The following is a 113,766-nucleotide window of genomic DNA, read 5'->3' as shown; positions in this document are numbered from 1 at the left end:
CCCCGATTCGCCGAGGCAGCGCATGCAGTCCGGCATCGCGCCCTGGCCGGGCAGCACGACGCGGTCGGCCGCGCGAATCGCGGCCGGCGTGTCGACGATCGCCACGTCGGCGGCCGGTTCCGCCTTCTTGAGCGCCTGCGCGACCGAGCGCAGGTTGCCCATCCCATAATCCACAATCGCAATCGAAGTTTTCATCTCAGTGCAGGCAGTAGCGCCCTCAGTCCATTGACGATGAATTCCACCGCCAGCGCCGACAGCATCAGACCCATCAGCCGCGTGGCGATGTTGATGCCGGTGCGGCCGATCCAGTTCGCGATCGGCTCGGCGAGCCGCATCGCGACGAAACACAGAAAAGCCAGGGCCGCGCCGATCGCGACCAGCCCGGCCCGCTCATACCAGTGATGCGCGCTCGCCGCATAGACGATCACCGTGCTGATCGAGCCGGGGCCCGTGAGCAGCGGAATCGCCAGCGGCACGACCGCGATGTTGTCCTTCAGCTCGGCTTCGTCGCGCTCCTCGGGCGTCGATCGCGTGTTGCCGATCTGCGCGTTGAGCATGTTGATCGCCATCAGCAGCATGATGATCCCGCCGCCGACTTCGAGCGATCCGACCGAAATGCCGAAGAAGTGGATGATCTGCTGCCCGAGCAGCGCGGTCACCGTCATCACGCAGAACACCGACACCGACGCGATCCGGATCGTGCGCCGCCGCTCGGCTTCCGTCTGCTGCGCCGTCAGGCTCAGGAAGAACGGCACCGCGCCGACCGGATTGATCAGCGCGAGCAGCGAAATGAACGATTTGAGCAGATCCATCGCAAGCCGGCGCCGCGCGCCGAAGCCGTGAGGTTGTCCCGAGCGCAGTCCGTTCGGACGTTCAGAGGCTTCCTTTCGTCGACGGAATCTGCCCCGCCGCGCGCTCGTCGAGCTCCACCGCCGCGCGCAGCGCGCGGCCGAAGGCCTTGAACACCGTCTCGAGCTGATGGTGCGCGTTGATCCCGCGCAGGTTGTCGATGTGCAGCGTGACGCCCGCGTGGTTCACGAACCCGCGGAAGAACTCGATCGACAGGTCGACGTCGAACGTGCCGATCCGCGCGCGCGTGAACGGCACGTGGAATTCGAGGCCGGGCCGGCCCGAGAAGTCGATCACGACGCGCGACAGCGCCTCGTCGAGCGGCACGTACGAATGGCCGTAGCGGCGGATGCCCTTGCGATCGCCGATCGCCTTCGCGACGGCCTGGCCAAGCGTGATGCCGACGTCCTCGACCGTGTGGTGATCGTCGATATGCGTGTCGCCATGCGCTTCGACCTCGAGATCGACCAGACCGTGTCGCGCGATCTGGTCGAGCATATGGTCGAGAAACGGCACGCCGGTGGCCAGCTTCTGCCGGCCGGTGCCGTCGAGATCGAGCTTCACACGGATCTGCGTTTCGCTGGTATTGCGAACGACTTCCGCCACACGCATGGCAATTCCTTGATCGAGTCTGATGTAAATGGGGATTGATCGTCGCGCGCCGCCGCGCCCTGGGCTCAACCGGGCAGCGCGAGTTTCAAGGCGGCCAGCAGGCGGGCGTTTTCGTCGGGAGAACCGACGGTCAGCCGCACGCATTCGGCCAGTAATGGATGCATTTTACTCACGTTTTTGACCAGCACCCGCTCGGTGAGCAGCGCATCGAACACGGCAGCCGCGTCCGGCACGCGCACCAGCAGGAAGTTGCCGGCGCTCGGGAACACCGTCGCGCCCGGCAGCGCGGCCACCGCCTGCGCGAGGCGCGCGCGCTCCGCACGCAATTGCGCCGCCTGCGCATCGAGCACGTCGAGGTGATCGAGCAGGAAATCGGCGGTCGCCTGGGTCAGCACGTTGATGTTGTACGGCGGGCGCACCTTGTCGAATTCGTTCAGCCAGGCGGGCGAGCCGACGAGATAGCCGAGGCGGATACCCGCGAGGCCGAGCTTCGACACCGTGCGCATCACGACGACGTTGTCGAACTCGGCGGCACGCGGCAGCCACGAGCGCTCCGCGAACGGCTGGTACGCCTCGTCGATCACGATCAGGCTGTGCCGCGCGGCCGCGACGATCCGCTCGACGTCGGCATCGTCGTACAGCGTGCCGGTGGGGTTGTTCGGATACGCGAGATAGACGATCGCCGGCCGGTGCTCCTCGATCGCCGCAAGCATCGCGTCGACGTCGAGCGTCAGGTCGGCCTTCAGCGGCACGCCGACGAATTCGAGCTGCGCGAGCTTCGCCGAAAGCTCGTACATCACGAAGCCCGGCACCGGCGCGAGCACCTTCGCGCCCGGCCGCGCGCACGCGACCGCGATCATGCTGATGATTTCGTCGGAACCGTTGCCGAGCAGCACGTCGCAACCGGCCGGCACGCGCATCGCGTGGCGCAGCTTGTCGAGCAGCGCGGCCGGGCGCGGCGCCGGGTAGCGGTTCAGCGCGACCTGCGCGAGCCGCTCGCCAAGCGCCGCGGCGAGCGGCGCCGGCAGCGGATACGGGTTCTCCATCGCGTCGAGCTTCACGAATCCGCTCGCGTCGGGAACCGGGTAGCTCGTCATCGCGAGCACGTCGCGGCGAATGATGTCTTGTGGCGTCGTCATGGTCTCAAGCCGGCGTGCGTCGCGCCGGCGTCAAATGGTCGGCAAGGCGGCGGCTGCCGCCCTGCACTCGTCTCCTGCGTCGATCCGGGGCCGCCGGTGCCGGCGCCTGCGCGCCCGCCCGGCCCCGCGCACCATGCGCGGTCAGCCCTTCATCCGGAACTCTGCGCTCCTCGCATGCGCCTGCAGCCCTTCGCCGTACGCGAGCTCGGACGCGATCTCGCCGAGCGTCTGCGCACCTTCCGCGCTGACCTCGATCAGGCTCGAGCGCTTGATGAAGTCGTACACGCCGAGCGGCGACGAGAAGCGCGCGGTGCGCGACGTCGGCAGCACGTGGTTCGGCCCCGCGCAGTAGTCGCCGAGGCTTTCGCTCGTATAGCGGCCGAGGAAGATCGCGCCCGCATGGCGGATCTGCTGGCCCCATTGCTGCGGCTCCAGCGCCGAGATCTCGAGGTGTTCCGGCGCGATGTCGTTCGCGATCCGGCACGCCTCGGCCATGTCGCGCACCTTGATCAGCGCGCCGCGCCCCTCGAGCGACGCACGGATCACGTCCTGGCGCGGCATCGTCGGCAGCAGCTCGTCGATCGCCTTCTCGACGCGATCGAGGAACGCACCGTCCGGGCACAGCAGGATCGACTGCGCGAGTTCGTCGTGCTCGGCCTGCGAGAACAGGTCCATCGCGACCCAATTCGGATCGGTCGTGCCGTCGCACAGCACGAGGATTTCCGACGGCCCGGCGATCATGTCGATGCCGACCGTGCCGAATACGCGGCGCTTCGCCGACGCGACGTACGCGTTGCCGGGGCCGCAGATCTTGTCGACGGCCGGCACCGTCGCCGTGCCGTACGCGAGCGCGCCGACCGCCTGCGCGCCGCCGATCGTGAACACGCGATCGACGCCGCCGAGCAGCGCCGCGGCGAGCACGAGGTCGTTCTTCACGCCGTCCGGCGTCGGCACGACCATCACGATCTCGCCGACCCCCGCGACGCGCGCGGGAATCGCGTTCATCAGCACCGACGACGGATACGCGGCCTTGCCGCCCGGCACGTACAGGCCGACGCGGTCGAGCGGCGTGACCTTCTGGCCGAGCACCGTGCCGTCGCTTTCCGTGTACTGCCAGCTATGCGTGCCGCACTCGATCTTCTGCTTCTCGTGGTACGCGCGCACCCGCGCCGCGGCGGCTTCCAGCGCCGCGCGCGCCTTCGGCGCGAGGCCGTCGAGCGCCGTCTGCAGCGCGTCCTGCGGCAGTTCGAGCGCGGCGACGCTGTCCGCGCTCAGCCGGTCGAAGCGGTTCGTGTACTCGAGCACCGCGGCGTCGCCGCGCGACTTCACGTCGGCGAGGATCTGCGCGACCGATTGCTCGATCGCTTCGTCTTCGCTCGCCTCGAACGCGAGCACGGCGCGCAGCGCGGCGCCGAAGTCTTCGTTCGTCGAATCGAGCTTGCGGATGGTGATGGACATGGGAGTTCCGTTACGGTGATGCGCTCAACCGCCATTCTGCGACGCGCGTTCGAACGCGTCGAGGATCGGCTTGAGCGCCGCGCGCTTCAGCTTCAGCGCGGCCTGGTTCACGACGAGGCGCGACGAGATCGCCATGATCTCCTCGACCTCGACCAGATTGTTCGCCTTCAGCGTGCCGCCCGAGCTGACGAGGTCGACGATCGCATCGGCCAGCCCGACCAGCGGCGCCAGCTCCATCGAGCCGTACAGCTTGATCAGGTCGACGTGCACGCCCTTCGCGGCAAAGTGTTCGCGCGCCGTTTCGACGTATTTGGTCGCGACCCGCAGGCGCGCGCCCTGGCGCACCGCGTTCGCGTAGTCGAAACCGGCCGGCACGGCCACCGACATCCGGCAGCGCGCAATGTTCAGATCGATCGGCTGGTACAGGCCCGAGCCGCCGTGCTCGACCAGCACGTCCTTGCCGGCCACGCCGAAATCGGCCGCGCCGTATTCGACGTAGGTCGGCACGTCGCTCGCGCGCACGATGATCACGCGCAGGTTCGGATCGGTCGTCGGCAGGATCAGCTTGCGCGACGTTTCCGGATCCTCGGCCACCTGCACGCCGGCGGCGGCCAGCAACGGCAGGGTTTCCTCGAAAATCCGGCCCTTCGACAGGGCGAGGGTCAGCGGCGCGCTCATGCTTGGCTCCCGGAAAGGCGGCGCACGTTCGCGCCGACGGCGGTCAGTTTGGTTTCCATGCGGTCGTAGCCGCGGTCCAGGTGATAGATGCGGTCGACGAGCGTTTCGCCGTCGGCGCGCAGCCCGGCGATCACGAGGCTCGCCGACGCACGCAGGTCGGTCGCCATCACGTTCGCGCCCGACAGCTTCTCGACACCCGTCACGAGCGCCGTGTTGCCGTCGATCGTGATGTTCGCGCCGAGCCGGTTCAGCTCCTGCACATGCATGAAGCGGTTCTCGAAAATGGTTTCGACGACCTGCGCGGTGCCCGTCGCGACCGTATTGAGGGCCATGAACTGCGCCTGCATGTCGGTCGGGAATGCCGGGTATTCCGACGTGCGGATCGTCACCGCCGACGGGCGGCGGTCCATCTTCACGCGCAGCCAGCTGTCACCTTCCTCGATCGACACGCCCGCTTCGCGCAGCTTGTCGATCACCGCGTCGAGGATGTGCGGGCGCACGCCCGTCAGCGTCACGTCGCCGCCGGCCGCCGCGACCGCGCACAGGAACGTGCCGGCCTCGATGCGGTCGGGGATCACCGAATGGCGCGCGCCGTGCAGCCGCTCGACGCCCTGGATCACGAGGCGGTCGGTGCCGATGCCGTCGATTTTCGCGCCCATCGCGACCAGCAAGTGTGCGAGATCGCTCACTTCCGGCTCGCGGGCGGCGTTTTCGATCACCGTCTCGCCGTCGGCGAGCGTCGCCGCCATCAGCAGGTTTTCGGTCCCCGTCACCGTGATCATGTCGGTGACGATGCGCGCGCCCTTCAGGCGCTTCGCGCGCGCTTCGATGAAGCCGTGCTCGATGCTGATCTCGGCGCCCATCGCCTGCAGGCCCTTGATGTGCTGGTCGACCGGCCGCGCGCCGATCGCGCAGCCGCCCGGCAGCGACACCTTCGCCTCGCCGAAGCGCGCGAGCAGCGGCCCGAGCACGAGGATCGACGCGCGCATCGTCTTCACGAGCTCGTACGGTGCGACGAGGTTGTCGACGCGCGACGCGTCGAGCTGCACGCGGCAGCCGTCGGTCTCGCTCTTCACGCCCATCTGGTTCAGCACCTTCAGCGTGGTGCGCACGTCCTTCAGGTTCGGCACGTTGTCGAGCTCGACCGGCTCGGCGCTGAGCAGCCCCGCGCACAGGATCGGCAACGCCGCGTTCTTCGCGCCCGACACGACGATCTCGCCGGACAGCCGGCGACCGCCTTCGATCACCAGCTTGTCCATCCCCTGTCCCTGCGATTCCCCGTTGGCGGCCGGGTGTGCCGTGGCGACGCTCTGGACGGCGTCGCGCTCGTTGGCGGTGACTTGCACTCAGTGATTTCCGTTTATGCGTTCTGCCATTCGGCGGGCGTCAGCGTCTTCATGCTGAGCGCGTGAATTTCCTGCTTCATGCGATCGCCGAGCGCCGCATAGACGAGCTGGTGCCGCTGGATCGGCCGCTTGCCTTCGAAGGCCGCCGACACGATCGTCGCGAAGAAATGCTGGCCGTCGCCTTCGACTTCCAGATGCGTGCAGGCGAGACCGCCGGCGATGTATTGCTTGACCTGTTCGGGAGTCGGCAACATGGTGTAAGGCTCCTGTCGGCGCGCGCCGCCCAAGGGCGGCCGCGGCCTGTCGATATCAATGACGCAGTTTGTAGCCGGTCGCGAGCAGCCGCATCGCGATCAGCGCGAGCAGCACGAAGAAACCGGTGACGATCGCGAGGCTTGCGAACGGGTTGATGTCGGACGCGCCGAAGAACCCGAAACGGAAGCCGTCGATCATGTAGAAAAACGGGTTGAGACGCGACACTTCACGCCACACGGGCGGCAGCGAGTGCGTCGAATAGAACACGCCGGACAGAAACGTCAGCGGCATGATCAGGAAGTTCTGGAACGCGGCGAGCTGGTCGAACTTCTCGGCCCAGATCCCGGCGATCAGGCCGAGCGTGCCGAGGATCGCCGAGCCGAGCAGCGCGAACGCAATGATGAACAGCGGCGCCGCGAAGTGCATCGGGATAAACCAGATCGTCACGACGAACACGCCCGCGCCGACCGCGAGCCCGCGCACGACGGACGCGAGCACGTACGCGCCGAAGATGTCGCGATACGACAGCGGCGGCAGCAGCATGAACACGAGGTTGCCGGTGATCTTCGACTGGATCAGCGACGACGAGCTGTTCGCGAACGCGTTCTGCAGCACGCTCATCATCACGAGGCCCGGCACGAGAAAGCTCACGTATTCGACACCGGGATAGACCTCGACGCGGCCCGACAGCGCATGGCCGAAGATCGTCAGATACAGCAGCGCGGTGACGATCGGCGCGAGCACCGTCTGGAACGACACCTTCCAGAAACGCAGCAGTTCCTTGTAGAACAGCGTGCGGAACCCGCTTCCCGGCACGCGCCGGGCCGTCCCCTCGGACGACAGCGAACGCAGTTCGCGTGGGTAGTGTTGATTCATGCCAGACCCTCGATCACCTCGGCCCCGTTCATCACCTGGACGAACACGTCCTCGAGGTCGGCCTTGCGGACCTCGATCTCGTCGAACGTGCAGCCCGCCGCGCGGCATTGCGCGAGGATGCGTTCGACCTCGTCGTAACTCGCGAGGCGCAGCAGGTGCTCGCCCGGCGCGCGCGCGGCCGGGTCGGTTTCCAGTCCGCGCAGCTCGGCCGGCAGCGCGCCCGTCGCGAACCGCAGGTACAGCTGCAGGCCCGCGAAGCGGCGCAGCAGCGCGTCGGTGCGGTCGAGCGCGACGACTTCGCCGCGGCGCAGCATCGCGATGCGGTCGCACAGCGACTCGGCTTCCTCGAGGTAATGGGTGGTCAGCACGATCGTGTGACCCTCGCGATTCAGGCGCGAGATGAATTTCCACAGCGTCTGGCGCAATTCGACGTCGACGCCGGCGGTCGGCTCGTCGAGCACGATCACGGGCGGCCGGTGCACGAGCGCCTGCGCGACGAGCACGCGGCGCTTCATCCCGCCCGACAGCGCGCGCATGTTCGCGTCGGCTTTCTCGGTGAGATCGAGATTGGCCATCACTTCATCGATCCAGTCGTCGTTGCGGCGCAGCCCGAAATAGCCGGACTGGATCCGCAGCGTCTCGCGAACGGTGAAGAACGGGTCGAAAACGAGCTCCTGCGGAACGACGCCGAGTGCGCGGCGCGCGCTGCGGAAGTCCTGGACGACGTCGTGACCGAGCACCGAGATACTGCCTTCGTCGGCCCGGGCGAGCCCGGCGAGGATGCTGATGAGCGTGGTCTTGCCTGCGCCGTTGGGGCCGAGCAGACCGAAAAACTCGCCTTCCTCGACCGACAGGCTGACGCCCTTGAGCGCCTGAAGCGACTTGTAGCGCTTCTTGACGTGACGGATTTCTATGGCTGACATGACTGTGCGCGACGCCAGGGCCGCGACGCCTATTCTGTGCTTGCTGCGAAAGAAAATGGGGGCCGGACGCCGATTGGCTGCCCCGCAAAACGCTTGATTATAGGGCAAACCGGCTGGGGGAGCCGGCGCCGGCGGCGCGCGGCCTGAAGCGTGCGCGCGCCGGCTGGCGCGGCAGGCTTCGGTCGGACAGGTCAATGTCGCCCGGTGCCGTCGATGAGCGCGTCGACGCCGTAGGCACGCGCGAGGCTGGCGAGCTGCGGAGGGAGATTGAGGATGTCGAGGGTTGCGCCGCGCGCTTTGGCGGCACGTTGCCATGCGAGCAGCACGGCGAGCGCGGACGAGTCGAACTGCGTCAGCGCCGCGCAATCGACGGCGGTCGCGCCGGCGCCGATGCGCGCTAGACCGTCCGCGAGCGCGGACTTCGCGCTCGCGACGGTCAGCGAGGAACCGGCTGCGAAGCCGCTCACGACGCTTGCTTGCCCGCGGCAAGTTCCTGGTTGCGCTGCGACAGGAACTTGATCAGGCCGTCCACGCCGCTTTGCTGGATCTTCTCGTTGAACTGTTGCTGGTACGTCTGGATCAGCCATGCGCCGAGCACGTTCAGGTCATACACCTTCCAGCCGTTCGCCGTCTTGTACAGGCGATAGTCGATCTGGACCGGCTGACCGTTGTTCATCGCGACCGTCTTGACCACGACGTCGGTATCGGCCGGATCGGCGCGGAACGGCGGGTACTGGATCTGCTGGTCCGGCTTCAGTTGGGCGAGCGCACCCGAATACGTGCGGATCAGCAGCAGCTTGAACTGCTCTTGAACCTGCTGCTGCTGCTCGGCCGTCGCCGTGCGCCAGTTGCGGCCCATCGCCAGCTGCGTGGTGCGGCGGAAATCGGTGTACGGCAGGATGTCCTTGTTGACGATCGTGATGATGCGGTTGGTGTCGCCCTGCTTGATCGTCTGCTGCTTGACTTCGTCGAGCACCTGCTGCGTCGCCGTCTTGATCAGCGCCTGCGGGTTCGACTGGTCGACTTGCGCGTGAGCTGCGCTGCCGAACGAGAACAGCGCCGCGAAAACGGGGATCAGGAACAGTTTTTTCATCATAGTGGCCTGCATGAATGAGTCGATGCGAAGGTTGGAGCAGGTAGCTTACGCGCAAGTTCGCATACGCTACCGACTGAATCGTTTCCGGCTGTAACGAATGTAAATCCGTCAGTGCAGCCGGATGCTCGGGAACCGGAACCCGCCCGGCGACGGCGGCGCCACCTGCATGGCCGGCACGTTCGTTTCGCTCGCCGGGTTGGGTGCTTCGGCCGCACCCGACGCCGGCGCAGCAACCGCCGCGCCCGATGCGCCCGCCGGCGCGGCGCCGCCCACCGCGGCCGCGCCCGCCGTACCGGCCGCGCCGGCTGCCGCCGGCGCCGCACCGTCGTCCGGCAGGTCGTACTTCGGCAGCGCGTCGTTGCTCGACGTCGTGGCGGCTTCGCCGCGCGCGTTGTTGATCAGCATCTGGCGACGCTGCAGGTACGCATTGCGTACGAACGAATACTTGTCGAGCGCCGCGGCATCGAGCACGTCGCCCGCGCCCAGCAGGTTCGCACGCGTGTTGACCAGGTTCACGCCGAACAGGCCCCAGCTCAGGCCGTCCGGTTTCACGTAGGTGAGCGGGTTGCCGACGTAGTCGACGCCCAGGCCGGCCGTGTCGCGCAGCGTGCTCGGGCCGAGCAGCGGCAGCACGAGGTACGGACCCGACGGCATGCCGTAGCGGCCCATCGTGATCCCGAAGTCGGCCGTGTGCTTCGGCAGCTTCGCGATCGTCGCGACGTCGAACAGGCCGCCGACGCCGAACACCGTGTTGATCACGACGCGCATGATGTCGCCGACGCCGTCCGCGATCCGCAGCTGCACGATGTTGTTCGCCGCGATGTAGACGTCGCCGATGTTCGAGAAGAAGTTCGTCACGCTGTCGCGCACCGGCTGCGGCACCACGTACTGGTAGCCCTTCGCGACCGGCTTCAGCGCGTACGTATCGACCGTGTCGTTGAACTTGTACATCGTCCGGTTGAAGCCTTCGAGCGGATCGCCCTTGGTCGGCGTCTGCACGGTCGCGCAGCCGCTCAACGCGGCGACTGCCGCTACCGCCAGCGCGGCGTGCCTGATGCGGATCGTGTGCATGTCATTACCCTCTTGTTTTCTCTCGTGTGGTTATTGGCCGGCCGAGCCGGACACCGCCGACGCCGGCACCGCCACCGGCGCCGGCGCGGCGGGAGCGGCCGGAGCAGCCGATGCGCCGGCTGCCGGCTTCGCACCGCCCGCATCGGCTGCCTTGCTGTACAGGAACTGGCCGATCAGGTTCTCGAGCACGATCGCCGACTGCGTCATCGTGATCGTGTCGCCGGCCTTCAGCATTTCGGTGTCGCCGCCCGGATCGAGGCCGATATATTGCTCGCCGAGCAGGCCCGAGGTCAGGATCTTCGCCGACGAATCCTTCGGGAACGGGTATTGGCCGTCGATGTCGATCGTGACGAGCGCCTGGTAGGTGTTCGTGTCGAAGCCGATCGACTTCACGCGGCCGACCACGACGCCGGCGCTCTTCACGGCCGCGCGCGGCTTCAACCCGCCGATATTGTCGAATTTCATCCTCACCGAGTAGGTCGGCTGAAACGACAGCGAGCTCATGTTGCCGACCTTCAGCGCCAGGAACAGCACCGCAAGGAAGCCCACCACCACGAACAGGCCGACCCAGAAGTCGAGAGCAGTCTTTTTCATCGTCATCCCAAAATTTGGCTTGGCTGAGGCTTAGCTGAACATCAGCGCGGTCAGCAGGAAATCGAGGCCGAGTACGGCGAGCGACGCGAACACGACCGTCTTGGTGGTCGCGCGCGACACGCCTTCGGGCGTGGGCTTCGCTTCATACCCCTGAAACAGTGCAATGAAGGTCACGGCGAAGCCGAACACGATGCTTTTCAGCACGCCGTTGCCGACGTCGGCCCAGACCTGGACGCCGCCCTGCATCTGCGACCAGAACGCGCCCGGATCGACGCCGATCAGCACGACGCCGACGAAGTAGCCGCCGAGCACGCCGACCGCGTTGAAGATCGCGGCGAGCAGCGGCATCGCGATGATGCCCGCCCACATGCGCGGCGCGATCACGTTCTTGATCGGGTCGACGGCCATCATCTCGAGCGCGGTGAGCTGCTCGCCGGCCTTCATCAGGCCGATCTCGGCCGTGAGCGACGTGCCCGCGCGGCCCGCGAACAGCAGCGCGGTGACGACGGGCCCGAGCTCGCGCACGAGCGACAGCGCGACCAGCAGGCCAAGCGCCTGCTCGGACCCGTAGCGGTTCAGCGTGTAATACCCCTGCAGGCCGAGCACGAAGCCGACGAACAGCCCCGACACGGCGATGATCACGAACGAATAGTTGCCGAGGAAGTGGATCTGCTTCGTGACCAGCCGCGGCCGACGCAGCAGCGGGAAGAATTCCAGCACGAGGCGCACGAACAGGCGCGTGCCGTAGCCCGCCCGCTCGAGGCCGCCGATGACGTAACGTCCGATCGCGCTGATCATGCGCGCCCTCCGCCGAGCCCGAAATCCGCCGCCAGCGGCGGGCTCGTGTAGTGAAATTTGAACGGGCCGTCCGGCGCGCCGTCGATGAATTGCCGCACGCTCGGATCGGTCGACGCGCGCAGCTCGTCGGGCGTACCCTGCGCGAGCACGCCGCCATTGGCCAGAAAATACACGTAGTCGGCGATCGCGAACGATTCCGGCACGTCGTGCGTGACGAGGATCGACGTCGCGCCGAGCGCCTGGTTCAGCGTGCGGATCAGGTTGGCGGTGATGCCGAGCGAGATCGGATCGAGGCCCGCGAACGGCTCGTCGTACATGATGAGCTGCGGATCGAGCGCGATCGCGCGCGCCAGCGCGATGCGGCGCGCCATCCCGCCCGACACCTCGGACGGCATCAGGTCGCGCGCGCCGCGCAGCCCGACCGCGTTCAGCTTCATCAGCACCAGATCGCGGATCAGGTCTTCGGGCAGGTCGGTATGCTCGCGCAGCGCGAACGCGACGTTCTCGAACACCGACATGTCGGTGAACAGCGCGCCGAACTGGAACAGCATGCCCATCTTGCGGCGCAGCGCATACAGGCCGTCGCGCGTTTGCGCGCCGACGTCGGCGCCGTCGAACAGCACCTGGCCGCGGCGCGCACGCACGAGGCCGCCGATCAGGCGCAGCACGGTGGTCTTGCCGCAACCCGAGCCGCCCATGACCGCGACGACCTGCCCACGCCCGAAGCGCAGGTTCAGGTTGGACAGGACGAGGCGATCGCCGTAGCCGAAGTCGACGTCGCGAAGTTCCAGCAGGGTCTCGGTAGGAGTGGGGCTCACGGAGCTGACAGTCCTTTTACGCAGAACGCCGAATTATAGGGCCTGCATTGGAATGATGTCGTGACGCCGTTCCGGACCCCGCGGTCAATGATTGTCAAATTGTCCGGCAAAGCACTTCTGCAGTGCAATAAGCGCCGTCCGATAGTCGGCCGCGCCCGTGACCGCGCTGACCACGGCGACGCTGCCGACGCCCGTCGCCAGCACGGCCGGCAGCGTGTCGATCCCCACCCCGCCGATCGCGACGAGCGGCGCCCGCGCGCCCGCGAGGCGCGCGTAGCGGGCGATACGCGCGAGACCCTGCGGCGGCGCGGCGACCGCCTTGGTCGCGGTCGCGTACACGGGGCCGAGCGCGAGGTAGCTCGGCCGCTCGTGCAGTGCCCGCAATATCTCGTAGTAACCGTGGCTCGAAAGTCCGAGCCGCAGGCCCGCGCGCGCGATCGCGGCCAGATCGGCCGTTTCGAGGTCCTCCTGGCCGAGATGTACGCCGTACGCCCCCTCTTCTACGGCGATCTGCCAGTGATCGTTGATGAACACGCGCGCATCGGGATAACGGCGCCCGGCCGCGACCGCGCGCGATATTTCGCGGCGCAGCGCGTCCGGCGTCGCGTCTTTCACGCGCAATTGCACGGTTCGCGCGCCGCCGTCGAGCACGCGCTCGACCCATTCGGCGCTCGGCACGACCGGATAGAGGCCGAGCTGCGCGGGGCACGCCGCGAACGCGGGCGCCGGCGCCGGCGGCAGCCCGGCGACGCGCGGGAATTGCACGGCGTCGACCGGCCATGCGTCGGCGGCGCGCGTCTCGTCGCCGTCGCGCCACGCCAGCGCGAGCACCAGCGCGTCGACCGGCGCGAAGCCGCAATCGAGGAACGCGGCGAGCGCCGCGATCCAGTCGTCCGCGAGCGGATGCGCGGCGTCGAACGCGTAGCGCACGCCGGCCGCATGCAGCACGGCGCCCTGCTCGTCGAATTCGACCGCCACCGCCGCCGGCGACGCCGGCCGCGATACGGCCGATGCACGCGCCTGCGCGGCGCGATCGCCGGCCGACACGATCAGCACGTCGCCGTCGGCCGGCACGTCGGGCGCCGCCACGCAGAGCCGCCACGGCGCCGCGCCGTCCGGCCAGTCGCCGAGCCGCGCACGGATGCGCTCGGCCGCTTCGGCCAGTTCGTCGGCCGGCGGCCAGAACGCATCGGCGAAGCGCGCGCTCATGCGCCGCCCCCGTCCTGGTGCCAGAACGGCATCCCGACGACCGGCGTGCTTGCGTGCGCGGTTTCGCGCGCGTCCATCGGACCGGCGAGATACGCGGCGCGGCCGGCCTCGACGCCCTGCGCAAACGCACGCGCCATGATCTCCGGGTGCGTGGCCTGCGAGACGGCCGTATTCAGCAGCACGCCGTCGAAACCCCACTCCATCACCTGGCACGCGTGCGACGGCACGCCGAGCCCCGCGTCGACGATCAGCGGCACGTCCGGCAGCCGCTCGCGCAGCACGCGCAGGCCGTACGGATTCACGACGCCCTTGCCGGTGCCGATCGGCGCGCCCCACGGCATCAGCGCCTCGCAGCCGACGTCGAGCAGGCGCCGGCCGATCACGAGATCCTCGGTGCAGTACGGCAGCACCTTGAAGCCGTCCTTGATCAGTTGCGCGGCGGCTTCGATCAGTCCGACCGGGTCGGGTTGCAGCGTGTAGTCGTCGCCGATCAGTTCGAGCTTGATCCAGCCGGTGTCGAATACCTCGCGCGCCATGTGCGCGGTCGTCACGGCTTCGGCGACGGTCTGGCAACCGGCCGTGTTCGGCAGCAGCGGCACCGCGTGGCGCTTGAGCAGATCGAAGAAGCCGGCTTCGGCCGTGCCGCCCGTCATCTGGCGGCGCAGCGCGACCGTCACCATCCCGGGGCGCGACGCGGCGATCGAATCGGACAGCGACTGCAGCGACGGATAGCGCGACGTGCCGAGCAGCACGCGGCTGGCGAAAGTGGCGCCGTATAGCGTGAGCGCGTCGGCGGAGGTGTGGGACGTCATGTCGTTTTCCTGGAAGAGCGGGGCGAAACGGCGGCGCTCAGCCGCCTGCGACGGGGTGCACGACGTCGAGCCTGTCGCCCGCCGCGAGTGCGCGCGCCGCATGCTGCGTGCGCGCGACGAAGTTGCCGTTCAGCGCCACCGCGTACGGCGGACGCGCGCCGTACGCGGCAAGCGCGTCGGCCACCGTCGCGCCGTCGGGCAACGTCAGGGTCTGTTGATTGATCTGGATATCCATGAGGCTGGGTCGGATTCGGTCGGCGGCGCGCGTCAGGCCGGCTGGCGCGCGTCGTTGCGGTGATGAAGCAGCGTCGGCCAGCGTGCGGCGTCGCGCCATGCGGCGAACGCGTCGGCATCGCCGAGCGAGCCGCCGAGCGCGGCCTGCGCGAACGCGACGGCCGCCTGCGCGACTTCCGGCGCGATCATGAAACCGTGCCGGTACAGGCCGTTGACGGCGAGCGTCGATGCGCCGTCCCAGATCAGCGCCGGGCGATGATCGGGCAGCGTCGGCCGGCACTGCGCGTTGAGTTCGAGAATGCGTGCCTCGCCGAACGCCGGATGCACGGAAAACGCCGCGCTCAGCAGTTCGAGCGCGGAGCGCACGCTGACGGGCGACATGTCCTCGCCCTCCACCTCGGTCGCGCCGATCACGTAGAGATCGTCCTGCTTCGGCGCGATGTACAGCGGGTAACGCGGATGCAGCAACCGCACGGGCCGGGTGAGCCCGATGCCCGGCGCATGCACGCGCGCGACTTCGCCGCGGATGCCGCGCAGCGCGGGCAGCGCGGATTTCGCGCCGAGCCCGCGGCAATCGATCGTGACATGCGCGGCAGGCCGGTTCGCGTCGTCGACCGACGCGTGCCAGTGCAGCGCGACGCCGCGCTCGGCGAGGCCCGCGGCGAGCGCGCGCAGCGCCTGGCGGTTGTCGAGCTGCCCTTCGCGCGGCAGCATCAGCCCGCGCGCGAAGCGGTCCGCGAGCGCGGGTTCGGCCGCGTCGACCTGCGCGCCGGCGAGCGTCATGAAGCCGCCGTCGAACAGCTCGGCCGGCGCGTTCGCGCGGACGCGCCGCTCGAACAGCGGCGCCTCCGCGCGGTCCGCGTGATGCCAGACGACGAGCGTGCCGCGATGCTGGAAAAAGACGGGTTCGGGCAGTTCCGCGAGCCACTGCGGCCAGCGCGCGAGCGATGCGACGCCGAGCTCGGTGATCAGCCGTTCCGCGCTCGCCGCTTCCGCGAGCGGCGCGAGCATCGCGGCCGCGATCCACGCGGCCGACTGCTCGCCGTCCGGGCCGCCGCGCTCGTAGAGCGCGACGCGATGCCCGTCGCCCGCGAGCCGCCACGCGATCAGGCGGCCGACGAGGCCGCCGCCGAGCACCGCGAAATCGGGCCGTGCATCGCGGACGTTCATCGCGCGCCCTCCGCGCGGCCACGCGCGGCGGACGCCGACGCGCCGCCGCATGCGAACGCACGCGACATCGGGCCGGGAACCATGCAAAAAACTGAGGATTGTGCGGTCATCATTCCTTCCGTAACGCGCAATGCGCGTACCCAAAGGACGAAACCGGCAGCAAAGGCCGGCCGGGCGGGACTCGGGCGCTGACCATGTGGGATGGCGGCCAGCGCGGCCCGGCGGGATCAGAAACTTCCCTCGCCGGTATTACCCGGATCGGGTGCGAAGGGTCTTTCTCAGCCTCGCCGCGCTGCCCGGAACATCTGCCGGCCGCGCCACGAAGCACCCCTGTTTCGTCGTCGGTCATTAGACCATAAAAGCGGAAAGCGCCGCAAACTGTCCCCCTTGCGGCAAATTCGCCGGCGCGCCGCGCCGCTCTGGCACAATGCCCGCAGGCCGGCCGCGCGAGCGGCCGGTTGCCGCGTCACCGCCGGTTTTTAAGTGCCGTTTAAGACGCACGGGCGACCATCCGGACGCCCGCCGTCAGTCGGCGCCGCGCCCCGGCATGCCGTATCGCGGCGCGCGCCCGGTTTCGCCCGGCCCGCGCGCCGGCTCATCATCAGGAAGCACATGACCCAATCGATCGATCCCGTCCGCTCCGCCTCCGACGCGCCGCAGGACGAGCGCCCGGTATCCGCATGGAGCCTCATCAAGCCCTACTGGGTATCGTCCGAATGGAAAATCGCGTGGGGGCTGCTGGTCACGATCATCGCGATCAACCTCTGCGTGGTCTGGATCAACGTCCGGCTGAACAAGTGGAACGCGCAGTTCTACAACGCGCTGCAGTCGAAGGACGTCCACGACTTCCCGAATCTGCTGATGCAGTTCTCCGCGCTCGCCTTCGGGTTCATCATCCTCGCCGTGTACGGCCGCTACCTGCGGCAGATGCTCGGCTTTCGCTGGCGCCAGTGGCTCACCGACCGCTTTCTCGGCCAGTGGCTCGGCGATCGCGCGTTCTACCGGATCGAGCGCGACCGCCTCGCGGACAACCCCGACCAGCGGATCACCGACGACCTCCAGTCGTTCGCGACCACGACGCTCGCGCTGTCGCTCGACCTGCTGTCGACGGTCGTCACGCTCGTGTCGTTCATCACGATCCTGTGGTCGCTCGCCGGCGCGCTGACGTTCACGCTCGGCGCGACGCCGATCGCGATTCCCGGCTACATGGTGTGGGCGGCCGCGCTGTACGCGGTGGTCGGCTCGCTGATCATCCAGAAGGTCGGCCATCCGCTCGTGTCGATCAACTACCAGCAGCAGCGCGTCGAGGCCGATTTCCGCTTCGGGCTGATCCGCGTGCGCGAGAACGCCGAGCAGATCGCGTTCTACGACGGCGAAAAGACCGAGACCGGCAACGCGCAGACGCTTTTCATGCGTATCCGCGACAACTGGTGGCGCGTGATGAAGTACACGAAGCGGCTCACGTTCGTGCTGAGCTTCTACGGTCAGATCGCGATCATCTTCCCGCTCGTCGTCGCCGCACCGCGCTACTTTGCGGGCGCGTTCTCGTTCGGCGTGCTGATGCAGATATCGTCCGCGTTCGGCACCGTCAGCGATTCGTTCTCGTGGTTCATCAACAGCTACTCGACCCTCGTCGAATGGCGCGCCACCGTCAACCGTCTGCGTGAATTCAAGCGCGTGATGGGCACGTCGCACCTGAAGGAAAGCCTGTCGCCCGCGACCGAGCGCGGCGGCATCAACCTGCACTACATCGACGCGGCGAAGCTGTCCACGTCGTCGCTCAAGCTCGCGCTGCCGAACGGCAACGCACTCGCGAACATCGGCGACGTCACGATCGAACCCGGCTCGCGCTGGCTCGTGGTCGGCAAGTCCGGATCCGGCAAGAGCACGTTCATGCGTGCGCTCACGGGCCTGTGGCCGTTCGGCGACGGCGCGATCGATGCGCCGGTCGGCGCGCGGATGATGTTCGTGCCGCAGACGAGCTATTTGCCGATCGGCACGCTGAAGGCCGCGCTCACCTACCCGGCGACGCCCGACACGTTCAGCGACGAAGCGTGCCGCGATGCGCTGCGCGCGTGCCGCCTCGAGGATTACGTCGAGCGCCTCGACGAAACCGCGCACTGGACCCGCGTGCTGTCGCCCGGCGAGCAACAGCGCCTGGCCGGCGCCCGCGTGCTGCTGCACAAGCCCGACTTCCTGTTCCTCGACGAAGCGACCAGCGCGCTCGACGCCGACAACGAAGCCCGCCTCTATCACCTGTTCGCCGAACGGCTGCCGAAGGCCGCGATCGTCAGCATCGCGCACCGCGAATCGCTGGCCGCGTTCCACGGCGGCACGATCAACGTCGAGCGCGCGAACAGCGACGACAAGGTCGCCGCGTGAGCGCACGCGCCGCGCACATCGCGCGGATCGCGCTGATCACCGGCGCAGGTTCGGGGATCGGCGCGGCGCTCGCGCGTCGACTCGCGGCGCCCGGCGTCGCGCTGGCGCTGCATGCGCGCGGCGCGGACCCGGCAGCCCGCGCACGCGTCGCCGACGTCGCCGACCGATGTACGGCAGCGGGCGCGCAATGCGTGACGCTCACCGGCGATCTCGCCGAAGCGGGCGTCGCCGCCGCGCTCGTCGACGCCACTGCCGCCCGCTTCGGCGGGCTCGACCAACTCGTCGCGAACGCCGGCTTCGCCGCGCGGCAACCCTTTTCCGACCTCTGCGCGGACGCGCTCGCATCCGCCTTCGCGACGATGCCCGGCGCGTTCTCCGCACTCGCGGCCCGCGCTCGGCCGCTGCTCGAAGCGTCGACGGCGCCGCGCATCGTCGCGGTCAGCTCGTTCGTCGCGCACCGCTATCGGGCGGACGCCCCGTTCGCGGCGACCGCGGCCGCGAAAGCCGCGCTCGAATCGCTGGTGCGCTCGGCGGCCGCCGAGTTCGCCGCGTGCGGCATCACCGTCAATGCGGTCGCGCCCGGCTTCACGCGCAAGGACCACGGCCCGAGCGCGGACAATGCGGCCGCTTGGGCCCGCGCCGAACAGGCGACGCCGCTCGGCCGGATCGCCGAACCCGACGACGTCGCCGCGCTGATCGCGTTCCTGCTGTCGGACGCGGCGCGGCAGATCACCGGCCAGGTCATCCATGTGGACGGCGGCCTGACGCTCTGACGCGAGCGCGTGCCGGCCGTGCCGGCGCGCAGGTCGCCGCCGGCGCCCGCATGGCGCTCACGCACGATCGAGCGTCGCTCCTGGCCGAACGCCCATCCCCGCGCCGCCGCGCAAGCACCCGCACGCACGTTTTTGGCGCCCTTCATCCCGCCCGTAAAATAGTCGCCGTACGGCAGCGCGATACGAGAGACGACACAAGAGGGGGCGGCACGCATGCAGGCATTCCAGTGGTTCAACGAATTGTCGACGCGCGAGCGCCGGACGCTGTACGCCGGATTCGGCGGCTATGCGGTCGATGCGTTCGACTTCATGATCTATTCGTTCCTGATTCCGACGCTGATCGCCACCTGGGGCATGACGAAAAGCGAAGCCGGGATGATCGCGACGAGTTCGCTGATCTCGTCGGCGATCGGCGGCTGGGTCGCCGGCATCCTCGCCGACCGCTTCGGCCGCGTGCGCGTGCTGCAGTGGACGATCGCGACGTTCGCGCTGTTCACGTGCCTGTCCGGTTTCACACATTCGTTCTGGCAGCTCCTGGCGACGCGCACGCTGCAGGGCTTCGGCTTCGGCGGCGAATGGTCGGTCGTGACGATCATGATGGCCGAGACGATCCGCTCGCCCGAGCACCGCGCGAAGGCCGTCGGCACCGTGCAGAGCAGCTGGTCGTTCGGCTGGGGCGCGGCCGCGATCCTGTACTGGGCGTTCTTCGCGCTGCTGCCCGAGCAGCTCGCGTGGCGCGCGTGCTTCTGGATCGGCATCGCGCCCGCGCTGTGGATCCTGTACATCCGCCGCAACGTCAGCGATCCCGACATCTACACGGCCACGCGCCGCGCCCGCGACGAAGGCCGCGTGTCGGGCCACTTCCTCGAGATCTTCGCGCCGGCGCACCTGCGCGCGACGCTGTTCGGCAGCGCGCTGTGCACCGGCATGCTCGGCGGCTACTACGCGATCACGACGTGGCTGCCCACCTACCTGAAAACCGTGCGCCACCTGTCGGTGTTCAACACGAGCGGCTATCTCGTCGTGCTGATCGTCGGCTCGTTCGTCGGCTACGTGGTCGGCGCGATCCTGTCCGACCGGCTCGGCCGCCGCGCGTCGTTCATCCTGTTCGCGATCGGCTCGTTCTCGCTCGGCATGGCGTACACGATGCTGCCGATCACCGATACCGCGATGCTGCTGCTCGGCTTCCCGCTCGGCATCGTCGTGCAGGGCATCTTCGCGGGCGTCGGCGCGTATCTGTCGGAGCTGTATCCGGGCGCGATCCGCGGCTCGGGCCAGGGCTTCTGCTACAACCTCGGCCGCGGGCTCGGCTCGTTCTTCCCGATCCTGGTCGGATCGCTGTCGCAGTCGATGTCGCTCGTGAAGGCGATCGGCCTCGTCGCGGGCGGCGGCTACCTGCTGGTGATCGTCGCCGCGCTCGTGCTGCCGGAAACGCGCGGCAAGTCGCTCGCCGACGATCCGGCCGTCGCATCGTAAGCACCCTGCCCGTTCGGGAACCCGCATGCACGTGATCGTTCTCGGCGCCGGCGTGATCGGCGTCACCACTGCCTGGCACCTGCGCGAAGCAGGCTGCGACGTCACCGTGATCGAACGCGAGGCCGATGTCGCGCAAGCGACGAGCCTCGGCAACGCGGGCGTGATCGCGCCCGGCTACGTGACGCCGTGGGCCGCGCCCGGGATGCCCGGCAAGATCCTCAAATACCTGTTCAAGCCCGCGTCGCCGCTGATCTTCCGGCCGACGCTCGATGCCGCGCAGTGGCGCTGGATCGCGCGCTGGCTACGCGAATGCGAGTTCGAGCGGTTCCGCGTGAACAAGCAGCGGATGCAGCGCATCGCGTATTACAGCCGCGCGTGCCTGCATGCGTTTCGCGAGCGTCATCCGTTCGACTATGGTGCGAGCCGCGGCTACCTGCAGTTGCTGCGCGGCGCATTCGACGTCGAGATGGTGCAGCCGGCGCTGAAGGTGCTGCGCGACGCCGGCATCGCGTTTCGCGAACTCGACGCCGCCGGCTGCACCGCGATCGAGCCCGGCTTGCGCTGGGCGCGACAGGCCCCCGTCGGCGGCATCTACCTGCCCGACGACGAAGCCGGCGACTGCGCGCGCTTCACGCGCGAACTGCGGGCGCTGTGCGAAGCGAACGGCGTGACGTTCCGATTCCACACCGCGATTCGTGCGCTCGACGTCGCGGGCGGCAAGGTGCGCGGCGTGCGGGTACGGGCGGCCGGAACGGATGGCCGCTCTCCGTACGACGAAAGCGCGAACATCGACACCGCGGGCACCGGCTTGCGTGGCGGGAGGCCGCTCAGCCGCCCGGCGCCGGGCCGCGCCGGATCGACCGGAGCCCCGCCGCGCGACATGCTGCTTGCGGCCGACGCGATCGTGGTCGCGCTCGGCGTCGACAGTGCCGCCCTGCTGCGGCCGCACGGCATCGACGTGCCGCTGTATCCGGTGAAAGGCTACTCGGCGACGCTCGCGGTCGTCGACGACGAAAAGGCGCCGCGCGCCGCGCTGATGGACGAATCGCTGAAGACCGCGATCACGCGCTTCGGCCCGACGCTGCGCGTCGCGGGCACCGCGGAACTCGGCAACCGGCACGCGGCGCTGCGGCAGCAGGCGCTCGATACGCTGATGAAGGTGCTCGACGACTGGTTTCCGCACGCGGCCGAGCGCGCATCCGCGCGCTTCTGGGTCGGCCGCCGCCCGATGACGCCCGACGGGCCGCCGCTGCTGGGGGCGAGCCGCATCGACGGACTGTGGCTGAACGTCGGTCACGGGTCGACCGGCTGGGCGATGTCGATGGGATCGGGGAAGGTGCTGGCGGATCTCGTCACGGGGCGGGAACCGGAGATCGATTTGTCGGGGCTGACGCTCGCGCGCTACGAGCGCTAGGCAGGACGCCGGGCGACGTGCGCGGCACGATGCAGAGCGGCACGTCGGCATCCGAAACGATCGGGAGGGCAGCCTTCAACGATTCGCCGGACGCGCCGGGACCGCTCAACGCACCGCCGCGTCGTCCGCCCGCGCAATCGGCACCGACACGATCGGCCGGTGCGACACGCCTTCGTGCGACAACCGGCTTTCGAACAGCGTGAGCGCGTCGAACCGCAGTGCGACGGCACGCCCCACCGCACCGCCGTGCGCCGGCTGGCCGACCGCGTCGTGCGGCAACCGCGCGAGCGTCACGTGCGGGCGGAACGGCCGCCGATCGGCCGGCACGCCGAGCTCGCGCAGCAGCGCCGCGAGCCCTGCATTCAGCGCGACGCAAGCGGCGTCGGCCGCGAGTTCCGCAACGATCAGTCTCGCGCGCGGCGGGCTCGGCCACCACGCGATCCGCTCGACCGGCAACGACGGCAACGCGTGCGCGGCCGCGAGCGCGGGCAGATGCGCGGCCAGCGCGTCGCACCGCTCCCGCTCGATCGCGCCGACGAACGCGAGCGTCACGTGCAGTTGCGCGGGCAGCGTGCGCCGCGCGCCACGGGTGACCGGCAACGCGTGCAGCGCGTCGCGCGACGCCGTATCGGGCATCAGCGCGACGAACGCACGGAGCCGGTCGCCGTTCATGACTCGCTCACGGCGGCGCGCGGCGCGTTCGATGCGTCGGCCGACGCCGGACGCTGCGGCAGCGGGCCGTGCTCGCCCCACACGTCGCCGGGCAGCACGTTCGCGAGTTCGGGAATCGTGTTGCGCGTGAACACCGGGTCGGCGACGCCCGCCGCGCGCTGGCGGCGATAGTCGGCCCACGCGGCGTGCGCGTACTTGCCGAGCGCGAGGATCGCGATCAGGTTGATGATCGCCATCAGCCCCATGCTCGTATCGGCCATCGCCCATACGAGCGGCAGTTGCCCGACGCTGCCGAACATCACCATGCCGAGCACCGCGACGCGGAACAGCGGCAGCACGCCGCGCCGCTTCGTGATGAATTCGACGTTGCCTTCCGCATACGCGTAGTTGCCGATCACCGACGAATACGCGAAGAAGAAAATCGCGAATGCCATGTAGATGCCGCCCCAGTCGCCCACGTGGCTCGCGATCGAGCGCTGCGTGAGCGCCGCGCCTTCCATGCCGGCGCCCAGCTCGTACTGGCCAGACAGCAGGATCACGAACGCGGTCGCGCTGCAAATCACGATCGTGTCGACGAACACGCCGAGCATCTGGATCAACCCCTGCACCACCGGATGGCGCGTGCTGGCGGTCGCCGCCGCATTCGGTGCGCTGCCCATGCCGGCCTCGTTCGAGAACAGCCCGCGCTTCACGCCCATCGCGACCGCCTGGCTGACGGCATAGCCCGTCAGCCCGCCCGCGGCCTGCTCGAGGCCGAACGCGCTTTTCACGATCAGCGCGATCACGCCCGGCACCAGCGCGATGTGCGTCGCGACCGCATAGACCGCGAGCGCGAGATAACCGATCGCCATCACGGGCACGATCACCTGCGCGACCGCCGCGATCCGGCGGATGCCGCCGAAGATGATCGGCGCGGTCAGCAGCACGAGCCCGAGACCGACGCTCGCGCGGCTCCAGCCGAACGACGTGTCGAACGCGTCGGCGATCGCATTGGCCTGCACCGCGTTGAACACGAAGCCGAACGCGAGGATCAGCGACAGCGAGAACAGCACGCCGAAGCCGCGCGAGCGCAGGCCCGTCTGGATGTAGTACGCGGGGCCGCCGCGATAACTGCCGTCCGCGTGCGACACCTTGAAGATCTGCGCGAGCGTCGCCTCGACGAACGCGGACGACATCCCGACGAGCGCCGTCATCCACATCCAGAAGATCGCGCCCGGCCCGCCGACCGTCAGCGCGACCGCGACGCCCGCGATGTTGCCGGTGCCGACGCGGCTCGCGAGCCCGGTCGCGAACGCCTGGAACGACGAAATGCTGCCCGGTTCGCCCTTGCTGCCGACCAGCTTGATGCTGAGGAACAGCGCCTTCAGCTGGATCATCCGGAATCGCAACGTGAACCACATGCCCACGCCGAGCAGCAGCGCGATCAGCACGTAATTCCACAACACGCCGTTGACGGCGTCGACCAGCCCTTGCACGAGTGCTTCCATCCAGAGTCCTTGTAAATAGCGTCAGTCATGTGCGACGACCGCGAACGCGGCCCCGAGGGGCGACATGATATGACAGTTTTCAAGGATTATTACAAAACGAAAGAAATTGAGATGATGAAAAATCAAGGCCGGATGTCATCAGGTTAGACGACGCTTCGTGAAAATGCGGCGGTAGCGAGGAGATGACCCTTCCGGTCCAGGCTGTTGGCTGGCGCGTGCGCCTGACGTGAAAATCCGGACGTTGCAGCGGGCACGCGGGCCCGACACGCGATTTGGGACGGGTGCGCTGGCAGGCCTCCGCCGGCGCCGGGCATTCTGCTGCCGGGTTACCTCTCCGGACAGCATCCGGTTCGACGGCGCGCCGCAGTATCACGCATGGAAGCTGGGTGTGTGGGAATTCCCGCTGCGCGTCGACGAAATCCGATATACCGCGATGATCGACTGCAACGAGCAGCTTGCAAGCTACGGACGAACCGTCGATCCGTTGGGCCTCCCGACCAAACAAGCCCACGATCGCCCACCGCTTCGGAAATAAAAAACCGGGCGCCCTCTCGGACGCCCGGCTTTCGTCGAAACCCGCTCGCGCCGATGCTCAGCGCGGCAATTCCGAATGCCCCATCAGATACGCATCGACCGAGCGCGCGCACTGGCGGCCTTCGCGGATCGCCCACACCACGAGCGACTGGCCGCGTCGCATGTCGCCTGCCGCGAACACCTTGTCGACCGACGTGTAGTACGAACGATCGCCTTCGGTCGCCGCACGCGCGTTGCCGCGCGCATCCTTCGCGACGCCGAATGCGTCGAGCACCGGCGCGGCCGGCTGCGTGAAGCCCATCGCGAGCAGCACGAGATCGGCCTTCATTTCGAACTCGGAACCCGGCACTTCCTGCATCTTGCCGTCCTTCCACTCGACACGCACCGCGATCAGCTTCTCGACCTTGCCGTTCTTGCCTTCGAGACGCTTCGTCGCGACCGCCCAGTCGCGCTCGCAGCCTTCCTCGTGCGACGACGACGTGCGCAGCTTGATCGGCCAGTACGGCCACACGAGCGGCTTGTTCTCCTCTTCCGGCGGCTGCGGCAGCAGTTCGAACTGCGTGACCTGCTTCGCGCCGTGACGGTTCGACGTGCCGACGCAGTCCGAACCCGTATCGCCGCCGCCGATCACGATCACGTGCTTGCCCTTCGCGAGCAGTTGGTCGGTAAGCTTGTCGCCGGCGTTCACGCGATTCTGCTGCGGCAGGAAGTCCATCGCGAAATGAACGCCCGCGAGCTCGCGGCCCGGCACCGGCAGGTCGCGCGGCGTTTCCGAACCACCGGCGATCACGACCGCGTCGAATTCTTCCTTCAGCGTGTCCGGCGAAATGGTTTCCTTCGCGAGGCTGCCGATCGACTCGGGCAGCGGATCCTTGCCGATGAACACGCTCGTGCGGAACGTCACGCCTTCCGCTTCCATCTGCCGCATGCGGCGATCGATCAGCCACTTCTCAAGCTTGAAATCGGGGATCCCGTAACGCAGCAGGCCGCCGATGCGGTCGTTCTTCTCGAACACCGTCACGTCGTGGCCGGCCCGTGCGAGCTGCTGCGCGGCCGCGAGCCCCGCGGGGCCCGAACCGACGATCGCGACCTTCTTGCCGGTCTTGTGCTCGGCCGGCAGCGGCTTCACCCAGCCTTCCGCCCAGGCCTTGTCGATGATCGCGTGCTCGATCGACTTGATGCCGACCGGGTCGTCGTTGATCCCGAGCGTACAGGCCGCCTCGCACGGCGCCGGGCAGATGCGGCCCGTGAACTCGGGGAAGTTGTTGGTCGAATGCAGGACTTCGATCGCCTGCTGCCAGTCCTGGCGATAAACGAGATCGTTGAAGTCCGGGATGATGTTGTTGACCGGGCAGCCGTTGTTGCAGAACGGGATGCCGCAATCCATGCAGCGCGCGCCCTGGATCTTCGCGTCCGCGTCGGTCAGCGCCGCGACGAATTCCTTGTAGTGCTTCACGCGCGTGAGCGGTGCTTCGTACGCCTCGTGGCGGCGTTCGAACTCCAGAAAACCGGTTGCCTTGCCCATAAGGTGCTCTTCTGTTCGGTGTATCGGGTGGGGGAGCCGCGCGCGGCAGTCAAGCGCGCGCGGCATTCGCTATGTCGTTCGTCGCTCAGGCGGCCAGCACTTCCTTCGCCGCCTTCTTCGCACCGATCTCGCCCAGCGCGCGCTTGTATTCGTGCGGGAACACCTTCACGAACTGGCGGCGCGCCGCGTCCCAGTTTTCCAGCAGCGACTTCGCGCGCGGCGAACCCGTGAACTGGAAATGACGCTCGACGAGCCCCTTGAGCAGCGCTTCGTCGGTCGTGCCCTCGTGCCAGAGCGCGCGGTCGACCGTGCGCTCCTGCTCGGCCTGCTGCAGCACCGGCTCGAGCGCGACCATCGACTTGTTGCACTTGGCCGCGAACGTGCCTTCCGGATCGTAGATGTACGCGAGACCGCCCGACATGCCGGCCGCGAAGTTGCGCCCGGTCTCGCCGAGCACGACGACCGTGCCGCCCGTCATGTATTCGCAACCGTGATCGCCCGTGCCTTCGACGACCGCCGTCGCACCCGAGTTGCGCACGCAGAAGCGCTCGCCCGCCACGCCGCGGAAGAAGGCTTCGCCTTCGATCGCGCCGTACATCACCGTGTTGCCGCAGATGATGTTTTCCTCGGACTTGCCGCGGAAGTCGTTGGTCGGACGGATGATGATCCGGCCGCCCGACAGCCCCTTGCCGACGTAGTCGTTGCCGTCGCCGACGAGGTCGAGCGTCACGCCCTTCGCGAGGAACGCACCGAAGCTCTGGCCGGCCGTGCCCTTCAGCTGGATGTGCACCGCGTCGTCGGCCAGGCCGTCGTGGCCGTGCTTCTTCGCGATCGCGCCCGACAGCATCGCGCCAACCGTCCGGTTCACGTTGCGCACCGGCTGGATGAACGACACATGCTCGCCGTTCTCGATCGCGGCCTTCGCCTTCTCGATCAGCACGTGGTCGAGCGCGCGCTCGAGGCCGTGATCCTGCACGTCGACGTGACGCCGTGCGACGTCCTCGCATTCTTCCGGCTGGTAGAACACGCGCGAGAAGTCGAGGCCCTTCGCCTTCCAGTGCTCGATGCCCTTGCGCGTATCGAGCAGGTCGGCGCGGCCGATCAGGTCGTCGAACTTCGCGATGCCGAGCTGCGCCATGATTTCGCGCACTTCCTCGGCGACGAAGAAGAAGTAGTTCACGACGTGCTCGGGCTGGCCCTTGAACTTCGCACGCAGCACCGGATCCTGCGTCGCGACGCCGACCGGGCACGTGTTCAGGTGGCACTTGCGCATCATGATGCAGCCTTCGACGACGAGCGGCGCCGTCGCGAAGCCGAATTCGTCCGCGCCGAGCAGCGCGCCGATCACGACGTCGCGGCCCGTCTTCATCTGGCCGTCGGCCTGCACGCGGATGCGGCCGCGCAAGCGGTTCAGCACCAGCGTCTGCTGCGTTTCGGCGAGGCCGAGTTCCCACGGCGTGCCGGCGTGCTTCACCGACGACAGCGGCGACGCGCCCGTGCCGCCGTCGTGGCCGGCGATCACGACGTGGTCGGCCTTAGCCTTCGCGACACCGGCCGCGACCGTGCCCACGCCCACTTCCGACACGAGCTTCACCGAAATGCTCGCCACCGGGTTTACGTTCTTCAGGTCGTGGATCAGTTGCGCCAGATCCTCGATCGAGTAGATGTCGTGGTGCGGCGGCGGCGAGATCAGGCCGACGCCCGGCACCGAGTAACGCAGCTTGCCGATGTAGTCGGACACCTTGTGGCCCGGCAGCTGGCCGCCTTCGCCCGGCTTCGCGCCCTGCGCCATCTTGATCTGGATCTGGTCGGCCGATGCCAGGTACTCGGCGGTGACGCCGAAGCGGCCCGACGCGACCTGCTTGATCTTCGAGCGCAGCGAGTCGCCGTCCTTCAGCGGAATGTCGCTGACGATCTCGTCGCCGATCACCGACTTCAGCGTCTCGCCCGACTTGATCGGAATGCCGCGCAGTTCGTTGCGGTAGCGCTTCTGGTCCTCGCCGCCTTCGCCGGTGTTCGACTTGCCGCCGATCCGGTTCATCGCGACCGCGAGCGTCGCGTGCGCTTCGGTGCTGATCGAACCGAGCGACATCGCGCCCGTCGCGAAACGCTTGACGATCTCCTTCGCCGGCTCGACGTCGTCGATCGGGATCGCCTTGGTCGGCTCGACCTTGAACTCGAACAGGCCGCGGAACGTCATGTGACGCTTGGTCTGGTCGTTGATCAGGTGCGCGTATTCCTTATACGTCTGGTACGAGTTGCTGCGCGTCGCGTGCTGCAGCTTCGCGATCGAATCCGGCGTCCACATGTGGTCTTCGCCGCGCACGCGGTACGCGTACTCGCCGCCCGCGTCGAGCATGTCGCGCAGGACCGGACTGTCGCCGAACGCGTCGCGGTGCAGGCGGATCGCTTCTTCCGCGACTTCGAACAGGCCGATGCCGCCGACCTTCGACGCCGTGCCCTTGAAGTACTTCTCGACGAGGTCGCTCGACAGACCGAGCGCTTCGAAGATCTGCGCGCCGGTGTACGACATGTACGTCGAGATGCCCATCTTCGACATCACCTTCTGCAGGCCCTTGCCGACCGCCTTCGTGAAGTTGTAGACGGCCTTCTCCGGCGACAGGTCGCCCGGCAGGCCTTCGGCCATCTTGGCGAGCGTTTCCATCGCGAGGTACGGGTGCACGGCTTCCGCACCGTAGCCCGCGAGCAGCGCGAAGTGGTGCGTCTCGCGCGCGGAGCCCGTCTCGACGACGAGGCCCGTGCTCGTGCGCAGCCCTTGCTGGACGAGGTGCGTGTGGATCGCCGACGTGGCGAGCAGCGCCGGAATCGCGACGTGCTCGGCGTCGGTCTTGCGGTCCGACACGATCAGGATGTTGTAGCCCGACTTCACCGCGTCGACGGCTTCCGCGCACAGCGACGCGAGGCGCGCCTCGATGCCTTCCTTGCCCCACGCGACCGGGTAGCAGATGTTCAGTTCGTACGCGCTGAACTTGCCGCCCGTGTACTGGTCGATCGCGCGGATCTTCGCGATGTCCTTGAAGTCGAGCACCGGCTGCGACACTTCGAGACGCATCGGCGGGTTGATGTTGTTCGTGTCGAGCAGGTTCGGCTTCGGGCCGATGAACGACACGAGCGACATCACCATGTTCTCGCGGATCGGGTCGATCGGCGGGTTCGTGACCTGCGCGAACAGCTGCTTGAAGTAGTGATAGAGCGTCTTGTTCTTGTTCGACATCACCGCGAGCGGCGAGTCGTTGCCCATCGAGCCGACGGCCTCTTCGCCCTGCTGCGCCATCGGCGCCATCAGGAACTTCAGGTCCTCCTGCGTATAGCCGAACGCCTGCTGGCGATCGAGCAGCGCGGCGCCCGGCGTGCGGCCGGCCGCGACTTCCTCGGCCTTCGGCTCGATCTCGTCGAGCTTGATGCGCACCGCGTCGATCCAGCTCTTGTACGGCTTCGCGTTCGCGAGGTTGTCCTTCAGTTCCTTGTCGTCGATGATGCGGCCGTGTTCCATGTCGATCAGGAACATCTTGCCCGGCTGCAGGCGCCACTTCTTGACGATCTTCGATTCGGGGATCGGCAGCGTGCCGGCTTCCGACGCCATGATGACGAGGTCGTCGTCGGTCACGATGTAGCGCGCGGGGCGCAGCCCGTTGCGGTCGAGCGTCGCGCCGATCTGGCGGCCGTCGGTGAACGCGATCGCGGCCGGGCCGTCCCACGGCTCCATCATCGCGGCGTGGTATTCGTAGAACGCGCGGCGGTTCTCGTCCATCAGCGTGTGCTGTTCCCACGCTTCCGGGATCATCATCATCACCGCGTGCACGAGCGGGTAGCCGGCCATCACCAGCAGTTCGAGACAGTTGTCGAACGAGGCGGTATCCGACTGGCCCGGGTAGATCAGCGGCCACAGCTTCGGCAGATCGTCGGCGAGCACGTGCGACGCGATCGCGCCGGTACGCGCGTTCAGCCAGTTCACGTTGCCCTTCACGGTGTTGATCTCGCCGTTGTGCGCGATCATCCGGTACGGGTGAGCCAGCTCCCACGCCGGGAACGTGTTGGTCGAGAAGCGCTGGTGCACGAGCGCGAGCGCCGACACGACGCGCGGGTCCTGCAGGTCGCGGTAGTACACGCCGACCTGGCCCGCCAGCAGCAGCCCCTTGTAGACGACCGTGCGCGCCGACATCGACGGCACGAAGTATTCCTTGCCGTGCTTGAGCTTCAGCGCCTGGATGCGGTGGCTCGCCGTCTTGCGGATCACGTACAGCTTCCGCTCGAGCGCGTCCGTCACCATGATGTCCTTGCCGCGGCCGATGAAGATCTGGCGGATCAGCGGCTCGCTCGCCTTCACCGTCGGCGAGATCGGCATCGCATGGTCGACCGGCACGTCGCGCCAGCCGAGCACGACCTGGCCTTCGGCCTTCACCGTACGCTCGAGCTCCTGCTCGCACGCGAGACGCGATGCGTTCTCCTTCGGCAGGAAGATCATTCCGACCCCATATTCGCCGGCCGGCGGCAGGTTCACGCCCTGCTTCGCCATTTCCTCGCGATAGAACGCGTCCGGAATCTGGATCAGGATGCCCGCACCGTCGCCCATCAGCGGATCGGCCCCGACCGCGCCGCGGTGATCGAGGTTCTCGAGGATCTTCAGACCCTGCTGAATGATCTCGTGGCTCTTCTTGCCCTTGATGTGAGCGACGAAGCCGACGCCGCAGGCGTCGTGTTCGTTTTGCGGGTCGTACAGACCTTGTGCGGCGGGCACCGCGGCGAGCGGCTGCTGGTGGTCGTTCATGGGGACACCGTCGTAAAGGGGGCCTGGAGGCCGTTGAACCGTTTTCTTGTTGCCATCGATCCCGCTCCCGACGGGAGACGGCGCGGCCGACAGTGGTTGGGCAAGCTTCGCCCGGGCCACCGGAATTCGGAATATACGCGACGAATCAAGGGAATAGCAACAAAAACCGCTTGATCGAACCCCAATTAAACGAATGCCTTGATATGGTGCTGTTTTATTGGGGGCGTATCACTTTGGTGCAAAAAGAAGCGGCGCCCGCAGCGCCGCTTCTGGCCCGCCTTTCCGGCCTTATTGCTGGATCGGCGGCGTGTTCTCGCGCACCTTTCTGGGGCGTCCGCGCGGCAACGGCGACACGCGCCGGTTCGCGGTGCGCGCCGCCCACTCGCGGTAATTCTCGCCGCCGAGCACCCAGCCTTTCAGCGTCGCCTGCTGCAGCTGGTCGGCCTGCCGCTCGTCGAGCGGCTGCTCGCACAGCTCCTTGTACGCGCGCTGGCGGTCGAACGGCGTATTGCCGAGCGCCCAGTAGAGCGGATGGTCGGTGATCAGGCTGTCGACGGTGAGCCCGACGTGATGCCGGTAGCTCGACCACCGATACGCCTCGGGCGTCGCGACGAGCTGCGAGCGCACCGGGCTCATCTCGACCACGCGGCTCGCGAGCAGGAAATAGCGTTCGCCTTCGATCACCGTCGCGCGATAGCGGCCTTCCCACAGGGTGCCGCGCCGCGAATAGCGCCGGTTGAAATGCGCGACGTAGCGGCGGCCGACGGCTTGCATCGCCTTCGGCAGACTCGCCTCGTCGCTCGGCGTCACGAGAAGTTGCACCTGGCGCGGCAGCAGCACGTAGGCATGCACCGACAGGTGATGATCGCGTGCGGCGGCCTTCAGGCAGTCGATGAAGAGTTCGTAGTCCTGGTCGTCGACGAACGCGGGTTGCTGATCCAGGCCGCGCAGTATTACGTGCTGCGGCTGGTCGGGAACGTAGAGTCGTGCTAACCGTGCCATGCTGAATGTCCGTTTGAACGCGTTAGGAAATACCCGGAGGTCCGAAATTGCGCACCTGCGTAGAATGCCCGTCCCAGCGGCGCGCGTAAGCGTACGGTCGTGCGAATCCTAGGGAGAAAACTCTAACTTACGAGCTTGTTTGGTTTTAAACGCAGTCGTCATAATGAGCACGCCTTTGATCGGAGGAGACACAATGAAACGAAAACTGGCCATTACGGGGGCCGCAGCGCTCGCATTCGCGTTCGCGGGCGGCACGGCACACGCACAATCCGCAGGTGATTTCTACGTCAGCACCGGCTGGTTCCACCTTTCGCCGCAGGACAGCAGCGACCCGCTGTTCGTCTACGGCGTAGGCGGCACGCCCATCAACCAGTCGATTCCCAACACCGGCGCCGGTATCAGCGACGCCGATACGCTTGGGCTCGCAACGGGCTACTTCATCACCGACCATATCTCCACCGAGCTCGTTATGGGGATACCGCCGAAGTTCGACATTACCGGCAAGGGTCAGTTCGAAAGATTCGGCGTACTCGGCCGCGCGTACCAGTGGAGCCCCGCCGTACTGCTCCGCTACCACTTCAACGACGCCAACGCGAAGTTCCGTCCGTATGTCGGCATCGGCGCGACGTATGTCTGGTTCACCGGCGCGAAAATCACGAACGGCAGCTTCGAGAACGGCGTGCTCGGCGGCCCCACCAGCGCGACGACGAGCAACCAGTGGGCCCCCGTCTTCAACGCTGGGTTCACGTACAACTTCACGAAACACTGGTTCGCGGGCCTGTCGCTCTCGTACATCCCCGTCAGCGTGACCGCGACCTTCACGACGGCCCGCCGGACGCCGGTCGGGACGCTGACGGAAACGTCGAAGGCCCACATCTCGCTGAACCCGATCGTCACGTACCTGAACGTCGGCTACCGTTTCTAAGCGTAGTCGAATATTTGGGGAATGGTTAATCCTGCTGCAATTTGTAGCGGATTTTTCGTGGCGTAACGTCTCCACGATGCAAAACGCCCCGGCGGGCCTCCCGTCGGGGCGTCGTTTTTTCGCGTCGGGCACGTTCCGGGCAAGGGTTTTACCGGACACCGCCGCGGTCGGGGCCGCGGCCGTGGCCGTCAGACGGCGTCGATGTCGTCCAGCGCATCGGGCGCGATCAGGTCGATGCGGTCGGTGCAGACCGCGTCGACGCCCCAGCGCGCGAGTTCGCGCGCCCGTTCGAGGTCGTTCACCGTGTAAACCAGGATGCGCAGCCCGGCGGCCTTGATCGCGCGCACGAGCGGTTCGTCGAGGCGGGTGTGGTCTGCATGCAACGACACGCAGCCGAGCGCGTCGACGACCTGCGCATGCCAGTCGTCCGGCACGATTTCGTAGAGCATCCCGCGCGGCAGCGCCGGCGCGGACGCGCGTGCCTGTTGCAGTGCGTCGAACGAGAACGACGACAGCAGCGGCGCCACCGCGGCATCGCGCCAGTACGCGGCCGCGTCGGCCGCCACGCGCCGCCCCGTTTCGCGCTCGCGCCCCGGGCACGGCTTGATCTCGACGTTCGCGGCCAGCCCGTGCGCGATGCAGCGCGCCGCCGCGGCCTCGAGCGTCGGCATCCGCTCGCCCGCGAAGCGCGCATCGCGCCACGCGCCCGCGTCGAGCGCGGCCAGCTGCGCATAACGCATGCCCGCCGCCGCACCGTGGCCGTTCGACGTCCGGTCGACGGTATCGTCGTGCAGCAGGAACGTCACGTCGTCGGCCGACAGCTTCGCGTCGAACTCGACCATCCGGTGACCGCGCCGCGCGCCTTCGTCGAGCGCGGCAAGCGTGTTCTCCGGCGCGAGCGTGCCGCCGCCGCGATGGGCGACGACGCGCGGATAGGGCCAGTCGGTGCGGATCGTCATCGTCGGTCTCCCGGCAGTCGGACGGTTTCAGCCGGCGCGCTTGCCGGTTTCGGGATCGAAGAAATGCAGCCGGTGCGCGGGCAACGCCGCCGCCAGCGCGGTGCCACGCGCGGGACGGTCCGCGTGCGGCAGGCGCACCGCGACGTCGTGATCGCCCCAGCGGCCGTGCGCGAGATTGTCCGCGCCGAGCAGCTCGCACGAATCGACCGGCAGCGTCGCCTGCGCGACGCCCGGCTGCGGCGTCATGTGTTCGGGACGCACGCCGAGCACCCAGTCGCGCCCGGCGGCGATTTCGCGGCCGATGCCCGGCGCGCCGGCGACCGGCAGCGCGGGGCCGCCGCCCGCGACCGTGAAGGTCGCGCCGTCTTCCGACAGCCGGCCGTGCAGCAGGTTCATCGCCGGCGAGCCGATGAAGCCCGCGACGAACACCGTCGCCGGCTTTTCGTACACGTCGACCGGCGCGCCGATCTGCTCCGCGTAACCTCGGTTCATCACGATCACGCGCTGCGCGAGCGTCATCGCCTCGATCTGGTCGTGCGTCACGTACACGCTCGTCGTCGCGAGCCGCGCGTGCAGCCGCTGGATCTCGAGCCGCATCTGCACGCGCAGCTTCGCGTCGAGGTTCGACAACGGCTCGTCGAACAGGAACACCGACGGCTCGCGCACGATCGCGCGCCCCATCGCGACGCGCTGCCGCTGGCCGCCCGACAACTCGCGCGGCCGCCGCGCGAGCAGCGGCTCGAGCTCGAGGATCTTCGCGGCCGCGGCCACCCGCGCATCGATCGTCGCGCGCTCGATGCCGCGGATCTTCAGCCCGTAGCCCATGTTCTGCGCGACCGTCATGTGCGGATACAGCGCGTAGTTCTGGAACACCATCGCGATGTCGCGATCCTTCGGCTCCAGCGTGTTGACGACCCGGTCGCCGATCGCGATCTCGCCGTCCGTCACCGACTCGAGCCCCGCGATCATCCGCAGCAACGTCGACTTGCCGCAGCCCGACGGGCCGACCAGCACGATGAATTCGCCGTCGGCGATCTCCACGTCGATGCCGTGCAGCACGTGCTGCTTGCCGTCGTAGGATTTCCTGACGCCCTTCAAGCTCAGTGCAGCCATACCTGGTCCTTCTCCCGGTTACCGTCGGTCGTTCATTTCTCGGAATCGACGAGGCCGCGCACGAACCAGCGCTGCATCGCCAGCACGACGACGAGCGGCGGGATCATCGCCAGCAGCGTCGCCGCCATCACGTATTGCCATTCGGTCGCGGCGTCGCCGCTCGCGATCATCGTCTTGATGCCGACCACCGCCGTCGACAGCGACGCTTCCGTCGTGATCAGGATCGGCCACAGATACTGGTTCCAGCCGTAGATGAACGTGATCACGAACAGCGCGGCGATGCTCGTCTTCGACAGCGGCAGCACGACGTCCCAGAAGAAGCGCAGCGGCCCCGCGCCGTCGATGCGCGCCGCATCCATCAGCTCGTCGGGCAGCGTCATGAAGAACTGACGGAACAGGAACGTCGCGGTCGCCGATGCGATCAGCGGCATCGCGAGCCCCGCATAGGTGTTCGTCAGATGCAGCGTCGACACGACCTGCACGGTCGGGAAGATCCGCACTTCCACCGGCAGCATCAGCGTGACGAAGATCAGCCAGAACGCCGTGTTGCGAAACGGGAAGCGGAAATAGACGATCGCGTACGCGGACAGGATCGACACCGCGATCTTGCCGACCGCGATCCCGAGCGCCATCGCGAAGCTGTTCACGAGCAGGCGGCCGAACGGCGCCGTCGTGCCGCCGCTGCCGTGCCCCCAGATGTACGCGACGTTCTCGAACAGGTGCGTGCTCGGCACGAGCGACAGCGGCACCGTGAACACTTCCTGCGCGTTCATCGTCGCCGCGCAGAACGCGACGTAGACGGGAAACACGATCAGGACGACGCCGGCGATCAGCACCGCGTGGCAGAACAGGTCGAAGCCCTTGCGATTCTCGATCATGCGTATTGCACCCTGCGTTCGACGAAGCGGAACTGGATCACCGTGAGCCCCACGACGATGATCATCAGCACGACCGACTGCGCACCCGAGCTGCCGATGTCGAGCCCCTGGAAGCCTTCCGCGAAGATCTTGTAGATCAGCGTCCTGGTGCTCTGCGCCGGGCCGCCGCCGGTGGCCGCGTCGATCACCGGGAAGGTGTCGAAGAACGCGTAGACGAGGTTCACGACCAGCAGGAAGAAACTCGTCGGCGACAGCAGCGGCAGCACGATGTTGAAGAAGCGCCGCACCGGCCCCGCGCCGTCGATCGCCGCCGCCTCGATCAGCGAGCGCGGAATCGCCTGCAGCCCCGCGTAGAAGAACAGGAAGTTGTAGCTCACCTGCTTCCATACCGACGCCAGCACGACGAGAAACATCGCCTGACCGCCGTTCAGCGCGTGGTTCCATACGATGCCGCCCTTCGCGAGCGCGTACGTGATCAGGCCGATGCTCGGGTTGAACAGGAACGCCCACAGCACGGCCGCGATCGTCGGCGCGACCGCGTACGGCCAGATCAGCAGCGTGCGGTACGCGCGCGCGCCGCGGATCACGCGGTCGGCGCATGCGGCGAGCAGCAGCGACACGACGAGCCCGCTCACCGTGACGAGCGAGCTGAACACGAGTGTCGTGCGAAACGAATCGAGATACAGCGGATCGGCGAACAGGTGCGCGAAGTTCGCGAAGCCGACGAACTCGCTCGACGTGCCGAACGCGTCCTGCGTCTGCGTCGACTGCCACAGCGCGACGCCGGCCGGCCACAGGAAGAACGCGGCGGTGATCGCGAGCTGCGGCGCGATCAGCAGGTACGGCACCGGGCTCGTACCGAAACGGGAACGGGATTGCATCGCGGGTGTCCGGTCAGGCGAAACGGAAGGGAAACCGCGCCGCCGGACGGCACGCGCTGACGCGCGGCGCCGCCGGCGGCACGAACGCGATGCGCGCTCAGCCGCCCGACTTCTCGAAGCGGCGCAGCAGTTCGTCGCCGCGCGAGGCGGCCGAATCGAGCGCGTCCTTCGGCGACTTCTTCTGCGCCCAGACCTGTTCGAACTCCTCGTCGACGATCGTGCGGATCTGCGGCATGTTGCCCAGCCGCAGCCCCTTCGTGTACGGCAGCGGCGGCTTGTTCAACATCTGCTTGATCGCGGTTTCGGCGCTCGGGTTCTTCGCGTAGAAGCCCTGCTGGCGCGTCAGGTCGTACGCGGCGGTCGTCACCGGCAGGTAGCCCGTATCCTGGTGCCACTTCGCGGCGACGGCAGGCGTTGCCAGGTACGCGAGGAATTTCGCGACGCCCTTGTAGGTCGCCGGATCCTTGCCGGCCAGCACCCACAGGCTCGCGCCGCCGATGATCGCGTTCTGCGGCGCACCCTTCACGTCCGCGTCGTACGGCAGCATCCCCGTGCCGTAGCTGAACTTCGCGAATTTCTGCACGTTCGCGAGCGCCCCCGACGACGTCGTCAGGATCCCGCAGTCGCCGCTGTAGAACTTCGCCGACGCTTCATCCTTGCGGCCCGCGTACGTGAACGTGCCGTCCTTCGCCATCTGCTGCAGGAACGCGATATGAGCGATTTGCTGCGGCTTGTTGAACTCGAGCACGGCGTCCGTACCGTCGAAGCCGTTGTTGCGGCTCGCGAACGGCAGCCCGTGCCACGCGCTGTAGTTTTCGAGCTGGATCCAGCCCTGCCAGCCGGTCGTGAAGCCGCAGGCCATCCCCGACTTGCGCAGCTTCTCGGCATCCGCCTTCACGTCGGCCCACGTCTTCGGCGGCTGGTTCGGATCGAGGCCCGCCTTCTTGAACGCGTCCTTGTTGTAGTACAGCACCGGCGTCGAGCTGTTGAACGGCATCGAGACCAGGTGGCCCGTCTTCGCGTCGCTGTAGTAGCTCGCGATGGTCGGCACGAACGCCTTTTCGTCGAGCGTCACGCCGGCCTGCTTGAACACGTCGTAGACGGGCACGACCGCCTTCTTCGCCTGCATCATCGTCGCCGTGCCGACTTCGTACACCTGCAGGATCGCCGGCGCGTTGCCGCTGCGATAGGCCGCGATGCCGGCCGCGAGCGCCTGGTCGTAGGTGCCCTTGAAGACCGGCACGATCTTGTAGTCGCTTTGCGACGCGTTGAACTGGTCGGCGATCGCATTGACCCGCTCGCCGAGCGCGGCCTCCATCGCATGCCAGAACTGGATTTCCGTCGCGGCGAGCGCGACGTGCTGCGCCCCGAACATCAACGCGCCGCCGAGCGCGATCGACCGAACCAGTGTCCCCGCAGGCTTCTTCTTCATCGACCTCTCCTATGAAAACGTTACCAACAGCGTGTGCAACATTCCCGTCGCCATTGAACCGGCGAAGTCTAGTGATCGTTTGTGACAGTCAGTTGTCGTTGATGACGAACAGGCGCTGGTATTCCTTCAGCGCGAAGCGGTCGGTCATGCCGGCGATGTAGTGCGCGACGAGACGCGGCTGCTGCGCCGCGTCGTCGGACTGGTACGGCGGCGGCAGCAGGCGCGGATCGTCGATGAACGCGTCGAACAAGCCCGTGACCACGCGCTGCGCCTTGCTCGCCATGCGCATCACCTTGTAGTGGCGATACAGGTTCTTGAAGAGGAAGCGCTTGAGGGCCGCTGCCTGCGCGGCGACCTCGGGGCTGTGCGACACGAGCGGCGGGGCGTCGCGCACGTCGTCGAGCGACGCGGGCGCGACGCGCACGAGATTGCGCGTCGTCTCGTCGATCAGGTCGACGATCAGCGTGTTGATGATGCGGCGCACCGTCTCGTGCACGAGACGGCGGCCTTCGAGATGCGGGAATTCGGCGAGCGCCGCTTCGTAGTGACGCTGCCACAGCTCGACTTCCGCGAGTTGCTCGATCGTGATCAGGCCGGAGCGCAGGCCGTCGTCGACGTCGTGGTTGTTGTACGCGATTTCATCGGCGATGTTCGCGAGCTGCGCTTCGAGCGACGGCTGGCGGCCCTGCAGGAAGCGCTCGCCGAGCGCGCCGAGCTTGCGCGCGTTCTCGCGCGAGCAGTGCTTCAGGATGCCTTCGCGCGTCTCGAAGCACAGGTTCAATCCGTTGAACGCGCCGTAGTGCTCCTCGAGCTCGTCGACCACGGCGAGGCTTTGCAGGTTGTGCTCGAAGCCGCCGTGCTCGCGCATGCACGCATTCAGCGCGTCCTGCCCGGCATGGCCGAACGGCGTATGGCCGAGATCGTGCGCGAGCGAGATCGCTTCGACGAGATCCTCGTTCAGGCGCAGGTTGCGTGCGACCGAGCGCGCGATCTGCGCCACTTCGAGGCTGTGCGTGAGGCGTGTGCGGAACAGGTCGCCTTCGTGATTGACGAAGACCTGCGTCTTGTATTCGAGCCGGCGAAACGCGGTCGAATGGACGATGCGGTCGCGATCGCGCTGGAATTCGGTGCGCGCCGCCGGCGGGGTTTCCGGATGGCGGCGGCCGCGCGACTGCGACGCGTGCGCGGCATACGGAGCGAGATGGGCTTCCAGCGCCGCCAGCGTCGGCGGCTCGGCCACCGGCGCGGCGGATGCGCGGCCGGCTTCGGGCAGTGTGCGGCTGGATGTCTCGCTCACGTCTCCTCCATGTCAGGGCGCCGGCACATCCGCGCCGCCGTTAGTGGGTCGTCTGCGCCAGTGTAGCGAATACCGCTTCGTCCGGCGCCTGCGTGATCAGCGTATCGCCGAATCGCTTCAGCAGGATGAACTTGATCGCGCCGGCCTCGGCCTTCTTGTCGACGCGCATCAGATCCATGTAGCGCGCGTCGCCGAGCGCGGGCCCGCGGGTCGGCAGATGCGCGGCCGCGATCACCGCATCGAGGCGCTGCCGCGACGCTTCGTCGAAGAGACCGAGCCGCACCGACAGGTCGCCCGCCATCACCATCCCGCAGCCGACCGCCTCGCCGTGCAGCCATTCGCCGTAGCCGAGCCCGGCTTCGATCGCATGGCCGAACGTGTGGCCGAAATTCAGGATCGCGCGCAGGCCGCCTTCGCGCTCGTCGGCCGCGACGACGCTCGCCTTGATCTCGCACGAACGCTTCACCGCATGCGCGAGTGCAGCCGGCTCGCGACGGTTCAGCGCACCGACGTTCGCCTCGATCCAGTCGAAGAACTCGGCATCGGCGATCGCGCCCGTCTTGATGACTTCGGCGACGCCCGCCGCCAGTTCGCGATCGGGCAGCGTCGTCAGCGCGCCGATGTCCGCGATCACGGCCTGCGGCTGGTAGAACGCGCCGATCATGTTCTTGCCGAGCGGGTGATTGATGCCCGTCTTGCCGCCGACCGACGAATCGACCTGCGACAGCAGCGTCGTCGGCACCTGGATGAACGGCACGCCGCGCATGTAGCACGCGGCGGCAAAGCCCGTCATGTCGCCGACCACGCCGCCGCCGAGCGCGACGAGCGTCGTCTTGCGATCCGCGTGATCGGTGAGCAGGCCGTCGAAGATCAGGTTCAGCGTTTCCCAGTTCTTGTACGCCTCCCCGTCCGGCAGCACGACCGTCGACACGCGCTTGCCGAGCGGCGCGAGCGCCGCGCGCAGCGCGTCGCCATAGAGCGGATCGACCGTCGTGTTCGTGACGATCGTGACGGACGAACCGTTGATGTACGGAGCGAACAGCTCGGTGCGGCCGATCAGGCCGGCGCCAATATGAATCGGATAGGCGCGGTCGCCCAGATCGACGTTGACAGTAATCATGCTTGTAGCGGCTTGGCGATCACGCCGGCCAGTTCGAGTTGCATCAGCACCATGTTGACGAGACCGTTGACCGACGGACGGCCGGTCTCGATGACGAAATCCGCGCATTCGCGGTACAGCGGGTCGCGCACTTCGTACAACGCTTCGAGACGCCCCTTCGGATCTTCCGTCTGCAATAGCGGGCGGTTCTTGTCCTTGCGCGTGCGCAGCCACAGATCGTGCGGATTGGCGCGCAGGTAGACGACGATGCCGTTGGATTTCAGGCTGACGCGATTTTCCGGACGCAGCACCGCGCCGCCGCCCGTCGCGAGCACGATGTTCTCGCGCTGTGCGAGATCGGCGATGACCTGCGTTTCGCGATCGCGAAACCCGGCCTCGCCCTCCAGCTCGAAGATCACCGGAATGCGCGCGCCCGTACGGGCCTCGATTTCGTGGTCGGAGTCGAAGAACGTCCTGTCGAGACGACGCGCGACCGCACGGCCCACGGTGGTCTTACCCGCTCCCATAAGGCCGACGAAAAATACGTTTGCATGTGGGTCCCGCGCTTGCAACGGCTTCCTCTGCTTCAATCTTGCTGGTGTGTGGCGCAGCTTACTGGCAAAGCGGCTGCCTTGTCGAGCCTGCGCCGGCGGCTTCCGGCCCCGTTTTCTCGGCGTCCACGTCACCCATGTCGGATGCGCCGCAACGCGCGTCGACGACGGTCGGCGTGATGAAGACGACCAGTTCGTTGCGCTGGTCACGCTGCGCGCGGTGCCGGAAAAGCGCGCCCAGAAACGGTATTTTGCCCAAGAGCGGCACGCGCGTCACATCGTTCCGGTTCAGTTGTTCATAGATGCCGCCGATCGCGACCGTCCCGCCATTCTCGACCTCGACGCGCGTCTGCACGTGCTTCGTATGGATGGCGGGGCCGGCCGCGGTCGGCTCGCCGACGCTGTCCTTGGTCACGTCGAGATCGAGCACCACGCGCCCGTCCGGCGTGATCTGCGGCTCGACCTCCAGCTTGAGCGTCGCGCGACGGAACTGCACGCCGCTCATGCCATTGCCGACCTTCGCCTGGTACGGCAGCTCGGAGCCCTGTTCGACGATGGCCTTGACGCGGTCCGCCGTCACCACCCGCGGACGCGAAACGATCTGGCCCCGACCCTGTGCCTCTAGCGCACTCAGTTCGATGTCGAGTACGCGGCTGAGCGGCGCGGCGAACAGCGTGAAGCCGGCGGTCGCCGCGTCGAAACCGCCGAGCGGCCGCGCGGCGAGATCCAGCGCGTTGCGCGCGTCCGCCGTGAACGACGCACCCTCGGCCGACGACGGCCGCGCCTGCGCACGCAGCGCGACGCGCGCGCCAAGGTTGCGCGAGAAACCCTGCTCGCCCTCGACGATGCGGGCCTCGATGCGGACCTGCCGCGACGGCCGGTCGATCGCGTCGATCAGGCCCGCGATCTGAGCGAGGCGCGGCGCGAGATCGGTCACGAACAGCAGGTTCGTGCGCGGATCGGCCGCCGCGGCGCCGCGCTTCGACAGCAGGCGCTGGCCGGTCGCGCCGGCCAGCAGCCGTTGCACGTCCTGCGCGCGCGGATAGTGCAGCGCGAACGTACGGCTCGCGAGCGGCTCCAGATCGGCGGCCCGCGCATGCATTTCGAAGCGCTCGCGTTCGCGCGCAGCCAGTTCGGTTGCCGGCGTGACCCAGATCACGTTGCCGCGCCGGGACATCGCGAGCCCGTGCGTGTCGAGCAGCGTGTCGAACGCTTCGCGCCAGCGGACGTTGTTCAGACGTAACGTCACCGTGCCGCGCACCTGCTCGCCGACGACGATATTGAGCCCCGTGAACCGCGCGATCGCGTCGAACGCAGCCGCGAGGCCGGCGCCCTGCAGATTCAGCGAGATCCGCCGCGCGTCGTCTGCATCGCCGGGTTGCCGCGCCGCGGGGTCGCTCATTCGGGCCGGTGGCGCCAGCGGGATCGGCGGCCCCTCCAGCGTGGGGAGCGGTGCGGCGGTTTCCGTCTGCCGCGCCGCACGCGCCGCCTGATCGAACGGCGACGGGCCGGCGTCGTCCGCTACCGCGCCGTCCACGCCGTCAGCCACGCGCAACGGCTGCGACAGGCCCGGCACCGATACCTCCGTCGACCCGGCTGGCCAGACCGCCGGCAGCGGCGGCAACGACGTGCTTGCATCAGCCGTCGTCATGCCGGCCCAGACGACAAACACCCAACAGCCGTGTTTCGTCATGGCCGGCCTCCGTCGTCCAGGACGAGCCGCTGCGATCCGTCCGCCGTCGCAAGCGTCACGGCAGCGCGATCGACGCGCACCACGCGCGCGGCCCCCAGCACCTCGCCGGGCGCGACGGCCGTGAACGCGCCGTCGCCGTCGTCGAACAACGCGAGACCGGTACGCGCATCGCGAATCGTGCCGGCAAGACGAGCTGCGCGCCCCGCCGCTTCGGTCGGGCCAGCCTCGCCGAACGGATCGGCGTCGGACGCAGCGGCACGAACCGGCGTGTCGGCCGCCGCGGCGGTGGCTGCCGGCAGCGCCGGAAACACGTCGACGGACATATCCACCAGCACCGCCGACATGCCACGCTCGATACGCAGCGCCGACGGTACGGCCAACACCGGCAAGCGCGCCAGCCCGCCGACCATATGCACGAGCGCGCCAAAGCCGCCATCCGCGACGATGCGCACGGTGCGCCGGCCGTCCGGTGCCGCGCCATCGGCGCGCTGCGGTTCGATCGACACACCCTGCAGCCCGCTCGATGCAGCGACATCGGCCAGCTCCAGCATCAACTCGGCCCATTCCGGCGCATCCGGCAACCGATCGTCGCGTGTCGACGCACGATGCCCGTCACGCCGTTGTCCGGCGGAAGCAAGCACGCGTTGCGCGTCGGCCTCACGCGCCTGCGCTGCGGCGAGCAACGCGCGACCGTGTGCCAGCCCGCTCCAGTCGGCCGTATTCGCCAGATGAATGCCGCCGGCCGACACGGCAACGAATGCCAGCACGCAACCCGCGACGTGCACGGCCGCCGGCGACACGCGCGGCATGCGGCCCACCCCGGCGCCTGCGTGCAGCGCCGGCCGATGCACGAGCGCCGTCATGCGCCACCTCCCGACACCGTCCGCGACGACATCGCGTCGTGCCAGCGCAACTGCACCGAGAAAAGGAACGGCATCCCGGCCGCGGAAGCCGGCGCATCCGACGCAGGCTTCAACGTCTCGATATCGATCCGCCAGTCGCGCTGCTCGCGCGCCATCGCGGCGAGCCACCGCGCAGCCGCCCGGTAACTCGCGGCGCGCGCGTCGAGCACGGCGCCGGTCGTCGTCATGCGCAGTGCGTCGAGCCGGACATGATCGGCGCGCACTTGCTTCAGGGTCGCCAGCAACCCTGCCACGCGCCGGTAAGGCGCAGCCAGCGCAGCCGCCTGCGCTTCGCGCTGCGCGATGGCGGCGGCGGCATGGGCGGCGCGCGTCGCAACGGCCACTTGCGGCTGCAACTGCCGCAGCCGCGCCTCCACGCCGGCGCGCTCGGCGTCCACTCGCCACCGCGACAACACGGCGGCACCCGTCCACAGGCCGGCGCCGAGCATGCCGAGCAGGATCGCCACACCGCACTGCGCGGCCCGACGGCGCCGTAAGGCCTGCGCCAATCGTTCGCGGTACGGCAGCAGGTTGAAGTCGCCGAATATCGCCCGTCCCGCCTGCTCGGCCGCCACCGCCCCGCCTCCGTTCGCCGCCACGTGATCGGCCGTCATTCCCACACCCCGCGCAACGCCAACCCGACTGCGACGGCAAACGCCGGGCCGCCCGGCATGCCGGCGCGCGCGCACGGCTGGCCATCCCAGCCCGCACAGTCGAACGGGACCGCCGCCGTGCCGAGCACGTCGCCAATCTCGGCGACGGACGTATCGAAGCGGGCGATAGATCGCTCGTCCCCGGCAACGAGTACGCAACGCACGGCCCCGAACACACGTCGGCGCAACGCATCGGGAAGTGCCTCCGGCAACGTGCCGGACAGCGCGAGCGCAGGGGTGGTCGACGGGCCCTCGATTCGCCAGCCGCGCACGCCCGTGTCGCCGAACCAGAGCGCCGCGTAGGCGCCCTGCGCGTCGAGTTCGAACTGCGCGGCATAGCGCAGCGCGCGCAGCACGGCGGCCGACTCGCCGTCGATCACCGTCAGGTCGATACCGGCCTGGGCGGCCACGTCGATCCGCCGCTCGAGCAGTGCCAGCGGCGCCACCGCCACCGCGATCTCGCCGGACCGCGCGCCGCCGTAGTGCCGCCAGTCGAACGCGAGACTGTCCGGCGCCAGCCCCGAGATGCGCTCGGCCGCCTGCCGCGCGGCATCCGGGATGTCGCCGCGCCCGGCCAGATCGAGCGTCGCGGTGCGCATCTCGTCGTCGTGCAGCGCCATCACGCCGTGCGCGTCGCACCGCACATCGGACGCCGACAGCCGCGCCACGGCTGCCGCCAGCGACCGCGCGACCGCCGCCCAGCGCGCGTCTTCCGGCCCGTCCGCCAACCCGACCGGTTCACGCTCGAGCCCCTCGACGCGCACGTCCGCGTCCCGGCCGCGCCGGCTCAGCACGGCCACCCTCACTTCGTGCGCACCGACGTCGATTCCCGTCGACCGATGCCTGCCCGGTGCAAACCGCGCCACCCATCGTCCTGCCATCCCAGCCTCCCGAGATCGTCGCGGCCCACGCCGCGTTTCCGAGACCTGATTCTGCAAAGCGACGCGTGCGGCCGACAGTCGGCCAGACGGCCAGTATCCGCTCGTGGCGGCCGCGCCCGGACTATGCTGACGGCACGCCGACCCGCGGCTTTCCGACGGGCGGCCCCCGCGTCAGGACCGGTCTTACCGGGCAGCTATAATCGCGGGACTGTTTTCCGGTATGCCTATGCAATCCACGACTCCTACGTCCCCGCCTCCCGCCCCGGAGCCGAAGAAGCGACCCTGGTGGCAAAAAGTCCTGCTCGGCTTCGCCGCGATGTGCGTGGCCCTCGTCGTGGCCGGCGGCCTCGTGCTCGGCTACGCGCTCGTCGTGGCATGGCCGAACATGCCGTCGCTCGACGCGCTGACCGACTATCGGCCGAAGGTGCCGCTGCGCATCTATACGTCGGATCACGTGCTGATCGGCGAATTCGGCGAGGAGCGCCGCGACGTCGTCCATTTCAAGGACGTGCCCGACTCGCTGAAGAAGGCGATCCTCGCGATCGAGGACGCGCGCTTCTACGATCACGGCGGCGTCGATCTCACCGGCATCATCCGCGCCGGCTTCGTCGCGCTGACGAACGGCCACGCGTCGCAAGGCGCGAGCACGATCACGATGCAGGTCGCGCGCAACTTCTTCCTGTCGAGCGAGAAAACCTACACGCGCAAGATCTACGAGATGCTGCTCGCGTACCGGATCGAGCGCGCGCTGACGAAGGATCAGATTCTAGAGGTCTACATGAATCAGATCTATCTCGGCCAGCGCGCGTACGGCTTCGCGAGCGCCGCGCGGGTCTATTTCGGCAAGGACCTGAAGGACATCACGCTCGCGGAAGCCGCGATGCTCGCTGGGCTGCCGAAGGCGCCGTCCGCGTACAACCCGGTCGTCAATCCGAAGCGCGCGAAGGTGCGTCAGGAATACATCCTGCAGCGGATGCTCGAGCTGAACTTCATCACGCGCGAACAGTACGACGAAGCCGCCGCGCAACCGCTCGTCGTCAAGGGGCCGGGCCGCGATTTCAGCGTGCATGCCGAGTACGTCGCCGAAATGGTCAGACAGATGATGTACGCGCAGTATCGCGAGGAAACCTACACGCGCGGCTTCAACGTCGTCACGACGATCGATTCCGCGGACCAGCAGGTCGCGTACACCGCGCTGCGCAAGGGCATCATGGATTACGAGCGCCGCCACGGCTATCGCGGGCCGGAGGGCTTCATCGAGCTGCCGGCCGGTGCCGACGATCGCGAACAGGCGATCGACGACGCGCTGCTCGAGCACCCCGACAACGGCGAGCTGATCGCCGCGGTCGTGACGGCCGCGAGCCCGCGCCAGATCACGATTGCGTTCATCGACGGCAGCACGGCGACGATCGAGGGCGACAACCTGCGCTTCGCGTCGGGCGCGCTGTCCGCCAACGCGCAGCCGAACCGCCGCATCCGCCCCGGCGCGATCGTCCGCGTCGTGAAGAACGACGCCGGCAAATGGTCGATCACGCAGTTGCCGCAGGTCGAAGGCGCGTTCCTGTCGATCGTCCCGCAGGACGGCGCGATCCGCTCGCTCGTCGGCGGCTTCGACTACAACAAGAACAAGTTCAACCACGTCACGCAGGCGTGGCGGCAGCCGGGTTCGTCGTTCAAGCCGTTCATCTACTCGGCATCGCTCGACAAGGGCCTCGGGCCGGCCACCGTGATCAACGACGGCCCGCTGTATTTCAGCGCCGCGGAAACCGGCGGCCAGCCGTGGGAGCCGAAGAACTACGGCGGCGGCTTCGAGGGCCCTATGTCGATGCGCACCGCGCTACAGCGCTCGCGCAACCTCGTGTCGATCCGGATCCTGAACCACATCGGCACGAAATACGCGCAGCAATACATCACGCGCTTCGGCTTCGACGCCGAGCGCCATCCCGCCTATCTGCCGATGGCACTCGGCGCCGGCCAGGTCACGCCGCTGCAGATGGCGGGTGCGTATTCGGTCTTCGCGAACGGCGGCTACCGCATCAATCCGTACCTGATCGCCGAAGTCACCGATCCGAACGGCGCGATCGTCGCGCGCGCGCAGCCGCTCGTCGCCGAGCAGAACGCGCCGCGCGCGATCGACGCGCGCAACGCCTACGTGATGAACAGCCTGCTGCAGAGCGTCGCGCAGCGCGGCACGGGCGCGCGGACCAACGTGCTGAAGCGCACCGACCTCGCGGGCAAGACCGGCACGACGAACGACTCGCACGACGCGTGGTTCGCCGGCTACCAGCACACGCTCGCCGCGATCGCGTGGATCGGCTACGACAATCCGCGCAGCCTCGGCGATCGCGAAACCGGCGGCGGCCTGTCGCTGCCGGTCTGGATCGACTACATGGGTGCGGCGCTCAAGGGCGTGCCCGAGTTCAAGCCGACGGCGCCCGACGGCGTCGAATCGCTCGGCGGCGAGCTGTACTTCACCGAGTTCACGCCGGGTCACGGCTTCGTGTCGACGGTCGGCGTGCCGCAGGCGCCGGCCGCCCAGAACGTCGACGAGGCCGTACCGCACGTCGACGAACAGGAAAAGCAGGACATCATGAACCTGTTCCGCGGCCACTGACCCGCGGCCCCGGCCATGAAAAAAGCGCCCCACGTGAACTGACCCCAATAAGTTGGATGGTCGGAACGGGCGGTTAAGCCGATGAGGGCTGGGTCCTGTACTGCACGGGACTCAGCCCTTTTAGTTTGGTCTTGATGCGTTGGTGATTGTAGTAGTGGATGTATTGGCGCAAGCCGTCTCGAAGCTGCTCGATGCTGGCGAACTTGTTCAGATAGAAGAACTCCGCCTTCAGCGTCCCAAAGAAGCTTTCCATCGCGGCGTTGTCCAGGCAGTTGCCTTTGCGAGACATGCTTTGGGTTAAGCCGCGAGCTGCGAGCTGCCGTCGATACGCCGGCATCTGGTACTGCCAGCCCTGATCGGAATGGAGAAGCGGTGCATCCAGTGGAGTCAGCTTGACCAGGGCCTTCTTGAGCATGTTCCCCACGAGTCTGAAATGCGGGCGTCTCTGCGTCTCATAAGCGATGATCTCCCCGTTATAGAGATCCATAACCGGGGAGAGATAAAGTTTGTCGCCCTGTACATTGAACTCCGTCACGTCGGTAACCCACTTCTGATTCGGCCGTTCGGCGCGGAATTGCCTTTCCAGCCGATTCGGCACCTGAGCCCGTTCCCCGCGGTAGGAGCGATACTTCTTGGGCCGCACTAGGGATTTCAACCCAAGTACTTGCATCAAGCGCTGCACGGTCTTGTGATTGATCGCTTGTCCCGCCCGGCGCAGTTCGGCCGTCACACGCCGGTAGCCATAGCGGCCCTTGTGGCGTTCGTAGATTTGCCGGATGCGCACTTTCAGGTTGGCGTACTTATCGCCGGCCATCTGCACTTTGGCTTGATAGTAGAACGTGCTGCGAGCTAGTCCGGCAGCCCTCAGCAGGTCCGATAAATCGTGGTCTTGCCTCAGTTCAAGCACTAACTGCGCTTTTTCTGCGCAGCGGCCTCTTTGGCCTGAACCAAGGCATTCCATTTTTTTAGGTACGCCACCTCCGCGCGCAGATATTTGAGTTCCGCGAGTAGTGCTTCACGCGTAAGCGTGTCCTTGGTCTCAACATCTGTCGGCTTGGCGGGCGGTATCGGCGTCGGCATTTTTCTCGGGCGTCCTTTGGGCTTGGGCGCCAATGCGCCCAGACCACCTTCATGATACTGGCGTTCCCATCCGCTTACGGCATCCCTGCCTCGAAGGTTAAACAGTGCCGCGACCTGACGATAAGACAACTGATCGCGCCACATCCTGCGCAGCACCCTGAGCTTGAATGCCGCACTGTATCGGCTGTATTTCTTGCGCAGCCCGGCAGCCCCATGCTGCTCATAGCTTGATACCCAGCGCTGTACCGTCCCGGGATGCAAGCCAAACTCCCGAGCGATGCTCTTGTAGCCGTATCGGCCAGGTGCGTAACGCCTCACCACTTCTCGCTTAAATTTCTCGTCGTACTTCGCCATGAAAAACACCCCACAGGTTGGATTCGCATCCAACTTTTGGGGTGCAGTTCACACGGGGCGCTTTTTCGTTGGGCACGACGTTGGGGGGCAGTGCCCCGGCCGTCACGCGCTGAACGTGATCGGCAGGCCGGCCTGCTGGGTCGCGTACTCGGTGAGCGCCGCGAAGAACTCGGTGCCCGTGCGCGTATCGCGCCATGCGCCGTCGGTGAAACGGTAGTGGAATCCGCCCGCCTTCGCGGCGATCCACACTTCCTTCATCGGCGGCTGCAGGTTGACGATGATCTTCGAGCCGTTCTCGAACGTGAGCGTCAGCACGCTGCCGTTGCGCTCCAGGTCGATGTCGTGATCGCCGTCGTTCGCGACGTCCACGGTACGCTCGACGGCCGCCAGCACGGCCTCTGCACGGGCCAGGTATTCGGTATCGGACATGCTAAACTCTATCGGTTAAATTGTTCAGGGACGATCATGCGAGTCGTTTTCCGGATGAGCGCGATTGTAGCGGCTTTGGCGATTCTTGCCGGCTGCGGTCAAAGCGGCGCGCTCTATCTGCCCACTGTGCCGCCGATGCCCAAGCCGATCCAGCAACAGGACACGCCGCCGTCGGACGTGAAACCGACCGACGAAAACGCGTCGTCCGACGAGACGCCCGACACGTCCGGCTCGCCGCTCGCGCTGTCGCCCGAGTTGTCGAGCAGTGCATCGACGCTGCCCGCCCCGGCATCGGGCCCGGCCGCCACGAAGTAACGCCGCGCTGCCGCCCGCGCGGCGCTCGAAACGAGGCGATGACCATTCGGTCATCGCCTTTTGCTTTTTCCGGGCCGCCCCGTCATGCGCGCACGCGCCGCCATCCCCACGCAACCAGTCGCCAGCCGAGCAGCGCGGCGACGATCGCCGCGTAGAGCTTCGGCTGCGCGAGATCGTGCTTGCCGGCCCGCATCCACCAGAAGTGCAGCACGCCGAACAGCGCGATCGCATAGATGGCGCTGTGCAGCGTCGCCCAGTGGCGACCGAGCCGGCGCACCATCGCGCGCGGCGACGTCGCGGCGAGCGGAATCAGCAGCACGAACGCCGCGAATCCGACCGTGATGAACGGGCGCTTGCCGACGTCCTTCAGGATCGCGACGACGTCGAACCACTTGTCGAACCACAGGTAGGTCGTGAAATGCAGCGTCGCGTAAAAGAACGCGAACAGCCCGATCATCCGGCGAAAGCGCAGCAGCGGCGCGAAACCCGTCATGCGCCTCACCGGCGTGACGGCAAGCGTGATGCACAACAGGACGAGCGTCCACAAGCCCGTCGACCGCGTGACGAATTCGATCGGATTCGCGCCGAGCCGATCGGTCAGCCCGAACAGCACGATGCGCGCGAGCGGATAGAGGCCGGCCGCGAACACCAGCACCTTGGCCGGTGCGAGCCAGCGCGGCGCGGCGGGACGGCTCGCACCGGCCCGCGCCGTGCGCGCGGCCGGCCCGTCGCCCGCGGCGCGGGCGGACGTGAGCGTCGAAGGAGGCATGTCGTTTCTCACGGGCGCGCTCAGAAATTCTTTTTCAGGTCCATGCCCTGATACATCGATGCGACCAGATCGCCGTAGCCGTTGAACATCAGCGTCTTGCGCTTCGGCGTGAAGAAGCCGTCCTCGCCGATACGCCGCTCGGTCGCCTGGCTCCAGCGCGGATGATCGACGTTCGGGTTCACGTTCGAATAAAAGCCGTATTCGTTCGCCGCGTACGTGTTCCAGCTCGTCTTCGGCTGCTTGTCGACGAAGCGGATCTTCACGAGCGACTTCGCGCTCTTGAAGCCGTACTTCCACGGCACGACGATCCGCACCGGCGCGCCGTTCTGGTTGGGCAGCACCTGCCCGTAGACGCCCATCGTCAGCAGCGTCAGCGGATGCATCGCCTCGTCCATGCGCAGTCCTTCCGAATACGGCCAGTCGAGCACGGGCGTCGACAGGCCCGGCATCTGCGACGGATCGGCCAGCGTGACGAACTGCACGTATTTCGCGTTGCCGGTCGGCTGCACGCGCCTGATCAGCTCGGACAGCGGCACGCCGATCCACGGAATCACCATCGACCAGCCCTCGACGCAGCGCAGCCGGTACACGCGCTCCTCGAGCGGCGCGAGCTTCAGCAACTCGTCGAGATCGAACACCTTCGGGTGCTGCACCTCGCCTTCGACGCTCACGCGCCACGGGCGCGGCCGCAGCGTGCCGGCGTTCTGCGCCGGATCGCTCTTGTCGGTGCCGAATTCGTAGAAGTTGTTGTAGGACGTGATGTCCTTGAACGGCGTCACCTTGTCGATGGCGACGAATGTCGGGTTCGTTTTTGCCGCGAGCTTCGCCGCCCGCGGGTCGGGCGACGCATACGCGGCGAGCGCCGCGCCGCTGGCGCCGAACAGGCCGCCCGCGGCCGCGAGGCCGGCCGCCTGCAACACGCGCCGCCGGTTCTCGAACACCGCGCGCGGGGTGATCTCGCTCGGCGCGATATCCGCGCCGGTCAGTACGTTACGCAAAGGGCGTTTGATCCACATCGTGCAGTTCCTCCCGCATGCGCGGCGCGCATGCTTCATGAGCGTTCGACCCGGCCCGTCACGCGCCGTTCGACGCCCGGTTCGCCCGCCCGTTACAAAAGAAAACCGCCGGGCACGCAGTGCACCGGCGGTCGTAGGGTCGGACGAGCGGCGGAAATCTTACAGCTTGCCGTAGCTGTGCAGCCCGGACAGGAACATGTTGACGCCGAGGAACGCGAACGTCGTGACCAGCAGGCCGGTGAGCGCCCACCACGCGGCCACCGCGCCGCGCAGGCCCTTCATCAGCCGCATGTGCAGCCACGCCGCGTAGTTCAGCCACACGATCAGCGCCCAGGTTTCCTTCGGATCCCAGCTCCAGTAGCCGCCCCACGCCTCGGCCGCCCACAGTGCGCCGAGGATCGTCGCGATCGTGAAGAACGCGAAACCGACCGCGATCGACTTGTACATCACATCGTCGAGCACTTCCAGCGTCGGCAGGCGATCGGCGAGGACCCCGCGCTCCTTCATCAGGTACGCGACCGACACCATCGCCGACAGCGCGAAGCTGCCGTAGCCGATGAAGTTCGCCGGCACGTGGATCTTCATCCACCAGCTTTGCAGTGCCGGTACGAGCGGCTGGATCTGCTGCGCATCGCGCGCGACCGAGTACCACATCAGGAAGCCGACCGCCGCACTGATGACCAGCAGCACGAACGCGCCGAGCGAGCGTGTGCCGTAGTGGCCTTCGTAATACAGATAAAGCAGCGCGGTGATCAGGCTGAACAGCACGAACACTTCATAGAGGTTCGACACGGGGATGTGTCCGACGTCCGCACCGATCAGGTAGGACTCGTACCAGCGCACCATCAACCCCGTGAAGCCCATCAGCACGGCGACCCACGTGAGCTTCTGGCCGATCGAGGCGCCCGTTTCGGAGCGGGCGAGCAGGCCGATCCAGTAGAAGATCGTCGCGAGCACGAACAGCGCGCTCATCCACAGGATCGCCGACTGGCTCGACAGGAAATACTTGAGGAAGAACGCCGAATCGGCGCGGGCGAGATCGCCCTGGTAGATCTGGATCGACAGCAGCGACAGCACGGCGATCGACGCCATCATCAGCCGCGCGGGCTTCCAGCGCCAGCCGAGCGCGACGAGCGCCGGCACGGTGCCGACCATCACCGCCTTGTCGTAGTAATCCATGTGCGCGTTGTAGTGCACGAGCGCATAGCCCGCGCCCGCCACCAGCGCCAGGGCGAACAGCCAGTCGAACAGCGACAGGCGCGCGAGGAACGGGCGGTCGTCGAACAGCGGCGACGATGCCGGCGCCGCAGCCGGCGCCGTACGGGAAGAGGAAACTTGCGTGAGATCCATGATGTTACCGGGTGGAATTCTCTGAATCGGAACCGCCGCCGGCAGGCGGTCGGGCCGTCGAAGCCGCACCGGCGGGCGCGGCGTCGCGAGGTGCGGCACGCAAGGCGGCGCCGGCCGCGTCGCGCGTCTGCACGAATTCTTTCTCGAAATCGAAGGTCTTGCGGGCCGTGGACATTGCCATCACCACATCGACGCCCGAACCGGCGTCCTTCAGCCAGAACCAGAGTCGCCGCTCGCGCACGTAGAACATCGAGAAGATGCCGGCGACCAGCAACAGGCTGCCAAGATACACCAGATTCTTGCCGGGTGCGCGCGTCAGCTGAAATACCGAAGCTTGCACCTGCTTGAACGAGTCAAGCTGCAAATAAACCGGCGATCCATACAAGAAGCTGTCGGATAGCGCATTGATCGCGTTCTGCACGAAGCGGATCGTGTCGGTGCCCTGCTGCGCCGCCGGCTCGCCGGCACGCTCGCGGGCGATCTGCCAGACCTCCCACATCGAGCCCTCGAGCATCCGCAGCAGCAGGCTCGCGGCCTTCTCCTGCTCGCCCTTCGGCACCGAGCGGTCGATGAAGGTCGCCACTGCCTGGAAGCCGCCGACCGGCTGGCCGTCCGCGCCGCGACCGACGCTGTCGTCGCTCGCCGCAAAAAGGGTCAGCACCTTCGATGCACTGTCCTGCAGACGGCCGCGCAGCGACGCATCGCCCGGCAGCGAGCGCTGCGCGAAGCGTGCGGCGGCTTCCGTGCGCACGGCCGGATCCTCGAGCGCGGCGCGCAGGCGCATCCATTCGCCGATCGAATCCTGGCTGTCGGCCGGAATCCGCATGTAGCGGAACGGGTCGTTCGGGCTCGCGCGCACGCCGGCGAGGAACACGCGCTCGCCGTTCATGTCGACGGGCAGCATGTAGTTGTTGAATTCGCGCGCTTGGCCGTCCTTGCCGCGGATCTTGTACTGCACCGACGGGCCGATGTTGTGGAGCTGCGTCGGCTTCGACGTCTTTGCGCCCGAGCCGAGCCGCTCGTCGAACACTTCCTTCAGCGAACTCGTCGTCGCGACGCCGCGCACATCGGGCTTGCCGCTCGCGTCGGCCATGTTCTCGACGTTGATCGCGCGGAAATCGGAGAACTCGATCGTATCGCCGTCGGCGCCCGGGACCTGGAGCGGCGCCGAGCTGCCGATCGTGCCCTTCACGGGGAAGGTCGCCGCGTGGCTGCCCGTCATCGGATAGGCCGTCATCTGCATTTGCGAGCCGCCGTCCTGGAAGCTCGACTGGTAGATCGACACGCCCTTGTACGTGAACGGCTTGTTGACCTCGACTCGCGCCGGGATCTTCCGGCCGGTCTCGCGATCGATCACGACGATGTCGCTTGCGAACAGCTTCGGCATGCCCGTCGTGTAGTAATCGACGATGAACTTGTCGAGCTGGATCGAGAACGGCAGATCCTGAATCAGCGAGCCGCTCGGCTGGTTCAGGATCGCGGTCGACACGAACTGACCCTCCGGCACCCACGCATAGCCGCGGAACGTCGGGTTCGACGCGGACAGGCGATGGTCGGGCGAGATCTCGCTGATCGTCGCGCTCGTGTTGACCGGACTCTTGCCGAACATCCACATCTGGAATTTGATCGGCAGGTTGCTGTCGAGCAGGCCGCCGATACAGATCACGACGATCGCGAGGTGCGCGGAGATGTAGCCCCACTTGGTCATCGCGCCGCGCTTCGCGGAGATCAGCGTCGCGCCGTCGGTTTCACGCACGACGTGCTTGTAGCCGGCCTTCGCGACGAACGTGGCGAGCGTGGCCGCGACGCTCGCGCGCGTGCCGGACGCCGTGTACTCGGCCTTGTGGTGGAATGCGCGCAGGCTGCCTTCGCGGACCTTGTCCTTCCAGCTCTTCGCATCGGCGAGCATCTTCGGCGCGTTGCGGATCACGCACAGCGAGATCGACGCGACGAGGAAGATCAGGATCAGCATGAACCACCACGCGCTGTACACGTTGTACAGGCCGAGCGAGCGGAAGATGTCCGCCCAGAAAGGCCCGAACTGGTTCACGTAGTTCGGATACGGATCGTCCTGGGTCAGGACCGTGCCGATGATGCTCGCAATCGACAGCACCACCAGCAGCGCGATCGCGAAGCGCATCGAGCTCAGCAGCTCGACCGCGCGTTTCGACGCACCCTGACTCGACTTCGACTGCAACCCCGACGTGGTAACGCTCATTCAAACTCCGACTAAGGGGAAACACCCCCCACGCTCACTATGTTCGCTTCGGGGGCGCAGCCCCCCATCGCCGGCAAGCCGCTCCATCCGGCTCGGCCCGGCGAGTGCCGACAAAAAAGAAGGGCGAGGCAACCGCGACGGCGCGGCGCCCCACCCTTTTCTTGTTCTGACTCCGGCCGCCCTTCGGGCGCCCGGTCATTCCATTCGCGGCCGACCGCTCAACGCAGGCCCGCGATGTAATCCGCGACGGCCTTGATCTCGGTATCCGACAGCCGCGACGCGATCTGATGCATCGCCTCGTTGTTGTTGCGCGCGCCGGCACCCTGCTGGAACGCGGTCAACTGCGCGACCGTGTAATCGGCCCATTGCCCCGACAGACGCGGATACTGGACCGGGATCCCCTGCCCCGTCGGGCCGTGGCAGCTCGCACAAGCGGGTACGCCCTTTTCCGCAATGCCGCCGCGATAGATCTTCTGGCCGACCGGCACGGTCGCCGCATCGCGTGCGGTACCGAGCTTCGTCGTCTGCGACCCGTAGTACGCGGCGACGTTGCGCATGTCGTCCGCGCTCAACGCGCTCGCGAATCCGACCATCACCGCGTTGTTCCGCACCGGCCCCTTCGCGCCCGGCTGCGTCTTGAAGTCGTTCAACTGCTTGACCAGATATTCGGGATGCTGGCCGGCAAGCTTCGGGAAACTGCCCGACGCACTATTGCCGTCGGCGCCATGACACGACGCGCAGACTTGCCCGGCAATCGCCTTGCCGCGGTCGAGATCCGGCTTGGCCGCATCTGCCGCATTTGCCTCCGCTACGAAACCTACGAACCCTGCTGCAACCTGAAGCACCATCAGAGACTTGCACAGTCGATTCATTCGCACACCCTGTTTCGTCTTGTGGGAATTTGAGGTTCTGCAAAAAACGACGGCGTCCAGTCTACCGCAGAAGCCACATAAAAGCGCGAGGCAGGCGCCCGGTGGGCTTCGGTAAAACCGCCGTATTGTACAATATCGTGTTGAAAGCTCCCGCGCCTATCGGGGCTACCCCGCCTCCACCAAGCGGCTCGCGCCGCCCGTCCTTCCGGTTCCCATGGCCTTTCTGCTCCATCAAGCCCGCTTCTACACGACCGTCAACCATCTGCGCGACCTGCCGCCGACGGTTCAGCCGGAAATCGCGTTCGCGGGCCGCTCGAATGCCGGCAAGTCGACGGCGATCAACGTGCTCTGCAACCAGAAGCGGCTGGCCTTCGCGTCGAAGACGCCCGGCCGCACGCAGCATATCAACTACTTCTCCGTCGGCCCGGCCGCCGAGCCCGTCGCGAACCTCGTCGACCTGCCCGGCTACGGCTATGCGGAAGTGCCCGGCGCCGCGAAGGCGCATTGGGAAATGCTGCTGTCGTCCTATCTCGCGACGCGCTCGCAGCTTTGCGGCCTGATCCTGATGATGGATTCGCGCCGTCCGCTGACCGATCTCGATCGACGCATGATCGAGTGGTTCGCGCCGACCGGCAAGCCGATCCACACGCTGCTGACCAAGTGCGACAAATTGACGCGCCAGGAAAGCATCAACGCGTTGCGCAATACGCAGAAGGGGCTCGACGCGTATCGCGACCAGGGCGTGCAGGGCAAGCTGACGGTCCAGCTGTTCTCGGCGCTGAAGCGCACGGGGCTCGACGAGGCCCATGAACTGATCGAGAGCTGGCTGCGGCCGTCCGTCGCCGACGAAAAAAGCGAGCTTGTAGCACAATGAGCGGGCAACGCGCGGCTGGGATCGGTCGTGCGCACCTGACGGCACCTGCGAATTCGGCCGGCTCATAAAAAAACCCGCCGTTGAACGGCGGGTCAAACAGCCTAATCGAAAAACGACAGGCACCCGCTCAGGGAGGAGAAGCGGGGAGCTGCACGCAACGCGTACCGCTCGATCGCTATCATATACCAACGATCTCGAAAATGACCTAAGGGTTCCGTAAGGTCCTTCTTGCCCTGATTTCTGCCAAATCGCCATGAGCTTCCATCCGCTTCATCGTCCGCGCCGGATGCGCCGCGACGACTTCTCTCGCCGCCTGATGCGCGAAAACCGCCTGACCACCGACGATCTGATCTACCCGGTGTTCGTCGTCGAAGGCACCAACGAACGTCAGCCGGTCCCGTCGATGCCCGGCGTCGAACGCGTGTCGGTCGATCTGCTGATGCACGTCGCCGAGCAGTGCGTCGAACTCGGCGTGCCCGTGCTGTCGCTGTTCCCGGCCATCGAGCCGTCGTTGAAAACGCCCGACGGCCGCGAAGCGGCCAATCCGGAAGGCCTGATCCCGCGCGCCGTGCGCGAGCTGAAGAAGCGCTTCCCCGAACTGGGCGTGCTGACCGACGTCGCGCTCGATCCGTACACGAGCCACGGCCAGGACGGCGTGCTCGACGAAAACGGCTACGTGATCAACGACGACACGATCGAGATCCTGGTCGACCAGGCGCGTGCGCAGGCGGAAGCCGGCGTCGACATCGTCGCGCCGTCGGACATGATGGACGGCCGCATCGGCGCGGTCCGCGAGATGCTGGAAAGCGACGGCCACATCCACACGCGGATCATGGCCTATTCGGCGAAGTTCGCATCGGCGTTCTACGGCCCGTTCCGCGATGCGGTCGGTTCGGCATCCAATCTGGGCAAGGGCAACAAGATGACCTACCAGATGGATCCGGCGAACAGCGACGAAGCGCTGCGCGAAGTGCGCCTCGACATCGACGAAGGCGCCGACATGGTGATGGTCAAGCCCGGCATGCCGTATCTCGACATCGTGCGCCGCGTGAAGGACGAGTTCCGCTTCCCGACCTACGTGTACCAGGTGAGCGGCGAATACGCGATGCTGAAGGCGGCCGCGATGAACGGCTGGCTCGACCACGACAAGGTCGTGCTCGAATCGCTGCTCGCGTTCAAGCGTGCAGGCGCCGACGGCGTGCTCACGTACTTCGCGCTCGATGCCGCGCGTCTGCTGAAAGCGCAGCGCTGATCGCGCGCGCCGGCGGCACCAGTAAAAACGGCGGGACACCTCGGTGTTCCGCCGTTTTTCGTTGACCGTCGATCGACACCGTCGGCCGGCCCCGAAGCCTCCGTTCGCCGGCTCGCTCCGGCCGGCCACCGTCATGCCGTCGGAACGACCGCCCGATCGAGACTGCGCAGGAACGTGTCGGCCGCCTGATAGCCGACCACGCGGCCGATCTCGTTGCCATGGCGATCGAAGAAGATGATGCCCGGCGGCCCGAACAGGTTGAAGCGCTTGAGCAGCGCCTGATCGTCCGGATTGTTCGCGGTGACGTCCGCACGCACGAGGTGAAGCTGCGCGAGCCGCGCCTGCACGCGCGCGTCGGTGAACGTCAGATGCTCCATCTCCTTGCAGCTCACGCACCAGTCGGCGTAGAAGTCGAGCATCACGGGCCGGCCCGACGTCTTCAGCAGCGTGTCGAGTTCGCCGCTGGAGCGCACCGGGGCGAACGCCGGGCCGTCCTGCGCGGCAGCCGCGCCGGCAGCCGCCGCACCGCCGGAGGCTGCCGTACGCGCCGCCAGCACGGCCAGCGGCTTGACGGGATCGGTCGAGCCCGCGGCCAGGCCGACGAGCAACGTCGCGGCCCAGATCGCGAGCGCGGCGCCCACGCCGCGGCCCAGGCGGCGCCAGACCGACGCAGCACCGGCATTCGGCGTGAACAGGCCGAGCGCCGCGGCCGCGATCAGCAGCCACAACGCCGCGAGCACCATCTTCAGCCCGGCCGCCAGCACCGGCCACACGATCCACAGCGCGGCCGCGAGCAGCACGATGCCGAAGAATACCTTGACGCCGTCCATCCACGCGCCTGCGCGCGGCAGCACCGTCCCGGCCCCGACGCCGACGACCAGCAGCGGCACGCCGAGCCCGAGCCCCATCGCGAACAGCGCCGCGCCGCCGAGCAACGCATTGCCGGTGTGCGCGATGAAAGCGAGCACGGCGAACAGCGGCGCCGTCATGCACGCCCCGACGACCAGCGCCGACAACGCGCCCATTGCCGCAACCGCGACGAAGTGGCCGCCCTGGCGCGCGCTCGATGCCTCGGCCGCGCCGTTCTGCCAGCGCGCCGGCAACGCGATGTCCTTGCCCGAGATCAGCGACACCGCGAACGCGGTCAGCAGCACGCCGAACGCGCCGAGTACCCACGGGTTCTGCAGCCATGCGCCGAGGCTCTGGCCGACCAGCGCGGCCGCGATGCCGAGTACCGTGTAGACCAGCGCCATGCCGACCACGTAGGTCAGCGACAGCGCGAAGCCGCGTGCATGCGTCGCACGCGTGCCCTGGCCGATGATGATCGCGGACACGATCGGAATCATCGGGTACGAACACGGCAAGAGGCTCAGCACGACACCCGCGACGAAATAGAGCGCGACGATGGTGAAGAAGCCCTGGCCTTCGAGCAGCGACTGCGCGAAATCCGCGCTCGTGACCTTGTCGAACCAATTGCCGGCGGCAGCCGTATCGCCGGACGACGATGCGGCACCGAGCGCGGCGCCATCGACCTTCATCACGTGCTCGGCCGGCGGATAACAGATCCCTTCGTCCGCACACCCTTGCGACGTCACCGCGAGCTCGAACGGCCCGGCTGCCTGCTTCACCGGCACGTGAACGACGACTTCATCGCGATAGGTCTCGACGTTCTTCTGGAACGTCTGGTCGAATTTCACGTGGCCGGCCGGGAATTGCGGTTCGCCGAGCGTCGCCTGACCGCTCTTCACCGCGAACGCGAACCGCTCGCGGTACATGTAATAGCCGTTGGCGATCTTGAAACGAACGTCCACCTGCCCCGGCGATTCGCTCGCGCTGAACTTGAACGCAACCGCCGGATCGAGGAAATCGTCGGCCGCGCGCGCGACGGACAGGCCGCCCAGCATCACGAACGACAACAGGACCGCAACAAACCGCAGCGCACGCACGCGCATCGAAAGCGCCATACCGTTAAACATGAAATAGACGTTGAGTTTCGCCGGTCACCCATTGGCCATACGCGGCCGATGCCGTCGTCTGCCACGAGACGATTTCGGGTGTCTCGTAAGGATGACGCGCGAGGATAAATCGCTCCAGTTCGAGCGCCCGGACGGGGCTCGTCTTGAACAGCAACTGGATCTCGTCGGCCGTTTCGACCTTGCCCTGCCAGTGATAGCGCGACTTGATCGCACCGAGCTCCGACACGCACGCGGCAAGGCGCGCGTCGAGCGCGCCGTCGGCGAGCACCGCGGCCGTCGCCGCATCGGGTACCGTCGTCAGCATCAGCACCACTATCATCCGCGCCCTCCTCACTGGTCTGCCGGCTCCTGTCGGCGCCGGTTACCCGCTCGGCGACCGCACCGGTTGCCCCGTATCGTAGCGCAGCCCGCGCAACGCTGCCGGCACCGGCCTGCGACAATCGATCGCAGCCGGCATCTCAAAAACAAAAAGGGCCAAGCAAAACGCTCGGCCCCTTTCTGATCCTGCTGCGTACCGGAAGCTTACTCGGCTTCTTGCACGTTTTCCGTTTCGTCGACTTCCGGACGGTCGAGCAGTTCGACCAGTGCCATCGGTGCGTTGTCGCCCACGCGGAAGCCGAACTTCAGCACGCGCAGGTAGCCGCCCGGACGGTTCGCGAAACGCGGACCGAGCACGTCGAACAGCTTCGCGACCGAGTCACGATCGCGCAGGCGGTTGAACGCCAGGCGACGGTTTGCCAGCGACGGCTTCTTGCCGAGCGTGATCAGCGGCTCGACGACTTTACGGAGTTCCTTCGCCTTCGGCAGCGTCGTCTTGATGACTTCGTGCTCGATCAGCGAGTTGGACATGTTACGGAGCATAGCCAGACGGTGGCTGCTCGTGCGGTTCAGTTTCCGCAGACCATGACGATGGCGCATTTCAGTTTCCTTGATTCAAAGTTTTGGTCCAGCTCTTCTATCGCACCTCGGAAGGCGCACGGGCCGGTAACGAAAAAAAGCAAGATGCGGATTTTAAAGGAAAATCCGCATCTTTGCCAACTACGGCTATAGCCAGGCTACGACCGGGCTTACTTGTCGAGACCAGCCGGCGGCCAGTTCTCGAGCTTCATGCCCAGCGTGAGACCGCGCGAAGCGAGCACTTCCTTGATCTCGTTGAGCGACTTGCGACCGAGGTTCGGCGTCTTCAGCAGCTCGTTTTCCGTGCGCTGGATCAGGTCGCCGATGTAGTAGATGTTCTCGGCCTTCAGGCAGTTCGCCGAACGAACCGTCAGCTCGAGATCGTCCACCGGACGCAGCAGGATCGGATCGATCTGCGGTGCACGCGACGGCGCTTCGGCTGCCGTTTCCGTGCCTTCCAGCGCCGCGAACACGGACAACTGGTCGACCAGGATGCGGGCCGACTGGCGGATCGCTTCTTCCGGCGTGATCACGCCGCTCGTCTCGATGTTCATCACGAGCTTGTCGAGGTCGGTACGCTGCTCGACACGCGCGCTTTCGACGGCGTAGCTCACGCGGCGAACCGGCGAGAACGATGCGTCGAGGACGATGCGGCCGATGATCTTGGCCGTGTCTTCGCCGTAGCGACGGACGTTGCCGGGCACGTAGCCGCGACCCTTTTCGATCTTGATCTGAACGTCGAGCTTGCCGCCCTTCGACAGGTGCGCAATCACGTGATTCGGGTTGATGACTTCGCAATCGTGAGCCAGCTCGATATCGCCGGCCGTCACGACGCCTTCACCTTCCTTGCGCAGCGTAACCGTCACTTCGTCACGGTTATGCAGCTTGAACACCACGCCCTTCAGGTTCAGCAGCAGGTTGACGACGTCTTCCTGCACGCCATCCAGCGTCGAGTACTCGTGCACCACGCCTGCGATCGTGACTTCGGTCGGCGCGTAGCCCACCATCGACGACAGCAGCACGCGGCGAAGCGCATTGCCCAAGGTGTGGCCGTAACCGCGTTCGAACGGTTCCATGACCACCCTCGCGTGGTTCTCGCCCAGCGATTCCACGGCGATGATCTTGGGTTTCAGCAAACTGGTTTGCATGGGCTTTCCTTTTCAATACCCTCGGCTCGTTACACCGATAAGGCTGACCGGTAACAACCAGAAAATAAACAGCCGAGGCCCGTCCTTGCGCAACGCAATCGGGGTACCTCGGCCGTCAATCGGATTAACGCGAATACAATTCGACGATCAGGCTTTCGTTGATGTCGCCTGCGATTTCAGCGCGTTCCGGCATTTGCTTGAACGTGCCTTCGAACTTCTTCGCATCGACTGCAACCCAGCTCGGCATGCCGCCTTGCTCGGCCAGCGACAGCGCTTCGACGATACGCGCCTGCTTCTTCGCCTTTTCGCGGATCGCGACGACGTCACCCGCCTTCACTTGCTGCGACGGCACGTTTGCGACGACGCCGTTCACCGTGATCGACTTGTGGCTCACCAGCTGACGCGCTTCAGCGCGGGTCGAGCCGAAGCCCATGCGATACACGACGTTGTCGAGGCGCGACTCGAGCAGTTGCAGCAGGTTTTCACCCGTGTTGCCCTTGCGGCGATCGGCTTCAGCGAAGTAGCGACGGAACTGACGTTCCAGCACGCCGTAGATACGCTTGACCTTCTGCTTCTCGCGCAGCTGCGTACCGTAGTCGGACGTACGTGCGCCCGAGGTACGGCCGTGCTGACCCGGCTTGCTGTCGAGCTTGCACTTGTCGGCGAGCGAGCGGCGTGCGCTCTTCAGGAACAGGTCGGTGCCTTCACGGCGGGAAAGCTTGGCTTTGGGGCCGATATAACGTGCCACTTTGCATTCCTTTATCAATCAGTCACGCGGATCGAAATCCGCGCTAGTCCGCTCCCTTTGGGGCGAACGGTGGGCTTAGTCAATCAAAAAAGCAACGCCCGTCGACGCTGAGCGGCGACAGGCAATGCGCTAGCACGAACGTGCCAGCACATCCTTAGATACGACGACGCTTCGGCGGACGGCAGCCGTTGTGCGGAATCGGGGTGACGTCCGAAATCGCGGTGATCTTGATGCCGAGGCCGTGCAGTGCGCGCACTGCCGACTCGCGACCCGGGCCCGGGCCCTTGATCCGCACTTCCAGATTCTTCACGCCGTATTCCATCGCGACGCGGCCAGCCGACTCGGCTGCGACCTGAGCAGCGAACGGCGTCGATTTGCGCGAGCCCTTGAAGCCCTGACCGCCCGACGTCGCCCATGCCAGAGCGTTGCCTTGGCGATCGGTGATCGTGATGATCGTGTTGTTGAACGACGCGTGAACGTGAACCACGCCTTCAGCGACGTTCTTCTTAACCTTCTTGCGAACGCGTTGCGCCGCGGTGTTCGAAGCCTTAGCCATTACGTTTTCCTGTAACTGTCAGTTCCGCTTACTTCTTCAGCGCTTGCGCTGCACGACGCGGACCCTTGCGGGTACGTGCGTTCGTACGCGTACGCTGACCGCGCATCGGCAGGCCCTTGCGATGACGGACGCCACGGTAGCAACCGAGGTCCATCAGGCGCTTGATGTTCATCGTCACTTCACGGCGCAGATCGCCTTCGACGACAAACTTGCCTACTTCTTCACGCAGCTTTTCCAGGTCTGCGTCGGTCAGATCCTTGACCTTCTTCGAAAAATCGACGCCAGCTGCCACGCAGATGCTGCGCGAACGGGTGCGGCCGATACCGAAGATAGCCGTCAGGCCGATCTCGGTATGCTGGTGATTCGGGATGTTAACCCCTGCGATACGAGCCATTGTTTTTCCTCAAACAAAAAGCGCAAACAAACGCGCGGTCAGCCTTGGCGCTGCTTGTGGCGCGGATCCGAGCTGCAGATCACGCGAACGACGCCTTTGCGCTTGATGATCTTGCAATTGCGGCAAATGCGCTTAACCGATGCCATCACTTTCATGATAATACCCTTTTTTCAAATCACTTCGCCCGGAACACGATCCGCGCACGAGACAGATCGTAAGGCGTCAATTCAACCGTCACCTTGTCGCCCGGCAGGATGCGGATGTAGTGCATCCGCATCTTCCCGGAAATATGCCCCAACACGACATGGCCGTTTTCCAGCTTCACGCGGAAGGTCGCATTCGGGAGGTTTTCAATGACCTCACCCTGCATCTGGATTACATCGTCTTTGGCCATAGTCCTTTTCAACGCATCGGGATGTTGCCGCCCTTGAAGTTAGCCTTCTTGAGCAGCGACTCATACTGTTGCGACATAACGTACGACTGCACCTGCGCCATAAAGTCCATCGTGACGACGACAATGATCAGCAGCGACGTTCCACCAAAATAAAACGGCACGTTCCAGCGCAGCACCAGGAATTCCGGCAGCAGACACACGAAGACGATGTAGATCGCACCGGCCAGCGTCAGACGCGTGAGGATGCGGTCGATATATCGTGCGGTCTGATCGCCCGGACGGATGCCCGGAACAAACGCGCCGCTCTTCTTCAGGTTGTCTGCGGTCTCCCTGCTGTTGAACACCAGTGCGGTGTAGAAGAAGCAGAAAAACACGATTGCCAGCGTGTACAGCAGCACGTAGACCGGCTGGCCCGGCTTCAGCGCTTCCGCAACGTTATGCAACGTATTGGAAATCCAGCTTCCTGTCGGCTGACCGGTACTGAACCAGCCGAGAATCGTTGCCGGGAACAGAATGATCGACGATGCAAAGATCGGCGGAATCACGCCCGACATGTTCAGCTTCAGCGGCAGATGCGACGACTGCCCACCGTAGATCTTGTTGCCGACCTGACGCTTCGCGTAGTTCACGAGGATCTTGCGCTGACCGCGTTCGATGAACACGACCAGGTAAGTCACCGCGGCGATCAGAACGACGATGATGATCGCCGAAATGATGCTCATCGAACCCGTACGCACCAGCTCGAACAACCCACCCACGGCATTCGGGAACCCTGCTGCGATCCCGCCGAAGATGATGATCGAGATACCGTTGCCCAGACCACGCTCGGTAATCTGCTCGCCGAGCCACATCAGGAACATCGTGCCCGTAACCAGCGTCACGACCGTCGTCAGACGGAACAGCATGCCGGGATCGGTGACGAGGCCCGGCTGGTTTTCCAGCGCAGCCGCGATACCGAATGCCTGGAAGGTCGCGAGCACCACGGTGAAATACCGCGTGTACTGCGTGATCTTCCGTTGCCCTGCCTGCCCTTCCTTCTTCAGCGCCTCGAGCTGCGGCGAAACGATCGCCAGCAACTGCATGATGATCGACGCCGAGATGTACGGCATGATCCCCAGCGCAAAGATCGTGAAGCGGGAAAGCGCGCCACCCGAGAACATGTTGAACATGCCCAGGATGCCGCCCGCCTGGCTCTGGAACAGCTTAGCCAGTTGATCCGGATCGATGCCCGGCACGGGAATGTGCGCGCCGATGCGATAGACGATCAGCGCCAGGAGCAGGAACATCGCTCGCCGGCGCAGATCGCCGAATTTCGCCGTGCTTCGACCGGGTTTTGCAAGACTCGGGCTGTTAGCCAAGTACCTTCTCCGATGAATGCAAGTGACGACGCGCTACGCGTGTCACTCGGCGAACGAACCGCCAGCCGCTTCGATCGCAGCGCGCGCACCCTTGGTGGCACCGAGACCCTTCACGACGATCTTGCGCTTCAGTTCGCCCGTCGCGATGATCTTTGCGCTCTTCGTCAGCTCGCCGACCAGGCCGGCTTGCTTCAGTGCGAGCAGATCGATCTCGTCGACCGGCAGCTTCTCGAGGTCGCCCAGGCGCACTTCACCGACGAATTCCTTCGTCAGCGACGTGAAGCCGCGCTTCGGCAGACGACGTTGCAGCGGCATCTGACCGCCTTCGAAACCGACTTTGTGGAAGCCGCCCGAACGCGATTTCTGACCCTTGTGACCACGGCCAGCCGTCTTGCCGAGGCCCGAACCGATGCCACGACCGACGCGACGCTTGGCGTGCTTGGCGCCAGCGGCCGGCTTCAGGTTATTCAATTCCATATCAACTCCTTGATCCGTAGGGCCGCTTACGCGATGACCTTAACGAGGTACGAGACCTTGTTGATCATGCCGCGGACCGCCGGCGTGTCCTGCAGCTCGCTAACCGAGTTGAGTCGGCGCAGGCCCAGGCCACGCACGGTTGCGCGGTGCGATTCGCGGGTCCCGATCAGGCTCTTGACGAGCTGAACCTTGACAGTTTTTTCAGACATGGTGACCACCCGGGCTTAGCCCAAAATATCTTCGACGGACTTGCCGCGCTTCGCCGCGATGTCTGCCGGGGTCGACTGCTTGCGCAGACCGTCCAGCGTGGCGCGAACGAGGTTGTACGGGTTCGTCGAACCGTGGCTCTTCGCCACGACGTTCTGAACGCCCATCACGTCGAACACTGCGCGCATCGGGCCGCCGGCGATCACGCCCGTACCTGCCTTCGCCGGAGCGAGGAGGACAGCGGATGCGCCATGCTTGCCGTGCACTTCGTGCTGCAGCGTGCCGTTCTTGAGCGGCACCTTGAACATGTTGCGGCGAGCTTGTTCCATTGCCTTCTGGACAGCGACCGGCACTTCCTTCGCCTTGCCCTTGCCCATACCGATGCGGCCATCACCGTCGCCGACCACGGTCAGTGCGGCGAAGCCGAGAATACGGCCACCCTTCACGACCTTGGTCACGCGATTGACCGAAATCATCTTTTCGCGAAGGCCGTCGTCGCGCTCGTCAGCCTGAACTTTCGCTTGCATCTTTGCCATGACGAATTCCTTCCTTAGAACTTGAGCCCAGCTTCGCGAGCTGCCTCAGCCAGCGCCTTGACGCGGCCGTGGTAGCGGAAGCCCGAGCGGTCGAAGGCGACGGATTCGATGCCGGCAGCCTTTGCCTTTTCGGCAATACGCTTGCCGATCAGCGTCGCAGCATTGACGTTGCCGCCCTTGCCCGACTTGTCGGCCAGTTCTGCGCGCACTTCTGCTTCGAGCGTCGACGCGCTGGCGAGCACCTTGGTGCCGCACGGCGAGAACACTTGAGCGTAGATGTGCGTGTTCGTGCGATGCACGGCGAGACGCGCGACCTGCAGCTCAGCGATCTTGATACGCGTCTGGCGAGCGCGGCGCAGGCGAGATTGAGTCTTATCCATGATTGCGCACCCTTACTTCTTCTTCGTTTCTTTGAGGATCACAACCTCGTCGGCATAACGCACGCCCTTGCCCTTGTAGGGCTCCGGCGGACGGTAACCGCGGACTTCCGCAGCCACTTGACCGACTTGTTGCTTGTTGATCCCCTTGATCACGATTTCGGTTTGCGTCGGGGTTTCGGCCTTGACGCCTTCCGGCATCTGGTGCACCACCGGGTGCGAGAAACCCAGCGACAGGTTCAGCTTGTCGCCTTGCGCTTGCGCACGGTAACCGACGCCAACCAGCGTCAGCTTGCGCTCGAAACCCTTGGTCACGCCGTGCACGGCATTCGCGATGATCGCGCGCATCGTGCCCGACAGTGCATTTGCTTCGCGGCTTTCGTCGACCGGCGACAGATTCAGCGTGCCGTCGTTGTTCGCCACGTTCACGAGCGGATTGATCGCTTGCGTGATGGTGCCCAGCGGGCCCTTGACGGTGATCGCACCGTCGGCCAGCTTGACTTCCGCGCCTTGCAGCGCGATCGGGCTCTTACCTACTCGAGACATGTTTCTCTCTCCTCGGCTTTAAGCGACGTAGCAGATGACTTCGCCGCCGACGCCGGTAGCGCGCGCCTTGCGGTCGGTCATCACGCCCTTCGGCGTCGACACGATTGCCACACCGAGGCCGTTCATGACCTGCGGAATGTCGTTACGGCCGCGGTACACGCGCAGACCAGGCTTCGACACGCGCTCGAGGCGTTCGATGACCGGGCGACCTGCGTAGTACTTCAGCGCGATATTCAGTTCGGACTTCGCACCTTCCGCCTTCACGGCGAAATCGTCGATATAGCCTTCGTCCTTCAGGACTTGCGCGATTGCAACCTTGACCTTCGACGAGGGCATCGCGACCGATACCTTCTCGACCATCTGCGCGTTGCGGATGCGAGTCAGCATATCGGCGATAGGATCACTCATGCTCATTTACGTTTCTCCTATTACCAGCTCGCCTTGGTCAGGCCAGGAATCTCGCCACGGAATGCGATTTCACGAATCTTGTTACGCGCGAGGCCGAATTTACGGAACGTGCCACGCGGACGGCCCGTGATCGCGCAGCGGTTACGCTGGCGGGTCGGGTTTGCGTTGCGGGGCAGTTGCTGCAGCTCCAGGCGTGCTTCGTAGCGCTCTTCTTCCGACTTGCTTTGGTCTTCGACGATCGCCTTCAGCGCTTCGCGCTTTGCTGCGAACTTCGCGACCAAGCGGGCGCGCTTCTTTTCACGTTCGATCAGTGCCAGTTTAGCCACGGTAACCTCAGTTTCTGAACGGGAACTTGAAGCTGGCGAGCAGAGCCTTTGCTTCGTCGTCGGTCTTCGCAGTCGTCGTGATGCTGATGTTCAGCCCACGCAGTGCGTCGATCTTGTCGTAATCGATTTCGGGGAAAATGATCTGCTCTTTCACACCGATGTTGTAGTTGCCACGGCCATCGAAAGCACGACCCGACACACCGCGGAAGTCACGCACGCGGGGCAGGGCAACCGTCACGAAACGGTCGAGGAATTCGTACATCGCGCGGCCACGCAGCGTCACCATCGCGCCGATCGGGTAACCCTGGCGGATCTTGAAGCCTGCGATTGCCTTGCGGGCCTTCGTGACGACCGGCTTCTGGCCGGCGATCTTCGTGAGGTCGCCAACGGCGTTCTCGATGATCTTCTTGTCAGCGATCGCTTCGCCAAGACCCATGTTCAGCGTGATCTTGGTGATGCGCGGCACTTCCATGACCGACTTGTAACCGAACTTCTCGATCAGGCCGGGCACAACCTTTTCTTTGTAAAACTCTTGAAAACGAGCCATTTTTTACTCCGCTGCGTCAGGCGCTCAGTACGGCACCGGTCGTCTTCAGGAAGCGAACCTTCTTGCCTTCCTCGACCTTGATGCCAACACGCGACGCCTTGCCATTCGCGTCGACCAGTGCGACGTTCGAAATATGCAGGGGCATCGTCTTCGCTTCCACGCCGCCCGTCGTACCCTTCATCGGGTTCGGCTTCACATGCTTCTTGACGAGGTTGATACCTTCAACCGTCACATGTTCAGCACCGACAGCCAGCACGACGCCGCGCTTGCCCTTGTCCTTGCCAGTGACGACGATGACTTCGTCACCTTTGCGAATCTTGTTCATCGCGACTCCTTACAGCACTTCCGGCGCCAGCGAAACGATCTTCATGAATCGTTCGCTACGCAGCTCACGCGTCACCGGCCCGAAGATACGGGTGCCGATCGGCTCGAGCTTGTTATTCAAAAGCACAGCGGCGTTGCCGTCGAACTTGATCAGCGAGCCGTCTTGACGGCGCACGCCCTTGGCGGTGCGGACCACCACGGCGTTGTAAATTTCGCCTTTCTTCACGCGCCCGCGCGGCGTTGCCTCTTTGACGCTCACCTTGATGATGTCGCCAATGCCGGCATAACGACGCTTCGAGCCGCCGAGCACCTTGATGCACAGAACTTCGCGTGCACCCGTGTTGTCGGCTACTTCGAGCCGAGATTCGGTCTGGATCATGGTTTGTCTTTCCCAACTTAATCCGGATGCACCACCATGATGCATTCGGTCAGTCTTGGTCCCGTCAGCCAATCGGCTGCTTGGGTTGGAACAGCAGCGACGGCAAACGAAACCCGCCATCGCAATTCGGTGAATCTTTCGGACAGGCAGGCGCCAGTCCGCTTCCCCCACCAACTTCGCCCGCGACGGGGCTCCCATAAAGAGGGAAGACCGGGATTATAACAAATAATCCCGGTCACGCAAGCAAAAACTTTGCGATTTCAAGCACTTCGTGGAGAAGTGCCCGTTACTGCCTACTGCGCTGCCCGCTTAGATGACGCGAGCGGCTTCGACGAGGCGCGACACCGTCCAGGCCTTCGTCTTCGAAACAGGACGCGTTTCCTGGATTTCGACGAGATCGCCTTCGTTGTAGGTGTTCGCTTCATCGTGCGCGTGGTACTTCTTCGAACGCACGACATACTTGCCGTAGATCGGATGCTTGACGCGGTGCTCGATCAGCACGGTGACGGTCTTGTCCATCTTGTTGCTGACGACCCGACCGACCAGCGTCCGCTTCAGCGAGGTTTTCACGCTATCGTTCATTTCTGGTTCGCCTTCTGAGTCATGACGGTCCGCACACGTGCGATGTCGCGACGAACCTTCTTCAGCTGGCTCGTGTTCGTGAGCTGCTGGGTCGCGAGTTGCATGCGCAGGCCGAATTGCGCCTTCAGCAGGTCCGCCAGCTCCTTGTTGAGCGCGGCCTGGTCTTTCTGGAGAAGTTCGGAAGCCTTCATGTTTTCTCCTTAGGCGCCGAGCTGGCGCACGATGAATGCCGTCTTGAGCGGCAGCTTGGCTGCAGCCAGACGGAACGCTTCGCGTGCCAGTTCTTCGGATACGCCGTCCATTTCATAGAGCATCTTGCCCGGCTGAATCTCGGCGACGTAGTACTCCGGGTTACCCTTACCGTTACCCATACGCACTTCGGCCGGCTTCTGCGAAATCGGCTTGTCCGGGAAGATCCGGATCCAGATGCGGCCGCCACGCTTGATGTGACGCGTCATTGCACGACGCGCCGCTTCAATTTGACGTGCGGTCAAACGACCGCGACCGATCGCCTTCAGGCCGAATTCACCGAACGACACGGCGTTGCCGCGCGTCGCCTTGCCGGTGTTACGACCCTTCTGCTCTTTACGATACTTTCTGCGTTTCGGTTGCAGCATCGTTATTCTCCAGTCTTGCCGTCTTCGGGCTTGCCGGCGCCACGGCGCGGTGCGCCACGACGAGCACCCGGAGCGCCGCCTTCGCCGTCACGGCGCGGACGACGGTCGCCCGGACGCGCATTGCGACGCGGACGCTTGTCTTCGGCTACTTCTTCCACCACCGGTGCATCGTTGCGGCCGAGCGTATCGCCCTTGTAGACCCACACCTTGACGCCGATGATCCCGTAAGTCGTCTTCGCTTCCGAAGTCGCGTAGTCGATATCAGCACGCAGCGTGTGAAGCGGCACGCGACCTTCGCGGTACCACTCCGTACGAGCGATTTCGATACCGTTCAGACGGCCTGCGCTCATGATCTTGATGCCTTGGGCACCCAGACGCATCGCGTTCTGCATCGCACGCTTCATCGCGCGACGGAACATGATCCGGCGCTCGAGCTGTTGCGTGATCGAGTCAGCGATCAGCTGAGCATCGGTTTCCGGCTTGCGGATTTCCTCGATGTTGACGTGAACCGGCACGCCCATGCGGCGTTGCAGTTCCGTCTTCAGCTGTTCGATGTCCTCGCCCTTCTTGCCGATGACCACGCCCGGACGCGAGCTGTAAATCGTGATGCGCGCGTTCTTCGCCGGACGCTCGATGACCACCCGACCGACCGAAGCGTTCTTCAGCTTCTTCTTCAGGTATTCACGAACACCGATGTCTTCCTGCAGCATCGCCGCGAAATTGTTGTTGTTCGCGTACCAACGCGAAGCCCAATTGCGGCTGACAGCCAGGCGGAAGCCAGTCGGATGAATTTTCTGTCCCATCGTATGGCTCCTTAATTCCCGACCGTCACAGTGATGTGACAGGATTGCTTCTCGATGCGGTTACCGCGGCCCTTGGCGCGCGCGGTGAAACGCTTGAGCGATGCAGCCTTGTCGACGTAGATGCTCTTGATCTTGAGCTCGTCGATATCAGCGCCTTCGTTGTGCTCCGCATTCGCGATTGCCGACAGCACAACCTTCTTCACGATGCCAGCCGCCTTCTTCGGCGAGAACGTCAGAACGTTCAGCGCCTTGTCGACCGGCAAACCGCGGATCTGGTCAGCCACAAGGCGCGTTTTCTGCGCCGAGATGCGGGCACCGCGATGAATTGCTTTCACTTCCATCTTGATTGCCCCTTATTTCTTGGCCTTCTTGTCGGCTGCGTGACCCTTGAACGTACGGGTCAGTGCGAACTCGCCAAGCTTGTGGCCGACCATGTTTTCCGAGATGTACACCGGAACGTGTTGACGGCCGTTGTGAACAGCGATCGTCAGGCCGATGAAATCCGGCAGAATCGTCGAGCGACGCGACCAGGTCTTGATCGGCTTTTTGTCGCGCGAAGCTGCAGCCGCCTCAACTTTCTTCAGCAAATGGGCGTCGCAGAACGGACCTTTTTTTACAGAACGTGCCATTGCCTACTCCTTAACGCTTGTGACGGCGCTGGACGATCATCGTCGTCGTGCGCTTGTTGCTGCGGGTGCGGTAACCCTTAGCCGGCGTACCCCACGGGCTCACCGGGTCGCGACCTGCAGCCGTCTTGCCCTCACCACCACCGTGCGGGTGATCGACCGGGTTCATCGCAACGCCACGCACCGTCGGGCGGATACCGCGCCAGCGGTTCGCGCCAGCCTTGCCGATCTGGCGCAGGCTATGCTCTTCGTTGCCGACTTCACCGATCGTTGCACGGCACTCGATGTGCACGCGGCGGATTTCGCCCGAACGCAGACGAACCTGCGCGTAGACGCCTTCACGCGCCAACAGCATGGCCGACGTGCCAGCCGAACGCGCCATTTGCGCGCCCTTGCCCGGCAGCATCTCGATGCAGTGGATCGTCGTACCGACCGGAATGTTGCGGATCGGCAGCGTGTTGCCTGCACGGATCGGCGCTTCCGAACCCGACATCAGCTGTTGGCCGACGGTCAGGCCCTTCGGGGCGATGATGTAGCGACGTTCGCCGTCTGCGTAGAGCACCAGCGCGATGTTCGCGCTGCGGTTCGGGTCGTACTCGAGACGCTCGACCTTTGCCGGAATGCCATCCTTCGTGCGACGGAAATCGACGATACGATAGTGCTGCTTGTGACCACCACCCTTGTGACGCGTGGTGATACGGCCGTTGTTGTTACGGCCGGCGGTCGAGCTCTGCGAGTCGAGCAGTGCCGCGTACGGCTTGCCCTGGTGCAGATTCTTGTTGACCACCTTGACCATCGCGCGGCGACCCGGCGAAGTCGGTTTAACTTTCACGATTGCCATGATTACTTGGCCTCCGCTTCAAAGTTGATTTCCTGGCCGGGCTTCAGGCAGACGTACGCCTTCTTCACGTCCTTGCGGCGGCCCATCGAACGGCCGAAGCGCTTTTGCTTGCCCTTCTGAACCAGCACGTTGACCGAATCAACTTCAACCTTGAACAGCAGCTCGACAGCCGCCTTCACTTCCTGCTTCGTGGCATCCGGTGCGACTTCGAACACGACTTGCTCGTTCTTGTCGGCAACCAGCGTCGCCTTTTCGGAAATCACCGGTGCGAGCAGGACCTGCATCAAACGATGATCGTTCTTGCGAATCTCGCTCATGACAGCAACTCCTCGATCTGGGCGACCGCAGCCTTCGTGACCAGCACTTTCTTGAAGTAGATCAGCGACAGCGGGTCAGCGTAGCGCGGCTCGACAATTGCCACGTGCGGCAGGTTGCGCGATGCCAGGTACAGGTTTTCGTCAACCGTGTCGGTGATGATCAGCACGGAGTCGAGACCCATGGTCTTGAATTTGTCGGCCAGCAGCTTGGTCTTCGGCGCTTCGAGGATGATGTCCTCGACGACCGACAGACGGCCTTCGCGGGCCAGCTGCGAGAAGATCGAGCAGAGGCCTGCGCGATGCATCTTCTTGTTGACCTTGTGCGAGAAGTTTTCTTCCGGCGAATTCGGGAAGATACGACCACCGCCACGCCACAACGGGCTCGACGACATACCGGCACGAGCGCGGCCCGTACCCTTCTGGCGCCACGGCTTCTTGGTCGTGTGCTTGACTTGCTCGCGGTCCTTCTGTGCGCGGTTACCCTGGCGAGCATTCGCCTGGTAAGCGACGACGACCTGGTGGATCAGCGCTTCGTTGTAGTCACGACCGAACACGACGTCCGATGCGTTGACCACTGCACCTTCCTGACCATTTTCGTTCAGGAGCTTGAGTTCCATTATTTCGCCCCCTTGGTCTTGACGGCCGGCGTCACGAAGACCTTGCCGCCCTTCGCGCCCGGAATCGCACCCTTCACGAGCAGCAGCTTGCGCTCTGCGTCGATACGGGCGATTTCGAGGTTCTGCACCGTCACCGTCACGTCACCCATGTGACCCGTCATGCGCTTACCCGGGAAAACACGACCCGGATCCTGCGCCATACCGATCGAGCCCGGCACGTTGTGCGAGCGCGAGTTACCGTGCGTGGCACGGCCGGAGGAGAAGTTGTAACGCTTGATCGTACCGGCGTAGCCCTTACCGATCGACACGCCTTGCACGTCGACCTTCTGGCCCACTTCGAAAAGATCTGCACCGACCACGGCGCCATTCGACAGCTCGGCTGCCTTGGCCGCGTCAATGCGGAATTCCTTGAGGATTTCACCGGCTTCGACACCGGCTTTGGCGAGATGACCTGCCAGCGGCTTCGTCACGCGCGATGCGCGGCGGGAGCCGAATGCAACCTGCACGGCCGTGTAGCCGTCGGTTTCAACAGTCTTGATCTGCGTCACGCGGTTGTCCGACACGTCCAGCACGGTGACGGGAATCGAATCCCCTTCAGCCGTGAAGATACGGGTCATGCCAACCTTGCGACCTACGAGTCCAAGGCTCATCATTTTCTCCATTCCCGACTGCGATTGGTCGGGGCTGATTTACAAAATGCCGGGCACGCAAGGCCCAACTTTTTTACGCGAATACGCGAAAAGCCAAGCAGTATAGCCCGACTTCTCGATTTCCGCAAGCAATACAAAGACTTAGCACCATCCGGCACGCCGGCCGGCGCTGGAAGCCTTACTGCAGCTTGATTTCCACGTCGACGCCAGCCGGCAGGTCGAGCTTCATCAGCGCGTCAACGGTCTTGTCCGTCGGGTCGACGATGTCCATCAGGCGCTGGTGGGTGCGGATTTCGAGCTGATCGCGCGACGTCTTGTTGACGTGCGGCGAGCGCAGGATGTCAAAACGCTGAATGCGCGTCGGCAGCGGCACCGGGCCACGGACGATTGCGCCAGTCCGCTTCGCGGTATCGACGATTTCGGCAGCCGATTGATCGATCAGACGATAGTCGAATGCCTTCAGGCGAATGCGGATTTTCTGTTGCTGCATGACGATTCCTTGAAAAGAGCGAGGCGATGTTGCATCGCCGGACACTAAAAGAACGTGAAACATGACGCCAGCGGGGAGCGAAGCATCAGGTTCCGGGCGGTACTTCCACTGCTAAGCCCGCGATTCTACACGAAAATTCGCGGCGGTGGGCGTTTGTCAATAGAGCGGTTCGCACGCCACAAAGAAAAACCGGGTGCCAGATCGAACTGGACACCCGGTTTCCGCGGTACGCAGTTGCTTACCGTGGAATCGCGGACCCCGCCGGGATCCGCGGATCGTCGATATTACTCGATGATCTTGGCGACTACGCCGGCGCCGACCGTACGGCCGCCTTCGCGGATTGCGAAGCGCAGACCTTCTTCCATCGCGATCGGAGCGATCAGCTTCACCGTGATCGACACGTTGTCGCCCGGCATCACCATTTCCTTGTCCTTCGGCAGCTCGATCGAGCCCGTCACGTCCGTCGTACGGAAGTAGAACTGCGGACGGTAGTTGTTGAAGAACGGCGTGTGACGGCCGCCTTCGTCCTTGCTCAGCACGTACACTTCAGCCGTGAAGTGCGTGTGCGGCGTGATCGAACCCGGCTTCGCCAGAACCTGGCCGCGCTCCACGTCTTCACGCTTCGTGCCGCGCAGCAGGATACCCACGTTGTCGCCTGCCTGACCTTGGTCCAGCAGCTTGCGGAACATTTCAACGCCCGTGCAGGTCGTCTTCACCGTCGGCTTGATACCGACGATTTCGATTTCCTCGCCGACCTTGATGATGCCGCGCTCGACACGACCCGTCACCACCGTACCGCGGCCCGAGATCGAGAACACGTCTTCCACCGGCATCAGGAACGCGCCGTCAACCGCACGCTCCGGCGTCGGGATGTACGTGTCCAGTGCGTCTGCCAGGTTCATGATCGCCACTTCGCCCAGCTCGCCCGTGTCGCCTTCCAGCGCCAGCTTTGCCGAACCCTTCACGATCGGCGTGTCGTCGCCCGGGAAGTCGTACTTCGACAGCAGTTCGCGAACTTCCATCTCGACCAGCTCGAGCAGTTCCGCGTCGTCCACCATGTCGCACTTGTTCAGGAACACGATGATGTACGGAACGCCAACCTGACGTGCCAGCAGGATGTGCTCGCGCGTTTGCGGCATCGGGCCGTCTGCTGCCGAGCAAACCAGGATCGCGCCGTCCATCTGCGCCGCACCCGTGATCATGTTCTTCACATAGTCAGCGTGGCCCGGGCAGTCGACGTGGGCGTAGTGGCGGTTAGCCGTTTCGTACTCGACGTGCGCCGTGTTGATCGTGATGCCGCGCGCCTTTTCTTCCGGTGCCGCGTCGATCTGGTCGTACGCCTTCGCTTCGCCGCCGAACTTCTTCGTCAGAACCGTCGTGATCGCTGCCGTCAGCGTCGTCTTGCCGTGGTCAACGTGACCAATCGTACCAACGTTCACGTGCGGCTTGGTCCGCTCAAACTTTTCTTTTGCCATGATTCTCTTCTTTCAAAAAATAATCGATTGGTAGCTAAAGATTTACTTCGACTTCGCGCTGATGATCGCTTCGGCAACGTTGCGCGGAGCTTCAGCGTAGTGCTTGAACTCCATCGTGTACGTTGCACGACCTTGCGTCAGCGAGCGCAGCGACGTCGAGTAACCGAACATTTCCGACAGCGGCACTTCGGCGCGCACGATCTTGCCGCCGCCAACCATGTCTTCCATGCCCTGGACGATACCGCGACGGCCCGACAGGTCACCCATCACGTTGCCCATGTAGTCTTCCGGCGTCTCGACTTCGACAGCCATCATCGGCTCGAGCACGACCGGGTTCGCCTTGCGCATCGCTTCCTTGAACGCCATCGAACCGGCCATGCGGAACGCGTTTTCGTTCGAGTCAACGTCGTGGTACGAACCGAACGTCAGGTGAACCTTCACGTCGACGACCGGGAAGCCAGCCAGCACGCCCGACTTCAGCGTGTCCTGGATACCCTTGTCGACCGCCGGGATGTATTCACGCGGAATCACACCACCCTTGATCTCGTCGAAGAACTCGTAGCCCTTGCCTTGTTCGTTCGGCTCGAGCGTGATGACCGCGTGACCGTACTGGCCGCGACCACCCGACTGCTTGACGAACTTGCCGTCGACGTCCTTCGCCGTCGAGCGGATCGTTTCGCGGTATGCAACCTGCGGCTTGCCGACGGTCGCTTCCACGCCGAACTCACGCTTCATCCGGTCGACCAGAATTTCGAGGTGGAGCTCGCCCATGCCCGAAATGATGGTCTGGCCCGACTCTTCGTCGGTCTGCACGCGGAACGACGGGTCTTCCTGAGCCAGACGGTTCAGTGCGAGGCCCATCTTTTCCTGGTCGGCCTTGGTCTTCGGCTCGACCGCCTGCGAAATCACCGGCTCCGGGAACACCATGCGTTCGAGAACGATCGGGTTCGCCGGGTCGCACAGCGTGTCGCCCGTGGTGGCTTCCTTCAGGCCGACCGCTGCAGCGATGTCGCCTGCGCGGACTTCCTTGATTTCTTCACGCTGGTTCGCGTGCATCTGCAGAATACGGCCGAGGCGTTCCTTCTTGCCCTTGGTCGAGTTCAGCAGCGTGTCGCCCGAGTTGACGACGCCCGAGTACACACGGAAGAAGATCAGCTGGCCGACGAACGGGTCGGTCATGATCTTGAACGCGAGCGACGAGAACTTCTCTTCGTCCGATGCCTTGCGCTCTGCTTCTTCGCCGTTTTCGAGCTCGCCCTTGACCGGCGGGATGTCGACCGGCGACGGCAGGAAGTCGATCACGGCGTCGAGCATACGCTGCACGCCCTTGTTCTTGAACGCGGTACCGCACAGCATCGGCTGGATTTCGCACGCGATCGTACGATCACGCAGCGCCTTGACGATGTCGGCTTCCGGCAGATCGCCTTCTTCCAGGTACTTGTTCATCAGGTCTTCGCTGGCTTCGGCAGCCGCTTCGACCATCTTTTCGCGCCATTCCTTGCAGGTCTCTGCGAGTTCGGCCGGGATGTCGACGTAGTCGAACTTCGTGCCTTGCGACGCTTCGTCCCAAATGATCGCCTTCATCTTGATCAGGTCGACCACGCCCTTGAAGTTTTCTTCCGAGCCGATCGGCACCACGACCGGAACCGGGTTCGCCTTCAGGCGCAGACGGAGCTGGTCGTAGACCTTGAAGAAGTTCGCGCCGGTACGGTCCATCTTGTTGACGAACGCGAGACGCGGCACCTTGTACTTGTTCGCCTGGCGCCACACCGTTTCCGACTGCGGCTGCACGCCGCCCACTGCGCAGTACACCATGCACGCGCCGTCGAGCACGCGCATCGAACGCTCCACTTCGATCGTGAAGTCGACGTGGCCCGGGGTGTCGATGATGTTGATGCGGTGTTCCGGATAGTTGCCGCCCATGCCCTTCCAGAAGGCCGTGGTAGCAGCGGACGTGATCGTGATGCCACGTTCCTGTTCCTGCTCCATCCAGTCCATCGTGGCTGCGCCGTCGTGGACTTCACCGATCTTGTGGTTCACACCGGTGTAAAACAGAATGCGCTCGGTCGTCGTCGTCTTGCCGGCGTCGATGTGAGCGCTAATACCGATATTGCGGTAGCGCTCGATAGGAGTCTTGCGAGCCACTTTGATCCTCTACTGGGATGACGTGATGCAGCCCTGCTGCATCACGCCTCAACACAAACGGGCGAGGCGCCTGAAAAGCGCACCCGCCCGGAATTTATTTCCGCAAACAGCCCAGCCAGGCGCTTAGAAACGGAAATGCGAGAACGCGCGGTTGGCTTCTGCCATGCGGTGAACTTCATCGCGCTTCTTCATCGCGCCGCCACGGCCTTCGGCCGCTTCGGTGAGTTCGCCTGCCAGACGCAGAGCCATCGACTTCTCGCTGCGCTTCTTCGCAGCCTCACGCAGCCAGCGCATCGCCAATGCCATACGACGCGACGGGCGCACTTCGACCGGAACTTGATAGTTGGCACCACCAACGCGGCGGCTCTTCACTTCGACCACCGGCTTCACGTTGTTGAGCGCAACCGTGAACACTTCCAGCGGGTCCTTGCCACCCTTGGTCTGGATTTGTTCGAATGCGCCATAAACGATGCGCTCTGCGACCGACTTCTTGCCGGACAGCATCAGCATGTTCATGAACTTGGCAACATCAACGTTACCGAACTTCGGATCCGGCAACACTTCCCGCTTGGGGACTTCGCGACGACGCGGCATGATTCTTCCTTTACTTGTTCAGTTGGAGCTGCAACCAGCTCCGCGGCCACCAACAAACCCGATCACATCTTCACGACTAACCAGCTTGGCCGGGTGACCACTTACTCGACAGCACCGGCAATCCGGCACTCCCGCCTTGACCGCCCTGCGGCGATCCCTGATCAAAAACTGCTTACTTGGCAGCCTTTGCACGCTTCGCGCCGTACTTCGAGCGCGCTTGCTTACGGTCCTTGACGCCCTGGGTATCCAGCGAGCCGCGAACCATGTGGTAACGCACACCCGGCAAGTCCTTCACACGGCCGCCGCGGATCAGCACAACCGAGTGCTCCTGCAGGTTGTGGCCTTCACCGCCGATGTACGAAATCACTTCGAAGCCGTTCGTCAGACGAACCTTGGCGACCTTACGGAGTGCCGAGTTCGGCTTCTTCGGCGTCGTCGTGTACACACGGGTGCACACGCCGCGACGCTGGGGGCAGTCCTGCAGGGCCGGGCTCTTGCTCTTCGTCGTTTCCGACTGACGGCCTTTGCGAACCAGTTGGTTGATGGTTGGCATTGTTTATTCCTGAAATTGAACAAAATCTGCGCATCGATTTCGGGCAAAGCGAGAATCGGCGCACAGTTGACTTCCGAACCGGCGAGACGGACACGAACCTTCGAACGCGACTCGGCCCACCGAATACCGGAACCCAACATGATATTCCGGAAATACCAACTAAGTCAACGGCTTGCGTGATGCGCCGACCGACCGCGCGGTTGACAGAAAGGGGCGGAACACCTGTGTCAGGCCGATTCGACGACGTCGATGATCTCGTCGCCGAAGCGTTCGAGCTTGCGCACGCCCATGCCGGGGATGTGGCGAAGATCCTCGATCGTCTCCGGCGCATTGCGCGCGATTTCGGCGAGCGTCGCGTCATGGAAGATCACGTAGGCCGGCACGCCGTCGGCCTTCGCGGTTTCCGCGCGCCATGCACGCAGCGCATCCCACCGTGCGCGCTCGCGAGCGCCCATGCCAGCCGTCGGATCGACGCGCGTGGCGCTTCGGCTCGACGACTGACGGGTGCGTTGCGGCTTCACATAGCGGCGCAGCGTGACCTTTTCCTCGTTCTTCAGCACGGGCTTCGCGGCCTCGGTGAGCATCAGCGCGCCGAAGCCGCCATGGTCGACGGCCAGGTAGCCGTATGCGACCAACTGCCGGAAAATCGCGCGCCACTCGGGCTCGGACAGCGCCGCGCCGATGCCGAACGTGCTGAGCTGATCGTGGCCGCGCTGCAACACCTTCTCGGTGCGCCCGCCGCGCAGGATCTCGATCAGATGGCTCGAGCCGAAGTTGAAGCCGCTCGCGCGCTGCGCGCGGAACACGCACGACAGCGCCATCTGCGCCTCGCGCGTCGCGTCCCACGACGCGGGCGGCTCGAGGCACGTGTCGCAGTTGCCGCACGGCTGGCTCGCCTCGCCGAAGTAGTTCAGCAGCCGCACGCGGCGACACGAGATCGTCTCGCACAAGCCGAGCAGCGCATCGAGCTTCGACGTCTGCACGCGCTTGTGCGCATCGTCCGCATCGGACTCGTCGATCATCTTGCGCTGCTGGACGACGTCGCCGAGGCCATACGCCATCCACGCGTTCGCCGGCAGCCCGTCGCGGCCCGCGCGGCCGGTTTCCTGGTAGTAGCCTTCGACGCTCTTCGGCAAATCGAGATGCGCAACGAAACGCACGTCGGGCTTGTCGATGCCCATGCCGAACGCGATCGTCGCGCACATCACGATGCCTTCCTCGCGCTGGAACATTTCCTGGTGCTTCTGCCGCACCTCGAACTCCATTCCCGCGTGGTACGGCAGCGCGCGCACGCCCTGCGCCTTCAGCCATTCGGCCGTTTCCTCGACCTTGCGGCGCGACAGGCAATAGACGACACCCGCGTCCGTCGTGCCGTCGGCATTCGTGTGCTCGGCGCGAATGAAATCGAGCAGCTGCGCGCGCGCGTTGTCCTTTTCGACGATCCGGTAGCGGATGTTCGGCCGGTCGAAGCTCGACACGAACACGCGTGCGTCGTCGAGCGCGAGACGATGGATGATCTCGTCGCGCGTGATCGCATCGGCCGTGGCGGTGAGCGCGATGCGCGGCACCGACGGGAAGCGCTCGTGCAGCACCGACAGCTGGATGTATTCCGGGCGGAAATCGTGCCCCCATTGCGACACGCAGTGTGCTTCGTCGATCGCGAACAGGCCGATCTTCGCGCGCTCGAGCAGCTCGAGGAAACGCCCCGTCATCAACCGCTCCGGCGCGACGTACAGCAGGTCGATTTCGCCCTCGCGCAGCGCGCGCTCGGTGGCCGCCGCCTCGGCGCCCGACAGCGTCGAATTCAGATAGGCCGCGCGCACGCCGACTTCGCTCAACGCGGCGACCTGGTCCTGCATCAGCGCGATCAGCGGCGACACGACGATGCCGGCGCCCTGCCCGGCCTCGCGGCGCAGCAGCGCGGGAATCTGGTAGCACAGCGACTTGCCGCCGCCGGTCGGCATCAGCACGAGACAATCGCCGCCGCCGGCGACGTGCTCGACGATCTCGCCCTGCTGGCCGCGAAAGGCGGAATAACCAAAGACTTCGTCGAGTATTTCGAGGGCGCGGGACATGAATGAGAGCAGGGACGGCTAAGCGATGACCGCAATTTTAACAACCCGCTCGCGCGACGCGGGGCGAATCGCGCGATGTTGGCCGTTCGGTCAGGGTTCGTTCGCGTGCATCACGGGCCTGCCGCACCCGTACCGGACGCGATCGCGACGCATGCGCCGGCGCTGTGCCGGCCCGTGATGCACGTGAACGAAGGATGAAAAAAAACCGCCCGGCAAAACCGGGCGGTTTCGGTGACAGCGATGACAGCAAGGCAAGGCGGCTTGCGCCCCCCGCCCTTACTCGGCTGCCGGGTGTTGCGGCTCTTCCGCCGGCGCGCTCGGCGTGCCGAAGTCGAATGCCTCTTCCGCTGCGATCTGGTCGAAACGCTCGCGATCCGACGATTCCTTCGCCTTGCGTGCCTTGTGGAACGCGAGACCCGTACCGGCCGGAATCAGACGGCCGACGATCACGTTTTCCTTCAGGCCGCGCAGATCGTCGCGCTTGCCCATGATCGCCGCTTCGGTCAGCACGCGGGTCGTTTCCTGGAACGATGCCGCGGAGATGAACGAGTCGGTCGACAGCGACGCCTTCGTGATACCGAGCAGCACGTTGTCGTACGAAGCCGGACGCTTGCCCTCGGCGATCATGCGATCGTTCTCGTCCAGCATGTCGGAACGCTCGACCTGTTCGCCCGGGATGAAGCGCGTATCGCCGTTGTCGGTGATCTGCACACGACGCAGCATCTGGCGAACGATCACCTCGATGTGCTTGTCGTTGATCTTCACGCCCTGCAGACGGTACACGTCCTGCACTTCGTCGACGATGTAGCGCGACAGCGCTTCGATACCCTGCAGGCGCAGGATGTCGTGCGGATCGGCCGGACCGTCCACGATCATTTCGCCCTTGTTGACGACCTGGGCATCGTGAACCAGAACCTGCTTTTCCTTCGCGATCAGGAACTCGTGCTGGTTGCCTTCGAGATCCGTGATGACGAGACGCTGCTTGCCCTTCGTGTCCTTACCGAACGACGTCGTACCGGTGACTTCCGCGAGAATGCCGGCATCCTTCGGCGAACGCGCTTCGAACAGTTCCGCCACCCGCGGCAGACCGCCGGTAATGTCACGCGTCTTCTGCGCTTCGGTCGGGATACGTGCGAGCACTTCACCGACCTGCACCTGCTGGCCGTCCTTCACGGTGATCAGTGCGCCGACCTGGAAGCCGATCTGCACCGCGTGCTCCGTGCCCGGAATCTTCACTTCTTCGCCGTTCGCGTCGAGCAGCTTCACCTGCGGACGCACGCTCTTCGAAGCCTGCGAACCGCGGCGCTTCACGTCGATCACGACCAGCGTCGACAGGCCGGTCACGTCGTCGATCTGCTTCGCGACGGTCACGCCTTCCTCGACGTTCTCGAACTTCACCGTACCACCGTACTCGGTGATGATCGGACGCGTCAGCGGATCCCACGTGGCGAGCTGCGTGCCGGCCTTGATGGTCGCGCCGTCGAGCTGCAGCAGCGTCGCGCCGTACGGCACTTTGTGACGCTCGCGCTCGCGACCGAAGTCGTCGGTGATCATCGCTTCGCCCGAACGGGAAATGACGATCTGCTCGCCCTTCGCGTTCGTGACGTAGCGCATCGTCGCCGTGAAGCGGACGATACCGTTGCTCTTCGCTTCGACCGACGAAGCCACTGCCGCACGCGATGCCGCACCACCGATGTGGAACGTACGCATCGTCAGCTGCGTGCCCGGTTCGCCGATCGACTGTGCCGCGATCACGCCGACTGCTTCGCCGACGTTCACCAGCGAGCCGCGGCCGAGGTCGCGGCCGTAGCAGGATGCGCACAGGCCGTAACGCGTTTCGCAGGTCAGCGGCGTGCGCACGCGCACTTCGTCGATGCCGAGGCGTTCGATTTCCTCGACTGCCGTTTCGTCGAGCAGCGTGCCCGATTCGTACAGCGTTTCCTGCGTTTCCGGATTCACGACGTCCGCAACCGCGACGCGGCCGAGAATACGGTCGCGCAGCGCTTCGACGACTTCACCGCCTTCGACGAGTGCCTTCATCGCCACGCCGTTCGACGTGCCGCAATCGTCTTCCACCACGACCAGATCCTGCGTGACGTCGACGAGACGACGCGTCAGGTAACCCGAGTTCGCGGTCTTCAGTGCCGTATCAGCCAGACCCTTACGTGCACCGTGGGTCGAGATGAAGTACTGCAGCACGTTCAGACCTTCGCGGAAGTTCGCGGTAATCGGCGTCTCGATAATCGAGCCGTCCGGCTTCGCCATCAGGCCGCGCATACCGGCCAGCTGACGAATCTGAACCGCCGAACCCCGGGCGCCCGAGTCGGCCATCATGTAGATCGAGTTGAACGACTCCTGGCGCGTCTCGTTGCCGTCGCGGTCCGTCACCGGCTCCGTCGACAGCTGCTCCATCATCGCCTTGCCGACCGCTTCCGACGTTGCCGACCAGATGTCGACCACGTTGTTGTAGCGTTCCTGCGCGGTGACGAGACCCGACATGTACTGGCGGTCGTACTCCTTCACCTTCTTCGCGGCGTCGCCGACGATCGTTTCCTTCTGCGGCGGCACGAGCATGTCGTCCACGCAGATCGAGATGCCGGCGCGCGTCGCGAGACGGAAACCCGACTGCATCAGCTGATCGGCGAACACGACCGTCGCACGCAGACCGCACTTGCGGAACGCCGTGTTGATCAGGCGCGAGATTTCCTTCTTCTTCAGCGGCTTGTTCAGCACCGAGAACGGCAGGCCGTGCGGCAGGATCTCCGACAGGATCGCGCGACCGACGGTCGTCGCGTACAGCGTGATCTTCGGCACGAACTCCGGCGCGCCTTCCGACGTGTCCTCGTTGCGGACCATTTCGGTGATCCGGACGTTGACGCGCGAGGCCAGCTCGACTTCCTTGTTCTCGTACGCGCGGATGACTTCCGACACGCCCGTGAACGACAGGCCTTCGCCCTTGCCGTTGATCGCTTCGCGGGTCGCGTAGTACAGACCCAGCACGATATCCTGCGACGGCACGATCGACGGATCGCCGTTGGCCGGGAACAGCACGTTGTTCGACGCGAGCATCAGCGTGCGCGCTTCCATCTGCGCTTCGAGCGACAGCGGCACGTGAACGGCCATCTGGTCACCGTCGAAGTCGGCGTTGAACGCCGCGCAGACGAGCGGGTGCAGCTGGATTGCCTTGCCTTCGATCAGCACCGGCTCGAACGCCTGGATACCGAGACGGTGCAGCGTCGGCGCACGGTTCAGCATCACCGGGTGCTCGCGGATCACCTCTTCGAGGATGTCCCACACCACCGGCGTCTGGTTCTCGACTTCCTTCTTCGCAGCCTTGATGGTCGTCGCGACGCCCATCACTTCCAGCTTGTTGAAGATGAACGGCTTGAACAGTTCGAGCGCCATCAGCTTCGGCAGACCGCACTGGTGCAACTTCAGCGTCGGGCCGACCACGATGACCGAACGGCCCGAGTAGTCGACGCGCTTGCCCAGCAGGTTCTGACGGAAACGGCCGCCCTTGCCCTTGATCATGTCGGCGAGCGACTTCAGCGGACGCTTGTTCGCGCCCGTCATCGCCTTGCCGCGACGACCGTTGTCGAGCAGCGAGTCGACGGCTTCCTGCAGCATCCGCTTTTCGTTGCGGACGATGATTTCAGGTGCCTTCAGCTCGAGCAGGCGCTTCAACCGGTTGTTACGGTTGATCACGCGGCGATACAGGTCGTTCAGGTCCGACGTCGCGAAACGCCCGCCGTCCAGCGGCACGAGCGGACGCAGTTCCGGCGGCAGCACCGGCAGCACTTCGAGGATCATCCACTCGGGCTTGATGCCCGAGCGCTGGAATGCCTCGAGGACCTTCAGGCGCTTCGCGTACTTCTTGATCTTCGCTTCCGAGCCGGTGTTCTTCAGCTCGGTGCGCAGCGTCTCGACCTGCTCGTCGATGTTGATCGCGCGCAGCAGTTCACGCACGCCTTCCGCGCCCATCTCGGCACGGAATTCGTCGCCGTATTCCTCGACCTTGTTGTAGTAATCCTCTTCGGTCATGATCTGCCGCGCCTTCAGCGGCGTCATGCCCGGTTCGATCACCACGTACGCTTCGAAGTACAGCACGCGCTCGATGTCGCGCAGCGTCATGTCGAGCACCATGCCCAGACGCGACGGCAGCGACTTCAGGAACCAGATGTGCGCGACCGGCGAGGCCAGCTCGATGTGGCCCATCCGTTCGCGACGCACCTTCGCCAGCGTCACTTCGACGCCGCACTTCTCGCAGATCACGCCGCGGTGCTTCAGGCGCTTGTACTTGCCGCACAGGCACTCGTAGTCCTTGATCGGCCCGAAGATCTTCGCGCAGAACAGACCATCGCGTTCCGGCTTGAACGTACGGTAGTTGATGGTCTCCGGCTTCTTCACTTCGCCGAACGACCACGAACGGATCTTGTCGGGCGAGGCCAGACCGATCTTGATCGCGTCGAAAACTTCTTCCTGTTGGACTTGCTTGAATAGATCGAGCAGAGCTTTCATTGCTTTCTCTCCGTAGTCCGATTAATTGCGGTCGAGATCGATATCGATACCGAGCGAGCGGATTTCCTTCACGAGCACGTTGAAGGATTCCGGCATGCCTGCATCGATCACGTGATCGCCCTTGACGAGGTTTTCGTACACCTTCGTCCGGCCGGTCACGTCGTCCGACTTCACCGTCAGCATTTCCTGCAGCACGTAGGACGCGCCGTACGCTTCGAGTGCCCACACTTCCATTTCACCGAAACGCTGGCCGCCGAACTGCGCCTTACCGCCCAGCGGCTGCTGCGTGACGAGCGAGTACGGGCCGGTCGAACGCGCGTGCATCTTGTCGTCGACCAGGTGGTGCAGCTTCAGGTAGTGCATGTAGCCGAGCGTCACGCGACGTTCGAACATTTCACCCGTGCGGCCGTCGTACAGGCGGACCTGGTTCTTCGACGGGTTCATGCCGAGCTGTTCGGCGATGTCGTCCGGGAACGCGAGGTCGAGCATCTTGCCCATTTCTTCCTCGGTCGCACCGTCGAACACCGGCGTCGCGAACGGCACGCCTTCGCGCAGGTTCTTCGCGAGTTCGAGGATCTCGTCGTCGGTGAAGCTTTCCAGATCTTCCTGGCGGCCCGACTCGTTGTAGATCTTCGTCAGGAACGCGCGCAACTCCTCGATCTTCGCCTGACGCTGCAGCATTTCGCCGATACGCCAGCCGAGGCCCTTCGCGGCCCAGCCGAGGTGCACTTCCAGAACCTGACCCACGTTCATCCGCGACGGCACGCCGAGCGGGTTCAGCACGACGTCTGCCGGACGGCCGTCGGCCATGTACGGCATGTCTTCGATCGGGACGATCTTCGACACGACACCCTTGTTACCGTGGCGACCTGCCATCTTGTCGCCAGGCTGCAGACGGCGCTTCACCGCCAGGTACACCTTGACCATCTTCAGCACGCCTGGCGGCAGTTCGTCGCCTTGCGTGAGCTTCTTGCGCTTCTCTTCGAACGCGAGGTCGAACTGGTGACGCTTTTCCTCGATCGAGTTCTTGATCGCTTCGAGCTGCGCCGCTGCTTCGTCGTCCGCCAGGCGGATGTCGAACCAGTGGTAATGGTCGAGGTCTTCCAGGTAAGCCTGGTCGATCTTCGTGCCCTTCGCGAGCTTCTTCGGACCGCCGTTCGCGACCTTGCCCACGAGCATGCGGGCGAGACGCTGGAACGCGTCGCCTTCCACGATGCGCAGCTGGTCGTTCAGGTCGAGGCGGTAACGCTTCAGTTCATCGTCGATGATCTGTTGCGCACGCTTGTCGCGCTGGATGCCTTCGCGCGTGAACACCTGGACGTCGATCACGGTACCGCTCATGCCCGACGGCACGCGCAGCGACGTGTCCTTCACGTCCGACGCCTTCTCGCCGAAGATCGCGCGCAGCAGCTTCTCTTCCGGCGTCAGCTGGGTCTCGCCCTTCGGCGTGACCTTGCCGACCAGCACGTCGCCCGCTTCGACTTCGGCACCGATGTACACGATGCCCGATTCGTCGAGACGGCCGAGCTGGACTTCCGCCAGGTTCGAGATGTCGCGCGTGATTTCTTCCGGCCCGAGCTTCGTGTCGCGTGCAACGACGTTCAGCTCTTCGATGTGGATCGACGTGTAGCGATCGTCCGCGACCACCTTCTCCGAGATCAGGATCGAATCCTCGAAGTTGTAGCCGTTCCACGGCATGAACGCGATCAGCATGTTCTGGCCGAGCGCGAGCTCGCCCAGGTCCGTCGAGGCGCCGTCGGCCAGCACGTCGCCGCGCGAGACCTTGTCGCCCATCTTCACGATCGGACGCTGGTTGATGTTCGTGTTCTGGTTCGAACGCGTGTACTTGATCAGGTTGTAGATGTCGACACCGACTTCACCCGCGACCGCTTCGTCGTCGTTCACGCGAATCACGATACGGCCTGCATCGACGTAGTCGACGACGCCGCCGCGGAACGCCTGGACCGTCGTGCCCGAGTCGACCGCGCAGGTGCGCTCGATGCCCGTCCCGACGACCGGCTTTTCCGGACGCAGACACGGCACGGCCTGACGCTGCATGTTCGAACCCATCAGTGCACGGTTCGCGTCGTCGTGCTCGAGGAACGGGATCAGCGACGCTGCGACCGACACGATCTGCGACGGCGCGACGTCCATGTACTGGATACGGTCCGGCGTGACCATCATCGTTTCGCCGGCTTCACGCGACGACACGAGTTCGTCGATCAGTCGGCCGTCTTCGTCGATCGCGGCGTTCGCCTGCGCGATCATGTAACGGCCTTCCTCGATCGCCGACAGGTAGTCGATCTGGTCGGTCACCTTGCCGTCCACGACCTTGCGGTACGGCGTCTCGAGGAAGCCGTACTCGTTCAGGTGCGCGTACAGCGCGAGCGAGTTGATCAGACCGATGTTCGGACCTTCCGGCGTCTCGATCGGGCACACGCGGCCGTAGTGGGTCGGGTGCACGTCGCGCACTTCGAAGCCTGCGCGCTCGCGCGTCAGACCGCCCGGGCCCAGTGCGGAAACACGGCGCTTGTGCGTGATTTCCGACAGCGGGTTGGTCTGGTCCATGAACTGCGACAGCTGCGACGAACCGAAGAACTCGCGGATCGCCGACGAAATCGGCTTCGAGTTGATCAGGTCGTGCGGCATCAGGTTTTCGCTTTCGGCCTGGCCGAGGCGTTCCTTGACCGCGCGCTCGACACGCACGAGGCCCGCGCGGAACTGGTTTTCCGCCAGTTCGCCGACGCAACGCACGCGACGGTTGCCGAGGTGGTCGATATCGTCCACTTCGCCCTTGCCGTTGCGCAGCTCGACGAGGATCTTGATCGTCGCGAGGATGTCGTCGTCCTGCAGCGTCATCGGGCCGACGATCTCGTCACGGCCGACGCGGCGGTTGAACTTCATGCGGCCGACCTTCGACAGGTCGTACGCTTCTTCGCTGTAGAACAGACGGTTGAACAGGGCCTCGACCGCTTCTTCGGTCGGCGGCTCGCCCGGGCGCATCATGCGGTAGATCGCGATGCGCGCGGCCGTCTTGTCGGTCGTTTCGTCGACACGCAGCGTCGACGAGATGTACGGACCTTGATCCAGATCGTTCGTGTAGAGCGTCTGAATGTCCTTGATACCCGCTTCGCGCAGCTTCTCGAGCACGCTTTCCGTGACTTCGTCGTTCGCGCTCGCGATCACTTCGCCGGTGTCGCCGTCGACGACGTTCTTCGCCAGCACGCGGCCGAGCAGATAGTCTTCCGGCACCGAGATGAACTTGGTCTTCGCGGCTTCGAGGTCGCGAATGTGCTTCGCGTTGATCCGCTTGTCCTTCTGGACGATGACCTTGCCGTCGCGATCCGTGATGTCGAAACGCGCGACTTCGCCACGCAGGCGCTCGGGCACGAACTCGAGTTGCGCGCCTTCGTCCATCAGCGTGAAGTTGTCGAACACGAAGAAGTTCGCGAGGATCTGTTCCGGCGTGAGACCGATGGCCTTCAGCAGGATCGTGACCGGCATCTTGCGGCGACGGTCGACGCGGAAGTACAGGATGTCCTTCGGATCGAATTCGAAGTCGAGCCACGAGCCGCGGTACGGAATGATCCGTGCCGAGAACAGCAGCTTGCCCGAGCTGTGCGTCTTGCCCTTGTCGTGTTCGAAGAACACGCCCGGCGAACGGTGCAGCTGCGAGACGATGACACGCTCGGTGCCGTTGATGACGAACGAGCCCGTCGGCGTCATGAGCGGAATTTCGCCCATGTACACTTCCTGCTCCTTCACTTCCTTGACGACCGGCTTGTTCGGCGATTCCTTGTCGAGGATGACGAGGCGGACCTTCGCGCGCAGCGCGGAGCAGTACGTCAGGCCACGCTGCTGACATTCCTTGATGTTGAATGCCGGCGAGGACAGCGCATAGCTCACGAACTCGAGGCGCGCGAAACCGTTGTGCGAAACAATGGGAAATACCGATGTGAACGCGGCCTGCAAACCTTCAGGCTTGCGTTGCGTCGCCGGCACATCGGCTTGCAGAAACGTGCTGAATGATTCAAGCTGAGTAGCCAGCAAGAACGGAACTTGGTGAACGATGGGGCGCTTCGCGAAACTCTTGCGAATGCGCTTCTTCTCGGTGAAGGAATATTGCATACGATCTCCGAATCACGGCGGGTGCTATCGAGGCGGAATACCTGGACGTTTCAAACCCGAGTGTTCACCGACTGAGACCCGATGGCCGTTCGACGGCTTGAACGAGCCGAGAAGCTTGGTGGTTGGCCGCTACCAACCGCTGGCTGACGGCAGCGGATGCCTGTGTTGCCCGCTACCCGACCAAACTTGCCTTCTGCAGTCGCTTCAGAAGACAAAGAGAACCGCCAATCGTGCGTGATGCATCACAACGATCAGGCGGTTTTCTTTGGCTTCTGGGGCCGATTATTCGGGCTCCCGAATGAGTGCCAGAATAACGTCCCCACAAAGCACAAAAAGGCCGGCGGTGAAAATACCGCCAGCCTTCGCACAGCGCGCCGAAACTTACTTGACTTCGACCTTCGCGCCAGCTTCTTCCAGCTTCTTCTTGGCTTCTTCAGCAGCAGCCTTGTCGACGCCTTCCTTGATGGGCTTCGGTGCACCGTCAACCAGGTCCTTCGCTTCCTTCAGGCCCAGGCCCGTCAGTTCGCGAACGGCCTTGATGACCGAAACCTTGTTGGCGCCGGCTTCAGCCAGGACGACCGTGAATTCGGTCTTCTCTTCTGCTGCTGCAGCTGCGCCGCCGCCTGCCGGGCCAGCGACTGCCACTGCAGCTGCCGACACGCCAAACTTCTCTTCGAACGCCTTGACCAGTTCGTTCAGTTCCAGAACGGTCATCCCTTCGACTGCTGCCAGGATGTCTTCTTTTGCGATTGCCATTTGAAATACTCCTAAATTGAATTCGGATACAGCCAGCGATCAGTGACGCTGATGCACGCTCGATTACGCAGCTTCCGCTTGCTTCTTCTCGGCCAGCGCGGCCAGAGCACGCGCGAAGCCCGAAACAGGCGCTTGCATAACGAACAGCAGCTTCGAGAGCAGTTCTTCACGGCTCGGGATGCTTGCCAGCGCTTGCACGCCAGCCTTGTCCATCACCTTGCCATCGAACGAACCAGCCTTGATGACCAACTTGTCATTGCTCTTGCTGAAGTCGTTGACGACCTTAGCAGCGGCAATTGCATCTTCCGAGATGCCGTAGATCAGCGGACCAGTCATCTGCTCTGCCAGCGGAGCAAACGGGGTACCTTCAACGGCGCGACGCGCCAGCGTGTTCTTCAACACGCGCAGGTACACCTGTTTCTCACGCGCTTGCGCGCGCAGCTTGGTCAGATCGCCAACCGCAATTCCACGATACTCAGCCAGCACAACGGTCTGGGCCTTCGCGACTTGCGCGGAAACCTCAGCGACGACGGCTTGCTTGTCTTCTCTATTAAGCGGCACGGTTAGCCTCCAGAAACGATACGTTGGGCGCGACCGGCATGGTCGAAACCTCACGTACCTCGTTCAACAACGGCGTCCGACCTCGTTAGGAGTATTTCCACCTCACGCCGCGAATCGCTTCGCGGCCTGCGGCTTCACCACTGCAAAACTTTTTCGGGTTCGCCATCTGCGTTGGCTTGAATTAAGGGATCACCTGACTGCTGCGCCCCACCAACGGTCTTTGATAACCGGTTGTCCGCCTTGCTGCACGAACAACCGCCCAAAGCCCATGTGGGCCGCTTCGCGAACGAAGCGGCCCGAATACTTGCTTACTGTGCTGCCAGCGTAGCCTGGTCGACACGCACGCCGACGCCCATCGTGCTCGACAGTGCGATCTTGCGCAGGTACACGCCCTTGCTCGTTGCCGGCTTTGCCTTCTGCAGCGCGTCGATCAGCGCCGACAGGTTCGAACGCAGCGCGGTCGGCTCGAACGATGCACGGCCGATGGTCGCGTGGATGATACCGGCCTTGTCGACACGGAATTGCACCTGACCAGCCTTCGCGTTCTTGACGGCGGTTGCGACGTCCGGCGTGACCGTACCGACCTTCGGGTTCGGCATCAGGCCGCGCGGGCCGAGGATCTGGCCGAGCGTACCGACGATACGCATCGTGTCCGGCGAAGCGATCACGATGTCGAAGTCCATCTGGCCAGCCTTGATCTGCTCTGCCAGGTCTTCCATACCGACGATTTCCGCGCCTGCTGCACGAGCCTGCTCGGCCTTCTCGCCTTGCGCGAACACGGCAACGCGAACCGACTTGCCCGTACCTGCCGGCAGAACGACCGAACCACGCACGACTTGGTCCGACTTCTTCGCATCGATGCCGAGTTGGACTGCGACGTCGATCGACTCGTCGAACTTCGCGCTCGCGCATTCCTTCACGAGGCTCAGTGCGTCTTCGATCGCGTACAGCTTCTGACGGTCGACCTTGGCGGCAAATGCCTGACGGCGCTTGGAGATCTTAGCCATTTACACGCCCTCCACAGTGATACCCATCGAGCGTGCGCTACCAGCGATGGTGCGAACGGCTGCGTCCAGATCAGCTGCCGTAAGGTCCGGCATCTTGGTCTTCGCGATTTCTTCGGCTTGAGCGCGCGTGATCGAACCGACCTTGTCGGTGTGCGGCTTGCTCGAACCCTTGTCCACCTTCGCCGCCTTCTTGATCAGGACGGTCGCCGGCGGCGTCTTCATCACGAACGTGAAGCTCTTGTCAGCGAATGCCGTGATGACCACCGGCACCGGCAGACCCGGCTCCATGCCTTGAGTCTGCGCGTTGAACGCCTTGCAGAACTCCATGATGTTCAGGCCGCGCTGGCCCAGTGCCGGACCGACCGGCGGCGACGGGTTGGCTTTACCTGCAGGGATCTGCAGCTTGATAAAGCCGATAATCTTCTTTGCCATTTGAAACCTCATTGGAACGCCGGGGAAGGCGTTCGGTGAGTGATAACGCGCTTTCGCCGCTGGCTACTGACGCTCCTCAACGGCCATGACGCGGGCCGTAAGCGCGAAGGTGGGCAGCCTAGGCTGCCCACCGAATCGGGATCAAACTTTTTCGACCTGACCGAACTCGAGTTCGACGGGGGTGGAGCGGCCAAAAATGGTGACCGACACACGCACGCGCGATTTCTCGTAGTTGACTTCTTCGACGGTGCCGTTGAAGTCCGTGAACGGGCCTTCCTTGACGCGCACCATCTCGCCGACTTCGAACAGGGTCTTCGGGCGCGGTTTTTCGACGCCTTCCTGCATCTGCGACATGATCTTCTCGACTTCCTTCGGGGAAATCGGGGTCGGGCGGTTACGTGCCCCACCGACGAAACCGGTGACCTTCGCGGTGTTCTTCACGAGGTGCCACGTTTCGTCCGTCATTTCCATTTCCACCAGCACGTAGCCAGGGAAGAAACGACGCTCGGTCACAGCCTTGTGACCGCCTTTGACTTCAACCACTTCTTCGGTCGGGACCAGGATCTGACCGAATTTGTCCTGCATGCCGGCACGCTCGATGCGCTCTTGAAGCGCACGTTGCACGCTCTTCTCCATACCGGAGTAGGCGTGCACGACGTACCAACGTTTTCCGCTCGGGGATGCCGGAGTATCGCTCATATCATTTCCAACCCAGAATCGCCGAGAAAATCACCCATTCGATCGATTTGTCGCTCAACCAGAGGAAAATCGCCATCACGAGCACGAAACCGAACACGACGAGTGTGGTTTGCGTTGCTTCCTTGCGGGTGGGCCACACGACCTTCCGGACTTCCTTGTACGAATCCTTGGCAAACGCGATGAGACCCTTGCCAGGAGCGGACATGAGCCCGACGGCCACGCCGGCGATGATACCTACCGCCAACGCGGCACCGCGGACATACCACTGCTGATTGGCCAGCCAGAAGAAGCCCACGAATCCGGCCAAGACCAGCAATACGCCCAGGGCCAGCATCAGCTTATCGCCGGAGGTATTTACAGTTTCGACGGATGGATTCGCCATAACACCTTAAAACAAATGCCACGTAGGACACGTGGCGATTTTTGGCAGGGGCAGAGGGAATCGAACCCCCAACCTTCGGTTTTGGAGACCGACGCTCTGCCAGTTGAGCTATACCCCTAAACCATGCTGGGGCTGGCTGCTGCCAGCCCCAAAACTGTCGATCAACGAATAACTGGCTTACTCGATGATCTTGGCGACTACGCCGGCGCCGACCGTACGGCCGCCTTCGCGGATTGCGAAGCGCAGACCTTCTTCCATCGCGATCGGAGCGATCAGCTTCACCGTGATCGACACGTTGTCGCCCGGCATCACCATTTCCTTGTCCTTCGGCAGCTCGATCGAGCCCGTCACGTCCGTCGTACGGAAGTAGAACTGCGGACGGTAGTTGTTGAAGAACGGCGTGTGACGGCCGCCTTCGTCCTTGCTCAGCACGTACACTTCAGCCGTGAAGTGCGTGTGCGGCGTGATCGAACCCGGCTTCGCCAGAACCTGGCCGCGCTCCACGTCTTCACGCTTCGTGCCGCGCAGCAGGATACCCACGTTGTCGCCTGCCTGACCTTGGTCCAGCAGCTTGCGGAACATTTCAACGCCCGTGCAGGTCGTCTTCACCGTCGGCTTGATACCGACGATTTCGATTTCCTCGCCGACCTTGATGATGCCGCGCTCGACACGACCCGTCACCACCGTACCGCGGCCCGAGATCGAGAACACGTCTTCCACCGGCATCAGGAACGCGCCGTCAACCGCACGCTCCGGCGTCGGGATGTACGTGTCCAGTGCGTCTGCCAGGTTCATGATCGCCACTTCGCCCAGCTCGCCCGTGTCGCCTTCCAGCGCCAGCTTTGCCGAACCCTTCACGATCGGCGTGTCGTCGCCCGGGAAGTCGTACTTCGACAGCAGTTCGCGAACTTCCATCTCGACCAGCTCGAGCAGTTCCGCGTCGTCCACCATGTCGCACTTGTTCAGGAACACGATGATGTACGGAACGCCAACCTGACGTGCCAGCAGGATGTGCTCGCGCGTTTGCGGCATCGGGCCGTCTGCTGCCGAGCAAACCAGGATCGCGCCGTCCATCTGCGCCGCACCCGTGATCATGTTCTTCACATAGTCAGCGTGGCCCGGGCAGTCGACGTGGGCGTAGTGGCGGTTAGCCGTTTCGTACTCGACGTGCGCCGTGTTGATCGTGATGCCGCGCGCCTTTTCTTCCGGTGCCGCGTCGATCTGGTCGTACGCCTTCGCTTCGCCGCCGAACTTCTTCGTCAGAACCGTCGTGATCGCTGCCGTCAGCGTCGTCTTGCCGTGGTCAACGTGACCAATCGTACCAACGTTCACGTGCGGCTTGGTCCGCTCAAACTTTTCCTTGGCCATTTTCAACTCCAAAAAGGAATTTCACAGGTTGCGCCGCGCGCAAACAAGACACTGACTTTTTACTGCTGGTGCCCATGGGCAGGATCGAACTGCCGACCTCTCCCTTACCAAGGGAGTGCTCTACCACTGAGCCACATGGGCGCTACGCTTCAACTTAGCGGTCTGGAGCGGGTGAAGGGAATCGAACCCTCGTCGTAAGCTTGGAAGGCTTCTGCTCTACCATTGAGCTACACCCGCACGGGCCACTAACGATTCCTTACCGCTCACTGCGCTGATATCTTGGTGGAGGAGGTTGGATTCGAACCAACGTAGGCGTAAGCCAACAGATTTACAGTCTGCCCCCTTTAGCCACTCGGGCACCCCTCCGTAGAGAACTGACGATTATGGGGGTGCATCGCACTCCTGTCAAGCACATCCGGAAGATTATTTTCATTCTCTTCCCGACTTCCGCTTCCCACCGATCCCCGCCCTCGCCCGGCTAAGGCAAGCGCGAGATGTTGCCGATCGGTGCCACATCTTCGTCAGACTCCGTCTTCAACGCCGATCTGCATCTGCGCTAAAAACGAAAGACCGCCATCATACGGCCTCTTTCGCGCAATGCCAAGCGGTACGCACAAAATTTCGGCAAATTTCGTGCCGGGCCGACTCGGCGAGCCTGCGCCGGGGGTTCGCGAGAGATTCGATGGCGATTCCTGCAGGAATCGCCTGCCCGCCTCCGCATATGCCCGCTTGCTCCGGAACGGCATTCCTTTGGGGTCGCAACGGGACATTCCACGGCTTCGGCAGACTCCTGGTGCCGCTCGATACTGATCTGGTGATCCAACAGCAGCGTGGCTCACCGCTGAACTGCGGGACACCGAGGCGCGCTCGGTGCTCGGAGCGGCTCAACGGTCGCGATCGAAGTCCCGGGCGCTTTTGGGGGGTTGGATGGGCGTCGACTAGCGCGCGGCACAACTGATGGACGGAGTGGGATGGCCCAACGACGTCTCGCGGGATGTATCCGGCGGTTCTGCATGCCTCGATGTGATGATGGCCGCTACCTGGTGACGACGAGCTCCCTGTTCCGGCCGCTCCACCCCTTGGTGCCGCATCGAATGTTCCGCTGGTCGGCGCCGCCGCGTATCGTCGTGCAAGTCGCCCAGCGTCGTCGTCGGAGCGACTTACCGCAGCGACTCGTCAGCGTACACGCAACCCGCAACCGCTCGTACAGTGCCCGACTCGTCCAGCTGGGCGCAAATGCCGGCGCTGGGTTCGGCGCCAGTACCCTCGGCCATGCCTCCCACTCCCGAAGACGTCGGAAAGCCGATATGTGGCGCCGGAGCATCGACATCCGACGAGCACTGCCCGGCAATGCTCGAGCTGACCCGGAATCACGGCCGAAACACAGCACACAGTCCCCGCTGCGGGAGGCCCTCCGTTCGGCGATCCGAATACGACACATACAAGCCTCGCTCCAGGCGTCGACGCAAACAGCACGCCCTTCACACCGATGGGAAAAGCGCGAGGCCACGCAGGCGATGCTGCCACGCTCATCAAGAAAATTTACGCATGGCAGGACGGTCCGCAGCTGACCATCGAGAAGAACCGCGCCGACCTTTGATCTTCTTTGGCCCGCGATACGCACACGGCGCGGCCGATCGTCGACTGGGGGCACCTCCTGCCCCGATGATTCAGGCGTGGGTCACGCGCCGATACGTCTATTTAGAGGTGAAATGCGGCGAATAGACTAAAAGTAGCGCTTGATAGCGACATCGTTCGTCTCTTGACGCAGTTCAGTCGCGTGGTTTCATGGGGAACGAACGTTTACCAGCGGCGACGAGAGGGGCTGAGAGCGCCGACATTCTGCCCGTTCTTGCCAACTACGCGCGGGGGGACAGAGCGAGCGCGAGACACATCCCGCTGCCAGACGATAGCCATAGCGTACCGAGGTAGAAGATGGGCCAAATACACCGGCGATCGACGCGCACCGATCGATTATCGGATGAGGAGAACTCGCAACATCTCGTTGGCGTCGGTTCCGCGCAAGGGCCGGGCGGAGATTGCCACGGAGAAGTGCCAAGGCGATTTCTCGTTGCGCATCTGATGACCACCCACGCAAACGAGAAGTAAGAGGACCGTGCGTGCAGCAACACCCATTGCTGGCGTGCAGGCACCCCGAGAGGCGAGGTGCATTTGCGCCAATTTCGTGGAGGTGATTCCGATTTTAGCCGACACCTTCGGTCGACATCCAGCTCCTGCCACAACGGCGCTTCTCCGCATGTTTTTTTGGGCGCCGAAATGCAAAAACCCCCGCCTGATCGGGCGGGGGTTCTTGGCTTAGGGAGCCTGACGATTACCTACTTTCACACGGGAATCCGCACTATCATCGGCGTAGAGTCGTTTCACGGTCCTGTTCGGGATGGGAAGGGGTGGGACCGACTCGCTATGGTCATCAGGCAAAGAGGGTTGTTGCGTTGCTTCGCAGCGCAACCAATCCGGGAAGAAGCAGTAATTTCGAGTTGTGTGTATCGCACACGAGAATCAACAAGTCCTGTTAAGGCAGACTTGTTATAGGATCAAGCCTTACGGGCAATTAGTATCGGTTAGCTGAACGCATTACTGCGCTTACACACCCGACCTATCAACGTCCTGGTCTCGAACGACCCTTCAAGGAGGTCTAGCCTCCAGGGATATCTCATCTTAAGGCGAGTTTCCCGCTTAGATGCTTTCAGCGGTTATCTCTTCCGAACATAGCTACCCGGCGATGCCACTGGCGTGACAACCGGTACACCAGAGGTTCGTCCACTCCGGTCCTCTCGTACTAGGAGCAGCCCCCTTCAAATATCCAACGCCCACGGCAGATAGGGACCAAACTGTCTCACGACGTTTTAAACCCAGCTCACGTACCTCTTTAAATGGCGAACAGCCATACCCTTGGGACCGGCTACAGCCCCAGGATGAGATGAGCCGACATCGAGGTGCCAAACACCGCCGTCGATATGAACTCTTGGGCGGTATCAGCCTGTTATCCCCAGAGTACCTTTTATCCGTTGAGCGATGGCCCTTCCATACAGAACCACCGGATCACTATGACCTGCTTTCGCACCTGCTCGACTTGTCGGTCTCGCAGTTAAGCACGCTTATGCCATTGCACTATCAGCACGATTTCCGACCGTACCTAGCGTACCTTCGTACTCCTCCGTTACGCTTTGGGAGGAGACCGCCCCAGTCAAACTGCCTACCATGCACTGTCCCCGACCCGGATCACGGGCCAAGGTTAGAACCTCAAACAAACCAGGGTGGTATTTCAAGGACGGCTCCACCGAAACTAGCGTTCCGGTTTCATAGCCTCCCACCTATCCTACACAGATCGGTTCAAAGTCCAATGCAAAGCTACAGTAAAGGTTCATGGGGTCTTTCCGTCTAGCCGCGGGTAGATTGCATCATCACAAACACTTCAACTTCGCTGAGTCTCGGGAGGAGACAGTGTGGCCATCGTTACGCCATTCGTGCAGGTCGGAACTTACCCGACAAGGAATTTCGCTACCTTAGGACCGTTATAGTTACGGCCGCCGTTTACCGGGACTTCAATCAAGAGCTTGCACCCCATCATTTAATCTTCCGGCACCGGGCAGGCGTCACACCCTATACGTCCACTTTCGTGTTTGCAGAGTGCTGTGTTTTTATTAAACAGTCGCAGCCACCAGTTTATTGCAACCCCTTCACCCTCCTGGCGCAGGCCAGTCAAGCTACAAGGGCGTACCTTATCCCGAAGTTACGGTACCAATTTGCCGAGTTCCTTCTCCCGAGTTCTCTCAAGCGCCTTAGAATACTCATCTCGCCCACCTGTGTCGGTTTGCGGTACGGTCATCGTTAGACTGAAGCTTAGAGGCTTTTCTTGGAACCACTTCCAATTGCTTCGCGACCTAAGTCGCTCGCGCCACACCCTTGAATCCTGCGCCCGGATTTGCCTAAGCGCCTTCTCCAATGCAGCGACCGGGACTTCCAACACCCGGACAACCTTCCGCGATCCGTCCCCCCATCGCATCTAACGACGGTGCAGGAATATTGACCTGCTTCCCATCAGCTACGCATTTCTGCCTCGCCTTAGGGGCCGACTCACCCTACGCCGATGAACGTTGCGTAGGAAACCTTGGGCTTACGGCGAGGGGGCCTTTCACCCCCTTTATCGCTACTCATGTCAGCATTCGCACTTCCGATACCTCCAGCACGCTTTTCAACGCACCTTCGCAGGCTTACGGAACGCTCTCCTACCATGCGAGCAAGCTCGCATCCGCAGCTTCGGTATATAGCTTAGCCCCGTTACATCTTCCGCGCAGGACGACTCGATCAGTGAGCTATTACGCTTTCTTTAAAGGGTGGCTGCTTCTAAGCCAACCTCCTGACTGTTTTAGCCTTCCCACTTCGTTTCCCACTTAGCTATATTTGGGGACCTTAGCTGGCGGTCTGGGTTGTTTCCCTCTTGACACCGGACGTTAGCACCCGATGTCTGTCTCCCGTGATTGCACTCTTCGGTATTCGGAGTTTGCTATGGCGGGGTAATCTGCAATAGACCCCCCAACCATGACAGTGCTCTACCCCCGAAGGTGAGACACGAGGCACTACCTAAATAGTTTTCGGAGAGAACCAGCTATTTCCAGGTTTGTTTAGCCTTTCACCCCTATCCACAGCTCATCCCCTAACTTTTCAACGTTAGTGGGTTCGGACCTCCAGTACGTGTTACCGCACCTTCATCCTGGCCATGGATAGATCACCTGGTTTCGGGTCTACGCCCAGCAACTGAACGCCCTATTCGGACTCGCTTTCGCTACGCCTGCCCTATACGGTTAAGCTTGCTACTGAACGTAAGTCGCTGACCCATTATACAAAAGGTACGCCGTCACCCCTTGCGAGGCTCCGACTGTTTGTATGCATGCGGTTTCAGGATCTATTTCACTCCCCTCCCGGGGTTCTTTTCGCCTTTCCCTCACGGTACTGGTTCACTATCGGTCGATCACGAGTATTTAGCCTTGGAGGATGGTCCCCCCATCTTCAGACAGGATTTCACGTGTCCCGCCCTACTTGTCGCACACCTAGTTCTTTCATACTGTTTTCGCCTACAGGGCTATCACCTGCTATGGCCGCACTTTCCAGAGCGTTCGGCTAACAATACAAATAAAGAGTGCAAGGCTCATCCCATTTCGCTCGCCACTACTTTGGGAATCTCGGTTGATTTCTTTTCCTGCGGTTACTTAGATGTTTCAGTTCACCGCGTTCGCTTCACATGGCCTATGTATTCAGCCATGGATACTCCATAAGGAGTGGGTTTCCCCATTCGGATATCCCCGGATCAAAGCTTGTTTGCCAGCTCCCCGGGGCTTTTCGCAGGCTACCGCGTCCTTCATCGCCTGTGATCGCCAAGGCATCCACCACATGCACTTGTTCGCTTGACCCTATAACGAGTCTGTCTCATCTTTCGACGCTACAGTCGCTACAGGTTGAGTTCTCGCGTGTCGCTCAGCGTTAGTGCTTTAGCACTTACGCGGAGCCCACACTACGTGTGTGCCGTATTCCAAATTGAGCCGAACATGAAGTTCGAATCATCTTGAGATACATCGATACAATCACAACCCGGATAGTTTCCACGTCCATCTCAAAGACGCTTCCACTATCCAAATTACTTACTTCTTCCAGATTGTTAAAGAACGACAGCCGATATCTGTTGATATCCTCTGACTGGCTCAATCGCCAATGCCAAATCCTCGGTTCGCTTTCGAACCAAGCACTTCGCATTGAAGATTGGTGGAGGCAGACGGGATCGAACCGACGACCCCCTGCTTGCAAAGCAGGTGCTCTCCCAGCTGAGCTATGCCCCCATGAGTACAGATGCCTCAGGTGTACCTACAGCCTGCCGGCATGGGATGCTCGTAAGCGCTAAAGCGCTAACGATCACCGACACGTCAGACAATGGTGGGTCTGGTTGGATTCGAACCAACGACCCCCGCCTTATCAAGACGGTGCTCTAACCGACTGAGCTACAGACCCCTGAGTCTGTCTTTAAATTTACAGCCGATAAGCGTGAGCGCTCAACTTCGCGAGATAGCTCTGGAAAGGAGGTGATCCAGCCGCACCTTCCGATACGGCTACCTTGTTACGACTTCACCCCAGTCATGAATCCTACCGTGGTGACCGTCCTCCTTGCGGTTAGACTAGCCACTTCTGGTAAAACCCACTCCCATGGTGTGACGGGCGGTGTGTACAAGACCCGGGAACGTATTCACCGCGGCATGCTGATCCGCGATTACTAGCGATTCCAGCTTCATGCACTCGAGTTGCAGAGTGCAATCCGGACTACGATCGGTTTTCTGGGATTAGCTCCCCCTCGCGGGTTGGCAACCCTCTGTTCCGACCATTGTATGACGTGTGAAGCCCTACCCATAAGGGCCATGAGGACTTGACGTCATCCCCACCTTCCTCCGGTTTGTCACCGGCAGTCTCCTTAGAGTGCTCTTGCGTAGCAACTAAGGACAAGGGTTGCGCTCGTTGCGGGACTTAACCCAACATCTCACGACACGAGCTGACGACAGCCATGCAGCACCTGTGCGCCGGTTCTCTTTCGAGCACTCCCGCCTCTCAGCAGGATTCCGACCATGTCAAGGGTAGGTAAGGTTTTTCGCGTTGCATCGAATTAATCCACATCATCCACCGCTTGTGCGGGTCCCCGTCAATTCCTTTGAGTTTTAATCTTGCGACCGTACTCCCCAGGCGGTCAACTTCACGCGTTAGCTACGTTACTAAGGAAATGAATCCCCAACAACTAGTTGACATCGTTTAGGGCGTGGACTACCAGGGTATCTAATCCTGTTTGCTCCCCACGCTTTCGTGCATGAGCGTCAGTATTGGCCCAGGGGGCTGCCTTCGCCATCGGTATTCCTCCACATCTCTACGCATTTCACTGCTACACGTGGAATTCTACCCCCCTCTGCCATACTCTAGCCTGCCAGTCACCAATGCAGTTCCCAGGTTGAGCCCGGGGATTTCACATCGGTCTTAGCAAACCGCCTGCGCACGCTTTACGCCCAGTAATTCCGATTAACGCTTGCACCCTACGTATTACCGCGGCTGCTGGCACGTAGTTAGCCGGTGCTTATTCTTCCGGTACCGTCATCCCCCGACCGTATTAGAGCCAGGGATTTCTTTCCGGACAAAAGTGCTTTACAACCCGAAGGCCTTCTTCACACACGCGGCATTGCTGGATCAGGCTTTCGCCCATTGTCCAAAATTCCCCACTGCTGCCTCCCGTAGGAGTCTGGGCCGTGTCTCAGTCCCAGTGTGGCTGGTCGTCCTCTCAGACCAGCTACTGATCGTCGCCTTGGTAGGCCTTTACCCCACCAACTAGCTAATCAGCCATCGGCCAACCCTATAGCGCGAGGCCCGAAGGTCCCCCGCTTTCATCCGTGGATCGTATGCGGTATTAATCCGGCTTTCGCCGGGCTATCCCCCACTACAGGACATGTTCCGATGTATTACTCACCCGTTCGCCACTCGCCACCAGGTGCAAGCACCCGTGCTGCCGTTCGACTTGCATGTGTAAGGCATGCCGCCAGCGTTCAATCTGAGCCAGGATCAAACTCTTCAGTTCAAACCTGTTACTGTTTTCGGTTCAGTTAAGAACCGGTCGCTCACTCAAAGCTGACAGGAATATGAATCACTTCATAAACCTGACTTACTTTAGTGTGAGACTCTTGATACTTTTGCTATCTGATCCGAGGATCAGCTCGCTTTCATCAAGCGCCCACACTTATCGGCTGTTAATTTTTAAAGAGCATTCTGCGAGGGAACCTGAAGTTTCCCGGCAGCGCTGCGTTTTCAGCAGCAGAGAAGCGAGATTATGAACCGTGTTTCGCAGCTCGTCAACAACTTTCTGCACTACATCGTTGCGACTGCGGGGCCATCTTTCTGCGCCGTCGGGCTCGCTACTTCCGAACTCCAACAGCACCGCTTCCCTTCCTTCCGCACCGCGTTTCCGTTAGCGCGAAAGAGGCGTGATTCTATGCATCCGCCCCCGTCCGCGCAAGCCTTTTGTGAAGAAAGTTTGAAAAAGCCCCCGTGTGCTACCGCGCACGGAGGCCAGGGTGCGACGCACGATGTCGCGCTATCGGCTCGCAGGCCGTCGGCAATCTTTCTCTCTATATATAGAAGCTAGAAGCGCGTCACTTGCCGCCCGCCGCAGCCCGCAGTTGCTCGATCGGCACCGCGTCGGCCATCGCCGCATAGCCCGCATCGCTCGGATGGATACCGTCGCCGCTATCGTATCGGCGCTGCAGCACGCTCGGGCGCGCCGGATCGCGCAGCACCGCGTCGAAATCCACCACGCCGTCGAACCCGCCGCCGCTGCGGATCCACCGGTTCACCTCGAGCCGAATCGCTTCGCGTCCGGCCGGCAACGCCGCCGGCGTGAGCGTCGCGCCGAAGACCTTCACGCCCTGTCGGTGCGCCGCCTCGATCAGCCGGCGATAGCCGTCGATCAACGACGCGGCCGTCACCTGCGTATGCGGGTGATCGCAGTCGAGCCCCGCGCGCGGCGGCATCGCCGCGAAGTTGATGTCGTTGATCCCGATCAGCACGATCGCCGCCTTCACGCCCGAGCGCGACAGCGCGTCACGCTCGAACCGCGACGCCAGCGACGTGCCGTAACACGCGGAATCGCTGAGCAACCGGTTCCCGCTGATGCCGAGATTCACGACACCGATCGAATCGGCGCCCGACGCCATCAACCGGCGCGCGAGCGCGTCGGGCCAGCGACGGTTCCGGTTCACGCTGGAGCGCAGCCCATCGGTGATGGAGTCGCCGATCGCGGCGACGCTGGCATGCGCGGAACCGACTTCGACGGCCAGCTCGGTCACCCACGCATATTGAGTAAAATGGGTGCGGAACGCGACGGCGGCCGGATCGCTCACATGATCGCCGGGCCCAGACACATAGTTGAACTGGTTCGACACGCGATGCCAGACCGTCATCCGCTGGTTCGGCCCCATCCGGAGATCGATCGCATACGGCTGCGCGGCCGTCACGTCGATCGTCACCGGATCGCTTTCGAGCTCCTGACCCGGTGCGAGCGTCACCGACGCCTTGCCGCCGAACCGCACCGGCACCGCCGCGCCGCCGGCCAGTGCCGCCCCTTCGCCGGCGCGCGCAAGGCTCGCGGCCTCGACGACCAGCGGCGCACGACCGTATGCGTTGCTCACGCGAATCCGCGCGGCCCGCCCCGACACGGTCGGGTAGACGATCTGGCGCACGGTCCGCCCGGCCACGTCGGGGGCGCGGTAGAGCGGCGGCGGGGAGGCGAGATCGGGAATCGGCTGCAGCGCGGTCGCCCACGCGGCGACCCAACCGGCCGGCGCGGCCGACGCCGCAAGCGGCGACACGAACACGGCCGCGCCCAGCGCTACCGCGGCGAAACTGCTTCGAAATGACATCGGCAAAATCCTCATCGGAAAGCGGGCATTGTGCCGCAGAAGACGCGAGGCTCACTTGCGAGGCCGCACTCGCGGCGCCTGATCTCCACCCAATTCCCCTCGTTTACCCGAGTCTCGCTGCAAATCCTCAAGAAATTTATTAACCGACCGGTCGGTTGGTTTATACTTCGCAACACATTCAACCGGACGAGAGCTTTCGCCATGTACACGCAATCCCTCGACATCCCCGGCAACGTCGCGCCGCTCGACGCCGCAGCCGAGTCGCCCGAGCAGGCGCGGTTCGATGCGGTGATGGCCGCGGACGGCAAGATCGAACCGCAGGACTGGATGCCCGACGCGTATCGCAAGACGCTGGTACGCCAGATCTCGCAGCATGCGCATTCCGAAGTCGTCGGCATGCTGCCGGAAGGCAACTGGATCTCGCGCGCGCCGAGCCTGAAGCGCAAGGCGATCCTGCTCGCGAAGGTGCAGGACGAAGCCGGCCACGGCCTCTATCTTTACAGTGCGGCCGAAACGCTCGGCGTATCGCGCGATGCGCTGATCGACGCACTGCACGCCGGCAAGGCGAAATACTCGAGCATCTTCAACTATCCGACGCCGACCTGGGCCGACGTCGGCGTGATCGGCTGGCTGGTCGACGGCGCCGCGATCATGAACCAGATCCCGCTGTGCCGCTGCACGTACGGCCCGTACGCGCGCGCGATGATCCGCGTGTGCAAGGAAGAGTCGTTTCACCAGCGCCAGGGTTTCGATGCGCTGCTGTCGATGATGAAGGGCAGCGACGCGCAGCACGCGATGGTCCAGCAGGCCGTCGACCGCTGGTGGTGGCCGGTGCTGATGATGTTCGGCCCGAGCGACGCCGATTCGGTCCACAGCAGCCAGTCCGCGAAATGGGGCATCAAGCGGATCTCGAACGACGATCTGCGGCAGAAATTCGTCGACGCGACGGTCGACCAGGCGAAGGTGCTCGGCGTGACGCTGCCCGACCCCGACCTGAAATGGAACGAGGCGCGCGGCCACCACGACTACGGCACGATCGACTGGGACGAATTCTGGCGCGTGGTCAACGGCGACGGCCCGTGCAACAAGGAGCGCCTCGCGACTCGCGTGAAAGCACACGAGGACGGCGCCTGGGTGCGCGAAGCCGCGCTCGCGCACGAAGCGAAGCGCCGCGCCCGCGCCGAACAGCACGCCGCCTGAGCGGCACCCCTCGAATTCAGGAATCAGGAGAAAGCGATGAACAAGGAATGGCCGATCTGGGAAGTGTTCGTGCGCAGCAAGCAGGGCCTCGACCACAAGCATTGCGGCAGCCTGCACGCCGCCGACGCGACGATGGCGCTGCGCATGGCGCGCGACGTCTACACGCGTCGCCAGGAAGGCGTGAGCATCTGGGTGGTGCCGTCGTCGGCGATCACCGCGTCGGATCCGAACGAAAAGGCCGAACTGTTCGAGCCGGCGGGCGACAAGATCTACCGTCACCCGACGTTCTATACGCTGCCCGACGAAGTCAACCACATGTAACGCGCGCGCCATGACGATCACGCCCGAACACCTCTCCTACGTGCTGCGCCTCGCGGACAACGCGCTGATCCTCGGTCAGCGCAACGCCGAATGGTGCGGCCACGGCCCGATCCTCGAGGAAGACATCGCGCTCACCAACATGAGCCTCGACCTCATCGGCCAGGCGCGCATGCTGTATACGCACGCGGCCGAACTCGAGCGCCAGCTCACCGGCGCGACGAAGACCGAGGACGACTACGCGTACTTCCGCACCGAGCGCGAGTTCGCGAATTTCACGCTCGCCGAGTTGCCGCACTACGGCCCGGTGTCCGGCACCGCGCACGCCGACAAGGACTACGCGGTGACGATCGTGCGCAACTTCCTGTACGCGGCGCTGATGCTGCACGTATGGAGCGCGCTGGAAACGTCGACCGACACGCAACTGGCTGCGATCGCCGCGAAATCGGTGAAGGAAACCCGCTATCACGTCCAGCATGCGCGCGAATGGCTCGTGCGCCTCGGCGACGGCACCGACGAATCGCACCGCCGCGCGCAGGCCGCGCTCGACTACCTGATGCCGTACACGCGCGAATGCTTCGCCGCCGATGCGATCGACGACGCGATCGCCGCCGCGGGCATCGGCCCGGCACCGGCCGCAATCGAGGCCGCGTGGCGCGCGGACGTGGACGACGCGCTCGCGGAGGCCACGCTGACGCTGCCGGCGCCGGTGAAGCATGTGACGACCGGCAAGCGGGGCGAGCACTCGGAACACATGGGCTATCTGCTCGCGGAAATGCAGAGCCTCGCGCGCCAGCACCCCGGCGCGAGCTGGTAACCGGCCCACGCCACGGAGCCCGACGATGTCCGCCCAGACCGCTGCCCCCGCCCCCGCCACGCACCGCGACGATCCGCTGCTCGCCCGTGCGTGGGACGTGCTGGAAGCCGTGCCCGACCCGGAGATCCCGGTCGTGTCGATCCGCGAGCTCGGCATCCTGCGCGACGTCCGCCGCGCGGACGACGGCCGGCTCGAAGTCGTGATCACGCCGACCTACTCGGGCTGCCCGGCGATGTCGCAGATCGCCGAGGACATCGCCGCCGCGCTGCAGGCCGCCGATCTGCCGCCGCACCGGATCGAGACGGTGCTCGCGCCCGCGTGGACGACCGACTGGATCACGCAGGAAGCGCGCGACAAGCTGCGCGCGTACGGCATCGCGCCGCCGGCCGGCCAGTGCGGCAGCGCCGCGCCGCGGGAGAACGTCGTGCGCTTCGTGCCGCGGCCGGTCGCGGCGCCCGCCTGCCCGCGCTGCGGCTCCGCGCGCACCGAGCGTCTCGCGCAATTCGCGTCCACGGCCTGCAAGGCGCTGTATCGCTGCGTCGACTGCCGCGAACCCTTCGACTACTTCAAACCCTACTGAATATGGCGACCCCGCAATTTCATCCGCTGCGTATCCGCGACGTGCGGCCCGAGACCGCCAACGCCGTGACCGTCTCGTTCGACGTGCCGCCCGAGCTGCGCGACGCGTACCGCTTCACGCAGGGCCAGTTCGTCACGCTGAAGACCCACATCGACGGCGAGGAGACGCGCCGCTCGTATTCGATCTGCGTCGGCACGACGGACTACGACCGTGACGGCGAACTGCGCATCGGCATCAAGCGCGTGCGCGGCGGCCGCTTCTCGAACTTCGCGTTCGACACGCTGAAGCCCGGCCACACGATCGACGTGATGACGCCGGACGGCCGCTTCTTCACGCACCTGAACGCCGACCACGGCAAGCAGTACGTCGCGTTTTCCGGCGGCTCGGGGATCACGCCGGTGCTCGCGATCGTGAAGACGACGCTCGAACTCGAGCCGCGCAGCACGTTCACGCTGATCTACGGCAACCGCAGCGTCGACGCGATCATGTTCGCGGAGGAGCTCGAGGACCTGAAGAACCGCTACATGAACCGCTTCGTCCTCTATCACGTGCTGTCCGACGACCTGCAGGACGTCGAGCTGTTCAACGGCGTGCTCGATCAGGCGAAGTGCGCGGAGTTCCTCGCGACGCTGACGCCGGCCGACGCGATCGACGAGGCGTTCATCTGCGGCCCGGCGCCGATGATGGACGCCGCCGAAGCCGCGCTGAAGGCGGCCGGCGTGCCGCAGGCGAAGGTGCACGTCGAGCGCTTCGGCACGCCGCTGCCGCAGGCCGGCGCGCCGGTCGTCGAGATCACCGACCAGACGCCGGCCGCCGACCTCGAAATCGTGCTCGACGGCAAGAAACGCAAGCTGCGTTTGCCGTACGAAGGCGTGAGCCTGCTCGACGTGGGCCTGCGCGCCGGCCTCGCGCTGCCGTACGCGTGCAAGGGCGGCGTGTGCTGCACGTGCCGCGCGAAGGTGGTCGAAGGCGAAGTGCGGATGGAGAAGAACTACACGCTCGAGGACCACGAAGTGAAGGACGGCTTCGTGCTCACGTGCCAGTGCCACCCGATCAGCGACAAGGTCGTCGTGAGCTTCGACGAACGTTGAGCGGCATCGCGTCGCGGCGCCCGACGGTTTCTCGCCGTCACACATCTCGCTTACACTAGGGTCTGTTTACATATGGAACGCGCATGCGTTGCCACGAGAACGGCCGCTCGCGAGGCGCGCGACGCCGCGAATACTGACGTATTCGCAAGGAGCGCAACACGGCGAGCGGCCGTTCTCGTGGCAACCCCAAATTAAAAAATCATGTCACGGGAATGCCCGAAATCGCCCGTATGGCGGCGTCGTTCGTCGCTTGTTTGGCGCGGCCAAACGGCGCTCCTCACTCCTTGGCCTACGAGCGATTTCGGGCATTCGCATGTGCGTTCCATATGTAAACAGACCCTAGGGGCCGCCGGCGGGGTGGACGTCTCAACGTCCGCCCCGCCGGCGGTTTTCTTTTGTTGACGACAGGCCGATGAGTACCATTCATGTGATTCAGGGCGGCACCGCCGCCGCGTCGCTGCGCGAGGCCCTCGCGCAAGCCGGACGCGACGAGCGCGTCGTCGGTTTGCTCGACGATCTCGGCGTCGGGCCGCTGAAGGGCGCCGACGAGACGCCCGACACGCGCGCCGCCTTCTGGCAGCACGTGCTCGGCGACCAGATTCCCGACTGGAACGCGGAAATCGAAGGCGAATTCGCACGCCTCGGCCAACTCGCGACGGAGACAGGCCAGGTCGTCGTGTGGCACGCGCCGAGCGTCGGCGACAAGCTGCTGCTGCGCCGCGTCGCCTATCACCTGCGCAACGTGCCGCAGCGCCTGAACGAGGTGCGGCTGTCGGCCGCCGATCTCGACGCCGCGCAGCGCGCGTCGCTGTCGCGCACCGACCAGGCATGCGCGACCGGGATGTTCTCGCCCGCGGAACTGGCGCGCAAGCGGCCGGCGGCCGCGCCGGTCTCGGTCCTGCGCATTGGCCGCCTCGCGCTCGAATGGCAGGAAGCGAAGCACCTGAACGCCGAACTGCGTTATTGGGTCAGCAACACGATCAAGAGCGGCCACTACGCCGATCTCGACGCACTGATCGTCGCGCGCGCGGAAACCGACTGGCAGCCTGCGCGGCGCCTCGTCGGCAGCATCATGGCCGCCGCCGACCGCGGCGGGCTGTTCGTCAGCGACTCGATCGCCTGGTGGCGTTGCCGCGAGCTGGCGGTCGCCGGCCGGCTCGAGCTGCAGGACGACGCGCCCGACGCCCTCTCTTCCACGCAGGTGCGCGCGGTCCGTGCCGCCCCGCACCGCTAATCTTCCGTATTCGACCATGGCCCGAACCCGAGCGCCCGACCACGAATCCCAGCGCGAGCAGATCCTCGACCTGGCCGCCGAGAAATTCGCGCAAACGAGCTACCCGAGCACGTCGATGTCCGATCTCGCGACCGCGAGCGGCACGTCGAAGGCGCGGCTCTATCACTATTACGAGAGCAAGGAAGCGATCCTGTTCGACCTGCTCGACCGCTACACGAAACGGCTGATGCTGATCATCGCCGAGGTCGAGGGCGCGAGCCAGCGGCGCGGCCTCAGCGAGCGCGACGCGTTCGCCGAACTCGTGCGCGCGTTCCTCGCCGAATACGAGACGTCGCACAGCCGCCACGTCGCGCTGCTCAACGACGTGAAGTACCTCGAGGACGCGCAGCGCGAAATCGTGCTCGACCGCCAGCGCGACATCGTCGCGGCGTTCACGCGGCAGCTCGCGCGCGCTTACCCGGACCGCATCTCGAAGGAAAACCAGACCTCGGTGACGATGATGGTGTTCGGGATGATCAACTGGACCTTCACGTGGCTGAAGCCGGGCGGGCGCCTCGGCTATCGCGACTTCGCCGAACAGGTGATCGACCTGATCGAGCGCGGGCTGTCGACAGCCGCCTGATTGCCGCGCAGCAGCATGCGTTGCGTGACGGGCACAGTGCGACCGCCCGTCGCGCATTTCATATGATGAATTTTATATCCGTTAAAAATCAAATAGATAGAGAATGAACTAAGCGGATTTAGAATTCCCCCTCGGCATAAACACTGTCAAATACGGGTTTTCCCCAACCCCGCTCGGGTAAAATGCTGTTGCATTGCACAACCCGTTTGTGCGCCCACACTGAGGAACCCACGATGAACACGCAATTCAACGGCCGTGCCGATGCTGTCGGCAAGGTCGGTACTGCGCCGGTTCTCGTCAGGGAACTGGCTTCCAAAGACCGTGAGCACATGCTCACCCACTTTCTCTCGCTCGACGAAGAGGACCGCCTGCTGCGCTTCGGCCAGATGGTGCCCGACCACGTGATCGAGAACTATGTCCGCACGATCGACTTCGGTCGCGATACCGTGTTCGGCGTGTTCGACCACGACCTCGAACTGATCGGCGTCGGCCATCTGGCCTATCTGCCGGCCGAGGGCGACACGCGCACGGCGGAATTCGGCGTGTCGGTGCTCGAAAGCGCGCGCGGCCGCGGCGTCGGCTCGAAGCTGTTCGAGCGCGCGGCGATCCGCAGCCGCAACACGCACGTGACGATGCTGTACATGCACTGCCTGTCGCGTAACGCGACGATGATGCACATCGCGAAGAAGTCCGGGATGCGGATCGAGTACGCGTACGGCGAAGCCGATGCGTACCTGTCGCTGCCGCCGGCCGACCACTCGACGATCATCGCCGAGATGCTGCAGGAGCAGGCCGCGGTGTTCGACTACGCGATGAAGCGCCAGGCGCGCCGCACGACGAAGTTCATCGAATCGCTGATGCCCGCCGCAATGACGGCCTGACGTCGACCAGCCGGGCCGCGCGTGCGGCGCGCCCGGCGTCCTCCCTTCCCCGCCGCGCTAGCGCACCGAACGAATCGGCAACGCCGTCGTTTCCTTGAAGCAATCGAGCGAAAAGCTCGTTTTCACGTCGATCACCGACGGATGGTGCAGCAGATGCTCCTGCACGAAGCGGGAGAAATGCGCCATGTCCTCGACCTGCACACGCAGCAGGTAGTCCATGTCGCCCGTCATCGCATGGCACGCGACCACTTCCGGCCAGGCCTGCACGGCCGCGCGAAACAGTTCCGCGTGGGTCGCGCCCGCGCGCGCCGACGTCTCGTCGGCCCGCATCGGCGCGAGGCCGCCGCGCTTTTCGAGCCGCACGCTCACGTAGGCCAGCAGGTCGAGCCCGAGCTTCTGCGGATTCAACAGCGCGACGTAGCCCGTGATCACGCCGATTTCCTCGAGCCGCCGGATCCGCCGCAGGCACGGGCTCGGCGACAGGTTCACGCGTTCGGCGATCTCCTGGTTCGACAGGCGCCCGTTCTCCTGAAGAATCGCGAGGATTCGACGATCGATGGCATCCAATTCAGCTTGCGCCATCTTCTGCCCTCCGATGAGTATTTTGAGACTGGAAATTGCGCCATCGTAGGCTCGGGCGATTAAGTTCGCAAGTTTCCGCTCGCGGCCGCCCGCTACACTCTGTCGCATGCTTCGACTCGCCGCGCACGCGCGCTGCCGGCGCGGCCGTCGACATCGAACCACGCCGGACACGCGCACGCCGCCCCCGGCCGATCGCCCCGCACAGGAGACACGACATGCAGATCCCCACCTGGGACAACCCCGTCGGCACCGACGGCTTCGAATTCATCGAATACACGGCACCGGACCCGAAAGCACTCGGACAACTGTTCGAACGGATGGGTTTCACCGCGATCGCGCGCCACCGCCACAAGGACGTGACGGTGTACCGCCAGGGCGACATCAATTTCATCATCAACGCCGAACCCGATTCGTTCGCGCAACGCTTCGCGCGGCTGCACGGCCCGTCGATCTGCGCGATCGCGTTCCGCGTGCAGGACGCCGCCAAGGCGTACCAGCGCGCGCTGGAGCTCGGCGCATGGGGCTTCGACAACAAGACGGGCCCGATGGAGCTGAACATCCCCGCGATCAAGGGCATCGGCGATTCGTTGATCTACTTCGTCGATCGCTGGCGCGGCAAGAACGGCGCACAACCGGGCGCGATCGGCGACATCAGCATCTACGACGTCGACTTCGAGCCGATTCCCGGCGCGAACCCGAACCCGGTCGGCCACGGCCTCACCTACATCGACCATCTGACGCACAACGTGC

At 64.5% G+C, this 113,766-nt stretch carries 109 protein-coding genes, 6 tRNA genes, 3 rRNA genes and 1 riboswitch (2 of these 119 running past the window's edge); of the genes, 18 read left to right on the top strand and 100 right to left on the bottom strand.

Annotated features, from left to right (window positions below; all coding sequences use genetic code 11):
• From hisH to WS54_RS14855, 20 genes are all read right to left on the bottom strand, one after another.
• A protein-coding gene (hisH, locus tag WS54_RS14950; RefSeq protein WP_059780303.1) for an imidazole glycerol phosphate synthase subunit HisH crosses the window boundary here: on the bottom strand, positions 1-195 show its beginning. The gene continues 447 nt to the left of window position 1, outside the view; the window shows 195 of its 642 coding nt (coding positions 1-195); its start codon is at positions 193-195; its stop codon lies beyond the left edge, outside the window.
• Positions 192-812, bottom strand: coding sequence for a YchE family NAAT transporter (locus tag WS54_RS14945; protein WP_034209776.1), 621 nt, complete (start codon positions 810-812; stop codon positions 192-194). The genes hisH and WS54_RS14945 overlap by 4 nt, the downstream gene beginning before the upstream one ends.
• Positions 813-873: 61 nt before the next feature.
• On the bottom strand, positions 874-1,461 hold the full coding sequence (gene hisB, locus WS54_RS14940; RefSeq protein ID WP_011546606.1) for an imidazoleglycerol-phosphate dehydratase HisB: 588 nt from the start codon (positions 1,459-1,461) through the stop codon (positions 874-876).
• 65 nt (positions 1,462-1,526) lie between these two features.
• Positions 1,527-2,600, bottom strand: coding sequence for a histidinol-phosphate transaminase (hisC, locus tag WS54_RS14935; protein WP_034209775.1), 1,074 nt, complete (start codon positions 2,598-2,600; stop codon positions 1,527-1,529).
• Between the two features lie 141 nt (positions 2,601-2,741).
• Positions 2,742-4,058 (bottom strand): histidinol dehydrogenase, encoded by a 1,317-nt coding sequence (gene hisD / locus WS54_RS14930; protein WP_034209774.1) that lies wholly within the window; start codon positions 4,056-4,058, stop codon positions 2,742-2,744.
• Between the two features lie 24 nt (positions 4,059-4,082).
• Positions 4,083-4,736, bottom strand: coding sequence for an ATP phosphoribosyltransferase (gene hisG, locus WS54_RS14925; protein ID WP_034209773.1), 654 nt, complete (start codon positions 4,734-4,736; stop codon positions 4,083-4,085).
• A complete protein-coding gene (gene murA / locus WS54_RS14920) occupies positions 4,733-6,082 on the bottom strand; it encodes a UDP-N-acetylglucosamine 1-carboxyvinyltransferase (protein WP_059780304.1) in 1,350 nt (449 codons plus the stop codon). Before murA ends, hisG begins: the two co-directional genes overlap by 4 nt.
• Before the next feature lie 14 nt (positions 6,083-6,096).
• Positions 6,097-6,336, bottom strand: coding sequence for a BolA family protein (locus tag WS54_RS14915; protein WP_006477131.1), 240 nt, complete (start codon positions 6,334-6,336; stop codon positions 6,097-6,099).
• A gap of 55 nt (positions 6,337-6,391) precedes the next feature.
• Positions 6,392-7,213 (bottom strand): ABC transporter permease, encoded by an 822-nt coding sequence (locus tag WS54_RS14910; RefSeq protein ID WP_236872790.1) that lies wholly within the window; start codon positions 7,211-7,213, stop codon positions 6,392-6,394.
• Positions 7,210-8,136, bottom strand: coding sequence for an ABC transporter ATP-binding protein (locus WS54_RS14905; protein WP_034209771.1), 927 nt, complete (start codon positions 8,134-8,136; stop codon positions 7,210-7,212). The genes WS54_RS14910 and WS54_RS14905 overlap by 4 nt, the downstream gene beginning before the upstream one ends.
• 191 nt (positions 8,137-8,327) lie before the next feature.
• The gene (locus WS54_RS14900; RefSeq protein ID WP_059780305.1) at positions 8,328-8,603 is read right to left on the bottom strand and encodes an STAS domain-containing protein; all 276 of its coding nucleotides are present in this window, start codon (positions 8,601-8,603) and stop codon (positions 8,328-8,330) included.
• Positions 8,600-9,229 carry an MlaC/ttg2D family ABC transporter substrate-binding protein gene (locus tag WS54_RS14895; RefSeq protein WP_034209874.1) on the bottom strand — a complete coding sequence of 210 codons (630 nt, stop codon included), beginning with the start codon at positions 9,227-9,229 and terminating at the stop codon, positions 8,600-8,602. Before WS54_RS14895 ends, WS54_RS14900 begins: the two co-directional genes overlap by 4 nt.
• A gap of 111 nt (positions 9,230-9,340) precedes the next feature.
• Complete coding sequence (locus WS54_RS14890) at positions 9,341-10,303, bottom strand: MlaA family lipoprotein (protein WP_034209769.1); 963 nt, start codon at positions 10,301-10,303, stop codon at positions 9,341-9,343.
• A gap of 30 nt (positions 10,304-10,333) precedes the next feature.
• Positions 10,334-10,903 (bottom strand): outer membrane lipid asymmetry maintenance protein MlaD, encoded by a 570-nt coding sequence (mlaD, locus tag WS54_RS14885; RefSeq protein ID WP_059780306.1) that lies wholly within the window; start codon positions 10,901-10,903, stop codon positions 10,334-10,336.
• A 24-nt stretch (positions 10,904-10,927) separates the two neighbouring features.
• The gene (mlaE, locus tag WS54_RS14880) at positions 10,928-11,695 is read right to left on the bottom strand and encodes a lipid asymmetry maintenance ABC transporter permease subunit MlaE (RefSeq protein ID WP_034209767.1); all 768 of its coding nucleotides are present in this window, start codon (positions 11,693-11,695) and stop codon (positions 10,928-10,930) included.
• Positions 11,692-12,513: an ABC transporter ATP-binding protein gene (locus tag WS54_RS14875; protein ID WP_006477138.1), complete on the bottom strand. Its 822-nt coding sequence runs from the start codon at positions 12,511-12,513 to the stop codon at positions 11,692-11,694. Before WS54_RS14875 ends, mlaE begins: the two co-directional genes overlap by 4 nt.
• Before the next feature lie 84 nt (positions 12,514-12,597).
• On the bottom strand, positions 12,598-13,722 hold the full coding sequence (gene thiE / locus WS54_RS14870) for a thiamine phosphate synthase (protein WP_082725025.1): 1,125 nt from the start codon (positions 13,720-13,722) through the stop codon (positions 12,598-12,600).
• Positions 13,719-14,534 carry a thiazole synthase gene (locus WS54_RS14865; RefSeq protein WP_059780307.1) on the bottom strand — a complete coding sequence of 272 codons (816 nt, stop codon included), beginning with the start codon at positions 14,532-14,534 and terminating at the stop codon, positions 13,719-13,721. Before WS54_RS14865 ends, thiE begins: the two co-directional genes overlap by 4 nt.
• Positions 14,535-14,571: 37 nt before the next feature.
• Positions 14,572-14,769 (bottom strand): sulfur carrier protein ThiS, encoded by a 198-nt coding sequence (gene thiS / locus WS54_RS14860; RefSeq protein ID WP_006488534.1) that lies wholly within the window; start codon positions 14,767-14,769, stop codon positions 14,572-14,574.
• 32 nt (positions 14,770-14,801) lie between these two features.
• A complete protein-coding gene (locus tag WS54_RS14855; RefSeq protein ID WP_059780326.1) occupies positions 14,802-15,938 on the bottom strand; it encodes an FAD-dependent oxidoreductase in 1,137 nt (378 codons plus the stop codon).
• 218 nt (positions 15,939-16,156) lie between these two features.
• A riboswitch (TPP riboswitch) is annotated at positions 16,157-16,280 on the bottom strand.
• Positions 16,281-16,550: 270 nt separating this feature from the next.
• Here WS54_RS14855 and WS54_RS14850 point away from each other — a divergent pair.
• The 4 genes from WS54_RS14850 to WS54_RS14835 all read left to right on the top strand — a co-directional run bounded on the left by WS54_RS14850 (position 16,551) and on the right by WS54_RS14835 (position 21,983).
• Positions 16,551-18,320 carry an ABC transporter ATP-binding protein/permease gene (locus WS54_RS14850; RefSeq protein ID WP_059780308.1) on the top strand — a complete coding sequence of 590 codons (1,770 nt, stop codon included), beginning with the start codon at positions 16,551-16,553 and terminating at the stop codon, positions 18,318-18,320.
• A complete protein-coding gene (locus WS54_RS14845) occupies positions 18,317-19,093 on the top strand; it encodes an SDR family NAD(P)-dependent oxidoreductase (protein ID WP_059780309.1) in 777 nt (258 codons plus the stop codon). Before WS54_RS14850 ends, WS54_RS14845 begins: the two co-directional genes overlap by 4 nt.
• A 213-nt stretch (positions 19,094-19,306) precedes the next feature.
• Positions 19,307-20,569 carry an MFS transporter gene (locus WS54_RS14840; protein ID WP_059780310.1) on the top strand — a complete coding sequence of 421 codons (1,263 nt, stop codon included), beginning with the start codon at positions 19,307-19,309 and terminating at the stop codon, positions 20,567-20,569.
• Between the two features lie 25 nt (positions 20,570-20,594).
• Complete coding sequence (locus tag WS54_RS14835; protein ID WP_059780311.1) at positions 20,595-21,983, top strand: D-amino acid dehydrogenase; 1,389 nt, start codon at positions 20,595-20,597, stop codon at positions 21,981-21,983.
• A 105-nt stretch (positions 21,984-22,088) separates the two neighbouring features.
• Here the strand turns inward: WS54_RS14835 and thpR are convergent, their stop codons facing one another.
• From thpR to WS54_RS14795, 5 genes are all read right to left on the bottom strand, one after another.
• Positions 22,089-22,655 (bottom strand): RNA 2',3'-cyclic phosphodiesterase, encoded by a 567-nt coding sequence (gene thpR, locus WS54_RS14830; RefSeq protein WP_059780312.1) that lies wholly within the window; start codon positions 22,653-22,655, stop codon positions 22,089-22,091.
• Complete coding sequence (locus tag WS54_RS14825; RefSeq protein WP_059780313.1) at positions 22,652-24,142, bottom strand: alanine/glycine:cation symporter family protein; 1,491 nt, start codon at positions 24,140-24,142, stop codon at positions 22,652-22,654. Before WS54_RS14825 ends, thpR begins: the two co-directional genes overlap by 4 nt.
• 592 nt (positions 24,143-24,734) lie before the next feature.
• Positions 24,735-26,201: a glutamate synthase subunit beta gene (locus WS54_RS14810; RefSeq protein ID WP_059780314.1), complete on the bottom strand. Its 1,467-nt coding sequence runs from the start codon at positions 26,199-26,201 to the stop codon at positions 24,735-24,737.
• A gap of 85 nt (positions 26,202-26,286) precedes the next feature.
• Complete coding sequence (locus WS54_RS14805) at positions 26,287-30,990, bottom strand: glutamate synthase-related protein (RefSeq protein WP_059780315.1); 4,704 nt, start codon at positions 30,988-30,990, stop codon at positions 26,287-26,289.
• A 288-nt stretch (positions 30,991-31,278) separates the two neighbouring features.
• Positions 31,279-31,992, bottom strand: a complete 714-nt coding sequence (locus WS54_RS14795; RefSeq protein ID WP_027783329.1) for a transposase — start codon at positions 31,990-31,992, stop codon at positions 31,279-31,281.
• A 193-nt stretch (positions 31,993-32,185) separates the two neighbouring features.
• Between WS54_RS14795 and WS54_RS14790 the strand changes: the two genes are divergently transcribed.
• Positions 32,186-32,917 carry an OmpW/AlkL family protein gene (locus tag WS54_RS14790; protein WP_034209756.1) on the top strand — a complete coding sequence of 244 codons (732 nt, stop codon included), beginning with the start codon at positions 32,186-32,188 and terminating at the stop codon, positions 32,915-32,917.
• 188 nt (positions 32,918-33,105) lie between these two features.
• On the opposite strand, the gene ugpQ is transcribed toward WS54_RS14790, so the two are convergent.
• From ugpQ to WS54_RS14730, 12 genes are all read right to left on the bottom strand, one after another.
• Positions 33,106-33,876: a glycerophosphodiester phosphodiesterase gene (gene ugpQ / locus WS54_RS14785; RefSeq protein WP_059780316.1), complete on the bottom strand. Its 771-nt coding sequence runs from the start codon at positions 33,874-33,876 to the stop codon at positions 33,106-33,108.
• A 27-nt stretch (positions 33,877-33,903) separates the two neighbouring features.
• Entirely contained in the window at positions 33,904-34,989 is a 1,086-nt protein-coding gene (locus tag WS54_RS14780) for a sn-glycerol-3-phosphate import ATP-binding protein UgpC (RefSeq protein WP_034209754.1), read from the bottom strand.
• A gap of 32 nt (positions 34,990-35,021) precedes the next feature.
• On the bottom strand, positions 35,022-35,867 hold the full coding sequence (ugpE, locus tag WS54_RS14775; RefSeq protein ID WP_034209753.1) for a sn-glycerol-3-phosphate ABC transporter permease UgpE: 846 nt from the start codon (positions 35,865-35,867) through the stop codon (positions 35,022-35,024).
• A complete protein-coding gene (gene ugpA, locus WS54_RS14770) occupies positions 35,864-36,748 on the bottom strand; it encodes a sn-glycerol-3-phosphate ABC transporter permease UgpA (RefSeq protein WP_059780317.1) in 885 nt (294 codons plus the stop codon). Before ugpA ends, ugpE begins: the two co-directional genes overlap by 4 nt.
• Before the next feature lie 97 nt (positions 36,749-36,845).
• Positions 36,846-38,180: a sn-glycerol-3-phosphate ABC transporter substrate-binding protein UgpB gene (gene ugpB / locus WS54_RS14765; RefSeq protein WP_034209751.1), complete on the bottom strand. Its 1,335-nt coding sequence runs from the start codon at positions 38,178-38,180 to the stop codon at positions 36,846-36,848.
• A gap of 88 nt (positions 38,181-38,268) precedes the next feature.
• Positions 38,269-39,477, bottom strand: a complete 1,209-nt coding sequence (locus tag WS54_RS14760; RefSeq protein ID WP_034209750.1) for a deoxyguanosinetriphosphate triphosphohydrolase — start codon at positions 39,475-39,477, stop codon at positions 38,269-38,271.
• A 40-nt stretch (positions 39,478-39,517) separates the two neighbouring features.
• Positions 39,518-40,597, bottom strand: a complete 1,080-nt coding sequence (gene aroB / locus WS54_RS14755; RefSeq protein ID WP_059780318.1) for a 3-dehydroquinate synthase — start codon at positions 40,595-40,597, stop codon at positions 39,518-39,520.
• Entirely contained in the window at positions 40,594-41,148 is a 555-nt protein-coding gene (locus WS54_RS14750) for a shikimate kinase (protein WP_034209748.1), read from the bottom strand. The genes aroB and WS54_RS14750 overlap by 4 nt, the downstream gene beginning before the upstream one ends.
• A gap of 40 nt (positions 41,149-41,188) precedes the next feature.
• Positions 41,189-42,820: a type IV pilus secretin PilQ gene (locus WS54_RS14745; protein ID WP_059780319.1), complete on the bottom strand. Its 1,632-nt coding sequence runs from the start codon at positions 42,818-42,820 to the stop codon at positions 41,189-41,191.
• A complete protein-coding gene (locus WS54_RS14740; RefSeq protein WP_059780320.1) occupies positions 42,817-43,683 on the bottom strand; it encodes a hypothetical protein in 867 nt (288 codons plus the stop codon). Before WS54_RS14740 ends, WS54_RS14745 begins: the two co-directional genes overlap by 4 nt.
• A complete protein-coding gene (locus WS54_RS14735; protein WP_059780321.1) occupies positions 43,680-44,336 on the bottom strand; it encodes a hypothetical protein in 657 nt (218 codons plus the stop codon). The genes WS54_RS14740 and WS54_RS14735 overlap by 4 nt, the downstream gene beginning before the upstream one ends.
• The gene (locus WS54_RS14730) at positions 44,333-45,256 is read right to left on the bottom strand and encodes a hypothetical protein (protein ID WP_059780322.1); all 924 of its coding nucleotides are present in this window, start codon (positions 45,254-45,256) and stop codon (positions 44,333-44,335) included. Before WS54_RS14730 ends, WS54_RS14735 begins: the two co-directional genes overlap by 4 nt.
• Positions 45,257-45,482: 226 nt before the next feature.
• Between WS54_RS14730 and WS54_RS14725 the strand changes: the two genes are divergently transcribed.
• Positions 45,483-47,870: a penicillin-binding protein 1A gene (locus tag WS54_RS14725; RefSeq protein WP_108041897.1), complete on the top strand. Its 2,388-nt coding sequence runs from the start codon at positions 45,483-45,485 to the stop codon at positions 47,868-47,870.
• A gap of 73 nt (positions 47,871-47,943) precedes the next feature.
• Here the strand turns inward: WS54_RS14725 and WS54_RS14720 are convergent.
• A protein-coding gene (locus WS54_RS14720; RefSeq protein ID WP_108041851.1) for an IS3 family transposase occupies positions 47,944-49,304 on the bottom strand; the annotation gives its coding sequence in 2 pieces (ribosomal slippage) (positions 47,944-48,830 and positions 48,830-49,304; 1,362 coding nt in all).
• A gap of 102 nt (positions 49,305-49,406) precedes the next feature.
• Complete coding sequence (gene cyaY / locus WS54_RS14715; protein ID WP_059780713.1) at positions 49,407-49,733, bottom strand: iron donor protein CyaY; 327 nt, start codon at positions 49,731-49,733, stop codon at positions 49,407-49,409.
• Between the two features lie 36 nt (positions 49,734-49,769).
• Between cyaY and lptM the strand changes: the two genes are divergently transcribed.
• Complete coding sequence (gene lptM, locus WS54_RS14710; protein WP_034209742.1) at positions 49,770-50,048, top strand: LPS translocon maturation chaperone LptM; 279 nt, start codon at positions 49,770-49,772, stop codon at positions 50,046-50,048.
• Between the two features lie 82 nt (positions 50,049-50,130).
• Here the strand turns inward: lptM and msrQ are convergent, their stop codons facing one another.
• The 5 genes from msrQ to WS54_RS14685 form a co-directional block, all read right to left on the bottom strand.
• The gene (gene msrQ, locus WS54_RS14705; protein WP_059780714.1) at positions 50,131-50,817 is read right to left on the bottom strand and encodes a protein-methionine-sulfoxide reductase heme-binding subunit MsrQ; all 687 of its coding nucleotides are present in this window, start codon (positions 50,815-50,817) and stop codon (positions 50,131-50,133) included.
• Between the two features lie 20 nt (positions 50,818-50,837).
• A complete protein-coding gene (msrP, locus tag WS54_RS14700) occupies positions 50,838-51,833 on the bottom strand; it encodes a protein-methionine-sulfoxide reductase catalytic subunit MsrP (protein ID WP_059780719.1) in 996 nt (331 codons plus the stop codon).
• A 159-nt stretch (positions 51,834-51,992) separates the two neighbouring features.
• Positions 51,993-53,183, bottom strand: coding sequence for a c-type cytochrome biogenesis protein CcsB (ccsB, locus tag WS54_RS14695; protein ID WP_059780715.1), 1,191 nt, complete (start codon positions 53,181-53,183; stop codon positions 51,993-51,995).
• A gap of 4 nt (positions 53,184-53,187) precedes the next feature.
• Positions 53,188-55,401, bottom strand: a complete 2,214-nt coding sequence (locus tag WS54_RS14690) for a cytochrome c biogenesis protein ResB (RefSeq protein WP_034209739.1) — start codon at positions 55,399-55,401, stop codon at positions 53,188-53,190.
• Between the two features lie 218 nt (positions 55,402-55,619).
• Positions 55,620-56,273, bottom strand: coding sequence for a c-type cytochrome (locus WS54_RS14685; RefSeq protein WP_011546640.1), 654 nt, complete (start codon positions 56,271-56,273; stop codon positions 55,620-55,622).
• 214 nt (positions 56,274-56,487) lie between these two features.
• On the opposite strand from WS54_RS14685, the gene yihA reads away from it, so the two are divergent.
• Both yihA and hemB read left to right on the top strand, forming a co-directional pair.
• Positions 56,488-57,147: a ribosome biogenesis GTP-binding protein YihA/YsxC gene (gene yihA, locus WS54_RS14680; RefSeq protein WP_059780716.1), complete on the top strand. Its 660-nt coding sequence runs from the start codon at positions 56,488-56,490 to the stop codon at positions 57,145-57,147.
• 253 nt (positions 57,148-57,400) lie between these two features.
• Positions 57,401-58,399 carry a porphobilinogen synthase gene (hemB, locus tag WS54_RS14675; RefSeq protein WP_034209736.1) on the top strand — a complete coding sequence of 333 codons (999 nt, stop codon included), beginning with the start codon at positions 57,401-57,403 and terminating at the stop codon, positions 58,397-58,399.
• Positions 58,400-58,530: 131 nt separating this feature from the next.
• Here hemB and dsbD read toward each other — a convergent pair whose 3' ends face one another.
• From dsbD to WS54_RS14390, 55 genes are all read right to left on the bottom strand, one after another.
• Positions 58,531-60,375 (bottom strand): protein-disulfide reductase DsbD, encoded by a 1,845-nt coding sequence (gene dsbD, locus WS54_RS14670; protein WP_034209735.1) that lies wholly within the window; start codon positions 60,373-60,375, stop codon positions 58,531-58,533.
• Positions 60,368-60,694: a divalent-cation tolerance protein CutA gene (cutA, locus tag WS54_RS14665; protein ID WP_059780717.1), complete on the bottom strand. Its 327-nt coding sequence runs from the start codon at positions 60,692-60,694 to the stop codon at positions 60,368-60,370. Before cutA ends, dsbD begins: the two co-directional genes overlap by 8 nt.
• Before the next feature lie 203 nt (positions 60,695-60,897).
• Positions 60,898-61,293: a 50S ribosomal protein L17 gene (rplQ, locus tag WS54_RS14660; RefSeq protein WP_006477175.1), complete on the bottom strand. Its 396-nt coding sequence runs from the start codon at positions 61,291-61,293 to the stop codon at positions 60,898-60,900.
• Between the two features lie 149 nt (positions 61,294-61,442).
• Positions 61,443-62,420 carry a DNA-directed RNA polymerase subunit alpha gene (locus tag WS54_RS14655; protein WP_006477176.1) on the bottom strand — a complete coding sequence of 326 codons (978 nt, stop codon included), beginning with the start codon at positions 62,418-62,420 and terminating at the stop codon, positions 61,443-61,445.
• Between the two features lie 124 nt (positions 62,421-62,544).
• Positions 62,545-63,168 (bottom strand): 30S ribosomal protein S4, encoded by a 624-nt coding sequence (gene rpsD, locus WS54_RS14650; protein WP_006477177.1) that lies wholly within the window; start codon positions 63,166-63,168, stop codon positions 62,545-62,547.
• A 154-nt stretch (positions 63,169-63,322) separates the two neighbouring features.
• Positions 63,323-63,724, bottom strand: coding sequence for a 30S ribosomal protein S11 (rpsK, locus tag WS54_RS14645; protein WP_004197937.1), 402 nt, complete (start codon positions 63,722-63,724; stop codon positions 63,323-63,325).
• Positions 63,725-63,752: 28 nt separating this feature from the next.
• Entirely contained in the window at positions 63,753-64,118 is a 366-nt protein-coding gene (gene rpsM / locus WS54_RS14640; RefSeq protein ID WP_006400641.1) for a 30S ribosomal protein S13, read from the bottom strand.
• 38 nt (positions 64,119-64,156) lie between these two features.
• Positions 64,157-64,273 carry a 50S ribosomal protein L36 gene (gene rpmJ / locus WS54_RS14635; RefSeq protein WP_004199844.1) on the bottom strand — a complete coding sequence of 39 codons (117 nt, stop codon included), beginning with the start codon at positions 64,271-64,273 and terminating at the stop codon, positions 64,157-64,159.
• A 20-nt stretch (positions 64,274-64,293) separates the two neighbouring features.
• Positions 64,294-64,512 carry a translation initiation factor IF-1 gene (infA, locus tag WS54_RS14630; RefSeq protein WP_004521905.1) on the bottom strand — a complete coding sequence of 73 codons (219 nt, stop codon included), beginning with the start codon at positions 64,510-64,512 and terminating at the stop codon, positions 64,294-64,296.
• A gap of 8 nt (positions 64,513-64,520) precedes the next feature.
• Complete coding sequence (secY, locus tag WS54_RS14625) at positions 64,521-65,870, bottom strand: preprotein translocase subunit SecY (protein WP_006482915.1); 1,350 nt, start codon at positions 65,868-65,870, stop codon at positions 64,521-64,523.
• A gap of 42 nt (positions 65,871-65,912) precedes the next feature.
• A complete protein-coding gene (rplO, locus tag WS54_RS14620) occupies positions 65,913-66,347 on the bottom strand; it encodes a 50S ribosomal protein L15 (protein WP_006482880.1) in 435 nt (144 codons plus the stop codon).
• A 26-nt stretch (positions 66,348-66,373) separates the two neighbouring features.
• Positions 66,374-66,556, bottom strand: a complete 183-nt coding sequence (rpmD, locus tag WS54_RS14615) for a 50S ribosomal protein L30 (RefSeq protein ID WP_006400644.1) — start codon at positions 66,554-66,556, stop codon at positions 66,374-66,376.
• A gap of 15 nt (positions 66,557-66,571) precedes the next feature.
• Entirely contained in the window at positions 66,572-67,090 is a 519-nt protein-coding gene (gene rpsE, locus WS54_RS14610; protein ID WP_006752931.1) for a 30S ribosomal protein S5, read from the bottom strand.
• Positions 67,091-67,104: 14 nt separating this feature from the next.
• The gene (gene rplR / locus WS54_RS14605) at positions 67,105-67,470 is read right to left on the bottom strand and encodes a 50S ribosomal protein L18 (RefSeq protein WP_006477183.1); all 366 of its coding nucleotides are present in this window, start codon (positions 67,468-67,470) and stop codon (positions 67,105-67,107) included.
• A gap of 12 nt (positions 67,471-67,482) precedes the next feature.
• Positions 67,483-68,013, bottom strand: a complete 531-nt coding sequence (rplF, locus tag WS54_RS14600; protein WP_006477184.1) for a 50S ribosomal protein L6 — start codon at positions 68,011-68,013, stop codon at positions 67,483-67,485.
• A gap of 18 nt (positions 68,014-68,031) precedes the next feature.
• The gene (rpsH, locus tag WS54_RS14595; protein WP_006477185.1) at positions 68,032-68,427 is read right to left on the bottom strand and encodes a 30S ribosomal protein S8; all 396 of its coding nucleotides are present in this window, start codon (positions 68,425-68,427) and stop codon (positions 68,032-68,034) included.
• Positions 68,428-68,441: 14 nt separating this feature from the next.
• Positions 68,442-68,747, bottom strand: coding sequence for a 30S ribosomal protein S14 (gene rpsN / locus WS54_RS14590; RefSeq protein WP_006482884.1), 306 nt, complete (start codon positions 68,745-68,747; stop codon positions 68,442-68,444).
• A 7-nt stretch (positions 68,748-68,754) separates the two neighbouring features.
• Positions 68,755-69,294: a 50S ribosomal protein L5 gene (gene rplE / locus WS54_RS14585; protein WP_006482882.1), complete on the bottom strand. Its 540-nt coding sequence runs from the start codon at positions 69,292-69,294 to the stop codon at positions 68,755-68,757.
• A 16-nt stretch (positions 69,295-69,310) separates the two neighbouring features.
• On the bottom strand, positions 69,311-69,619 hold the full coding sequence (rplX, locus tag WS54_RS14580) for a 50S ribosomal protein L24 (RefSeq protein WP_006477187.1): 309 nt from the start codon (positions 69,617-69,619) through the stop codon (positions 69,311-69,313).
• A gap of 9 nt (positions 69,620-69,628) precedes the next feature.
• A complete protein-coding gene (gene rplN, locus WS54_RS14575) occupies positions 69,629-69,997 on the bottom strand; it encodes a 50S ribosomal protein L14 (protein WP_006482918.1) in 369 nt (122 codons plus the stop codon).
• A gap of 309 nt (positions 69,998-70,306) precedes the next feature.
• Positions 70,307-70,579 (bottom strand): 30S ribosomal protein S17, encoded by a 273-nt coding sequence (gene rpsQ / locus WS54_RS14570; protein WP_006477189.1) that lies wholly within the window; start codon positions 70,577-70,579, stop codon positions 70,307-70,309.
• Positions 70,576-70,770: a 50S ribosomal protein L29 gene (rpmC, locus tag WS54_RS14565; RefSeq protein ID WP_006400652.1), complete on the bottom strand. Its 195-nt coding sequence runs from the start codon at positions 70,768-70,770 to the stop codon at positions 70,576-70,578. Before rpmC ends, rpsQ begins: the two co-directional genes overlap by 4 nt.
• 9 nt (positions 70,771-70,779) lie before the next feature.
• Positions 70,780-71,196 (bottom strand): 50S ribosomal protein L16, encoded by a 417-nt coding sequence (gene rplP / locus WS54_RS14560; protein ID WP_006765417.1) that lies wholly within the window; start codon positions 71,194-71,196, stop codon positions 70,780-70,782.
• A gap of 2 nt (positions 71,197-71,198) precedes the next feature.
• Positions 71,199-71,999, bottom strand: a complete 801-nt coding sequence (rpsC, locus tag WS54_RS14555) for a 30S ribosomal protein S3 (protein WP_006482899.1) — start codon at positions 71,997-71,999, stop codon at positions 71,199-71,201.
• 11 nt (positions 72,000-72,010) lie between these two features.
• Positions 72,011-72,340: a 50S ribosomal protein L22 gene (rplV, locus tag WS54_RS14550; RefSeq protein ID WP_004199272.1), complete on the bottom strand. Its 330-nt coding sequence runs from the start codon at positions 72,338-72,340 to the stop codon at positions 72,011-72,013.
• A gap of 12 nt (positions 72,341-72,352) precedes the next feature.
• Positions 72,353-72,628, bottom strand: a complete 276-nt coding sequence (gene rpsS / locus WS54_RS14545; protein WP_004199273.1) for a 30S ribosomal protein S19 — start codon at positions 72,626-72,628, stop codon at positions 72,353-72,355.
• A 10-nt stretch (positions 72,629-72,638) separates the two neighbouring features.
• Positions 72,639-73,466 carry a 50S ribosomal protein L2 gene (rplB, locus tag WS54_RS14540; RefSeq protein WP_034209733.1) on the bottom strand — a complete coding sequence of 276 codons (828 nt, stop codon included), beginning with the start codon at positions 73,464-73,466 and terminating at the stop codon, positions 72,639-72,641.
• A gap of 2 nt (positions 73,467-73,468) precedes the next feature.
• Positions 73,469-73,783 (bottom strand): 50S ribosomal protein L23, encoded by a 315-nt coding sequence (gene rplW / locus WS54_RS14535; RefSeq protein ID WP_004199275.1) that lies wholly within the window; start codon positions 73,781-73,783, stop codon positions 73,469-73,471.
• On the bottom strand, positions 73,780-74,400 hold the full coding sequence (gene rplD, locus WS54_RS14530; protein WP_006477192.1) for a 50S ribosomal protein L4: 621 nt from the start codon (positions 74,398-74,400) through the stop codon (positions 73,780-73,782). Before rplD ends, rplW begins: the two co-directional genes overlap by 4 nt.
• A complete protein-coding gene (gene rplC / locus WS54_RS14525; protein ID WP_006482922.1) occupies positions 74,400-75,050 on the bottom strand; it encodes a 50S ribosomal protein L3 in 651 nt (216 codons plus the stop codon). The genes rplD and rplC overlap by 1 nt, the downstream gene beginning before the upstream one ends.
• A gap of 178 nt (positions 75,051-75,228) precedes the next feature.
• Positions 75,229-75,540, bottom strand: a complete 312-nt coding sequence (gene rpsJ / locus WS54_RS14520) for a 30S ribosomal protein S10 (protein WP_004199280.1) — start codon at positions 75,538-75,540, stop codon at positions 75,229-75,231.
• Between the two features lie 284 nt (positions 75,541-75,824).
• Entirely contained in the window at positions 75,825-77,015 is a 1,191-nt protein-coding gene (gene tuf, locus WS54_RS14515) for an elongation factor Tu (protein WP_034209732.1), read from the bottom strand.
• A gap of 42 nt (positions 77,016-77,057) precedes the next feature.
• The gene (gene fusA, locus WS54_RS14510) at positions 77,058-79,160 is read right to left on the bottom strand and encodes an elongation factor G (protein WP_034209731.1); all 2,103 of its coding nucleotides are present in this window, start codon (positions 79,158-79,160) and stop codon (positions 77,058-77,060) included.
• 123 nt (positions 79,161-79,283) lie between these two features.
• Entirely contained in the window at positions 79,284-79,754 is a 471-nt protein-coding gene (gene rpsG / locus WS54_RS14505) for a 30S ribosomal protein S7 (protein ID WP_034209730.1), read from the bottom strand.
• Between the two features lie 172 nt (positions 79,755-79,926).
• A complete protein-coding gene (gene rpsL, locus WS54_RS14500; RefSeq protein ID WP_006400662.1) occupies positions 79,927-80,307 on the bottom strand; it encodes a 30S ribosomal protein S12 in 381 nt (126 codons plus the stop codon).
• A 227-nt stretch (positions 80,308-80,534) separates the two neighbouring features.
• A complete protein-coding gene (gene recQ / locus WS54_RS14490) occupies positions 80,535-82,382 on the bottom strand; it encodes a DNA helicase RecQ (RefSeq protein WP_059780718.1) in 1,848 nt (615 codons plus the stop codon).
• 276 nt (positions 82,383-82,658) lie between these two features.
• Positions 82,659-86,900 carry a DNA-directed RNA polymerase subunit beta' gene (rpoC, locus tag WS54_RS14485; protein ID WP_034209727.1) on the bottom strand — a complete coding sequence of 1,414 codons (4,242 nt, stop codon included), beginning with the start codon at positions 86,898-86,900 and terminating at the stop codon, positions 82,659-82,661.
• 21 nt (positions 86,901-86,921) lie between these two features.
• Complete coding sequence (gene rpoB, locus WS54_RS14480) at positions 86,922-91,028, bottom strand: DNA-directed RNA polymerase subunit beta (protein WP_034209726.1); 4,107 nt, start codon at positions 91,026-91,028, stop codon at positions 86,922-86,924.
• A 381-nt stretch (positions 91,029-91,409) separates the two neighbouring features.
• On the bottom strand, positions 91,410-91,784 hold the full coding sequence (rplL, locus tag WS54_RS14475) for a 50S ribosomal protein L7/L12 (protein WP_006482911.1): 375 nt from the start codon (positions 91,782-91,784) through the stop codon (positions 91,410-91,412).
• Positions 91,785-91,847: 63 nt separating this feature from the next.
• The gene (rplJ, locus tag WS54_RS14470; protein ID WP_034209725.1) at positions 91,848-92,345 is read right to left on the bottom strand and encodes a 50S ribosomal protein L10; all 498 of its coding nucleotides are present in this window, start codon (positions 92,343-92,345) and stop codon (positions 91,848-91,850) included.
• 308 nt (positions 92,346-92,653) lie between these two features.
• Complete coding sequence (gene rplA, locus WS54_RS14465; protein WP_034209724.1) at positions 92,654-93,352, bottom strand: 50S ribosomal protein L1; 699 nt, start codon at positions 93,350-93,352, stop codon at positions 92,654-92,656.
• Positions 93,353-93,784 (bottom strand): 50S ribosomal protein L11, encoded by a 432-nt coding sequence (rplK, locus tag WS54_RS14460; protein ID WP_006477201.1) that lies wholly within the window; start codon positions 93,782-93,784, stop codon positions 93,353-93,355.
• A 141-nt stretch (positions 93,785-93,925) separates the two neighbouring features.
• Complete coding sequence (gene nusG, locus WS54_RS14455) at positions 93,926-94,483, bottom strand: transcription termination/antitermination protein NusG (protein WP_006400672.1); 558 nt, start codon at positions 94,481-94,483, stop codon at positions 93,926-93,928.
• Position 94,484: 1 nt separating this feature from the next.
• Entirely contained in the window at positions 94,485-94,865 is a 381-nt protein-coding gene (gene secE / locus WS54_RS14450; protein WP_006753590.1) for a preprotein translocase subunit SecE, read from the bottom strand.
• A gap of 42 nt (positions 94,866-94,907) precedes the next feature.
• Positions 94,908-94,983: transfer RNA gene (locus WS54_RS14445), tRNA-Trp, on the bottom strand.
• Positions 94,984-95,042: 59 nt separating this feature from the next.
• Entirely contained in the window at positions 95,043-96,233 is a 1,191-nt protein-coding gene (gene tuf / locus WS54_RS14440) for an elongation factor Tu (protein ID WP_034209732.1), read from the bottom strand.
• Positions 96,234-96,299: 66 nt separating this feature from the next.
• Positions 96,300-96,374: transfer RNA gene (locus WS54_RS14435), tRNA-Thr, on the bottom strand.
• 22 nt (positions 96,375-96,396) lie between these two features.
• Positions 96,397-96,470, bottom strand: a tRNA-Gly gene (locus WS54_RS14430).
• Positions 96,471-96,513: 43 nt separating this feature from the next.
• A tRNA-Tyr gene (locus tag WS54_RS14425) sits at positions 96,514-96,599 on the bottom strand.
• A 1,957-nt stretch (positions 96,600-98,556) separates the two neighbouring features.
• A 5S ribosomal RNA gene (gene rrf / locus WS54_RS14420) occupies positions 98,557-98,669 on the bottom strand.
• Positions 98,670-98,784: 115 nt separating this feature from the next.
• Positions 98,785-101,665, bottom strand: a 23S ribosomal RNA gene (locus tag WS54_RS14415).
• A 347-nt stretch (positions 101,666-102,012) separates the two neighbouring features.
• Positions 102,013-102,088: transfer RNA gene (locus WS54_RS14410), tRNA-Ala, on the bottom strand.
• 92 nt (positions 102,089-102,180) lie between these two features.
• Positions 102,181-102,257, bottom strand: a tRNA-Ile gene (locus WS54_RS14405).
• Positions 102,258-102,321: 64 nt separating this feature from the next.
• Positions 102,322-103,854, bottom strand: a 16S ribosomal RNA gene (locus WS54_RS14400).
• The 16S, 23S and 5S rRNA genes sit together here with 2 tRNA genes alongside, the layout of an rRNA operon.
• 571 nt (positions 103,855-104,425) lie before the next feature.
• On the bottom strand, positions 104,426-105,691 hold the full coding sequence (locus tag WS54_RS14390) for an SGNH/GDSL hydrolase family protein (RefSeq protein WP_059780346.1): 1,266 nt from the start codon (positions 105,689-105,691) through the stop codon (positions 104,426-104,428).
• A 201-nt stretch (positions 105,692-105,892) separates the two neighbouring features.
• Between WS54_RS14390 and paaA the strand changes: the two genes are divergently transcribed.
• The 8 genes from paaA (at position 105,893) to WS54_RS14350 (ending at position 112,434) form a co-directional block, all read left to right on the top strand.
• The gene (gene paaA, locus WS54_RS14385; RefSeq protein ID WP_059780347.1) at positions 105,893-106,891 is read left to right on the top strand and encodes a 1,2-phenylacetyl-CoA epoxidase subunit PaaA; all 999 of its coding nucleotides are present in this window, start codon (positions 105,893-105,895) and stop codon (positions 106,889-106,891) included.
• Positions 106,892-106,927: 36 nt separating this feature from the next.
• On the top strand, positions 106,928-107,212 hold the full coding sequence (gene paaB, locus WS54_RS14380) for a 1,2-phenylacetyl-CoA epoxidase subunit PaaB (RefSeq protein WP_034188015.1): 285 nt from the start codon (positions 106,928-106,930) through the stop codon (positions 107,210-107,212).
• Positions 107,213-107,222: 10 nt separating this feature from the next.
• Positions 107,223-108,026 carry a 1,2-phenylacetyl-CoA epoxidase subunit PaaC gene (paaC, locus tag WS54_RS14375; protein ID WP_059780348.1) on the top strand — a complete coding sequence of 268 codons (804 nt, stop codon included), beginning with the start codon at positions 107,223-107,225 and terminating at the stop codon, positions 108,024-108,026.
• 25 nt (positions 108,027-108,051) lie between these two features.
• Positions 108,052-108,606, top strand: a complete 555-nt coding sequence (gene paaD / locus WS54_RS14370) for a 1,2-phenylacetyl-CoA epoxidase subunit PaaD (RefSeq protein WP_034209524.1) — start codon at positions 108,052-108,054, stop codon at positions 108,604-108,606.
• A 2-nt stretch (positions 108,607-108,608) separates the two neighbouring features.
• Positions 108,609-109,697, top strand: coding sequence for a 1,2-phenylacetyl-CoA epoxidase subunit PaaE (gene paaE, locus WS54_RS14365; RefSeq protein ID WP_059780349.1), 1,089 nt, complete (start codon positions 108,609-108,611; stop codon positions 109,695-109,697).
• A gap of 412 nt (positions 109,698-110,109) precedes the next feature.
• The gene (locus WS54_RS14360; RefSeq protein ID WP_034209526.1) at positions 110,110-110,931 is read left to right on the top strand and encodes a DUF1835 domain-containing protein; all 822 of its coding nucleotides are present in this window, start codon (positions 110,110-110,112) and stop codon (positions 110,929-110,931) included.
• A 16-nt stretch (positions 110,932-110,947) separates the two neighbouring features.
• Positions 110,948-111,553, top strand: coding sequence for a TetR/AcrR family transcriptional regulator (locus WS54_RS14355; RefSeq protein ID WP_006482923.1), 606 nt, complete (start codon positions 110,948-110,950; stop codon positions 111,551-111,553).
• 233 nt (positions 111,554-111,786) lie between these two features.
• Positions 111,787-112,434 (top strand): GNAT family N-acetyltransferase, encoded by a 648-nt coding sequence (locus WS54_RS14350; RefSeq protein ID WP_059780350.1) that lies wholly within the window; start codon positions 111,787-111,789, stop codon positions 112,432-112,434.
• Between the two features lie 57 nt (positions 112,435-112,491).
• Here the strand turns inward: WS54_RS14350 and WS54_RS14345 are convergent, their stop codons facing one another.
• On the bottom strand, positions 112,492-113,016 hold the full coding sequence (locus WS54_RS14345; protein ID WP_059500083.1) for an Lrp/AsnC family transcriptional regulator: 525 nt from the start codon (positions 113,014-113,016) through the stop codon (positions 112,492-112,494).
• 215 nt (positions 113,017-113,231) lie between these two features.
• Between WS54_RS14345 and hppD the strand changes: the two genes are divergently transcribed.
• Positions 113,232-113,766, top strand: partial view of a 4-hydroxyphenylpyruvate dioxygenase gene (gene hppD, locus WS54_RS14340; protein WP_059780351.1) — the beginning only. 563 nt of this gene lie beyond the right edge of the window; only the first 535 of its 1,098 coding nucleotides appear in the window; the start codon lies at positions 113,232-113,234; the stop codon falls past the right edge of the window.

Origin of the sequence: Burkholderia sp. NRF60-BP8 (assembly GCF_001522585.2) — a bacterium.
Classification (GTDB): domain Bacteria; phylum Pseudomonadota; class Gammaproteobacteria; order Burkholderiales; family Burkholderiaceae; genus Burkholderia.
Note: the sequence above shows the minus strand (reverse complement) of the source record. Positions and strands in the feature narration are given on the sequence as shown.

What these genes read in the sequence shown, in the direction of transcription:
- WS54_RS14740 (WP_059780320.1), bottom strand. Translation starts at nt 43,683, where the DNA reads ATGACGGCGCTCGTGCATCGGCCGGCGCTGCACGCAGGCGCCGGGGTG.
- rpsQ (WP_006477189.1), bottom strand. Translation starts at nt 70,579, where the DNA reads ATGAACGATAGCGTGAAAACCTCGCTGAAGCGGACGCTGGTCGGTCGG.
- cutA (WP_059780717.1), bottom strand. Translation starts at nt 60,694, where the DNA reads ATGATAGTGGTGCTGATGCTGACGACGGTACCCGATGCGGCGACGGCC.
- rpsE (WP_006752931.1), bottom strand. Translation starts at nt 67,090, where the DNA reads ATGGCAAAGATGCAAGCGAAAGTTCAGGCTGACGAGCGCGACGACGGC.
- WS54_RS14780 (WP_034209754.1), bottom strand. Translation starts at nt 34,989, where the DNA reads ATGGCTGCACTGAGCTTGAAGGGCGTCAGGAAATCCTACGACGGCAAG.
- thiS (WP_006488534.1), bottom strand. Translation starts at nt 14,769, where the DNA reads ATGGATATCCAGATCAATCAACAGACCCTGACGTTGCCCGACGGCGCG.
- WS54_RS14725 (WP_108041897.1), top strand. Translation starts at nt 45,483, where the DNA reads ATGCAATCCACGACTCCTACGTCCCCGCCTCCCGCCCCGGAGCCGAAG.
- WS54_RS14855 (WP_059780326.1), bottom strand. Translation starts at nt 15,938, where the DNA reads ATGAACGTCCGCGATGCACGGCCCGATTTCGCGGTGCTCGGCGGCGGC.
- paaA (WP_059780347.1), top strand. Translation starts at nt 105,893, where the DNA reads ATGTACACGCAATCCCTCGACATCCCCGGCAACGTCGCGCCGCTCGAC.
- lptM (WP_034209742.1), top strand. Translation starts at nt 49,770, where the DNA reads ATGCGAGTCGTTTTCCGGATGAGCGCGATTGTAGCGGCTTTGGCGATT.
- tuf (WP_034209732.1), bottom strand. Translation starts at nt 77,015, where the DNA reads ATGGCAAAAGAAAAGTTTGAGCGGACCAAGCCGCACGTGAACGTTGGT.
- WS54_RS14840 (WP_059780310.1), top strand. Translation starts at nt 19,307, where the DNA reads ATGCAGGCATTCCAGTGGTTCAACGAATTGTCGACGCGCGAGCGCCGG.
- rplB (WP_034209733.1), bottom strand. Translation starts at nt 73,466, where the DNA reads ATGGCAATCGTGAAAGTTAAACCGACTTCGCCGGGTCGCCGCGCGATG.
- recQ (WP_059780718.1), bottom strand. Translation starts at nt 82,382, where the DNA reads ATGTCCCGCGCCCTCGAAATACTCGACGAAGTCTTTGGTTATTCCGCC.
- hemB (WP_034209736.1), top strand. Translation starts at nt 57,401, where the DNA reads ATGAGCTTCCATCCGCTTCATCGTCCGCGCCGGATGCGCCGCGACGAC.
- paaB (WP_034188015.1), top strand. Translation starts at nt 106,928, where the DNA reads ATGAACAAGGAATGGCCGATCTGGGAAGTGTTCGTGCGCAGCAAGCAG.
- msrP (WP_059780719.1), bottom strand. Translation starts at nt 51,833, where the DNA reads ATGTGGATCAAACGCCCTTTGCGTAACGTACTGACCGGCGCGGATATC.
- WS54_RS14865 (WP_059780307.1), bottom strand. Translation starts at nt 14,534, where the DNA reads ATGACGTCCCACACCTCCGCCGACGCGCTCACGCTATACGGCGCCACT.
- WS54_RS14795 (WP_027783329.1), bottom strand. Translation starts at nt 31,992, where the DNA reads ATGGCACGGTTAGCACGACTCTACGTTCCCGACCAGCCGCAGCACGTA.
- rpsH (WP_006477185.1), bottom strand. Translation starts at nt 68,427, where the DNA reads ATGAGCATGAGTGATCCTATCGCCGATATGCTGACTCGCATCCGCAAC.
- WS54_RS14360 (WP_034209526.1), top strand. Translation starts at nt 110,110, where the DNA reads ATGAGTACCATTCATGTGATTCAGGGCGGCACCGCCGCCGCGTCGCTG.
- secE (WP_006753590.1), bottom strand. Translation starts at nt 94,865, where the DNA reads ATGGCGAATCCATCCGTCGAAACTGTAAATACCTCCGGCGATAAGCTG.
- WS54_RS14915 (WP_006477131.1), bottom strand. Translation starts at nt 6,336, where the DNA reads ATGTTGCCGACTCCCGAACAGGTCAAGCAATACATCGCCGGCGGTCTC.
- rplC (WP_006482922.1), bottom strand. Translation starts at nt 75,050, where the DNA reads ATGAGCCTTGGACTCGTAGGTCGCAAGGTTGGCATGACCCGTATCTTC.
- rpsG (WP_034209730.1), bottom strand. Translation starts at nt 79,754, where the DNA reads ATGCCGCGTCGTCGCGAAGTCCCCAAGCGGGAAGTGTTGCCGGATCCG.
- rplX (WP_006477187.1), bottom strand. Translation starts at nt 69,619, where the DNA reads ATGAACAAGATTCGCAAAGGTGACGAAGTCATCGTCGTCACTGGCAAG.
- WS54_RS14690 (WP_034209739.1), bottom strand. Translation starts at nt 55,401, where the DNA reads ATGAGCGTTACCACGTCGGGGTTGCAGTCGAAGTCGAGTCAGGGTGCG.
- WS54_RS14945 (WP_034209776.1), bottom strand. Translation starts at nt 812, where the DNA reads ATGGATCTGCTCAAATCGTTCATTTCGCTGCTCGCGCTGATCAATCCG.
- paaE (WP_059780349.1), top strand. Translation starts at nt 108,609, where the DNA reads ATGGCGACCCCGCAATTTCATCCGCTGCGTATCCGCGACGTGCGGCCC.
- rpmJ (WP_004199844.1), bottom strand. Translation starts at nt 64,273, where the DNA reads ATGAAAGTGATGGCATCGGTTAAGCGCATTTGCCGCAATTGCAAGATC.
- paaC (WP_059780348.1), top strand. Translation starts at nt 107,223, where the DNA reads ATGACGATCACGCCCGAACACCTCTCCTACGTGCTGCGCCTCGCGGAC.
- rpsK (WP_004197937.1), bottom strand. Translation starts at nt 63,724, where the DNA reads ATGGCTAAGGCTTCGAACACCGCGGCGCAACGCGTTCGCAAGAAGGTT.
- WS54_RS14910 (WP_236872790.1), bottom strand. Translation starts at nt 7,213, where the DNA reads ATGAATCAACACTACCCACGCGAACTGCGTTCGCTGTCGTCCGAGGGG.
- WS54_RS14905 (WP_034209771.1), bottom strand. Translation starts at nt 8,136, where the DNA reads ATGTCAGCCATAGAAATCCGTCACGTCAAGAAGCGCTACAAGTCGCTT.
- rplF (WP_006477184.1), bottom strand. Translation starts at nt 68,013, where the DNA reads ATGTCTCGAGTAGGTAAGAGCCCGATCGCGCTGCAAGGCGCGGAAGTC.
- WS54_RS14895 (WP_034209874.1), bottom strand. Translation starts at nt 9,229, where the DNA reads ATGAAAAAACTGTTCCTGATCCCCGTTTTCGCGGCGCTGTTCTCGTTC.
- rpoC (WP_034209727.1), bottom strand. Translation starts at nt 86,900, where the DNA reads ATGAAAGCTCTGCTCGATCTATTCAAGCAAGTCCAACAGGAAGAAGTT.
- rplA (WP_034209724.1), bottom strand. Translation starts at nt 93,352, where the DNA reads ATGGCTAAGATCTCCAAGCGCCGTCAGGCATTTGCCGCCAAGGTCGAC.
- paaD (WP_034209524.1), top strand. Translation starts at nt 108,052, where the DNA reads ATGTCCGCCCAGACCGCTGCCCCCGCCCCCGCCACGCACCGCGACGAT.
- rplN (WP_006482918.1), bottom strand. Translation starts at nt 69,997, where the DNA reads ATGATCCAGACCGAATCTCGGCTCGAAGTAGCCGACAACACGGGTGCA.
- thpR (WP_059780312.1), bottom strand. Translation starts at nt 22,655, where the DNA reads ATGAACGGCGACCGGCTCCGTGCGTTCGTCGCGCTGATGCCCGATACG.
- rpsM (WP_006400641.1), bottom strand. Translation starts at nt 64,118, where the DNA reads ATGGCTCGTATCGCAGGGGTTAACATCCCGAATCACCAGCATACCGAG.
- WS54_RS14850 (WP_059780308.1), top strand. Translation starts at nt 16,551, where the DNA reads ATGACCCAATCGATCGATCCCGTCCGCTCCGCCTCCGACGCGCCGCAG.
- cyaY (WP_059780713.1), bottom strand. Translation starts at nt 49,733, where the DNA reads ATGTCCGATACCGAATACCTGGCCCGTGCAGAGGCCGTGCTGGCGGCC.
- WS54_RS14685 (WP_011546640.1), bottom strand. Translation starts at nt 56,273, where the DNA reads ATGAATCGACTGTGCAAGTCTCTGATGGTGCTTCAGGTTGCAGCAGGG.
- WS54_RS14890 (WP_034209769.1), bottom strand. Translation starts at nt 10,303, where the DNA reads ATGCACACGATCCGCATCAGGCACGCCGCGCTGGCGGTAGCGGCAGTC.
- rpmC (WP_006400652.1), bottom strand. Translation starts at nt 70,770, where the DNA reads ATGAAGGCTTCCGAACTTCTCCAGAAAGACCAGGCCGCGCTCAACAAG.
- dsbD (WP_034209735.1), bottom strand. Translation starts at nt 60,375, where the DNA reads ATGTTTAACGGTATGGCGCTTTCGATGCGCGTGCGTGCGCTGCGGTTT.
- tuf (WP_034209732.1), bottom strand. Translation starts at nt 96,233, where the DNA reads ATGGCCAAGGAAAAGTTTGAGCGGACCAAGCCGCACGTGAACGTTGGT.
- WS54_RS14390 (WP_059780346.1), bottom strand. Translation starts at nt 105,691, where the DNA reads ATGTCATTTCGAAGCAGTTTCGCCGCGGTAGCGCTGGGCGCGGCCGTG.
- nusG (WP_006400672.1), bottom strand. Translation starts at nt 94,483, where the DNA reads ATGAGCGATACTCCGGCATCCCCGAGCGGAAAACGTTGGTACGTCGTG.
- WS54_RS14745 (WP_059780319.1), bottom strand. Translation starts at nt 42,820, where the DNA reads ATGACGAAACACGGCTGTTGGGTGTTTGTCGTCTGGGCCGGCATGACG.
- rpsC (WP_006482899.1), bottom strand. Translation starts at nt 71,999, where the DNA reads ATGGGACAGAAAATTCATCCGACTGGCTTCCGCCTGGCTGTCAGCCGC.
- ugpE (WP_034209753.1), bottom strand. Translation starts at nt 35,867, where the DNA reads ATGATCGAGAATCGCAAGGGCTTCGACCTGTTCTGCCACGCGGTGCTG.
- rplW (WP_004199275.1), bottom strand. Translation starts at nt 73,783, where the DNA reads ATGAGCGAGATTCGCAAGAACGATCATCGTTTGATGCAGGTCCTGCTC.
- WS54_RS14810 (WP_059780314.1), bottom strand. Translation starts at nt 26,201, where the DNA reads ATGGGCAAGGCAACCGGTTTTCTGGAGTTCGAACGCCGCCACGAGGCG.
- rplL (WP_006482911.1), bottom strand. Translation starts at nt 91,784, where the DNA reads ATGGCAATCGCAAAAGAAGACATCCTGGCAGCAGTCGAAGGGATGACC.
- rplV (WP_004199272.1), bottom strand. Translation starts at nt 72,340, where the DNA reads ATGGAAGTGAAAGCAATTCATCGCGGTGCCCGCATCTCGGCGCAGAAA.
- msrQ (WP_059780714.1), bottom strand. Translation starts at nt 50,817, where the DNA reads ATGCCTCCTTCGACGCTCACGTCCGCCCGCGCCGCGGGCGACGGGCCG.
- mlaD (WP_059780306.1), bottom strand. Translation starts at nt 10,903, where the DNA reads ATGACGATGAAAAAGACTGCTCTCGACTTCTGGGTCGGCCTGTTCGTG.
- ccsB (WP_059780715.1), bottom strand. Translation starts at nt 53,183, where the DNA reads ATGGATCTCACGCAAGTTTCCTCTTCCCGTACGGCGCCGGCTGCGGCG.
- aroB (WP_059780318.1), bottom strand. Translation starts at nt 40,597, where the DNA reads ATGATTACTGTCAACGTCGATCTGGGCGACCGCGCCTATCCGATTCAT.
- rplO (WP_006482880.1), bottom strand. Translation starts at nt 66,347, where the DNA reads ATGGAATTGAATAACCTGAAGCCGGCCGCTGGCGCCAAGCACGCCAAG.
- rplQ (WP_006477175.1), bottom strand. Translation starts at nt 61,293, where the DNA reads ATGCGCCATCGTCATGGTCTGCGGAAACTGAACCGCACGAGCAGCCAC.
- rplR (WP_006477183.1), bottom strand. Translation starts at nt 67,470, where the DNA reads ATGGATAAGACTCAATCTCGCCTGCGCCGCGCTCGCCAGACGCGTATC.
- rpsS (WP_004199273.1), bottom strand. Translation starts at nt 72,628, where the DNA reads ATGGCACGTTCTGTAAAAAAAGGTCCGTTCTGCGACGCCCATTTGCTG.
- infA (WP_004521905.1), bottom strand. Translation starts at nt 64,512, where the DNA reads ATGGCCAAAGACGATGTAATCCAGATGCAGGGTGAGGTCATTGAAAAC.
- WS54_RS14345 (WP_059500083.1), bottom strand. Translation starts at nt 113,016, where the DNA reads ATGGCGCAAGCTGAATTGGATGCCATCGATCGTCGAATCCTCGCGATT.
- ugpA (WP_059780317.1), bottom strand. Translation starts at nt 36,748, where the DNA reads ATGCAATCCCGTTCCCGTTTCGGTACGAGCCCGGTGCCGTACCTGCTG.
- hisG (WP_034209773.1), bottom strand. Translation starts at nt 4,736, where the DNA reads ATGAGCGCGCCGCTGACCCTCGCCCTGTCGAAGGGCCGGATTTTCGAG.
- rplE (WP_006482882.1), bottom strand. Translation starts at nt 69,294, where the DNA reads ATGGCTCGTTTTCAAGAGTTTTACAAAGAAAAGGTTGTGCCCGGCCTG.
- WS54_RS14355 (WP_006482923.1), top strand. Translation starts at nt 110,948, where the DNA reads ATGGCCCGAACCCGAGCGCCCGACCACGAATCCCAGCGCGAGCAGATC.
- rplD (WP_006477192.1), bottom strand. Translation starts at nt 74,400, where the DNA reads ATGGAACTCAAGCTCCTGAACGAAAATGGTCAGGAAGGTGCAGTGGTC.
- WS54_RS14735 (WP_059780321.1), bottom strand. Translation starts at nt 44,336, where the DNA reads ATGACGGCCGATCACGTGGCGGCGAACGGAGGCGGGGCGGTGGCGGCC.
- thiE (WP_082725025.1), bottom strand. Translation starts at nt 13,722, where the DNA reads ATGAGCGCGCGCTTCGCCGATGCGTTCTGGCCGCCGGCCGACGAACTG.
- WS54_RS14835 (WP_059780311.1), top strand. Translation starts at nt 20,595, where the DNA reads ATGCACGTGATCGTTCTCGGCGCCGGCGTGATCGGCGTCACCACTGCC.
- yihA (WP_059780716.1), top strand. Translation starts at nt 56,488, where the DNA reads ATGGCCTTTCTGCTCCATCAAGCCCGCTTCTACACGACCGTCAACCAT.
- rplK (WP_006477201.1), bottom strand. Translation starts at nt 93,784, where the DNA reads ATGGCAAAGAAGATTATCGGCTTTATCAAGCTGCAGATCCCTGCAGGT.
- hisC (WP_034209775.1), bottom strand. Translation starts at nt 2,600, where the DNA reads ATGACGACGCCACAAGACATCATTCGCCGCGACGTGCTCGCGATGACG.
- rplP (WP_006765417.1), bottom strand. Translation starts at nt 71,196, where the DNA reads ATGCTGCAACCGAAACGCAGAAAGTATCGTAAAGAGCAGAAGGGTCGT.
- WS54_RS14350 (WP_059780350.1), top strand. Translation starts at nt 111,787, where the DNA reads ATGAACACGCAATTCAACGGCCGTGCCGATGCTGTCGGCAAGGTCGGT.
- ugpB (WP_034209751.1), bottom strand. Translation starts at nt 38,180, where the DNA reads ATGAAGAAGAAGCCTGCGGGGACACTGGTTCGGTCGATCGCGCTCGGC.
- rpsJ (WP_004199280.1), bottom strand. Translation starts at nt 75,540, where the DNA reads ATGCAGCAACAGAAAATCCGCATTCGCCTGAAGGCATTCGACTATCGT.
- ugpQ (WP_059780316.1), bottom strand. Translation starts at nt 33,876, where the DNA reads ATGACGATCCGCACCGACTGGCCCTATCCGCGCGTCGTCGCCCATCGC.
- WS54_RS14730 (WP_059780322.1), bottom strand. Translation starts at nt 45,256, where the DNA reads ATGGCAGGACGATGGGTGGCGCGGTTTGCACCGGGCAGGCATCGGTCG.
- rpmD (WP_006400644.1), bottom strand. Translation starts at nt 66,556, where the DNA reads ATGTCTGAAAAAACTGTCAAGGTTCAGCTCGTCAAGAGCCTGATCGGG.
- WS54_RS14805 (WP_059780315.1), bottom strand. Translation starts at nt 30,990, where the DNA reads ATGAACGACCACCAGCAGCCGCTCGCCGCGGTGCCCGCCGCACAAGGT.
- WS54_RS14790 (WP_034209756.1), top strand. Translation starts at nt 32,186, where the DNA reads ATGAAACGAAAACTGGCCATTACGGGGGCCGCAGCGCTCGCATTCGCG.
- rpoB (WP_034209726.1), bottom strand. Translation starts at nt 91,028, where the DNA reads ATGCAATATTCCTTCACCGAGAAGAAGCGCATTCGCAAGAGTTTCGCG.
- mlaE (WP_034209767.1), bottom strand. Translation starts at nt 11,695, where the DNA reads ATGATCAGCGCGATCGGACGTTACGTCATCGGCGGCCTCGAGCGGGCG.
- hisB (WP_011546606.1), bottom strand. Translation starts at nt 1,461, where the DNA reads ATGCGTGTGGCGGAAGTCGTTCGCAATACCAGCGAAACGCAGATCCGT.
- WS54_RS14825 (WP_059780313.1), bottom strand. Translation starts at nt 24,142, where the DNA reads ATGGAAGCACTCGTGCAAGGGCTGGTCGACGCCGTCAACGGCGTGTTG.
- WS54_RS14655 (WP_006477176.1), bottom strand. Translation starts at nt 62,420, where the DNA reads ATGCAAACCAGTTTGCTGAAACCCAAGATCATCGCCGTGGAATCGCTG.
- rpsL (WP_006400662.1), bottom strand. Translation starts at nt 80,307, where the DNA reads ATGCCAACCATCAACCAACTGGTTCGCAAAGGCCGTCAGTCGGAAACG.
- hisD (WP_034209774.1), bottom strand. Translation starts at nt 4,058, where the DNA reads ATGTCCATCACCATCCGCAAGCTCGATTCGACGAACGAAGACTTCGGC.